The sequence below is a fragment of the Peterkaempfera bronchialis genome, from assembly GCF_003258605.2.
Taxonomy (GTDB): Bacteria; Actinomycetota; Actinomycetes; order Streptomycetales; family Streptomycetaceae; genus Peterkaempfera; species Peterkaempfera bronchialis.
On sequence record NZ_CP031264.1, the window covers coordinates 6,217,044 to 6,332,386 of the forward strand.

Below are 115,343 nucleotides of genomic sequence, written 5' to 3' on the forward strand. Positions count from 1 at the left end.
TCGCGGCGGGTCGGGCGGGTGATGTCGAACTCCTCCGCCGTCTCGCCGTGCACCTGCGGGTCGCGCCCTGCGGCGCCGTACGCGGCCAGGATCGCGTCGCCCTGGCGGATGGTGACGCCGCCCTCCAGCTCGATGTCCTCCACCGCGAAGCGCAGCGGCAGATTGGGCACCGGGGCCTTCCAGCGCAGCGCCTCGTCGATGACGTCGTCCCAGGTGGCGCCGCCGGACCGGACCAGGGCCAGCTGATCGGGGTGGGTGAGCAGCGCGGTGATGGCGTTGTCCAGCAGATTGACGGTGGTCTCGAAGCCGGCGCTGATGGTCAGCAGCAGAGTGTCCAGCAGTTCGGCCTCGCTGAGCCCCGAGCCGTCGTCGCTGCGGGCCGAGATCAGATCGCTGGTCATGTCGTCGCCGGGAGCGGCCCGCTTGCTGGAGACCAGGTCGGCGAGCAGGCCGTAGAGGGTCACCTGGGTGGCGGCGACCTCCTCCGGCGGGGCGGCGGCGTTGAAGACGGAGTCCACCGCCCGGCGCAGCTCGTCGCGGGCCTTGTCCGGTACGCCGAACAGGTCGCAGATGACCTTGATGGGCAGCGGATGGGCGAGCGCCGCCCGCAGGTCCACCGGCTCGCCGGCGGGGGTGGCCGCGATGGCGTCCAGCAGGTCGCCGGTGATCTCCTCGATGCGGGGCCGCATGGCGGCCGTCCGCCGAGGGGTGAACGCCTTGGCGACCAGCTTGCGCAGCCGCATGTGGTCCTCGCCGTACGCGGTGAACATGTTCGTCACCGCGATCCAGAGGAAGAGCGGCCACTCCTGGGATATCTCGCCGTTGATGTAGGCGGGCCAGTGCCGGTTGGGGTCCTTGGAGACCCGGGGGTCGTTGAGGAGCTCCTTGAGCAGGTCGACGCCGGTTATCGACCACGCCTCCACGGCATCCGGGAGCTCCACCCGCGTCGCGGGGCCGAGGGCGCGGAGGCGGGCTGACTCGCCGGCGAAGTCGCTCCCGGCGGGGTCGAGTCGGAAGGGGCAGGTGGGCTGCTGTGCCATGAACGCGCTCCAGAATTCTCGTCGGGCTGTACGGGTGCAGCGAAACGGGGGAAGCGGACGGGCAGGGAGCTGAGCGCTCGGTGGAAGGGGCCGGGCCGCCAGGCGAGGTTGTCGACTGGGACGGCAAGCTCCAGATCGGGAAGCCGGTCGAGCAGCTTCTCGATGGCCACGGTGGCGATCAGCCGGGCCGGGCTCTTCGCCGGGCAGGTGTGGGGCCCGGCGCTCCAAGCGAGGTGCGCACGGTTGCCGGCGCGGTGGCCGGCCTGTAGCGAGGGGTCGGTGTTGGCGGCGGCGAGGGAGATCACGATGGGCTCGCCCTCGCGCAGCCGTACCCCGTCGAGGTCGACGTCGTGCACCGCGTAGTGCACGGCGTAGTTGGCCATCGGGGTGTAGGTGGTCCACAGGACCTCGTCCAGGGCGTCCTCGACCGGCAGGCTGCCGCCGGCCAGGTCGCCCGCGAAGCGGTCGTCGGCGAGCAGCAGCCGCAGCGCGTTGGCGATGAGGTTCTGCTGCGGCTCGGTGCCCGCGCCCATGGTGAGCACCAGTTGGTGGATCACCTCCTCGTCGGTCAGCCGGGCCGGGTGGGCCAGCAGCCAGGAGGTGACGTCGGCGCCGGGCCGCTCACGCTTGAGCGTGATCAGCTCGATCACGGCCTGGGTGAGTTCGACATTGCCCTTCTCCGCCTCGACGCCGTCGAAGATGGCGGTCATGCCGGAGACCATCCGGTTGCCGATGTCGGGAGGGCAGCCGAAGAGCTGCTTGAAGACCAGCAGCGGCAGCACCTTGGCGTAGTCGCGGAGCAGGTCGGCCTGCCCGGTGGGGCCGAAGCCGTCGATCAGGCTGTCGGCGCTCTGCTCCACATAGTGGCGCAGCTCGTGCGGGTCCGCCCGGTCCAGGCTGTCGGTGATGGCGGCCCGCAGGCGGGTGTGGGCCTCGCCGTCCGCGTAGAGGCAGTTGGGCCGGTAGACCATCATCGGCACCACCGGGTTGTCGGCGGAGACCTCGCCGGTGGCCAGGGCACGCCACCGCCGGGCGTCCTTGACGAAGGTCTGGTTGCCGCGCAGCACCTTGAGCGCGGTGCTGTACGAGGTGACCAGCCTGGCGTGGACGCCCGGTGCCAGCTCCACCGGCGCGATCGGCCCGTACTCGCGCAGCTGCGCGTAGACCGTGTCCGGGTCGGCGGCGAACTCCGGCCCGTACAGCGGGACTCGGGCCGTGGACCCGGCGTCGGGGGCGGCGCCGACGTGGGCGGGGCAGCCGGGCGGCGGGACCGGGACGGAGGGCTCGGCGGGGTGGGCGGGGGCGGTCACGGGACAGGGCTCCAGGTCAGCTGAGGGTGAGAAGGTGTTCGACAAGGGTGATCAGGGCGTCGGTGGCGGAGGCCGGGTTGCGGGCGTCGCAGACCACCAGCGGGGTTTCGGGCAGCAGGTCGAGGGCCTTGCGCAGCCGCTCGTCGTCGTAGACCGGGGCGTCCGGGAAGTCGTTGACGGCCACCGCGTACGGCAGCCCCGCCTCCTCCAGCCGGTCGATGACGTCGAAGGACTGGTCGAGGCGGCGGGTGTCGGCCAGCACCAGGGCACCCAGCGCGCCATAGGTGAGGTCGCGCCAGAGCTGCTGGAACCGGGCCTGCCCGGGGGCACCGAAGAGGAAGAGGACCAGGTCGTCGTTGAGGGTGAGACGGCCGAAGTCCATGGCGACCGTGGTGGTCGTCTTGTCCTTGATGCCGTCCAGGTCGTCCACGGTGGCCCCGGCCTGCGTCATGGTCTCCTCGGTGCGCAGCGGCCGGATCTCGGAGAGCGTGCCCACCAGGGTCGTCTTGCCGACGCCGAAGGGCCCCGCGACCACGACCTTGACCGCGCGCTGCACCGAGTCGCGCAGATAACGGGCGTCACCGGAGTGCACGGAGTCCACGGAGTACCTCCTCCACGAGGTCGCGGTCGGGGCGCTCGGCCCGGGGGATGGGGGAGCGGGTGGCCAGCAGGCCCTCGTCCACCAGGTCGGCGATCAGCACCTTGCAGATGCCGACCGGCAGCACCAGGTGCGCCGAGATCTCGGCGACCGACAGGGCGCCGCCCCGGCAGAGCTCCAGCAGCGCCTGCTTCTCCGGGCTGAGCAGCCCGGTCGGGCTGCTGCCGGTGACCCGGACCAGGGTGACCAGGTCAAGGGTGTTGCGGCTGGGCACGGCCCGGCCGTCGGTGACCACATACGGTCTGACCAGTGCGCTGTCCCGACGGCGGGCCGTCACGCGGCGCCGCCCGCGCCCGGCCGGTCGGCGCCGCTCCGGGCTGCGGTGGTGCGGGGGCCGACGGTGCGGTCCGGGCCGGTGCGGGTCGTGGTGCCGCGATCGGTGGCGCTGCGGTCGTTGGCATCGCGGTCGGCACCGCTTCGGTCGGGGCTGGACATCGCCTTGCCGAGGCGCTCGACCAGCTGCTGCATCCGGAAGCTGCACGCCTCCAGGTCCACCCGCTCGGTCGCCGAGAGCGCCAGGTAGGAGCCCTCGCCGGCGGCGATCACCAGGACGAAGGCGTCATCGAACTCGATCAGGGTCTGCCGCCACGGCGGGGAGGGCTCGTCCTCGGCGTAGCCGCAGAAGCCGGAGGTGTTCCGGCTGATGGAGACCACCCCGCACAGGGCGGCGGCCTGACGCTCGGCCTCGTCCCGGGAGATGCCCTCGGACCGTGCCCGCAGCAGGCCGTCCCGGGTCAGCAGGATGGCGTGGAGCGTCTCGGGCATGCCGAGCGCCTCGTCCAGCATCCAGTCGAGTGTGCCGTCGTAGTTCATCGCTGCGGCTGCCTTTCGCTCTCCGACGGGCCTTCGGGGGTTTCTGACGGTGTGTCCGGCCGGGTGCCCGGCTGGCTGTCCGGCTGGTTGTCCGGTGATGGTGTGGTGGCGCGGCCGGCCCGGGTGCCGCGCTGGAAGGCGCCCAGGGTGGCGGCGTCCTCGCGGGCGGGACGCTGCTCGGGGGCTTGCGGTGCTGCGGCGGCGTCCTCGCGGGCGTGCTCCGACGCCGGCTGCCGGCGGCGGCGCTGCGGCAGGTCGTCGGCGGGCAGGGCCGGGGGTGTGGGCGCCGGGGTGGCCTCGGCCACCGGGACGGGGTCGAGGTCGAGGTCAAGATCGGCGCGCGGTCGGCGCGGCTCGGGGCGGGCGGCCGGTACCGGGGCGGGCTTGTCGACCGAGGTGAGCAGCGCGCCGGGGAGGAAGACCACCGCGCGCAGGCCGCCGAAGGGCGATGCCGAGTCGGCGTAGGCGCGGAAGCCGTACCGGGCGGCGAGCCGGCCCACCACCGCGTGGCCGAACGCCGGAGGGTCGCCGAGCCGGGTGACGTCGACCGTCTGCTCGCCCGAGAGCAGCGCGGCGGCCTGCCGCATCTCCGCGTCGAGCATGCCCACGCCGCAGTCGTCGATGACGATGGAGACACCGTTGTGCGCCGACTGGATGGACACCTCGATCGGGGTGTCGGGCTGGGAGTGCCGGGCCGCGTTGTCCAGCAGCTCGGCGACGGCCAGCACGGCCGGCTCCACCGCCCGGCTGACCACGGCGAGGTCGACCTGGCCCCGGATCTGCACCCGCTGGTAGTCGCGGATCCGGGAGGTCGCGCCCCGGACCACCGCCAGTACGGGGGAGGAGGAGCGCTGCCGCCCCGGCCAGGAGCCGGAGAGAACGGCGATGGCCTGGGCGCGTCGGCCGATCTGGGCGTTCATATGGTCGATCTCCAGCAGCCCCTGGAGCACCTCGGGGTCGTCGTGGCGCTCCTGCATGGCGGAGATCGCCAGCTGCTGCTCATTGGCGAGACCCTGCAGGGCCTTCATCGCGGACGCCAGTGAGGCGCGGGCGGCCCGGTCGGCGCGGGACTGGGCGGTCTCCACGAAGCCGCTGAACGAGGCCGCCGCGCTCTCCAGGTTCCGGCCGAACGGGGATCCCTCCAACTGCCCGTTGAGCAGTCCGGGTATGGGGACGCCTCGGCTGTACGCGGCCTCGGCCACGGCCGGCAGCCGGGTCTCGACCAGATGCCGGGCTTCCTCGTCCCGGGCCCGGAGGCTGCGCTCCAGGGTGGCGGTCCTCCTGCGCTCGACCACGGCCGTACGCCACCACCGCAGTGCGGCGACGGCCAGGGCGAGCAGACAGGCGACCAGGCACCAGAACACCGCAACGGATATATGAAACGCCATCAGATCCTCGGTGGCACGGGGCTCATGGGCAGACGCACGCGTTGACGACCAGTCAACTCCCCCTCGTGCGTGGCGACTCTGCGTCGCCGGGCGACAGCGTAGCGATCTCTGCGGCCCTCGTCGCGCGGGAGTGACGGGATATCAGCGTTGCGGCGAAAACTCGCCCCTCGTGGTGGGAGCGCTCCCGTGCTGGTGGCCGCCGAGGGGCGTTGGGTTCGAGAAATGAAGGCATTCCGGCGTCTTGACGCGCTCGCGACACTGCTGGCTTCATGTGAACCACTTCGACCACGTGGACCGAGTGCGAGAAGTGGAAGCCGGACCCGCCCTCGGGGCCGTGCTTCCGGGGTCGCCTCTGGCGCCGATGGCCGCCACCGACTGGGAGCGCTCCCATTTCACTCGTCCATCCGACCGGCGAAAGGCTCCCACCCGTGCCTCCCGTCACCACGCCGCGCACCCGGCGCCGCAGAACCGCGACCCTGCTCTCCGGAGCCCTGCTGCTCGCCGCGGCGGCCACCGGCGTGCCCGCTGCCGCAGCCGCCGGAGCCGCCGTCCCCGCAGCGGCTCCCGCCGCCGTCGCGGCCACCGGCTCCCCGGTCCGGGTCAACCAGGTCGGCTACCTCCCCGACGGGCCCAAGCGCGCCACCATCGTCAGCAAGGCCACCGCGCCGCTGACCTGGCAGCTGCGCAACGCCTCGGGCACCGCCGTCGCCTCCGGCTCCACCACGGTCCACGGCGCGGACGCCGCCTCCGGCGACTCCACCCACCTGGTGGACTTCTCGGCCTACACCGGCACCGGCACCGGCTTCACCCTCACCGTCGACGGGCAGACCAGCTACCCCTTCGACATCTCCGCCAACCTCTACGACCAGCTGCGGTCGGACAGCCTGTCGTTCTTCTACCAACAGCGCAGCGGCATCGCCATCGACGCCTCGCTGGCCGGCGCCGCCTACGCCCGCCCGGCCGGCCACCTCGGCGTCGCCCCCAACAAGGGCGACACCAGCGTCCCCTGCCAGCCCGGCGTCTGCGACTACAGCCGGGATGTGCGCGGCGGCTGGTACGACGCCGGCGACCAGGGCAAGTACGTGGTCAACGGCGGCATCGCCACCTGGCAGCTGGTCAACTCCTTCGAGCGGGCCAAGCGGGCCGGTACCGACGCAGCCCTCGGCGACTCCACGCTGCGCGTCCCCGAGCGCGGCAACGGCACCCCCGATGTGCTGGACGAGGCCCGCTGGGAGCTGGAGTTCCTGATGCGGATGCAGGTCCCGGACGGCAAGCCGCTGGCCGGGATGGCCTTCCACAAGATCCACGACGCCAACTGGACCGGCCTGCCCACCCGCCCCGAGCAGGACGACCAGCAGCGCGAGCTGCACAAGCCGTCCACCGCCGCCACCCTCAACCTGGCCGCCACCGCCGCCCAGTGCGCCCGTGTCTACGCCCCGTACGACGCCGCGTTCGCAGCCCGGTGCCTGGACTCCGCCCGCCGCGCCTGGACCGCCGCCAAGGCCAACCCCAATCTGCTCGCCCCCGACTCCGACGGCACCGGTGGCGGCGCCTACGGCGACTCCACCGTGGGCGACGAGTTCTACTGGGCCGCCGCCGAGCTGTACGCCACCACCGGCGAGGCCCAGTACCGCGACGCGGTGACCGGCTCCAGCTACCACACCGCCACTGTCTTCTCCCCCGGCGGCTTCTCCTGGGGCGACACCGCCGCGCTCGGCCGGATCACCCTGGCCACCGTCCCCGGCGTCGGCCTGCCCGCCGCCGACCTGTCCCGGGTCCGCGCCTCGGTGGCCACCGCCGCCGACGGCTATCTGGCGGCCATGGCCGGCCAGGGCTACGCCGTGCCGATCCCCGCCGACGGCTATGTCTGGGGCTCCAACAGCCAGGTCGCCAACAACGCCCTGGTGATCGCCGTCGCCTATGAGCTCACCGGGCAGCAGCGCTACCGCAGCGGCGCCCTTGAATCGCTCGACTACCTGCTCGGCCGCAACGCCCTCAACCAGTCGTATGTCACCGGCTACGGCAAGCACGCCTCCGAGAACGAGCACCACCGCTTCTGGGCCCACCAGTTCGACGCCTCGCTGCCGCACCCCCCGGCCGGCTCCCTCGCCGGAGGCCCCAACTCCGGCCTCCAGGACCCGGTGGCCGAGGAGAAGCTGGTCGGCTGCAAGCCCGCCGCCTGCTACATCGACGACATGGGCTCCTACTCCACCAACGAGGTGGCGATCAACTGGAACGCCCCGCTCGCCTGGCTGGCGGCCTTCGCCGCCGACCGCACCGGCAGCGGCCCGGGGCCGACCACCCCGAGCATCGTGGTCGACCCGCCCTCGATCACCGTCCCCGAGGGGTCCACCGCCACCGTCTCCGTCAGGCTCTCCGCCGCCCCCGCGCAGAACGTCACCGTCACCGCCGCCCGCACCTCCGGTGACACCGACCTCACCGTGAGCGGTCCCACCACCCTGGTCTTCACCCCGGCGAACTGGTCCACCCCGCAGCGCCTCACGGTGGCTGCGGCCCAGGACAGCGACACCGTCAACGGCACGGCGGTCTTCTCGCTGACCGGGCCGGGGGTCACCGGAGCCACCTTCACCGCCACCGAGGCCGACGACGACACGCCCTCGGCGGCGGCCTGCTCGGTCACGTACCACGTCGACAGCTCCTGGGACGTCGGCTTCACCGCCACGGTGACCGTGAAGAACACCGGCTCCACCGCGATCAACGGCTGGACCCTGGCCTGGGCCTTCCCGGGCAACCAGAAGATCAGCAACGCCTGGAACGCCACCGTCGCCCAGAACGGGGCCGCCGTCACCGCCAAGGACGCCGGCTGGAACGGCACCGTCGCCGCCGGTGCCACCGCGAGCTTCGGCTTCCAGGCCGGCTACTCCGGCAGCAACCCCGCGCCCACGCAGTTCACGCTGAACGGCGCCGCCTGCCGCTGAGACGTGCGGGGCGCCGGCCCGTCCGACCGGCGCCCCGTACCCGTCCGCACGTCCGGGCCCCACCCAGGCTCACGAGAGGAAGCGGAACTCCCATGACCGCCACCCCACCGGCCCGCCGCACCTGGCGGCCCCGTACCCGCACCGCTGCCGTGGCCGCCGCCTCGGCCCTGATCGCCGCCGCGGCGGCCCTGCTCCCCCTGCCCTCGGCCCAGGCTGCCGCATCCGGCTGCAAGGTCGACTACACCGTCAACCAGTGGTCGGGCGGGTACACCGCCGCGATCAAGATCACCAACCTCGGCCCGGCCCTCTCCGGCTGGAAGCTGACCTGGAGCTACGGCGCCGACGAGAAGATCACCTCCGCCTGGAACGCCACCGTCACCCAGTCCGGCAAGGCCGTCACCGCCGTCGACGTCGGCTGGAACGGCTCCCTGGCCACCAACGGCACCGCCGACTTCGGCGTCCAGGGCACCTGGAGCATCGCCGACCCGCCGCCCGCCAATTTCGCGCTCAACGGCGTCGGCTGCAACGGGACCGCGACCCCCACGCCCACCCCGACCATCAGCACCAGCCCCACGCCGACCCCCACCCCCACCCCGACGCAGAACCCCACCTCCGGGCCCACCGGCCAGCCCACCAGCCAGCCCACCACCCCCAACCCCGACCCGGGCTGCGGCAGCGCCGTGGTCTGCTCCGGCTTCGAGGACCAGACCGGCACCGTGCCCAGCGGCGCCTGGCAGGTCGTCACCCCGGACTGCCAGGGCTCCGGTACGGCCTCGATCGACACCTCGGTCACCCACAGCGGCACCCGCTCGCTGCGCATCGACGGCCGCGCCGGGTACTGCAACCACGTCTTCGTCGGCACCACCCGCGACATCTCCAAGGTCAGCCCGGTGGTGTACGCGCGGATGTGGGTCCGGCACACCACCGCGCTGCCCGCCTCCCATGTCACCTCCATCACCATGGCGGACGCCAACGACGGGGGCCGGGACCTGCGCATCGGCGGCCAGAACGGCGCCCTCCAGTGGAACCGCCAGTCCGACGACGCGACCCTGCCCGAGCAGAGCCCCAACGGAGTCGCCCAGTCGGCCCCGCTGCCCACCAACCGCTGGGTCTGCCTCCGCTACGAGGTGGACACCACCAAGCAGTCGATGCGCACCTACCTGGACAACACCGAGGTCCCCGGACTGCGCGTGGACGGTGTCCCCACCCAGGACATCGACAGCCAGTGGCTGCGCCGCACCACCGCGCCCCGGCCGACCACCTTCCGCCTCGGCTGGGAGAGCTACGGCAGCGGTGACGACACCCTCTGGTTCGACGATGTGGCGGTCGGCGCGCAGCCGCTGAGCTGCTGACCCTCCGTCCGATGGAGTGACAGGCGGCGCCCCGATGTCGGTGACATCGGGGCGCCGACCACGCAGGATGGCCCCCGAAGCGGTAGACCACCACATCGACTGAGGGAAGACCAGTGGCCGACAAGACCTCCGTAGCAGTCCTCGGTACCGGCATCATGGGCGGGGCCATGGCCCGCAACCTGGCGCACGCCGGGCTGGACGTCCGGGTGTGGAACCGCACCCGGGCCAAGGCGCAGCCGCTGGCCGCCGACGGCGCCCGGGTCGCGGACACCCCGGCGGAGGCGGTGCACGGTGCCGATGTGGTCCTCACCATGCTGTACGACGGCCCGGCCGCGCTGCACGCCATGGGGGAGGCCGCCCCCGCGCTGCGGCCCGGGGCGGTGTGGGCCCAGTGCTCCACGGCCGGACTTGAGGCCCAGCCGGTGCTGGCCGCCTTCGCCGCCGAGCACGGCCTGCACTATGTGGACGCCCCCGTCCTGGGCACCCGTCAGCCCGCCGAGAGCGGCCAACTGCTGGTCCTCGCCGCCGGACCCGCCGAGGCCCGGCCGGTGCTCGCCCCCGTCTTCGACGCCATCGGCAGCCGTACGGCGTGGGTGGGAGACGACGGGGCGGCGGGCGCCGCCACCCGGCTCAAGCTGGTCTGCAACAGCTGGGTGCTGGCCGTCACCCACGGCACCGCCGAGGCACTGGCGCTCTCCCATGCGCTCGGCGTCGACCCTCGGGCCTTCCTGGACGCCGTCGCCGGCGGCCCGCTCGACATGGGCTATCTGCGGGCCAAGGCCGCCGCCATTCTCTCCGGCGACTTCACGGCCAACTTCACCGTCACCACCGCCGAGAAGGACGCCCGCCTGATCGTCGCCGCCGGGCAGCAGTCCGGCGTGGCGCTGGACGTCGCCGCCGCCGGCGCCGAACGCTTCCGCCGCGCCGCCGCCCAGGGCCACGCCGACGACGACATGGCCGCCTCCTACTTCGCCTCCTTCGCGGGCTGACCGCCGCCCCGTCCCGCCCCGCAGACAGCAGCGGAGAAGCAGACCATGGACCCGAAGCACCGCCCGCCCGCCGTGCCCGCCGTCCCCGCCGTGCCGACCGGTGGTGCCCGATGAAGCGCCGCCACCTCAAGAAGGCGTCGGACCGCCTGGTCGCCGCCGCGTTCTGCGGTCGCACCGCCCGCGTGGCCGAGCTGCTGCGGGCCGGTGCCCAGCCGGACCGGCCCGACCGCGACGGGACCACCCCGCTCTATGCGGCGGCGGTGCACGGTGCGGTCGACGCCGTCCGGCTGCTGCTGGCCGCCGGGGCCGCCCCGGACACCGAGAGCGGGCACGGCAGCGAGGGCACTCCGCTCTGCGCGGCGGCCTGCTGGGGGCACACCGAGGTGGTGCGGGAACTGCTGGCGTACGGTGCCGACCCCGGGCTGCGCGAGGACGGCGGGACGGGCCTCGCCCCGGGCGAGTGGGCAGCCCGGGGCGGCTGGTCGGAGGTGGCGGAGCTGCTGTCGTCCGGGTTCGGAACCAGCTCCGGCCGGAGCGTGAGCCACGGGGACTCGGTAAGGGCGGCCGTCGTGGCCGCCGCCCGTCGGTGATCCGGCCTGTCCGGAGCTGCCGTCGGCCGGGGTCGGACCGGTTGGTGCGGCAGCTCCGGGCGGGGGGTGAGCCCGGGGACTCGGTGAGGGCGGGCAGGGCGGTCCGGCAGCAGACGTACGCGCACTGCACCGGCCCGCCCGAGGTCTGATCCGAGCCGCCGTCAGGACCGGGCGGCGGCCTCCCGCTCGCGCTCGGCGGCCGGCGGGGCGTCGGCGGCGGACGGGCCCTCCACCGCGATCCGTGGCACCACCCGGTCCAGCCAGGACGGCAGCCACCACTTGACGTCGTAGGAGACGGTGGCGAAGGCGGTGCGGCCGTCGGCGGAGATCTGGGCGCCGCCCTGCGGGCCGTACGGGGAGGTGACCTGTACCACATGCGGCAGCCGGGCGACCCGGTCCAGCATCGGTGCGATGCGCTCGCGTACGGCGGCGGACGCCACCCCGCCGGAGCCGTCGGCGGTGAGGACGATGCGCTCCTGGTCGCCGCCCTGCCCGCCGCCCGGGACCTCGGCCAGCAGCGTCTGCGCCAGGGTGGAGTCGGAGGCCGGCGGCTTGAGCGTGTCGCGGTAGTCGCTCCCGGCGGCGGCCCCGGCGGTGGTGAGCGCCGCGAGCACCACCAGCCAGCCGGCTATGACCCACCAGGCATGCCGGTGGCAGAAGAGGACGAGGTGTCGCATGGTCGGATCCCTCCACCGGCTCCCGGGGGAACCGGTCCCGTACCGTCCGGGATCTCCCCGGTGGAGCCCGGCCCGAGGGCACCCTACAAGTGCGCCGGAGCGGCCCTGATGAGACGTCATGTCAATAGCGTGCACATGCAGCTGCACGGTCTAGGCAGCGCTCGCACGGTCCGGTAGCTTGCCCTGCCACCGCCGGTCGGTGCGGCGGTGCAACGGGCGAAGGAGGGTGGGACCGTGCGCGACGTCAGCGCTCCGCCCCTGGTGGAGACTCCGCAGTACGGAGGGTTGGCCGACACGCTCTATGAGGCGGCCGGGCGGGACCCGCAACGCGTCCAGCTGGCTCGGCGGGCACCCGGCGCCACCGACTGGACCGAGGTGACCGCAGGGGCCTTCCGGGACGAGGTGCTGGCCCTCGCCAAGGGGCTGCTGGCGAGCGGCATCCGCTTCGGCGACCGGGTCGGCATCATGGCCCGCACCCGCTATGAGTGGACCCAGTTCAGCTACGCCCTCTGGTCGATCGGCGCCCAGGTGGTGCCGATCTACCCCACCTCCTCCTCCGAGCAGGTCAGCTGGATCCTGGCCGACTCCCGGGCGGTGGCCTGCGTCGTGGAGCACGAGGACGACGCCATGACGGTGGGCGCGGCCTGCGACCGCCTGCCGACGCTGCAACGCATCTGGCAGCTGGACGGCGGCTGCGTACGGCAGCTCACCCGGCTGGGCAGGGGGGTGTCGGACGAGACGGTGCACAGCCATCGCACGGCGGTGGACCCCCATGAGCCCGCCGCCATCGCCTACACCTCCGGCACCACCGGGCGGCCCAAGGGCTGCGTGCTCACCCACGCCAACTTCGCGGTGGAGTGCGACACGCTGATCGCCGGATGGGGCGAACTGCTCGCCCCGCCCGGTGAGCAGCCCCGGGTCCTCTGCTTCCTGCCGCTGGCGCATGTCTACGGCCTGATGGTGCAGGTCTGCTGCCTGCGCGCCGGGATCGTGCTCGCCCACCAGCCCGACCCCTCGGCCGGATCGCTGCTGCCCGCGCTGGCCTCCTTCCGCCCCACCTTCCTGTGGGGGGTGCCGTACATCTTCGAGAAGATCTACCACCGGGCCCGGCAGGTCGCCGCCGAGGACGGGAAGGCCGACCTGTTCGACCGGGCGGTGGAGACCGCGGTCAGCCACGCCGAGGCCACCGAGGCCCGCCGCACCGGCGCCGGCCCCGCCCCCGGGCTCGCCCTGCGGGCCCGGCACCGGCTCTACGACCGGCTGGTCTACAGCCGGCTGCGGGCCGTGCTGGGCGGCGACGTCCGGTACGCGGTCTCCGGCGGATCGACCCTCAGCCGGCGGATGGGCCTGATCTTCGCCGGGGCCGGCATCACCGTCTACGACGGCTACGGCCTCACCGAGACCACCGCCGCGGTCACCGCGCAGCCGGTGGGCCGGGTCAGATTCGGCACCGTCGGCCGCCCGATCCCCGGCTGTGCGGTCCATATCGCCCCGGACGGGGAGGTCTGGGTGCGCGGCGCCACCGTCTTCTCCGGCTACCTCAACGACCCGCAGGGCACCGCCGAGGTGCTGCGGGACGGCTGGTTCGCCACCGGTGACCTGGGGACGCTGGACGGGGACGGCTACCTCACCATCACCGGCCGCAAGAAGGACGTGATCATCACCAGCGGCGGCATGAGCGTCGCCCCGGCGGTGCTGGAGGAGCGGGTGCGGGCCCACCCGCTGATCTCGCAGTGCCTGGTGGTGGGGGACAACCGCCCGTATGTCGGGGCGCTGATCACCCTGGACCCGGATGCCCTGGTGCACTGGCAGCGGGTGCACCAGAAGCAGCCGTCCGCCGACTGGGGCGCGGTGGCCGACCATGACCTCCAGGAGGAGATCCAGCGGGTGGTGGTGACCGCCAACACGGCGGTGTCGCGGGCCGAGTCCATCCGGGCCTTCCGGATCCTGCCCGAGGAGTTCAGCGTGGGCCAGGGTCTGCTCACCCCGTCGCTGAAGCTGCGGCGGCGGGCGATCGTCAAGGCGTACGCGGCGGACATCGACGAGCTGTACGCCAACTGAGGGCCGCGCGGGTGCGGCGCGGGTGCGGCGTGGGAGTGGCAGGGCGGGGCAGGGGGTGGTCAGTCGAGGTGGATCTCGGCCCTGGTGTCGTAGAAGCAGACCAGCCCCGCGATCCGCGCGCTCTCCGGCAGCGGGGTGGGGTAGGTCCAGGCCACATCGGGGAGCAGCCGCCCGCCGATCCGCGCGGAGAGATGGTCGGCGCGGCCCTTGTACGGGCAGTGGCTGACCGTGTCGCTCGGCTCCAGCAGGTCCAGCCGGACGTCGGTCTTCGGCAGGTAGAAGCGCGGCGGCAGCCCGGTCTCGAAGAGCACCCGGGGGGAGCGGCTCTCCGCGACCTGGGTGCCCTCGATCTCCACCCGGACACGACGGGAGGAGGGCAGGATGTCGACCCGCGTATAGGGGCTGCGCGGATGGGTGAAGACCTCCTCGTCCTCCTCGAACCAGGCGTCCATGGCGTCCCAGTCCAGGCGCACCAGCTCGCGCAGCGCCTCGACGGGGGAGTCCTGGTAGCGCCGGGCGGCGTCCGGCGCGGTGCGCCCGCCGGCCCTTACGGTGAACAGCCGCCCGTCGCCCAGACCTGGGTCGGCGGCGGTGCGGCCGGTGGGTTCCAGCAGCTCCGCGCGCACATCGGCGAGCGGGAAGTAGTAGGCGGGGTAGTAGGGGACCTCCCAGACCAGTACCGGGTGGAGGGTGTCCGCGACCGGGTGGCCGCCGAGGAAGGCGCGGACCCGCTTGGAGCCCGCCTCGATGCGCAGTCGCTGCGCCGGTTCGGTTGCCATGTCCGTACAACGGGGGCGGCCGGTCCGCCGATTCCCGTGCGGGCCACCCGGTGGTGCGGTGCGGGCGCCGGTCACTCGGTCTGCGGCACGGCTGTCGTCCAGGCCCAGCCGTCGTCCTCCTCGGGGGCGGTCGGCGGCGGGGTCTCGGGGCCGGGCTCTTCGGGGTCACTCTGCGTGGTCTCGGGTTCCATGCCGGGGGAACGGCGCAGGCGGCGCCGGGGTCACGGCCGAGCGGTCCTCGTACGGCCGTCCGGGTGGAGCCATGGGCTGACTGGCCATCAGAAAGTTTACACAGTTCTTTGTATTGTCAATGGACGCGGACTGTGCAAGGCTCCGGGTGCGGGCGGGGGTCCCCCCGTCTCCCGCCCGCACCAGAGCCCGCATCATGGGCTCCGCACCGGAACTGGAGCGCCGTCAGCGGCTCGCGCCCGCGATGTGCAGCACCGCCGCCGCGAGCCGGTCGGCGCTCCTATCTCCGTTTCCGGACGGCAGCACGATATGGCTGACCGTGAGCCGCACCAGCACCTCCACCGCCTCCCGCACCGCGTCCGCCGGCGCTTCCGGCAGCTGACGGGCGAGCCAGCCGCCGAGCAGCACCCGGGCGCCGCTGAAGACCGGGTCCGGCTGGGTGGTGAGGAAGACCAGCAGATCGTCCGCCCGCCCGCCCCGCGTCGGCCGCACCATGGCGCGGACCAGCGGATTGGCCTCCGCCTCCGCCAGCGTCCAGTCCACCGCTGCCGCCAGCGCCGCCCGCATGTCGTCCGGCCGTCGGTCCAGCGCCTCGGCGATCCCGGCCAGGAAGTGGTCGCTCTCCCGCCGGATCAGCGCCTTGCCGATCCCGGCGCGGTCGCCGAACTCCTTGTACACGGTGGGCCGCGACACCTCCGCGCGGGCCGCCAACTCCCCCAGCCGCACCCCCTGCCAGCCGTGCTCCACGGCCAGCTCCCGGGCGGCCGCCAGAACCCGCTCCCGCATCTCCCGGCGGAACGCCGAACGCGGCGGCTCGGCACCGCCTCCTCTCCCCGTCACCACCCGCACAGTCTGGCACGGGGGTATGACAGCGGAGCGGCCCAGCCAGGAGCGGCCCAGTGAGGAGCGACCCAGTCAGGAGCGGCCCGGTCAGTAGCGGCCCCCCACCGGGGCGGGCAGCGCATCCAGCTCCGCGAGGTCCTGCGCGGTGAGCTCCAGCGCCGCCGCGCCGACGTTCTGCTCCAGGTAGCGAAGGGTCTTGGTGCCCGGGATCGGCACCACCCGGGGACCCTGCGCCAGCACCCAGGCCAGCGCGACCTGCGCGGGGGTGGCCCCATGCCGCCCGGCGACCTCCCGGACCGTCTCCACCAGCGCCTGGTTGGCCCGCAGTGCCTCGTCCTGGAAGCGCGGCAGCCCGGCACGCCAGTCGTCGGCGGGCAGGTCGGCGGCCGAGCCGAACCGCCCGGCCAGGAACCCGCGCCCCAGCGGCGAGAACGGCAGGAAGGCGATGCCCTGGTCCACGCAGTACGGCAGCACCTCGGCCAGCGCGTCCCGGGTCCAGAGCGACAGCTCCGACTGCACCGAGGCCACCGGATGCACCGACTGCGCCCGGCGGATCTCCGCCACCGACACCTCGGAGAGCCCCAGCTGGAGCGCCTTGCCCGCCGCCACCGCCTCCGCCATCGCCCCGAAGGTCTCCTCCACCGGCACCTCCGGGTCGACCCGGTGCAGCTGCCAGAGGTCCACATGGTCGGTGCCCAGGCGCCGCAGGCTGGCGTCGATGGCCTGCCGTACATGCTCCGGCCGCCCGTTGCGCGTCAGACCGGGGGCGCTGCCGCCGGTGGACCCGCCGGTCACCAGGCCCGCCTTGGTGGCCAGCACCGCGCGGTCGCGATGCCCGGACAGCGCCCGCCCGACCAGCTCCTCATTGGTGAACGGGCCGTAGACGTCGGAGGTGTCGATCAGGGTCGCGCCCAGGTCCAGGGCACGCCGCAGCACGGCCACGGAGGCGTCGTCATCGCGGCCCGCCGGGTCGTAGGCGTGCGTCATGCCCATGCAGCCGAGGCCGACGACCCCGACCTCGGGGCCCTTGCTGCCGAGCGTGGTGGTGCGCATCTGCTTCCTCCCGGATTCAGCCTGAATGTCGCCTGGTCGAACGCTGTACAGGGTCCAGCCTGCCGCCTGGAGTGCGCTCCAGGTCAAGGACTACCGACAGGCACCACTGACAGGCACCACCGACAGGCACCGCCGACAAGCAGCACCGACAAGCAGCACCGGGCAGGAGTCGCCGCCCGGAAGTGGGTAGGAGTGCCCTGGTGCCGGGCCCCGACCGGACCGTCCGACGTCGCCGGTACGGTGGTCCGGGGGCGCGGGCCGCAGGTCGCGCCCGTCCGGCGCCATCGGACGGGGGCGCGTGAAGGCGAGCGGGAGGCGCCGTGGGCGCTGGAGGTGCAGGGGTCGTGAGCGTGAGCGGGCAGGCGGTGGCGGAGCGGCCGGACGCGGGTTTCGCCCACCCCGCGCTCTTCTACCGGGGCTTGGACGGCTATCTGGAGGGCGTGGGTGGCTTCGTCCGCGCCGGGCTGGAGGCCGGCGAACCGGTGCTGGTCGCCGTGCCGGGCCCCCGCCTCGGGCCGCTCCGCGAGCTGCTGGGCGATATGTCCGCCGCCGTCTCCTTCGCCGACATGACCGAGCTGGGCCGCAACCCGGGCCGCATCCTGGCGGCGCTGCGCGAGTTCGCCGACCGCCACATGGACCGCCGCAGCAGGCTGGTCGGCGAACCCATCTGGACGGCCCGCACCCCGGCCGAGGTACGCGAGGCCACCCGCCACGAGGCCCTGATCAACCTGGCCTTCGACGGCCGCCCGGTCGCCATCCTCTGCCCGTACGACACCGAGGGCCTGGCCCCGTCCGTCCTGGACGACGCCCACCGCACCCATCCGGTGGTGATCCGGGACGGGCAGCTGCTGGCCTCCGCCGGCTACACCGCCCCCGACCTGGTCTGCGCCGCCTGCGACACCGAGCTGGCCGAGCCCCCCGCCGCCGAGCGGATGGCCTACTCCGCCGGGGGACTGGCCGAGGTCCGCCGGTGGCTGGACGCCTGGCTGGCCGGGACCGGGCTGGACCGGCGCCGCCGGGGCGACCTGGTGCTGGCCGTGGGCGAGGCGACCGGCAACTCGGTGGTGCACGGCGGGGGCAGCGGTGTGCTGCGGGTCTGGCCGGAGGAGGGCGGGGTGGTGGCCGAGGTCCGCGACACCGGGTGGCTGCGCGATCCGCTGGCCGGACGCCGCCGACCCGGGCTGGCCTCGGCCGACGGCGGGCGCGGGCTGTGGATGATCCACCAGCTCTGCGACCTGGTCGAGGTGCGGGCGGGTCGTACAGGGCTGACCCTGAGGTTGCACATGGACATCGCGCCCGCCACCCCGGAGCGGTAGGCGTCCCCGGCACCCCCGCTTCCGCCGCCGGAAGACAGTTGACCCATGGCAAGCATGACATCATTCCTCGTGGGTGCCGCGAAGGACTTTCGCAGGTGTTTCGGGAGGCCCGCCCCGGAACGGCCGGGCAGCGGGACGTCGGCACAGTGAGGGCGGACATGGACGAGGTTTCCAGGACGACCACGCGCGGCGGGGCCACCGGCGGTCATGGACCGGTGGGGGAGGACGAGCTGCGCCGGCTGCTGGCCGGGCTGACCGCCGTCCGGGACGGCGACTTCGGCACCCGGCTGCCCGACGATGCGGACGGCCTGCTGGCCGAGATCGCCACCGTGTTCAACGGCATGGTCGACCAGCTCTCGCTCTTCACCTCCGAGGTCACCCGGGTCGCCCGGGAGGTCGGCACCGAGGGGAGGCTGGGCGGCCAGGCCGAGGTACCGGGCGTCTCCGGCACCTGGAAGGACCTCACCGAGTCGGTCAACGCGATGGCCGGCAACCTGACCGGCCAGGTCCGCTCCATCGCCCAGGTGGCCACCGCCGTCGCGCGCGGCGACCTGTCGCAGAAGATCGAAGTGAGCGCCCGGGGCGAGATCCTGGAGCTGAAGTCCACCATCAACACCATGGTCGACCAGCTCTCCGGTTTCGCCGAGCAGGTGACCCGGGTCGCCCGGGAGGTCGGCACCGAGGGCATGCTCGGCGGCCAGGCCGACGTCAAGGGCGTCTCCGGTACCTGGAAGGGGCTCACCGAGTCCGTCAATGTGATGGCCGCCAATCTGACCGCCCAGGTCCGCGCCATCGCCCAGGTCACCACCGCCGTCGCCCGAGGCGACCTCTCGCAGAAGATCAGGGTCGACGCCCGGGGCGAGATCCTGGAACTCAAGGAGACCATCAACACGATGGTCGACCAGCTCTCCGGCTTCGCCGAGCAGGTGACCCGGGTCGCCCGCGACGTCGGCACCGAGGGCATCCTCGGCGGCCAGGCCCGGGTGCCCAATGTCGCCGGCACCTGGAAGGACCTCACCGACAACGTCAACTCCATGGCGAACAACCTCACCAACCAGGTCCGCAACATCGCCCAGGTGACCACCGCCGTGGCCCGGGGCGACCTCACCCGCAAGATCGACGTGGACGCGCGGGGCGAGATCCTGGAACTCAAGACCACCATCAACACCATGGTCGACCAGCTCTCCTCGTTCGCCGCCGAGGTCACCCGGGTCGCCCGCGAGGTCGGCAGCGAAGGCCGACTCGGCGGCCAGGCCGAGGTGGAGGGCGTCTCCGGCACCTGGAAGCGGCTCACCGAGAACGTCAATGAACTGGCCGGCAACCTCACCCGCCAGGTCCGCGCCATCGCCGAGGTCACCAGCGCCGTCGCCGAAGGGGACCTCACCCGCTCCATCACCGTGGAGGCCCCCGGCGAGGTCGGCGAACTCAAGGACAACATCAACTCCATGGTGGGCTCGCTGCGCGAGACCACCCGCGCCAACCGCGACCAGGACTGGCTCAAGTCCAATCTGGCCCGCATCTCCGGCCTGATGCAGGGCCGCCGCGACCTCGCCGTCGTCGCCGAACTGGTCATGGACGAACTGGCCCCGCTGGTCTCCGCCCAGTACGGCGCCTTCTTCCTCGCCGAGGAGACACCGCGCGGCACCGAACTGAAGCTGGTCGGCTCCTACGGCCACCCCGGCGGCGACCGGCCCACCCGCTTCCCGCTGGGCCGCTCACTGGTCGGCCAGGCCGCCCGCAGCCGCCGCACCATAGCCGTGGACGACATCCCCGCCGACTATGTCACTGTCTCCTCCGGCCTCGGCGCCACCGCCCCCGCCAGCCTGCTGCTGCTCCCCATCGTGGTCGAGGACCAGGTCCTCGGGGTCATCGAACTGGCCTCCGTGCACCGCTTCACCCAGGTCCACCGGGACTTCCTGGAACAGCTGATGGAGACCGTCGGCGTCAATGTCAACACCATCGTCGCCAACGCCCGCACCGACGAACTGCTCGGCGAGTCGCAGCGCCTCGCCGGAGAGCTGCGCGCCCGCTCCGAGGAACTCCAGGCCCGCCAGGAGGAGTTGCAGCGCTCCAACGCCGAACTCAAGGAGAAGGCCGCGCTGCTGGCCAGCCAGAACCGCGACATCGAGACCAAGAACCTGGAGATCGAGCAGGCCAGCCAGGAGCTGGAGACCCGCGCCCAGCAGCTCGCCCTCGCCTCCAAGTACAAGTCGGAGTTCCTGGCCAATATGAGCCATGAGCTGCGCACCCCGCTCAACAGCCTGCTCATCCTGGCCCAGCTGCTGGCCCAGAACCCGACCCGCAACCTCACCCCCAAGCAGGTCGAGTACGCCGGGGTCATCCACTCCGCCGGGTCCGACCTGCTCCAGCTGATCAACGACATCCTTGACCTCTCCAAGGTCGAGGCGGGCAAGATGGACGTCTCCCTGGAACCGCTGCGGCTGCCCGCGCTGCTCGACTATGTCGAGGCGACCTTCCGCCCGCTGACCACCGAGAAGGGGCTGCGGTTCGCCATCAGGACCGACCCCGGGGTACCGGCCGAACTGCTCACCGACGGGGCGCGGCTGCGCCAGGTGCTGCGCAATCTGCTCTCCAACGCGGTCAAGTTCACCGAGACCGGCGCCGTCGAGCTGCGGATCGCCCCGGTCGGCGAGCAGGAGCCGGTCCCGGACACCGTCCGCCGTACCGGTCCGGTCATCGCCTTCCGGGTCTCGGACACCGGCATCGGCATCCCCGAGCCGCATCTGGAGGCCATCTTCGGCGCCTTCCAGCAGGCCGACGGGACCACCAGCCGCAAATACGGCGGGACCGGGCTCGGGCTCTCCATCAGCCGGGAGATCGCCTATCTGCTCGGCGGCGTCATCACCGCCGAGTCCACCCTCGACGAGGGCTCCACCTTCACGCTCTACCTGCCGGTCGTCCACCCCGCCGCCGGGGCGGTGGAGGGCGCACCGCTCGACACGGGCGGCCCGCACCGCATCGGATCGCCCGGGCCCGCCCCGGTCGCCGTGGGCGGAGGGGCAGCCGGGCCGGTGGAGGGTGCACCGCCCGAGGCGGGCCCCTACCGCATCGAATCGCAGGGGACCACCGCGGCCGAGCACGAACACGGCAGCCTCGCCGGCCGTACGGTGCTGGTGGTCGACGACGACGCCCGCAACCTCTTCGCGCTCACCGGCATCCTGGAAGTGTGCGGCCTGCGTGTGCTGCACGCCGAGAACGGCCGGGCCGGGATCGACGTCCTGAGCCGCAACCCCGGCACCGACCTGGTGATCATGGACCTGATGATGCCCGACATGGACGGCTACACCGCCACCGCAGCCATCCGGGGCATGCCCGGCTTCAGCGACCTGCCGATCATCGCCGTCACCGCCAAGGCCATGCCCGGCGACCGGGAGAAGAGCCTCCGGGCCGGAGCCAGCGACCATGTGACCAAGCCGGTCGACACCCGGGAGCTGGTGCGCTGCCTGCACCGCTGGCTCGACCGGTGACCGACGGCCGGAGACCACCCCCACCGGAGAGGATCGAGGAGCACCCGTTCGTGGAGACGCCCGCGCAGCCGCCGCACTCCGGCGTTGACCTGCTGGCCCGGACCGTCGGCCGACTCCGGGCCGAGGAGTCCACCCGGGCGCTGATCGAGCTGGCCAAGGGCATCCTGGTCGAGCGTCTCGGCTGCGGCCCCGCCGAGGCCGCCCGGCACCTGCGGCTGCTCGCCGACAGCTCCCGGCTGCCGCTCCCGGAGCTGGCCGCCGACATCGTCAACCAGGCCGCCGGAGACCTGGTGGCCCAGGCCGCCGCGCCGACCGGCGAGCAGACCACCGCGCCGACCGGTGAGCAAGCCGCCGACCCGGCCACCCGTGCCACCGCCGTACGGCTGCGCGCGGCCGAATGCGCCGCACTCGCCGCCGACGACACCGGCGCCGTCGCCCGCGTGCTGCTGGACCAGGCCGCCGCACCCCTCGGCGCCACCGCCGTCGCCGTCTGGGCCGCCCACGCCGACGGCACCCTGACGCTCGCCGGGCACGCCGGGTTCACCGAGGGCGAAGCGGCCCGCTGGCACCATGTGCCGCCCGGCGTGGGCACCCTCGCCCAGCAGGCACTCACCGGGCGCCGCACCCTCTGGTTCCCCGCCCTGGGCGACCGGGGCGGCGACACCTCCACCGCCACCGTCGGACGCGGCGCCCCGGCCACCTCCGGCGCCCGCGCCGTGCTGCCCGCCGGGCCGGGCGACCGGCTGCTGGGCGTCCTGGAGATCGCCTGGCCGGACGTCCGCCCCCCGCTCACCCCGCAGCTCCGCCGCCAACTGGAGGCGCTGGCCGACCTCTGCGGGCACACCCTGGACGCCGGATTCGACCCCGCCGACCCCGCGGCAGGGCCCGGCACCGGCCTCCCCGACCTGCTCGGCGGCCTGCTGGACCCGGCGATGGTGCTCCGCCCGGTGTACGGCGCCGACCGGCGGATCGCCGACTTCCGCATCGAGTCCACCAATGAGCCCTTTGTGGACCCGGTCGGCCGCTCCCCGGGCCGGCTGCGCGGCCTGGGACTGCTGGAGGCGTACCCGCTGGCCGCCACCGAGGGCGGCCTCTTCGACCGGGCGGCCCGGACGCTGGCCACCGGCGAGCCCTACCGCGCCGACGCGGTCCGGCTGCGGATGCTGCTGGACGATGTACCGCTGGCCGTCGAAGCGCACATCGGCATGAGCCGCCTCGGCGACGCCGTCCTGCTCACCTGGCGCATCCCCGGCGAGGAGACCCGGCTCGCCCACCTGCTCCAGCACGCCCAGCGGCTCGGCCGGATCGGCGGCTTCGAGGAGAACCTGGTCAGCGGCGCCGTCAGCTGGAACGCCCAGCTCTACGCCCTCTACGGGCTGCCGCCCACCGCCGCACCGGTCCCCGTGGCGCGGCTGCGCAGCCGCGCCCACCCCGACGACGCCGTGGCCATCGGCCGCTTTCTGCGGACCGTGCTGCACCACGGCCAGGAGGGCGCGGCCACCTTCCGGCTGCTGCGCGGCGACGGCGTGGTCCGCCATGTGCGGGTGGTCGCCGAACCGGTGCTCGGCGAGGGCGGCCGACCGGTCGGGGTGCGCGGCGCCTACCAGGACGTCTCCGCCCAGCACTGGACCGAGGTGGCACTGGCCGCCACCCGCGACCGGCTCGCCGACACCGAGCAGGAGTCCGCCGACCGCCACCGCCTCGCCCTGCAGCTCCAGCAGGCGATCATGCCGCCCACCGCGCCGCCGGTGGACGCGGCCGGGCTGCGGGTGGCCGTCCGCTACCGCCCCGCCGAGAAGGGCCACCGGATCGGCGGCGACTGGTACGACGCCGTGCTGCTGCCCACCGGACAGGTGCTGCTGGCCGTCGGCGACGTCGCCGGACACGGCATCGCCGCCGCCACCGGGATGGTGGTGCTGCGCAACGCCCTGCGCGGCCTCGCCGCGACCGGCGCCGGCCCGGGGCAGCTGCTCGGCTGGCTCAACGCGGTCGCGCACCACCTCACCGAGCACGTCACCGCCACCGCCGTCTGCGGCCTGTACGACCCGGAGACCCGCACCCTGCGCTGGGCCCGCGCCGGCCATCTGCCGCCGGTACTGGTCCGGGCCGGCGCGGCGGAGGCGCTGCCGCTGCCCAAGGGGGTGCTGCTCGGCGCGGTCGCGGAGGCGGAGTACGAGGAGCGCCGCCTGGTGCTGGACGACGACGACACCCTGCTGCTCTACACCGACGGGCTGATCGAGCGGCGGGACCGCTCGGTGCAGCAGTCGATAGCCCGGCTGCTGGCGACCGCCGCGGGCGCGGAGGACGACCTGGAGGAGTACCTCGACCGGCTGCTCACCCACAGCAACGCCGACACCGACGACGACACCTGCCTGATCGGCGTCCGGCTGCGGCAGCGCCCGACGTAGGCCGCCGGGCGTACGGTGGCCCGGTGAGCAACCTTGATGTCCGGCCCGTGCCGACCCTCTGCGGCGGCCGCCGCGCGGTCCCCGGGAGCCCGGTGCATGATGTCCTGCCCGGCCGTGCCGTGCTGCTCGGCGAGTCCACCGAGGTCCGCCGGCTGCTGCCGACGCTGGGCCGCCGAATGGTCGGCGCCTGGTGCTTTGTCGACCACTACGGCCCCGACGAGATCGCCGCCGAGCCCGGTATGCAGGTGCCGCCGCATCCGCACATCGGGTTGCAGACCGTGAGCTGGTTGCTCGACGGCGAGATCTTGCACCGTGACAGCGTCGGCAGCGTGCAGACCGTCCGCCCGGGCGAGCTGGGCCTGATGACGGCCGGCCGGGCCATCGCCCACTCCGAGCAGTCGCCCGACCCGCACCCGGCGCTGCTGCACGGCGCCCAGCTCTGGGTCGCCCTGCCCGAGCCGCACCGCCGCACCGAGCCGCGCTTCGAGCACCACGCCGCCCTGCCCGTGGTCACCGCCCCCGGGCTGCGGGCCACCGTCCTCATGGGCGAACTCGACGGCGCCGCCTCGCCCGGCACCGCCTTCTCCCCCCTGGTCGGAGCCGAACTGCTGCTGGCCGCCGGAGCGGCGGCGGCGCTGCCGCTGGAACGGGACTTCGAGTACGCGGTGCTCACCCTCTCCGGCACCCCCGAGGTCGACGGCGTCCGGCTGGACCCGGGCGCCCTGCTCTACCTCGGCTGCAACCGCGACGAACTGCGGGTGCGCGGCGACTCGGACTGCCGGCTGCTGCTGCTCGGCGGCGAGCCGTTCGAGGAGGAGATCGTGATGTGGTGGAACTTCGTCGCCCGTACCGGCGACGAGATCGCCCAGGCCCGCGAGGACTGGATGTCCGGCTCCCACTTCGGCGAAGTAACCGGCTACGACGGCGCCCCACTCCCCGCCCCCGCACTTCCCCCCGTCCCCCTCAAACCCCGCGGACGAGCCCGCTGACCTGCTGTTTTCCATGTGGGCGCCGATTGATCATCCGCGCAGTTCAGGTGGCATGTCGGTACTCGTGGAGTGTGCCGCCGAGTCGGTCTCGTCGGCGGACGTCCCGAGAGAGGAGCAACGCCTGCCCGCTTGGCCGGAGGCCGCCGGGACGGGCGGGGCGCGGCCCACGTGATTCACCTGCCCGTGGGACGGCGCGGCTGCCACTCGGTCGGCCGGCGGCCGAGGCGGCGCACCGTCGCCACACTTGCGGCATGAGGACGAACGACCCGGGCCGTGAGATCGGCCGCCTGGCGGACCGCTACTGGGGGTTCCTGCTGGAACGCGACCCGCTGCTGAGGGTCCGCCAGGGACTCCGGGTCGAGACGCTGCCGGGGGCATCGCTCACCGAGGCCGAGGAGCGGGCGCGGTTCGCCTGGGGCGTGCTGGACCGGGTCCGGGTGCTCGACGGCGCGGAGCTGTCCGGTGTCGACGCCGACACCGCGGCGTTCCTCGCGGCGCTCGCCGAACAGGAACTGCGGGCCTGCCGCTGCTACTGGCTGACGCCCGCCGCCACGCCATACCGGCTGTTCCCGCTGTCGCTGTACGCCGACGCGGTGCTGCGCCCATTCACCTTCACCGGACGACCGGACATCCAGCGGTACCTGGGGCTGGTGCACCAGCTGGGCCGGGTGGTCGGCTCGATCGTCGACAAGGCGGTGGAGCAGACCGCCCGCGGCTTCCGGGTGCCCGCCCCGGCCCTGGCCGGTGTGCGCACCACCGTCGCCGGTCTGCGGTCTTCCGTGGCCCACCGGGTGGCAGTGGACGACGACCGGCTCGTCGGACTGGGGCCGGCCGACCGAGGTCGACTCCGGGACGGCGTGCGACGGCTGGTGGAGACCGAGCTGGTGCCGGCCTTCGACCGGTTGCTCGCCGCCGTCGACGACCCGGCCCACCCACGCGGTGCGCCGCAGGCCGTCGGCTGGGCGCGGTACGAGGGCGGTGAGCAGGCGTACCGGGAGTTCGTCCGGACCCACACCGGGGACGGCGTGCCGCCCGAGCGGCTGCACGAGCTCGGCCGCGAGCAGTGCCGCGAACTCGCTGAACGGATGGGGGAGTTGCGGGCGGTCCTGGGCTTCCGCGGCTCCGAGGCCGAGTTCCACGACCGGCTGCGGGCCGAGCCCCGTCTGTACGCCCGGACGCCCGAGGATGTCGAGGCCCGGTATCGCGGCCACCTCGACCGGCTGGCCCCGCTGCTGCCCCGGTGGTTCGCCACTCTGCCGGCCGCCCCGTACGGGCTGGCCCGACTGGACCCGGCACTGGAGGCGGGGATGACCTTCGGGTACTACGAGCCGCCCACCGCAGCCGACTCGGTCGGGCGCTACCGCTACAACGGCTCGGAGCTGGACCGGAGGTCCCTGCTGGGCTCCGCCTCGCTGATCTACCACGAGCTGGCACCCGGGCACCACTTCCATCTCGCCCGGCAGGCGGAGAGCCGCGCCCTGCCGCAACTGCGCCGTGAGATTGCGGAGTTCGGCGCGTTCAACGAGGGCTGGGCCGAGTACGCGGCCGGCCTCGGCTGGGAGATGGGCCTCTACGACGACCCCTGGGACGCGTACGGGCGCCTCGCTCAGGAGCGGTTCACCGCGCAGCGGCTCGTCGTCGACACCGGGCTCAACCTCGGGACGATGAGCCTGGAGCAGGCGCGGGACTTCATGCGCGCCAACTCCACCGAGGCGGACGGCCAGATCGACTCGGACCTGCTGCGGTACTCCACGGACCTGCCCGGGCAGGCGCTCTCCTACCGTGCGGGCTACCTGGAGTTCACCCGACTGCGGGCCGGGGCCGAGGCGGGCCCGGGCGGCGGCGGGTTCGACGTGCGGGCCTTCCATGAGGTGGTGCTGGGAGGCGGCGGGCTGCCGTTCGCGGCCCTCCGGCGGCGGGTGGCGCGCGAACTCGGAAGCCGTCATTAATAATTATGAAAATACGATCGAATCGTTCGATGGGTATGCCTGCAATCCGTGCCACCCAGGAAGGCCAAGAGTACTCGCACGAGTGAACCGGCCGGGACTATTCGGCTTTGCTGTCCACGGTTCGACTACGGTGGTGGCAGAGCGGGCGGTGGGCTCCACCCATGAGGAATTCGTTCGGCAGGTTGACTGTCGGATTCCGGAATTGGAAGTGGGTCCCTACGTCCGCCCGGCTGTGCGCTGCTTCGGTGTCCGCAGTGCCCGGGTCTCCTGTCATGCGTATACGTAGAGAGGATGGAGCATCATGCCGCCCCTAGTACCGCCCTTCCTGGTCGGCCTCGTCGTCGCGCCACTCGCCAAACGTCTCCTCAAGCCGCTGGTGCGCGGTGTCGTCAAGACCTCCGTCGGCATCGTCCTTGAGGTGAAGAAGGCGGCCCACGAGGCCGGAGAGAACATCCATGACCTCGCGGCCGAGGTCGCCGCCGATGTGGTGGCGGCGCAGATCGCCGCCGGTGACGTCGGAGCCCGTTCGGGCGACGGCCGGCAGGCCGCCGCCGGGAAGGGCTACTCCGCCGATCGGACCGAGGGCGAGGCGAGGACCCCGAAGGTCCGTACGACCGCTGGCGTCGGCAAGGCGCACTGACGGCCCCGGTCGCCTGGGCGCACATTCCGGCCGGGCTCGGATGCGCGTCCGGGCGGCGGTCGGCCGCTGGCCTGTCGGCCGCATTTCCATCCTCCCTCAGAATTCCAGTCCGTCGCAGTAATACGTCACGCCCGTGGCGTTTTCAGCGACCTCCGCAAAACAGGTGATCGTACACATGCCGTCTCTGCTGGGTGCCGCAGCCGGGAATCACGTCGTGGATCTGGAAGTGCGCCTGCGGTCGATCATTCCGGGCCGTCAGCGCTGGGACGTCGAACCGGTTCTCGGGCGGCCCCGGGCGGCCGAAGTCCTTGCTGCGGCCCTGCGGCGGATCCCCGGGATCACCCAGGCGCAGGCCAACCCGATCACCGGCGGGCTCCTCGTCCGGCACGAGGTGAGCGTGAGCGCGGCGGACGTCGACCGGATCGTCCGCAGGGCCGTCGCCCTGGTCGTGGAGGCTACGGCCAGAGTCGCCCGTCCCGCGCCGGCCCGGTCCGCCGTCAAACCGGCTCCGCGCGCCGACCATGGCGTCGGCGTACGCCCCGTGCTCGCCGTCGGGGGCGGCGTGGCAGCCGGGATCGCCCTGATCCGCGGGTCGGCGCTCAGCAGGCAACTGATCGCGCTGGGCGGCGTGGCGGCGGCGACCGTGGCCGTCGTCCGGAAGGCATGGCGCAGAACGGCCGACGCGACCAGGGACCTGCCCGGGGCCGGAACCGAACGACACCCCCTGCTGGAGATCGTCGGACCGCACCGCCGGCGGCTCTGCCGTGCCTCCGCCCTCTCCGTCGCCTGCCAGATCGCGGAGATGGCGCTCGGCACCTTCCTCGGCTGGACCGCGCTGGTCCTCATCAAGGGCGAGGCCGCGCCGCTGATCCGCTTCGGCCTGACCACCGCGTCCGCTCAACTCCTCGGGCTGGCAGGGCTGGTGGCCGCCGCCTGCGCCGCCGTGGCGGGCCTGTCGTACACCTCCAACCTCCAGTGGCGCCAACTCGGCCAGGACATCGAGCACGACTGGCGGGGCCGCACGTACGCCCACGTACAGCACCTCGAACTGCGGCACCTGGAGGGCGAGCGGACCACCCGGGTCGCCGGCGCGCTCACCGAGGACGTCCGCCAGCTGGGCGCCTTCTTCGCGACCTCGGCCGGCGACCTGCTGCAACTGGGCACCAGCCTGGCCGTCCTGGTGCCGCTGTTCCTGCTGCTGGCCCCGCAGATCGCCTGGATCGCGTTCCTGCCCATCCCGGTCATCGCCTGGCTGTCGTTCCACTACCAGGACAAGGCCGCGGCCGACTACGCCGTCTCCGGCGAGGACCGGGCCAAGCTGCACAGCCGGCTGGTGAACACCCTGGAGGCCGGCGCCACCGTCAAGAGCTTCTGCACCGAGGACTACGAGGCCGTGCGCATCGACGAGTTGAGCGGTCAGGTCCAGGAGAGCAGCCGGCAGACCGACCGGAGCGCGATCCGCCACGCCGAGACCGTCCGGGTCTGCACGACCAGCTCGATGGCCGGCACCCTGCTGATCGGCGGCCGGTCGGTGCTCAACGGCAGTCTGCCCTTCGAGGTGTTCAGCCCGCTCATCGGACTGCCTCAGATGGTCCTGATGCGGATGAACCGACTCGGCGGCATTGTCGACCAGTACCAGCGCACGCTCGCCGCCCACGACCGGGTCCAGCGGCTGCACGCCCTGCCCGCCGAGACCGAAGGAACCGGCGGTCCGCTCGACGTCGAAAAGGTCCGGGGCGAGATCGTTCTCGACGGCGTGACCTTCGCCTACCCCGGTCGGCCGCCGGCCCTGGAGGACCTCACCCTGACCATCCCCGCCGGGCAGGTCACCGCCCTCGTCGGCGCCACCGGCTCCGGCAAGACGACGGTCGCCAAGCTGCTGATGCGCTTCCAGGACGTGGCGTCCGGCAGCGTGCTGATCGACGGGCGGGACGTACGCGACCTGCCGCGCAGGGATCTGCGCCACGCGATCGGCTTCGTCGCCCAGGATCCCTTCCTCTTCGACGGCACCATCGCCGACAACATTCGCTACGGCAGCTTCGGGGCCTCGGACGAGGCGCTGGTCGAGGCGGCCACGATGGCCGAGGCGCACACCTTCGTCGCGTCGCTGCCGGACGGCTACGACACGGTGATCGGCGAACGCGGCGCCGCCCTGTCCGGCGGCCAGCGGCAGCGCATCGCCCTGGCGCGCGCGATCCTCAAGGACGCGCCGGTCGTGATCCTCGACGAAGCCACCTCCGCCGTCGACAACGAGACCGAGGCCGCCATCCAGCGCACGCTCCGTGTCTTCGCGGCCGACCGGACGATGGTCGTCATCGCCCACCGGCTCTCCACGGTCCGCCACGCCGACCGGATCTACGTCATGGACCGGGGCGGCGTCGTGGCCGAACAGGGCACCCACGACGAACTCCTCGCCCGGCAAGGACTCTACGCATCCCTCTGGCAGCTCCAGGCCGGCGAACTCGCCGCCTGACCGCACCGGCCGCGCCGCCCGACCACCCACCGCGTGACGTCACCGCGAGCGGTGTGCCCCGGCGCGTCCTGCGACCACGCCTGCCCACACTCCTGGAGGTACCCCATGTCCCGTCGCGATGGCGACGCCCTTCCCCTGACGGCGGCGCAGCGCGAGATCTGGCTGGCCGAACAGCGCGCGCACACGGCTCTCGACGCCTACCGCATCGGCGAGTACCTGGAGGTCCACGGACCGGTCGACACGGAGCTCGCCGAGACCGCGCTGCGCCGGGTCGTCGACGAGGTCGACGCCCTGCACGTGACCTTCGTCCACGACGGGCAGGAGCCGCGCCAGGTCGTCCGTGCGGCATGGGACTGGGAGCCGACCCGGCTCGACCTGAGCGCGGAGCCGGACCCTCGGGCGGCGGCCCTGGCGTGGATGGCCGGGGACCGGATGCGCCCGCTGGACCTCGCCCATGACCCGCTCTTCAGCTTCGCGCTGATCAGCCTCTCGCCGGTGCGCCACCTCCTGTACCAGAACTACCACCACCTGGTGATGGACGGGTTCGGCCTCTCCCTGGTCCGACGGCGCCTCACACGGATGTACACGGCGCTGGCCACGGGCGGGCCGGTCCCGCCGTCGCCGTTCCGTTCGTTGGACGACCTGCTCCGCAGCGACGCCGACTACCGCGCCTCGGAGCGGTTCACCTCCGACCGGTCGTACTGGACGGAGCGGCTCGCCGACCGGCCGGAACCGACCCGGCTCACCGGCCGGGTCCGGCGCAGCGGCAGCGGCCTGCGTTCCTCGGTGGACCCGGCGGTGCTCCGCGTGGACGCGCTGCGATCGGCGGACGCGGGGACCGAAGCCCACTGGTCCCGCCCGCTGATCGCGGCGGCGGCCCTCTACGCACACCGGCTCACCGGGGACCGTGACGTGCTGATCGGCCTTCCCGTCACCGGGCGCGAGGGAGCCGAACGCGCCCTGATGTCCTCGCCCGGCACGGTGGCGAACGTGGTGCCCCTGCGTCTGCCGGTGCGACCCGACACGCGGTGGCACGACCTGGTCGCGGAGACGGCACGGGAGGCCGAAGCGGCCCTCGCCCACCAGCGCCACCGCAGCGAGGAGCTGTTCCGGGACCTTGGAGCTCCCGGGGCGGCGTTCCCGCTCGTCGTCAACATCATGGTCTTCGACTCCGCACCGAGCTTCGCCGGTCATCCCGCCACGTTGCACTACCTGCTCCCGGAGCCGACCACCGGGCTGGCCCTCTGGATCACCGGCCGACGGGGTGACGACGAGCTCCGGGTCGAACTCAAGGGCGCGCCCCAGGTCTGGAGCGACGACGAACTCGCCGTCCACCAACGGCGCCTCCTCGCACTGCTGGACAGCGTCGCCGCCTGTGACCCGCAGGAGCCGGTCGGCCGGATCGGCCTGCTCACCGCAGACGAGGAGCGCGAGCTGCTGGAGCTGGGCACCGGTCCGGTGGTCGAGGGCCCCCCGGACAGCCTCCCGGAGCTGTTCCGGGCGCAGGTGCGGGCGACGCCGGACGCGCTCGCGGTGGTGGGGTCGGACGCGTCCCTGACGTACGCGGAGCTGGACGCGCGGGCGAACCGGCTGGCGCACGCCCTGATCGCGTGCGGGGCGGGGGCGGAGCGGCGGGTGGCGGTGGCCCTGCCGCGCTCGGCGGAACTGGTGGTGGCGATCCTCGCGGTGCTCAAGGCCGGGGGAGCCTGCGTCCCGGTCGACCCGGAGTACCCCGCCGCCCGGATCGGGTACCTGCTCGATGACGCGCGGCCGGTCCTGGTGGTGACCGACGCCCGCACCCGGGACCGGCTGCCCGGGACCGGTCCCGCGGAGCTACTGGTGGTCGACGACCCGGCGGCGGCGGCGGTGGTGGCCGCCTGCCCGGCGGGGGATCCGGAGGCGGCCGTCGGCCCGGAGCACCCGGCCTATGTCATCTACACCTCCGGCTCCACCGGGCGGCCCAAGGGTGTGCTGGCGACGCACGGCGGCCTGCTCAACCTGCTCGCCGCCCTCCAGCGGACCCCCTTCCCGCCGCTGCCCGCTGAACGGCACCGGCTCCGCGTGGCGCTCACCACCTCGGTCTCGTTCGACGCGTCCTGGAACCAGCTGCTCGCCCTGTTCGCGGGCCATGAGCTGCACGTCCTGGACCATGCGACGTGGACCGACCCCGACGCCTTCGTCGACTACGCCAGGCGGTGCCACCTCGACTCCGTCGAGGCCACCCCGTCCTACCTCCGGATCCTGGTGGCGCACGGCCTGCTGGACGACCCGCAGCGGCGTCCCGCGATGGTCGCGGCGGGCGGCGAGGCCGTCCCGGAGCAGCTGTGGGAGCGGCTGCGAGCGGCCGAAGGGGTGTCCTGCGTGAACCTCTACGGGCCGTCCGAGTGCACGGTGAACTCGGTCGTCGCGCCGCTGGGGTCGAGTCGGCGCCCGGTCATCGGCCGACCGGTCGGCAATGCCCGGCTCCAGGTGCTGGACGGCGCGCTGCGGCCGGTGCCCGCAGGTGAGGCGGGTGAGCTCTACATCGCCGGCGCGGGCCTGGCGCGGGGCTACCTCAACCGGCCGGGCCTGACCGCCGGGCGTTTCGTGGCCGACCCGTCCGGGCCGGCAGGCACCCGCATGTACCGCACCGGCGACCTGGTGCGGTGGGGCCCGGACGGGAACCTGGAGTTCCTCGGCCGGACCGACGACCAGGTCAAGATCCGGGGATTCCGGATCGAACTCGGCGAGATCGAGGCGGTGCTCGTAGAACACCCGCAGGTCGCGCAGGCCGCCGTCGTGGTGCGGACCGAGGAGGACGCCCGGCTGGTCGCCTACGTCGTGCCGGCCCCCGGCTCTGCGGTGACCGCAGCCGCACTGCGCGAGCACCTGCGCGACCGGCTGCCGGAGTACATGGTGCCGACCGCGTTCGTGGCGTTGGACACCCTGCCGCTGACGCCGAACCGGAAGCTCGACCGACGGGCCCTTCCGGCCCCCGAGCAGACCGTGGCCGCCCCGAGCCGCGCTCCGCGCACCGCGACCGAGCACCTGCTCGCCGGGCTGTTCGCCGAGGTGCTCGGAGTGGCCGATGCCGGGCCGGACGACAGCTTCTTCGATCTCGGCGGGCACTCGCTGCTGGCCACCCGGCTGATCGCCCGGGCGCGGTCGGTACTCGGCGTGGAGCTGAGGCTGAGCGACCTGTTCGACGCGCCGACCGTGGCGGAACTGGCCGCGGCGGTGGACGTCGCGGGCCGGGCGCGGCCGGCCCTGGCGCGGCGCGAGCGGCCCGAGGCCGTCCCGCTGTCCTTCGCGCAGCGCCGGCTGTGGTTCCTGCACCGCATGGAGGGCCCGAGCGCCACCTACAACATCCCGCTGGCACTGCGGCTCTCCGGAGATCTGGACCAGAAGGCCCTGGCTGCCGCCCTGGCGGACGTGGTCGAGCGGCACGAGAGCCTGCGCACCGTCTTCCCGGTGGTCGACGGCGTGCCGTGCCAGCGGGTGCTGGACCCCGACGCGGCACAGCCGCGGCTGAGGGTGGCCGAGGCGGGCGAGGACGACCTGCCGGACCGGCTGGCGGAGGCGGCCCGGCACGGCTTCGAGCTGTCCGAGGAGCCGCCGCTGCACGCGGAACTGTTCCGGCTGGGACCGGAGGAGCACGTACTGCTGCTCGTGGTGCACCACATCGCCGGTGACGGCTGGTCGATGGGGCCGCTCTCGCAGGACCTGGCGACCGCCTACGCGGCTCGGTCCGCCGGGGCGAAGCCGGAGTGGTCGCCGCTGCCGGTCCAGTACGCCGACTACGCCCTGTGGCAGCGGGAGCTGCTCGGCGACGGCTCGGACCCGGACAGCCTGCTGAACGGTCAACTGGCCTACTGGAGCGAGCAGCTGGCGGGCCTGCCCGAGCAGGTGGAACTGCCGTTCGACCGGCCCCGCCCGGCGGCGATGTCCTACCGGGGCGCCCACCTGCCGGTGCGGATCGATGCCGAGCTGCACCAGGGCCTGCGCGCGCTCGCCCGGGACGGCGGGGCCAGCCTCTTCATGGTGCTCCAAGCCGGATTGGCCGCCCTGCTGGGCAAGCTCGGCGCGGGCACCGACGTCCCGATCGGCACGCCGATCGCCGGGCGCACCGACGAGGCAGTGGACGACCTGATCGGCTTCTTCGTCAACACCCTGGTGCTGCGCACCGACCTGTCGGGCGACCCGTCGTTCACCGAGCTGCTGGGCCGGGTGCGAGCCGACGCGCTGGCCGCGTACGCGCATCAGGACGTGCCGTTCGAGCACCTGGTGGAGGCGCTGAACCCGGCCCGGTCGCTCTCGCACCACCCGCTGTTCCAGACCATGCTCGCCCTGCAGAACGCACCGCTCGGCGCGTTCGACCTGCCACGGCTGCGGGTGGAGACCGACCTGGTCCACACCGGGACGGCCAAATGCGACCTCACCTTCATGGTGACCGAACAGCCCGGCGCGGACGGGCTGTCGGTCCTGGTGGAGTACAGCACCGACCTGTTCGACGAGGCCACCGTGGCGGGGATCGCCGACCGGTGGCTGCGGCTGCTCCGCGCCGTGGCCGCCGACCCCGGTCGGCGGATCGGCCAGGTGGATGTGCTGTCCGCCGACGAGCTCCGCGCGTTGCTGCCGACCGGCGTCGGCCGGAGCAGGGAGATGCCGGAGAGCAGCATCACCGCGCTCTTCGAGCAGCAGGTGCGGGGGAACCCGGCCGCGGTCGCCGTGGCAAGCGGCGAAGTCGCACTGACGTACGGGGAGCTGAACGCCCGGGCCAACCGGCTCGCGCACGCCCTGATCGCCCGGGGCGTGGGGCCGGAGCAGCTGGTGGCGCTGGCCCTGCCGCGCTCGGCCGAGCTGGTGGTGGCCGTCCTCGGGGTGCTCAAGGCGGGCGCCGCCTACGTGCCGGTGGACCCGGAGTACCCGGCCGCCCGGATCGCGTACCTGCTCCGGGACTCCCGGCCGTCGCTGCTGGTGACGACGGGCCGGACCGGCGACCTGCCGGGCACGGACGCGGTGGAGCGGCTGCTGCTGGACGACGCCGACCTGGACGGACTGCCGGACACGGACCCGGAGGTCCCCCTCGACCCGGGCCACCCCGCCTACGTCATCTACACCTCCGGCTCCACCGGCGACCCCAAGGGCGTCGTGGTGCCGCACCGGAACGTCGTGCGGCTGTTCGGCACCACCCAGGAGCTGTTCGGCTTCTCCGCCGAGGACGTCTGGACGCTCTTCCACTCCTACGCCTTCGACTTCTCGGTGTGGGAGCTGTGGGGCCCGCTGCTGCACGGCGGTCGCCTGGTGGTCGTGGACCACGAGACCAGCCGCTCGCCCCACCGGTTCCTGGAACTCCTCGCCCGCGAACGGGTGACGGTGCTCAACCAAACGCCGTCCGCCTTCTACCAGCTGATGCGGGCGGACGAGGAGGCAGCGGAGACCGGCCGTCCGCTCGCCCTGCGCACCGTGGTGTTCGGCGGCGAGGCGCTGGAGCACGCCCGCTTGGCGAGCTGGTACGACCGGCACCCGGACGACGCGCCGCTGCTGGTCAACATGTACGGCATCACCGAGACCACGGTGCACGTCACATACGCGGCGCTCGACCGCTCCGGCACCGCCGCCGGCCAGGTCGGTGCGGCCATCCCCGACCTGCACACCTATGTGCTCGACGCCCATCTGCGGCCGGTGCCCCCGGGCGTGCCCGGCGAGCTGTACGTCGCGGGCGCCGGGCTGGCGCGCGGCTACCTGAACCGGCCCGGCCTGACCGCCGGGCGGTTCGTGGCCGACCCGTTCGGGCCTGCCGGTACGCGCATGTACCGCAGCGGCGACGTCGTGCGCCGGGATGCCGGGGGAGGCGGCCTGCGGTTCGTCGGCCGGGCCGACGACCAGGTGAAGGTCCGAGGTTTCCGGATCGAACTCGGTGAGATCGAGGCAGCGCTCGCCGCGCACCCCGGAGTCGCCCAGGTCGCCGTACTGGCGCGGCAGGACCGGGCCGACGACACCCGGCTGGTCGCGTACCTGGTGCCTGCCGCAGGTGCCGTCCCGCACCCGGCCGAGCTGCGCGGGCACCTGCGGGAGCGGCTGCCGGAGTACCTGGTGCCGGCCGCGTTCATCACCCTGCAGAGCCTGCCGCTGACCGCCAACGGCAAGCTTGACCGCCGTGCGCTGCCCGCACCCGACCTCGCCCCGGCGGGCACCGGCCGTGCGCCGCGCACGCCGCAGGAGCAGATCCTGTGCGAGCTGTTCGCCGAGGTCCTCGGGGTGGCCGAGGCCGGCGCCGAGGACAGCTTCTTCGACCTGGGCGGACACTCGCTGCTGGCCACCCGCCTGGCCGCCCGGGTCCGCGCGACCCTCGGGGTGGAGCTTGAGCTGCGCACCCTGTTCGAGACCCCGACCCCGGCCGGTGTGGCCTCCGCCCTGGCGGGCGCCCGCCGGGCGCAGGCGGCCCTGGTACGCCGCCCGCGACCCGAGCAGATCCCGCTGTCGTTCGCGCAGCGACGGCTCTGGTTCCTGCACCAGCTGGAGGACGCCGGCGCGAACTACCACATCGCCCTGGCATGGCGGCTGTCCGGGAACCTGGACCGGCGGGCCCTGGAAGCCGCCCTGGCGGATGTGACGGATCGTCACGAGAGTCTGCGCACCGTTTTCCCGGCGGTCGACGGCGTGCCGTACCAGCAGGTGTTGGACGTCGTGGCGGGCCGCCCTCGGCTGGAGCCGGCCCGGACCACCGAGACCGGGCTGCCGGACGCGCTGACGGCCGCCAAGGACCGCCCGTTCGACCTGGCGGCCGAACCCCCCCTGCGCGCAGACCTGTTCGAGCTGGCGCCGGACGAGCACGTGCTCCAGGTGGTGCTCCACCACATCGCCGGCGACGGCTGGTCGCTGGGCCCGCTCGCACGGGACCTGACCGCCGCCTACACGGCACGCTGCCGCGCCGAGGAGCCGCAGTGGGCGCCGCTGCCGGTGCAGTACGCCGACTACACCCTGTGGCAGCACGAGCTGCTCGGTGACGCCACCGACCGGGACAGCCTGTTCACCAGCCAGGCGGACTACTGGAAGCGTCAGTTGGCCGGTCTTCCGGAGCAGCTCCAGCTGCCCGCCGACCGGCCCCGCCCGGCGGTCGCCTCGCACCGGGGCGGCTTGGTGCACGCCGGGCTGGACGCGGAACTGCACCGGGGTCTGCGCGAGCTCGCCCGCGCACACGGCACCAGTCTGTTCATGGTGCTCCAGGCCGGGCTGGCGGCGCTGCTGAGCAAGCTCGGCGCGGGCGACGACATCCCGGTCGGCAGTCCGGTCGCCGGCCGGGCGGACCAGGCCCTGGACGACCAGGTCGGCTACTTCGTCAACACCCTGCTGTTCCGCACCGACACCTCGGGCGACCCCACCTTCGCCGAGCTGCTGGGCCGGGTCCGGGAGACCTCGCTGGCCGGGTACGCCCACCAGGACCTGCCGTTCGAGTACCTGGTCGAAGCCCTCAACCCGGTGCGGTCGCTGGCGCACCACCCGCTGTTCCAGGTCATGCTGGTGCTGCAGAACGCCCCCCGGGCCGACTTCGCCCCGCCAGGGCTGCGCGTCAGCGAGGTGGAGCTGACCACCACCACGTCCAAGTTCGACCTGGTCTTCTCGCTGTCCGAGCGGCACGCCGAGGGCGGTCTCCCGGGCGGGATCGACGCGTTTGTCCAGTTCGCGAGCGATCTCTACGATCCGGCCACCGTCGATACGCTGGTCGCGCGCTGGGTGCGACTGCTGAGGGCGGCCGTCGCCGACCCGCAGCAACGGCTCGGCCACGTCGATCTGCTGTCCGTCGAGGAGCGCCGCGAGCTGCTGCCCGCCGCCCCGGGCGGGGCGGTCACCGCGACCCTGCCGGAGATGTTCGCGGCCCGGGTGGCGGCGACGCCCGAGGGCATTGCCCTGGTCTTCGAGGGCGTGGAGCTGACATACAGCCAGCTCAACGCGTGGGCCAACCGGTTCGCGCATGCGCTGATCGCGCGGGGTGCGAGGCCGGAGCAGATCGTGGCGGTGGCACTGCCCCGGTCGGTGGAGTTCGTGGTGGCCGTCCTGGGCGTCCTGAAGACGGGAGCCGCCTATCTGCCGGTGGATCCGGCGTATCCGGAGTCGCGGATCGCGTTCATGCTGGAGGACGCACGGCCGATCGTGGTGGTCGACGACCCGGCGATGGTGGCCGACGTGTCCGAGCGGCCGGACACCGATCCTGCCGGTGCGGTGGACCCCCGGCACCCGGCGTATGTGATCTACACGTCCGGCTCGACCGGACGGCCCAAGGGCGTGGTGGTGAGCCACACGGGGCTGCGGGGAATGGTGGCCGAGCAGGTCGAGCGGCTGGGCATCGACGCGGCCAGCCGGGTGCTCCAGTTCTCCTCGCCCAGCTTCGATGTCTCGCTCTGGGACATGTGCGGCGCCCTGCTCACCGGTGCCACCCTGGTCCCGGCACCCGCGACCGAGCCGGTCTCCGCGCTGACCGACCCGAGCCTCGCCCTCACCCATGCGACGGTGCCGCCGTCCGTGCTGGCGGCGCTGTCGCCGGACGCGGTGGCCGTGCCGACGCTGACGGTCGCGGGTGAGGCATGCCCGTCGGAGCTGGTCGTGCGCTGGGCCCCAGGGCGGCGGCTGGTCAACGCGTACGGTCCGACCGAGACGACGGTCATCGCGACGATGAGCGAGCCGCTGTCGCCGGGGTCGGGCGTGCCGCCGATCGGCCGTGCCGTCGCCGGGTTCCGGACCTATGTGCTGGACCATCGGCTGGACCTGGTGCCACCGGGCGTGACCGGGGAGCTGTACGTCGCCGGCCCGGGGCTCGCACGCGGCTATCTGGACCGGCCGGGCCTGACCGCCGGGCGGTTTGCGGCCTGCCCGTTCGGCGCGGAGGGTGAGCGCATGTACCGCACCGGGGACCTGGTGCGCCGACGCCCCGACGGCCGGTTGGAGTACCTCGGCCGGGTCGACGACCAGGTGAAGGTGCGTGGCTTCCGGATCGAACTCGGCGAGATCGAGACGGCACTGGCCCAACACCCGCAGGTCGGCCAGGTCGCGGTGATCGCCCGGAAGGACCAGACGGAGGACACCCGCCTGGTCGCCTACCTGGTGCCCGCCACCGGCGCCGAGCTTCGGCCGGAGGAGCTGCGCACCCACCTCCGGGAGTGGCTGCCGGACTACATGGTCCCCGCCGCGTTCGTCGCCCTCGACGCTCTGCCGTTGACCGCCAACGGCAAGCTCGACCGGCACGCCCTGCCCGAGCCCGACTTCACCGGAGCGCGGGCCGGCCGGGCACCGCACACTCCGCAGGAGCAGGTGTTGGCCGGGCTGTTCGCCGAGGTACTGGGTGTGACGCGGGTCGGCGCCGACGACGACTTCTTCGACCTCGGCGGGCACTCCCTGCTGGCCACCAGGCTGGTGGCCCGGGTCCGGGCGACCCTGGGCGTCGAGCTGGCCCTGCACACCCTGTTCCGGACCCCGACGGTGGCCGGGCTGGCCGCCGCTCTGGGTGGCGCCGACCGAGCCAGGCTCGCCCTGGGCCGGGCAGAGCGACCCGAGCTGCTGCCGCTGTCGTCCGCGCAGCGGAGGCTGTGGTTCCTGCACCAGCTGGAGGGCGCCGGACCGGTCTACCACATGCCGCTGGCGTGGCGGCTCTCCGGAGCACTGGACCGGGTTGCCCTGGAGCAGGCGCTCGCCGACGTCGTCGACCGGCACGAGAGCCTGCGCACGATCTTCCCGGCGACGGACGGCGTGCCGTACCAGCGGGTGCTGGCCCCGGGGGCGGTGCGGCCGAAGCTGCGGGCCACCCCGGCCGACGAGAGGGACCTGCCCGAGCTGCTGGTGACGGCGGCGGAGCGCGGATTCGATCTCGCCACCGAACCACCGCTGCGCGCCGAGTTGTTCGAGGCGGCACCGGATGAACACGTGCTGCTGGTGGTGGTCCACCACATCGCCGGTGACGGCTGGTCGCTGGGCCCGTTGTCGACCGACCTGGCCACCGCATACGCGGCGCGCTGCCGGGGCGGGGAGCCGCAGTGGGCGCCGCTGCCGGTGCAGTACGCCGACTACACCCTGTGGCAGCACGAGCTGCTCGGCGACGCCACCGACCAGGACAGCCTGTTCGCCCGCCAGGCGGCCTACTGGACGCGGACGCTGGCGGACCTGCCGGAGCAGATCCGGCTCCCCGCCGACCGCCGCCGCCCCTCGGCGCCCTCCTACTCCGGCGGCCACCTCGCGGTCGAGATCGACGCCGGGTTGCACGCCGGGCTGATCCGCCTGGGCCGGGAGCACGGGGCCAGTGCCTACATGGTGGTGCAGGCCGCGCTGGTGGCGCTGCTGGACAAGCTCGGCGCGGGCACGGACATCCCGGTCGGCAGCCTGATCGCCGGCCGGACCGACCAGGCCCTGGACGACCTCGTCGGGTTCTTCGTCAACACCATGGTGCTGCGGACCGACACCTCGGGCGACCCGACCTTCGCGGAGCTGCTGGGCCGGGTCCGGGAGACCGCGCTGGGCGCGTACGCACACCAGGACCTGCCGTTCGAGCACCTCGTCGAAGCCCTCAACCCAGCCCGCTCGCTCGCCCGCCAGCCCCTGTTCCAGGTACTGCTCGCGCTCCAGAACGTGCCCCGCACCGAGCTCGCCCTGCCGGGTCTGAGCGCCGAGATCGTCCTCGTGAGGACGCCCACGGCGATGTTCGACCTCTCCGTCCACCTGCTGGAGCGCGGCGGCACCGGCGGGCCGGCCGAGGGCATCATCGGGCGGGTCGAGTACAGCACCGACCTGTTCGACCACGCCACGGTGGAGGCGCTGGTCGCCCGGTGGCTGCGCCTGCTGGCGGCGGTGGTCGCCGAGCCGGACCGGCCGCTGAGCCGGATCGACGTCCTCACCGCCGAGGAGCGGCACGAGCTGCTGGTGGCGCGCAACGACACCGCCCGCCCGGCTCCGGCCGTCGGCCTGCCCGCCCTGTTCGAGGCACAGGTCCGGGCGACCCCGCAGGCCCCGGCGGTGGTGTTCGAGGACACCGTGCTGACGTACCGGGAGCTGAACCGCCGGGCCAACCGCCTGGCGCATGCGCTGATCGCGCGCGGGGTGGGGCCGGAGCAGGTCGTCGCCCTGCGGCTGCCGCGCTCGGCCGAGTTGGTGGTCGCCGTCCTCGCGGTGCTCAAGACGGGCGCGGCGTACCTGCCGATCGACCCGGACTACCCGGCCGCCCGCATCGCCTACATGCTGGAGGACGCGCGGCCCGCCGTCGTCCTCGACGACCTGGCGGCCGTCACACCGGCCGAGGGGCAGCCGGAGCACGATCCGGCCGTCGCCGTGGACGCGCGGCACCCGGCCTATGTCATCTACACCTCCGGCTCCACCGGGCGGCCCAAGGCCGTGGTGATGCCCGCCGCCGGGCTGCTGAACCTGCTGGAGTGGCACCACCGGGCCGTCGGCGGCGGACCCGGCACGCGCACGGCGCAGTTCACCGCGATCAGCTTCGACGTCTCGGTGCAGGAGATGCTCTCCGCACTGCTGTACGGCAAGGCCCTCGTAGTGCCGACCGAGGAGCAGCGCCGCAGTGCCGAGCTGTTTGCGCACTGGCTGGACCGGCACGGGGTCGAGGAGCTGTTCGCGCCCAACCTGGTGGTCGAGGCGCTGGCCGAGGCCGCCGAGGAGACGGGGCTGGAGCTGCCGAGGCTGCGGCTGGTCGCGCAGGCCGGCGAGGCGATGCGGCTGGGCGGTGCCGTGCGCCGCTTCCAGACCCGGCGGCCGGGCCGGGCGCTGCACAACCACTACGGGCCCGCCGAGACCCATGTGATCACCGCCTATCCGCTGCCGGCCGACCCCGCCGACTGCCCGCTCCCGGTACCGATCGGCCGTCCGATCGACAACTGCCAGGTGTATGTGCTTGATCCGGCTCTGCGGCCGGTCGCCCCCGGCGTGACGGGTGAGCTGTACCTCGCCGGGGCAGGGCTGGCCCGTGGCTACCTGAACCGGCCCGGGCTCACCGCCACGCGGTTCGTCGCCAACCCGTACGGTCCGGCGGGCGCGCTGATGTACCGGACCGGCGACCTGGTCAGGTGGCGGGCCGACGGCGAGCTGGAGTTCGCGGGCCGGGTGGACCACCAGGTGAAGGTGCGCGGGTTCCGGATCGAGCCCGGCGAGATCGAGGCCGAACTGGCCGCGCACCCGGGCGTGGCCCAGGTCGCGGTGCTCGCCCGGGAGGACAAGCAGGGCGAGATCCGGATCGTCGCGTACGTGGTGCCCTCGGCCGAGTCCGAGGCGACAGCGGCGGTGCTGGCGGCGTATCTGCGTGACCGGGTGCCGGACTATCTGGTGCCGTCGGCGTTTGTGCTGCTGGATGTGGTGCCGTTGACGCCGAACGGGAAGCTGGACCGGGCGGCGCTGCCCGCGCCTGAGCCGGTCGGCGCGGTGGCGGGTCGGGCGGCGCGCACGCCGCAGGAGCAGATTCTGTGCGAGCTGTTCGCCGAGGTGTTGGGTGTGCCCCGGGTCGGGGTCGACGACGACTTCTTCGACCTGGGTGGGCACTCCCTGCTCGCCACCCGGCTGGTGTCGCGGGTCCGGGCGGCACTCGGCGTCGAGCTGGAGCTGCGCAGCCTGTTCCGGACGCCGACGCCCGCCGGGCTCGCGCCCGGGCTGCACGACGCGGGCACCGCTCGGCGGGCCCTGGTCCCCCGGCCTCGCCGCCAGCCCATGCCGCTGTCCTTCGCGCAGCGCCGCCTCTGGTTCCTCCAGCAGTTCGGGGCACCGAGCGCCACCTATCACATGCCGCTGGCCCTGCGGCTCTCCGGCGACCTCGACCGGGCCGCGTTGAGCGCCGCGCTCGCGGACGTGGTGGCCCGGCACGAGACTTTGCGCACGGTCTTCCCGCAGACCGGCGGAGTTCCGTACCAGCGGGTACTGGACGCCGCCGAGGTGACCGTCCCGCTGACCGTGCGCGCGGCCGGCGAGGCGGAGGTCCCGGTCCTGCTTCGCGAGGCGGCGGTGCGGGGATTCGACCTGACGTCGGAACTGCCGCTGCGGGCGGAGCTGTTCACGGCCGCACCCGGGGAGCACGTGCTGCTGATGGTGATGCACCATATCGCGGGCGACGGCTGGTCCATGGGCCCGCTGGCCCGCGATCTCGCCACCGCCTACGCCGCCCGGTGCGAGGGTCGCCCACCGGGCTGGCCGGTCCTGCCGGTGCAGTACGCCGACTACACCCTGTGGCAGCACGAGATCCTCGGCGATGAGCATGACGCGGACAGCGTGTTCGCCCGCCAGGTCGCCTACTGGACCGAGGCGCTGGCCGGCCTGCCCGACCAGCTGCAACTGCCGGTCGACCGGCCGCGGCCGGCTGCCGTGTCGTACCGTGGCGACCTGCTGGACGTCCGGATCGACGCCGAACTGCATGCCGCCCTGGTGGAGTTGGCGCGGCGTTCCGGTGCGAGTCTGTTCATGGTGCTGCAGGCGGGTCTCGCTGCGTTGTACACGCGGTTGGGTGCGGGGACGGACATTCCGATCGGGAGTCCGATCGCGGGGCGTACGGACGAGGCGCTGGACGATCTGGTCGGGTTCTTTGTGAACACGTTGGTGCTGCGTACGGACACGAGTGGTGATCCGAGTTTCACGGAGTTGCTGGGTCGGGTGCGGGAGACGGCGCTGTCGGCGTACGCGCACCAGGATGTGCCGTTCGAGCATTTGGTGGAGGTGCTGAACCCGTCCCGGTCGCTGTCGTACCACCCGCTGTTCCAGACCGGACTGGTGGTGCAGAACGCGCCGGGCGGCGACTTCGACCTACCCGGCCTGAACGCCGCCGGGATGGCCGTCCCCACCGGGACCTCCCGGCTCGACCTGACCTTCGGCCTCGCGGAGCGGTACGGTCCCGACGGCGCGCCGGCCGGTCTCGGCGGCGCGATCGAGTACAGCACCGACTTGTTCGACCGCGCGACGGTGGAGACCCTTTTCGCCCGGCTGACCAGGCTGCTGGCCGCGGTCGCCGCCGCGCCGGACCGGCCGATCGGCGGGATCGACCTGCTGTCCGACCAGGAGCGCCGCGAACTGCTGCCGGCTGCCGAGAGCGGTGCTGCCGCCACGGGCCTGCCGGAGATGTTCGCGGTGCGGGTGGCGGCGACTCCGGATGCGGTCGCGGTGGTCTGCGGCGGTGTGGAGTTGTCGTACCGGCAGTTGGATGTCCGGGCGAACCGGTTCGCGCATGCGCTGATCGCGCGGGGTGTGGGTCCGGAGCGGGTCGTGGCGGTGGCGTTGCCTCGGTCGGTGGAGTCGGTGGTGGCGGTCCTGGGCGTGCTGAAGGCCGGAGCCGCGTATCTGCCGGTGGATCCGTCGTATCCGCAGTCGCGGATCGCGTTCATGCTGGCGGACGCTCGCCCGGCGGTGGTGGTCGACGATCCGGCGATGGTGACGGAGGTGTCCGAGTGGCCGGACACCGCTCCGGAGGTCGCGCTGGACGTCCGGCACCCGGCCTATGTGATCTACACATCCGGCTCGACCGGCCGGCCCAAGGGCGTCGTGGTGAGCCACGCCGGTGTGCCGGGCCTGGTGGCGGCGCAGGTCGAGCGGCTCGGCGTGGCGCCGGGCAGCCGGGTGCTCCAGTTCGCCTCGCCCAGCTTCGACGCGTCGTTCTGGGACCTGTGCAGCGCCCTGCTCACCGGTGCCGCCCTCGTTCTGGCCCCGTCCGAGGCACCGCTGGAGGCCCTGACGGACCGGCGGCTCGACATCACCCATGTGACGTTGCCGCCCTCGGTCCTGACCGCGCTGGACGGCGCCGAACTCACCGCCGCCACCCTGGTGGTGGCGGGTGAAGCGTGCGCTCCGGAGCTGGTTGCGCGGTGGGCCCCGGGGCGTCGGATGATCAACGCGTACGGTCCGACGGAGACGACGGTGTGCGCGACGATGAGCGACCCGCTGTCCCCGGGGTCGGGCGTGCCGCCGATCGGCCGAGCGGTCGCCGGTTTCCGGGTGTACGTGCTGGACGAGCGGCTGCGGCCGGTGCCGCCGGGAGTGGTGGGAGAGCTGTACGTCGCGGGCGCCGGCCTGGCCCGTGGCTACCTGAACCGGCCCGGGCTCACCGCCACGCGGTTTGTCGCCTGCCCGTTCGGCACGGACGGCGAGCGCATGTACCGCACCGGCGACCTGGTGCGGCGCCGTGCCTGGGGGTCCCCCGGGCCAGTGGGGGCACCTCCCGGCCACCAGGCTGGGGGCGCTGGGGGAGGGGAGCTGGAGTACGTCGGCCGCACCGACGACCAGGTGAAGGTGCGCGGCTTCCGGGTCGAGCCCGGCGAGGTCGAGGCGGCCCTGGCCGAGCACCCCGCCGTCGCCCGGGCCGCCGTCCTCGCCCAGGACGACCGGCTCATCGGCTATGTGGCAGTGCGTCCCGACGCGGACGTACGACCGGCCGTGCTGGCGGCGTATCTGCGTGACCGGGTGCCGGACTATCTGGTGCCGTCGGCGTTTGTGCTGCTGGATGTGGTGCCGTTGACGCCGAACGGGAAGCTGGACCGGGCGGCGCTGCCCGCGCCTGAGCCGGTCGGCACGGTGGCGGGTCGGGCGGCGCGCACGCCGCAGGAGCAGATCCTGTGCGAGCTGTTCGCCGAGGTGTTGGGTGTGCCCCGGGTCGGGGTCGACGACGACTTCTTCGACCTGGGCGGGCACTCCCTGCTCGCCACCCGGCTGGTGTCGCGGGTCCGGGCGACACTCGGCGTCGAGCTGGGACTGCGCGCGCTCTTCCAGGCGCCCACTGCGGCGGGCCTGGCCGAGGCGCTGGCCGAGGCCGGCCGCGCCCGCCCGGCGCTGACCGCGCAGGAGCGGCCGGAGGCTGTGCCGCTCTCCTTCGCCCAGCGTCGGCTCTGGTTCCTGCACCGCATGGACGGCACCGCCGCGACCTACCACATCCCACTGGCACTCCGGCTGACCGGGACACTGGACGGGGCGGCGCTGGACGAGGCGCTCGCCGACGTGGTGGCCCGGCACGAGAGCCTGCGGACGGTGTTCCCGGAGGTCGACGGCGTACCGTGCCAGCGCGTCCTTGACCCGGCGGCGGCCCGGCCCCGCGTCCGGCTGACCGAGGTGTCGAAGGAGGAACTTCCGGACCGGCTGGCCGAGTTCGCCCAGCAGCCGTTCGACCTGGCTGCGGAACCGCCGCTGCGGGCGGAGCTGTTCGCGCTCGCGCCGCAGGAGCACGTGCTGCTGGTGGTGATGCACCATATCGCGGGCGACGGCTGGTCCACCGGCCCGCTGGCCCGTGACCTGGCTGAGGCGTACGCCGCCCGGTGCGAGGGGCGCCCACCGGGCTGGCCGGTCCTGCCGGTGCAGTACGCCGACTACACGCTGTGGCAGCGTGACCTGCTCGGCGACGCCGCAGACCCGGAGAGCCGGTTCGCCGAGCAACTCGGCTACTGGAAGAAGCAGTTGTCGGCTCTGCCGGAGCTGCTCCAGCTGCCCGCCGACCGGCCGCGGCCGGCCGTCGCCGGCTGGCGCGGCGGCCTCGTCGGTCTGGAGCTGAGTGCCGAACTGCATGCCTCGCTGGTGGAGTTGGCGCGGCGTTCCGGTGCGAGTCTGTTCATGGTGCTGCAGGCGGGTCTCGCTGCGTTGTACACGCGGTTGGGTGCGGGGACGGACATTCCGATCGGGAGTCCGATCGCGGGGCGTACGGACGAGGCGCTGGACGATCTGGTCGGGTTCTTTGTGAACACGTTGGTGCTGCGTACGGACACGAGTGGTGATCCGAGTTTCACGGAGTTGCTGGGTCGGGTGCGGGAGACGGCGCTGTCGGCGTACGCGCACCAGGATGTGCCGTTCGAGCATTTGGTGGAGGTGCTGAACCCGTCCCGGTCGCTGTCGTACCACCCGCTGTTCCAGACCATCCTGGCCGTGCAGAACGCGCCGATGGGCCGGTTCGCGCTGCCCGGGCTGGATGTCACCACCTTCGCGGTGGCCACCGGCACCGCCAAGTTCGACCTCGGTGTGGCTCTTGCCGAACAGTTCGAGCCGGACGGAAACCCGGCCGGGATCGTCGGCGCGGTGGAGTACGCCACCGATCTGTTCGACCCGGATACGGTCGCCGCCCTCACCCGGCGCTGGACGGTCCTGCTGGAGGCGGTCACGGCCGACCCGGACCAGCCGATCGGAGAGATCGACCTCCTTGACGCAGGCGAGCGGTACCGGCTCCTGGAGAGCGGTAACGCGACCGCCCGTGAGGTGGGCGCCGTCCCGGTCTCGCAGGCGTTCGCGGTGCGGGTGGCGGCGACTCCGGATGCGGTCGCGGTGGTCTGCGGCGGTGTGGAGTTGTCGTACCGGCAGTTGGATGTCCGGGCGAACCGGTTCGCGCATGCGCTGATCGCGCGGGGTGTGGGTCCGGAGCGGGTCGTGGCGGTGGCGTTGCCTCGGTCGGTGGAGTCGGTGGTGGCGGTCCTGGGTGTGCTGAAGGCCGGGGCCGCGTATCTGCCGGTGGATCCGTCGTATCCGCAGTCGCGGATCGCGTTCATGTTGGCGGACGCTCGCCCGGCGGTGGTGGTCGACGATCCGGCGATGGTGACGGAGGTGTCCGAGTGGCCGGACACCGCTCCGGAGGTCGCGCTGGACGTCCGGCACCCGGCCTATGTGATCTACACATCCGGCTCGACCGGCCGGCCCAAGGGCGTCGTCGTCGGCCACGCCGGCGTGGCGAGCCTGGTCGCCGCCCAGATCGAGCGGTTCGCGATCGAACCCGACAGCCGGGTGCTCCAGTTCGCCTCGCCCAGCTTCGACGCCTCGGTGTCGGAGATCTTCACCGCTCTCCTGTGCGGCGCGGCCCTGGTGCTGCCCCCTGCGGCGGATCCGGTCTCTGCGCTGGCCGACCCGGGCCTCGCCGTCACCCATGTGACCGTGCCCCCGTCCGTCCTGGCCGCCCTGCCGGAGGATGCGATGACCGTGTCGACGCTGGTGGTGGCGGGTGAGGCATGCCCGCCGGAGCTGGTGGACCGGTGGGCCCCGGGGCGTCGGATGATCAACGCGTACGGTCCGACGGAGACGACGGTGTGCGCGACGATGAGCGACCCGCTGTCCCCGGGGTCGGGCGTGCCGCCGATCGGCCGACCGATCGCCAACGCCCGGGTGTACGTGCTGGACGAGCGGCTGCGGCCGGTGCCGCCGGGAGTGGTGGGAGAGCTGTACGTCGCGGGCGCCGGCCTGGCCCGTGGCTACCTGAACCGGCCCGGGCTCACCGCCACGCGGTTCGTCGCCTGCCCGTTCGGCGCGGACGGCGAGCGCATGTACCGCACCGGCGACCTGGTGCGGTTCCGCGACTGGGGGTCCCCCGGGCCGGTGGGGGCACCTCCCGGCCGCCAGGCTGGGGGCGCTGGGGGAGGGGAGCTGGAGTACCTCGGCCGGGCCGACGACCAGGTGAAGGTGCGCGGCTTCCGGGTCGAGCCCGGTGAGATCGAGGCGGCCCTGGCCGAGCACCCCGCCGTCGCCCGGGCCGCCGTCCTCGCCCAGGACGACCGGCTCATCGGCTATGTCGTCCCGCGTCCGGAGGCGTCCCGGGACACCGGTCTCGAAGCCGACCACGTGGGCGAGTGGCAGGACATCTACGACGCCCTGCCCATCACCCCCGAGGAAGCCGCCTTCGGCCGGAACTTCGTGGGCTGGAACAGCAGCTACGACGCAAGCCCGATCCCGGTCGAGCAGATGAGGGAGTGGCGGGACGCGACCGTCTCCCGCATCCTGGCGCTGCGCCCCCGCCGGGTGCTTGAGGTCGGCGTCGGCACCGGTCTGCTGCTCTCGCAGATCGCGCCGCACTGCGAGACCTACTGGGCGACGGACTTCTCCGCGACCGCGATCGAGGCGCTGGCCGCCCAGGTGGTCCGACAGGAGGACCTGGCCGAGCGCGTCGTGCTGCAGACCCGCCCGGCGCACGACACCGAAGGACTGCCCGCCGGGACTTTCGACACCATCGTGATCAACTCGGTGGTGCAGTACTTCCCGTCCGCCGACTACCTGGCGGACGTGATCGGGAAGCTGATGCGGCTGCTCGCCCCCGGCGGCGCGCTCTTCATCGGCGACGTCCGCAACCTGCGGCTGCTGCGCCCGCTGGCCACGGCCGTCCAACTGCACCGGACCGATGCCGGCGCCGACCTCGCGACGGTGCGCCGCGCCGTGGAGCAGGCCCTCCGGGTCGAGAAGGAGCTCCTGGTCCACCCGGACTTCTTCACCGCCCTGCGGGAGCACGGTGCGGACATCGGTGCGGACATCGGTGCGGTGGCCGTGGAGGTCAAGCGCGGCCGCCACCACAATGAACTGAGCCGTTACCGCTACGACGTGACGCTGCACAAGTCACCGGTCGCCCCGGCAGCCGTGAGCCGACCGGTCGAGCTGGAGTGGGGGCGGCAGGTCGCCGGCCTGGCCGAGCTGCGCGAGCTGCTCGCCCAGCCGCTCGCTGGCGTGCTGCGGGTCACCGGGGTGCCCAACCGCCGGGTGGCGCGGGAGTCCGCCCTGGCCCGCGCGGTGCAGGACGGGGACGCCCCGCTCGCCGAGCTGCTGGAACGGCTGCACGCCCCGGAGGAGGGCGGCCTGCCCGACCCGGACGACTTCCATGAGCTCGGGCGGGAACTCGACCGCTGGGTGGGAGTCACCTGGTCGGCCACCCAGCCCGACGCCGTGGACGTCGTCTTCGCCGATCCGCGGGCGCACCACGGCTCCCCGGTCGAGCCGTACCGGCCGGCCAGGGCCACCGGCGGGGCGCTGTCCTCGCTGACCAACCGCCCGACCGGCAGCCGGGGCACCGGGGCCCTCATCGGGGAACTCCGCGACTGGCTGCGCGGGCGGCTGCCCGACTACCTGATCCCCTCGGCGTTCGTGGTGCTGGAGTCGCTTCCGCTGACGGCCGGCGGCAAGCTCGACCGCCGCGCGCTGCCCGCTCCCGACCTCGGCTCCGCCGGAGCCGGGCGGGCGCCGCGCACCCCGCAGGAGCAGCTGCTCGCCGAGCTGTTCGCCGAGGTGCTCGGGCTGGCCCAGGTCGGGGTCGAGGACAGCTTCTTCGACCTGGGCGGCCACTCGCTGCTGGCGACCCGCCTGGCCTCCCGGGTGCGGGCGACCCTCGGCGCGGAACTGGAGGTCCGCACGCTGTTCGAGACCCCGACCGTGGCCGGGCTGGCGGCCCGTCTCGACGGCTCCGGAACGGCGCGGCCCGCGCTGACCGCCCACCCGCGCCCCGAGCACGTACAGCTGTCCTTCGCCCAGCGCCGCCTGTGGTTCCTGCACCGGATGGACGGGCCGAGCGCCACCTACAACATGCCGCTCGCGCTGAGCCTGACCGGCCGACTCGACCGGTCGGCCCTGCACGCCGCGCTGGCGGATGTGATCGCCCGGCACGAGAGCCTGCGGACCGTCTTCCGGGAGACGGACGGCGTGCCGTACCAGGTCGTGCTGAGCGCCTCGCAGGCGCACCCGGAGCTGCCGGTGGTCGAGCTCGACGAGAGCCGGCTGGCCGAACGGCTGGCGGACGCGGCCCGGCGCGGCTTCGACCTGGCCGAGGAACCGCCGGTCCGGGCAGCGCTGTACGCGCTCGCCCCCGACCGGCATGTGCTGCTGGTCGTGGTGCACCACATCGCCGCCGACGGCTGGTCGATGGGCCCGCTCTCCGGCGACCTCGCGGCGGCCTACGCGGCACGCTGCCGGGGCGAGGAGCCGCAGTGGTCCCCGCTGCCGGTGCAGTACGCCGACTACACCCGCTGGCAACGCGAACTGCTCGGCGACGCCGCCGATCCGGACAGCCTGTTCGCCAGGCAACTGGCCTACTGGAAGGACGAGCTGGCCGGCATTCCGCAGCAGCTGCAACTGCCCGCCGACCGGCCCCGACCGGCGGTGGCCTCCCAGCGGGGCGGCCGGGTCACCGTCCGGCTGGACGCCGGACTGCACCGGGCCCTGCGGGACCTGGCCGCCCAGCGGGGCGCCAGCCTGTTCATGGTGCTCCAGGCCGGTCTCGCCGCGCTGCTCACCCGGCTCGGCGCCGGTACGGACATCCCCATCGGCAGCCCGATCGCCGGCCGCACCGACCAGGCCCTGGACGAGCTCGTCGGCTTCTTCGTCAACACCCTGGTGCTGCGCACCGACACCGGCGGCGACCCCGGCTTCGCCGAACTGCTGGGCCGGGTGCGGCAGAAGGCGCTCACCGCGTACGACCACCAGGACGTGCCGTTCGAGTACCTGGTCGAGGTGGTCAACCCGGTGCGGTCGCTGGCCCACCACCCGCTGTTCCAGATCATGCTGGCCCTGCAGAACGCGCCGCTGGGCGAGTTCGCGCTGCCGGGGCTGGAGACCGGCCACCTGGAGGCGCCGACCGGGACCTCCCGGGTCGACCTGACCTTCAGCCTGGCCGAGCAGTTCCGCCCGGACGGCGGCCTCGACGGCCTGGTCGGTGCGGTGGAGTACGCCACCGACCTGTTCGACGCGCCCACCGTGGAGCTGTTGTTCGACCGCTGGGCGCGGCTGCTGCGCACAGCGGTCGCCGACCCCGACCGGCCGATCAGCCGGATCGACATCATGTCCGGCGAGGAACGCCACCGGCTGCTGTCCGAGTCCACGGGCGCCGCCGCCGAGCTGCCCGAGGCCGCGTTGCCGGAACTCTTCGCCCGCCAGGTCCGGGCCACCCCGGACGCCGTGGCGGTCGTGGCCGGCGGCACCGAGCTGACCTACCGGGAACTCGACCTGCGAACCAACCGCCTCGCGCGGGCGCTGACCCGCCGGGGCGTCCGGCCGGAGACGCCGATCGCGGTCATGCTGGAGCGCTCGGCGGAGCTGGTCGTGGCGATCCTCGCGATCGTCAAGGCGGGCGGCGCCTATGTGCCGCTCGACTCGCGCTTCCCGTCGTCCCGCATCGAGCTGATCCTGCGGGAGACCGGGGCCGCGCTCGTGCTCACCGAGGACGTGCTGACCGCGCTGCTCCAGGCCGAGCCCGACCCGTCCGCACTCGAAGTCCCCTGCGACCCCCGGCAGCTGGCGTACATCATGTACACCTCCGGATCCACCGGGCGGCCGAAGGGCGTGGCCGTCACCCACCGCGACGTGGTGGGCCTCGCGCTCACCCCCGAATGGCGCGGCGGCGGACACCAGCGGGTGCTGATGCACTCCCCGACCGCCTTCGACCTCTCGACGTACGAGCTGTGGGTGCCGCTGCTCAGCGGCGGCCGGGTGGTGGTCGCACCGCCGGAGCGGCTCGACCTCGACCTGCTGGAACGGGCGGTCACCGGGCACCAGGTGACCGGCCTGTGGCTGACGGCCGGCCTGTTCCGTCTGGTCGCCGAGGAGCGGCCGGGCCTGCTCGCCGGGGTCCGCGAGGTCTGGACCGGCGGTGACGTGGTCTCCCCGGCCGCCGTCGCCCGCGTGCGCACGGCCTGCCCCGGCATCGAGGTGGTCAACGGCTACGGGCCGACCGAGGCCACGACCCTGGCCACCTGCTACCCCGTGCGCGCCCTCTCCGAGGACGTCGCGACCGTGCCGATCGGCGGGCCGATGGCCAACATGCGCGCCTATGTGCTCGACGACCACCTGCGGCCGGTGCCGACGGGCATGGTCGGTGAGCTGTATCTCGCGGGAGTGGGAGTGGCCCGCGGCTACCTCGGCCGCCCGGGTCTGACAGCCGAGCGGTTCACCGCCGACCCGTACGGGCCGCCCGGGAGCAGGATGTACCGCACCGGCGACCTGGCGTGGTGGCAGGCCGGCGGCACGCTGGAGTTCGCCGGACGGGCCGACCATCAGGTCAAGCTGCGCGGTCTGAGGATCGAGCCCGGTGAGATCGAGGCCGTGCTCGCGGGCTGCCCGGGCGTCGCCCAGGCAGCCGTGGTAGCCCGTGAGGACCAGCCGGGCGACAAGCGGCTCGTGGCCTACCTGGTGGCCGCCCCCGAGGGGGTGCCCGAGGCGGGGTGGCTGTCCGACCGGCTGCGCCGCGAGCTGCCCGAGTACATGGTGCCGTCGGCGTTCGTCACCGTGGACGCGCTGCCGCTGACCGCCAACGGCAAGCTGGACCGGGCCGCCCTGCCCGCCCCCGAGTACGGTGCGCCGGGCACCGGGCGCGGGCCCCGGACGCCGCAGGAGGAGCTGCTGTGCGACTTGTTCGCCGAGGTCCTCGGCCGGGAGCAGGTCCGCATCGACGACAGCTTCTTCGGCCTGGGCGGGCACTCGCTGCTGGCCGCCCGCCTGGCGTCCCGGGTCCGCGAGACCCTCGGCGTCGAGCTGGGCCTGCGCACGCTGTTCGAAGCGCCGACCGTGGCCGGGCTCGCCGAACGCCTGGTCATGGACGACCCCGATGACGCGCTGGACGTGGTGCTGCCGCTGCGCACCGCCGGGAACGGGACACCGCTGTTCTGCATCCACCCCGGCGGCGGCATCAGCTGGTCGTACAGCGGGCTGCTGAACCACATCGGTCCCCAGCACCCGGTCTACGCGATCCAGGCGCGCGGCCTCGGCCGGCCCGAACCGCTGCCGATGTCCTTCGAGGAGATGGCGGCCGACTACGCCGAGCAGATCCGCAAGCTCCAGCCGGAGGGCCCGTACCTGCTGCTCGGCTGGTCCGCCGGCGGGCTGATCGCCCACGCGCTCGCCTGCGAGCTCCAGTCGCGCGGCGAGCGCACCGCACTGCTGGCGATTCTCGACGCCTACCCGGTGAAGGACGTGCGGTTCGAGGAGGTGCCCGTGCCCACCGAGCGGGACGTGCTGGTCGGTGTGCTGGACGTCGACCCGGACGAGCTGGGCGACCGGGCGCTGACCTACGGCGAGGTCGCCGAGATCCTGAACCGGCGGGGCAGCGCGCTGGCCGGGCTGACGGAGCGGCAGATCGAGGTCATCGTCCAGATCATGATCAACAACGCGAAGCTGGCAGTCGACTTCGTTCCCGGAGAGTTCAACGGAGACCTGCTGCTCTTCAACTCCACGATCGACCGGACCGAGGACAACGCCGGGCCCGGGATCTGGCGCCCCTACATCGCCGGCCGGATCGAATCGCACGAGATCGCCACCCGGCACAACCGGATGACCCAAGCCGGCTCGCTGGCCCAGATCGGACCGATCCTGGCCGCCAGGCTCGCCGAGGCCACCGGTGGCACCGGTGGCACCCCAATCCGCAACCAGGAGGACTGATTCCCATGACCAACCCCTTCGACGACCAGGACGGCACCTTCCTCGTGCTCGTCAACCAGGAGAACCAGCACTCGCTGTGGCCGCAGTTCGCGGACGTCCCCGCCGGCTGGACCGTCGCCCACGGCCCCGATACCCAGGCCGCCTGCCTGGAGTACGTCGAGCAGGCCTGGACCGATATGCGGCCCAAGAGCCTCGCCGACGCCATGGACGCCCAGCGGTAGCGCGGCCGACGTTGACCTCCACCGACACCCTGGGCGGGACCCGCGGCACTGCGGGCCCCGCCCGGCCCGGCGACCTCGCCGCAGCACTGCGGACGCCCGAGGCCCGCCGGGACCCGTACCCGATCTACGCCCGCATGCGGCGGGAGGACCCGGTGCACCGCAGCGCCCAGGGCATCTGGCACCTCACCCGCTACGCCGACGTCGAGGCGGCCCTGGGCGACCTGCGGCTGTCCAACGACCGCGACCGGATGACCCGCGCCTACGGCGCGCTCGGCGGCGACCTGAAGGCGTTCAGCCGGCTCACCGACCGGCTCGGCCGGGTGATGACCAACACCGACCCGCCGGACCACGCCCGGCTGCGCAAGCTGGCCAACCGCGCCTTCACGGCCCGGCGGGTCGAAGCCCTGCGCGACGGCATCCAGCGGATCGTCGACCGACTCGTCGACGAGGCGGTCGCGGCCGGGCCGGCCATGGACCTGATCGAGGCGGTCGCCTCCCCGCTGCCGCTCTCCGTCGTCTGCGAGCTGTTCGGCATCCCGCCCGAGGACCGCCCGCAGGTCAAGACATGGTTCCGCCGCTTCGGCCGGATGAGCGAGGACATCGACAAGTCCGAGGAGGCGATCGGGCAGTACGAGGAGTACCTCGCCCGGCTCGTCCGCCGACGCCGGGCCGACCCGGGCGACGACCTGATCAGCGCCCTGGTCGCGACGCAGGCGCAGGACGACCGCCTCACCGACTCCGAGCTGCTGTCCACCTGCTTCGTCCTGATCACCGCGGGCGACGAGACCACCACCCACCTGGTCGGCAACGGCATGCTCGCGCTGCTGCGCCACCCCGGGCAACTGGCCCGCCTGCGCGAGGACCCGACGCTGATCCGCACCGCCGTCGACGAACTCACCCGCTACGACACGCCGACCCAGGCGATCGTCCGGGTCGTCGCCGAGGATGTCGGGATCGGCGGGCGGACGCTCCGCGCGGGCGAGCTGGTGTACCTGTTCCTCGCCGCGACCAACCGTGATCCCGAGCGCTTCGAGGACCCCGACCTGCTCGACCTGTCCCGCCCCGGCAACCGGCACCTGAGCTTCGGCAACGGCCCGCACTTCTGCCTGGGCGGCCCGTTGGCCAGGCTCCAGGTGGAGGTGGCCATCGGCACGCTGGTCCGCCGGCTCCCGCAGCTGCGGCTGGCCGACGAAGCAGCCGGTGGGGCGGCCCTCGAATGGCGGCCCAACCCGCTGCAACGGCGGCTGAGCGCCCTCCCGCTCACCTACTGACCCTCGAACGATGACGAAGGAGAACCGACCATGACCCGAGAGTTCGAGGTCCGCAAGGAACAGGATCTGCCCGGGACACCCGAGCAGATCTGGGCCGCGGTCGCCACCGGCGCCGGCAACCTCGGCTGGCTGTACCCCATGGAGGTCGAGCCGCGCGTCGGCGGAAAGGCCACCCGGTCCGACAGCACCGTCGTCGTGTGGGAGCCGCCGAGCCACTTCGCCGTCCGGGCGACCCTGGGCAACGAGTTCTCCAACACGCTCAGCTACCGGATCGAGCCGGTGGACAGCGGAACGAGCCACCTGAGCATGGGAATCCACTGGGTGCACGAGGGCGTCTGGGACGAGACCTGGGACACCAAGGCGGACGCGGCCGAGAAGCACGTCCACTTCTACCAGCACGGTCTCGCCGAGTACCTGCGGCACTTCGGCGGCCGCCCCGCCGTCTACATCAAGGCCCAGCGCCCCGAACCCACCGCCGACCCGGCCGACTTCGGTGCCCTGCGTCGACGCCTCGGCCTCGCCGACGACGCGGCCGTCGGCGACCGGCTCGAACTCCACGTCCCCGGTCCGGACGGCAGCCCGGAGGCGGTCGTCGTGGACTGGCTCAGCCCCGACTTCGTCGGCCTGCGCGGCCCGGACGGGCTGTACCGGTTTTTCAACGGCAGTTCCTGGAACTGGCCGATCTGGCTGGGCCACCACCTGTACGCCGAGGACGCGGACGAGGAACAGGCCACCAAGGTGTGGAACGACTGGCTCAACGGCGCCTGACGCGTCGCACAACAGACAACCGAAGGACCTTCTGGTGGAAACACTGCTCTTCACCGCCGAACTCGTCGAGGAAGACGGCACCTACAAGCTCGTGGTGCAGGACGTGGTGCGGGACACCGTCCAGATCACCCCGGTCCCCAAATCCGCGGTGGACAAGCTCCCGACCTTCCTGTCGGTGCTGAGCTCCAAGCTCGGCACCACACCGACGCGCGGTCGCCGGTAGGGGCCTGACCCCAAGGCCCGGTGGTTCACATATTCGCGCTGGTGGCAAGGTGGTCCGCCAAGGCCGATCCCCGATGGGCAGACAGGCATGTGAAGCTCCGGGTGGACACTGACCCAGCCTCCAGCCAGGTTGGAAAGCTCGAAGCTGCCTGCCATGCGGTGGGCCTGGATGCGTCAGGTGCCACTGTCCTGCGTGGGCATACCAACGCGGTCTTCCTGCTGGCTTCCAGCCCTGTGGTGGTCAAGATCGCGCGGCGCGGCTCCAACACCGCGGAGGTGCGCCGGACCGTCCAGTTGGTTGAGTGGCTGGTCGGTCTGGACTTCCCGACCGTCCCCTTGCTTCCACGGGAGCAGCCGGTCCTCGTCGTCGATTGCCCGTGGGCCCCACTGACGCGCCCGGTCGCTGTCGGCGAGATCGCGGTGTGCCGACCGGGGTGACGGTGGCTTATGTCGGCGGGGCGAAGACGGTCTGGATGGCTGTGCGGGTCTGGGCGCGGAGCCAGGTGTGGGCGCGGTCGTTGTCGTAGCGCTGGTGCCAGCTCAGATAGAGCGGGATGGGGGGCATCTCCAGGGGGAGAGGGAGGGTCAGGAGGGCCAGTTGCTGCCGGGCGGCGCGGGTGACCGCCTCGGGGACGGAGACCACCAGGTCGGTGTCGAGTGCCAGGTTGAGGGCGGCGGCCGTGGTGGGGGCGGCGGCGATGACCGTGCGTTCCAGTCCGAGGGCGCCGAGGGCGTCGTCTACGGGGTCGCTCAGCCGTCCCCGGCGGGAGACGGTGGCGTGCTCGGCCGCCGCATAGCGTTCGGCGGTCAGCGGCCCCTCGGCGAGCGGGTGGCCGGGGCGGACCGCGACGACCAGGCGGTCCTGGCCGATCAGTCGGTGGCGGATGTCGGGCACGGTCGGCTTGGCGGAGCTGGACTCCAGGTCCACATCGCCCCGGCGCAGCTCGGGTGTGTCGGAGCCTGACTCGGCGACCAGGCGAAGCCGTACGCCCGGGGCCTGCCGGTGGACCGAGGCGACCAGGGCGGGGCCGCAGGCGGCGGCGAGCGCGTCGTGCAGGCGCACGGTGAAGACCCGCTCCAGCGTGGCCAGGTCCACCTCGCGTTCCGGGGACAGCACGTCGTGGGCCTGCTGGACGAGGTCGTGGACCTGCTCCTGGACGGCCAGGGCATAGGCGGTGGCGACCATCGTGCGGCCGGTGCGCACCAGGATCTGGTCTCCGGTGGCCTTGCGGATGCGGCCCAGGGACCGGCTCATCGCGGGGGCGGTGACATGGAGGCGGGCTGCCGCTCCGGCCACGCTGCCCTCTTCCAGCAGCGCGTCCAGGGCGGTGAGCAGGTTCAGATCCAGTTGCATATCGGTAATCCTAGGCGTGACATACATGCACTTGTTGTTAATCCACGGACTGCCTACCGTCGAGGAGCAGGCGATGAAGTGAACCGGATCCCCTCCAGGGAGCATCTATGTCTCTGCTCGACAACGCCCTTCTGGCCACCGTGGCGGACGCGGTCCGGTCCGCCGGGGCCACGCTCCGGGACCGCTACACCCCGCATGCCCGAGGGGTCGGCCTCGATGAGATCGTCCACGAGATCCACGCCAACGACGCCGCCGTGCTGGAGGTGCTGAAGGCGCCGCTGCTCGCGGCCCGGCCGGGGTCCCAGTGGGCCGAGGACGAGTTGGCCGGCGGCGCGCTGCCGGGCGGCGAGTGGTGGGTGGTCGATCCGGCCGAGGGGAACATCAACCACGTCCACGGCATGGCGGACTGGGCGGTCACCGCCACGCTGGTACGCGACAACCGGCCTGTTCTGACCGTTGTCCACCTGCCGCTGACCGGTGACACCTACACGGCGCTCGCCGGTCTCGGCGCCGAGCTCAATGGCACGGCGTTGCGGGTGTCGGCTAAGACCGACCTGGGCGCGGCCCTGATCGGCACCGGCCAGGCCAAGCCGGGCGAGGACGAGCGAGCCCTGCGCAAGATCGGCGACTCGGTCACCGCGATGCTGGTCAACGGGCTCGTCGTCCGCGTCTCCGTCCCCGCCACCCTGCAACTCATCCAGGTCGCCGCCGGGCGGATGGATGCCTTCTGGCAGTTCTCCGACGTCCGCTCCGGGCTGGTGGCCGGTGCCCTGCTGGTCGCCGAGGCCGGTGGCACCGTCACCGACACCGACGGCAGGCCCTGGACTCTGGCCGGCCGCGACTTCATCGCCGCCGCCCCGGGCATTCACGCCGCTGCCGTCAAGGTCCTGGCACCCCTCGCCTGACCAACCCGCACATCCCAAGGAGCAGACCACCATGGCCACCATGACCACCATCGGCATCCTCGGCGCCGGCCGTGTCGGCGCCAACCTGGCCCGCAAGCTCGCCTCCGCCGGACATGACGTCACCCTCGGCCACCGCAGTACCGGGGCCGAGGCCGAGGCCGGTGTCGACCCGTCGATCCGGTTCGCGGACCAGCGCAGCACCGCCCGGACCGCCGACATCGTGATCAACGCGACGCCGGGTGACACCGCCCTGGAGCGCCTGACGGAGTTCCGGTCCGAACTCGCGGGCAAGATCCTCGTCGATGTCTCCAACGCCACCCATGACGCTGCGGACGGACTCCCCGGAGAGCTGGTCTATCCCGGCGGCAGCCTGGCCGAGCGCCTTCAGCACGCCCTGCCGGAGACCCGGGTGGTCAAGACCCTGAACACCATGCTCTTCACGGTCATGACCGCCCCCGAGTCCCTGGCCACCCCGCCGACGGTGTATCTGTCCGGCGATGACGACGGCGCCAAGAAGGCCGTCGCGGGCCTGCTCGCCGACCTGGGCTGGCAGCCGCAGTGGATCGAGGACCTCGGCGACATCACCACCGCCCGCGCCAGCGAGGCGCTGATCCTGCTGGTCCCGCATGTGCTGCGGCGCCGTGGATTCCAGCCGTTCGCCGTCTCCTTGGCCCGCTGACGGGTGCCGCTGACGGCCGGCCGCCGCACCCCTCTGCACCCGCCAATAATGCGTTATTATCGGCCGCATGGGCGACAGAGCGGCTGATGTTCGAGCGGGCGTGCCCCCGGCCGGTACGGATGCGCAGCGCGAGCGCATTCTGCGGGCGGCGGCCCGGGCACTGGCGGAGCGCGGCTTCGACGCCGCCCGGCTGCGTGATGTGGCGAACTCGGCCCAGGTGTCGATCGGGCTGCTCCAGCACTACTTCGAGACGCGGGACCTGCTCTTCCGTCATGCGTTCGAGTGGTCCATCGCGGATCTGATCGACCGGTGGCGCAGCGCCTCGGTCGAGGAGCCCGAGCCATGGCGCCGCTTCCAGCTCCTGGTGGACGAACTCACCCGCGATCCGGACCTGTCCCGCAGATGCGCCACCTGGACCGAGTTCTGCGCGAGCGCCTACCGGCACGAAGAACTGCGGGACGGAGTCCGGCGGGTCCACGAGGAGTGGCGTGCCCTGGTCTCGGAGATCGTCGGCGAGGGCGTGCGGTCCGGCCGGTTCGCCCCGGTGATGCCGGTGGAGACGGCGGTCCGGGTGATCACCGTACTGGTCGACGGCTGCGACATGGCGGTGGCGGCCGGCGGTGGGATGGAGCCGCCCCGGTACGCCGAACTGCTGCTGGGCACCGCCCGAGCCGTCCTCGGCGTACGGGAGGGCGCAGCGTCCCCCGGCCCGGCGGACCGCCCCTGACACCGTGTGGCCCGCACCTGGGAGGGAAGCCCTATGGGATCGAAGTTTCCGCACCTGTCCAGCCCGCTGCGGATCGGCGGGGTGACGCTGAAGAACCGCATCCTGTCGTCGGGACATGACACCGTGCTGGTCCAGGACGGCAGGGTGACCGACGAGTTGGTCGCCTACCACGAGGCACGCGCCGCCGGCGGCGTCGGGCTGATCGTCGTCCAGGTCGGCGGCGTGCATGAGACGGCGCGCTACACCACGCATGTGCTGATGGCCACCGACGACGAGTGCATCGCGGGATACCGCCGACTGGCGCAGGCCGCGCACCGGCACGGGGCCAGGGTCTTCGGGCAGCTCTTCCATCCGGGGCGGGAGATCCTGGAGTCACGGGACGGGTCCGCACCGGTCGCCTGGGCGCCGTCCGCCACGCCGAGCGAGCGGTTCCATGTCATGCCGCGCGCGATGTCGCCGGAGGAGATCCGGGAGGTGGTGGACGGCTACGGGGCGGCGGCCCGGCGCCTGCGCGAGGCCGGGCTCGACGGGGTGGAGGTGGTGGCCAGCCACGGCTATCTGCCGGCGCAGTTCCTCAACCCCCTGGTGAACGTGCGGAACGACCGGTACGGCGGCAGCGACGAGAACCGGCTGCGCTTTCTGCACGAGGCCCTCTGCTCGGTACGGGCGCAGGCCGGGGACGGCTTTGTCGTCGGCCTGCGGATCTCCGGCGACGAACTCAGCCACGACGGCCTGACCACCGCGCGGGTGCTGGAGACCACCGCCAGACTCGACGCGGACGGGCTGCTCGACTATGTGAGCGTCTGCGCCGGGAGCTCGGCGACCCTGTCCGGCTCGCTGCATATCGCGCCCCCGATGTCCCAGCCGGCCGGGTACACGGCTCCGCTGGCCGCCGAGGTGCGGGCCACGGTGAACGTCCCGGTGATGGTGGCCGGTCGGATCAACCAGCCGCAGGAGGCCGAGCAGATCGTCGCGCAGGGCTGGGCCGACGCCTGCGCGATGACCCGGGCGCTCATCTGCGACCCCGAGATGCCGGACAAGGCCCTCCAGGACCGCACCGAGGAGATCAGGGCCTGCATCGGATGCAACCAGGCGTGCATCGGGCACTTCCAGCGCGGTTACCCCATCTCGTGCATCCAGCACCCGGAGACCGGCCGGGAGCGGCGCTTCGCGGTGCTGCCCCCGATCGTCCGCCGCAAGCGGGTGCTGATCGTCGGGGGCGGACCGGCGGGGCTGAAGGCGGCTGCCGTCGCCGCCGAGCGCGGCCACGAGGTGACCCTGCACGAGGCGGCGCGCAGGGTCGGCGGCCAGGTGCTGCTTGCCGAACGGCTGCCGGGCCGGGCGGAGTTCGGCGGTGCGATCACCAATCTGGAGGGCGAGGCCAGGCGGGCGGGGGCACGGATCGTCACCGGTTCCCGGGTGGACGCCGCGCTGCTGCGGGCCGCCGAACCCGACGCGGTCATCGTCGCGACCGGGGCGGTTCCGCGTCGCCCGGCGCTGGAACTCGCCGATGACCCCGTTGTGCTGGACGCCTGGGATGTCGTACGCGGTGCGGAGACGCCGCGCGGCCGGATCGTGGTGGCGGACTGGCGCGGCGACTGGATCGGGCTCGGCGTGGCCGTGCTGCTGGCCCGGCAGGGGCGGCGGGTGGTGCTCTGCGTCACCGGCTTCGGCGCGGGGGAGCACCTTCAGCAGTATGTGCGGGCCGCCATGCTCGGCGATGCCGTCCGGGCGAAGGTGCAGATCGTGCCCAATGTCCGGCTGTACGGCGCGGACAGCGACACCGTGTACCTCCAGCACACCCTGACCGAGGAACCGGTCCTGGTGGAGGACGTCAGCGGCGTCGTACTGGCCCAGGGCCACGACCCCGTCACCGAGCTGACGGACCTGGCCGACGCCCTGCCCGGCCGGATCACGGCCATCGGCGACTGCGTCTCACCGCGCACGGTCGAGGAGGCCGTCCTGGAGGGGCTGACCGCCGCCGCCGCGCTGTAGCGTCCATCCGGTGTCCGCGCGCCGGGCGGCCGGGGTGGTCAGGCGTGGGCGGGGAGCCGCAGCAGGGCGTGGATCGCATGGGCGGCGGCGCGGCCCGCGCGGTTGGCGCCGACGGTGCTGGCGGACGGCCCGTACCCGACCAGGTGCACCCGGGGGTCGGCCGCCGCGCGGGTGCCGTCCAGGGCGATGCCGCCGCCCGGTCCGCGCAGGCCCAGCGGGGCCAGGTGGCCGATCGCAGGACGGAAGCCGGTCGCCCAGACGATGGCATCGGCGGCGACCGTACGCCCGTCGTCCCAGGCCACCCCGGTCGCGGTGATCCGGTCGAACATCGGCAGCCGCTCCAGCGCCCCCAGCTCGCGGGCCCGCCGCACCGCCGGGCTCTCCGTCAGACCGGTCACGCTCACCACGCTCTGCGCGGGCAGGCCCTGCCGCACCCGCTGCTCCACCAGCGCCACGGCGGCCCGGCCCGCCTCCGGGGAGAAGGGCGTGTCGCGGAAGACCGGCGGACGCCGGGTCACCCAGGTGGTCTGCGCCACGGCGGCGGTCTCCGCCAGCACCTGGACCGCCGAGGCACCGCCGCCGACCACCACCACCCGCTGCCCCCGGAACTCCTCGGGGCCGCCGTACTCCGCGTAGTGCAGCTGCCGACCGTGGAACAGCCCGGCGCCGGGGTAGTGGGGGACGAACGGGCGGGTCCAGGTGCCGGTGGCATTGACCAGCGCCCGCGCCGACCAGCGGCCCGCGTCCGTCTCCACCAGCAGCCGCCCATCCGGGTCCGGCCGCACCGCCCGCACCCGCACCGGGCGCACCACCGGCAGTCCATGGGTCCGCTCATATGCCGCGAAGTACTCCGGCACCGCCTCCCGGGCCGGGCGCCCAGGGTCGGCCGGCGGCAGCGGCAGCCCGGGCAGGTCGTGGAAGCCGTGGACCGCCGCCATGGTGAGGGTGGGGGAGCGGTGGCGCCAGGCCCCGCCCGGGGCGTCGTCCGCGTCCAGCACCACAAGCCCGTCGTACGGAGCGAACCCGCGCCGCCGCAGGTGGTAGGCGGCGGACAGCCCCGCCTGCCCGGCGCCGACCACCACCACCTCGGTCTCGATGGCGGGTGTGGGCAGCGGTGCGGGCCTGGTCTCTTCTGCGGAAGCGGTCACGGCGGAGGCAACGCCGGTACGCCCCCGGGTCTTCCTTGCCCGTCCCTTGCCCGCCCCTGTCGGGTCCGGCCCCGTCGGCTGACCGGGCTGACCGGACCTACTCCGCCGCTGCCGCCGCGCCTGCCGCCGACCCCGAACCGGCCGCTGCCGCCGCGCCCCGGACCTGGCCGAAGATCAGGCTGGTCCGGGCCTGCTGCACCGCCGGATGTGCCGTCAGGTGCTCCAGGACGAAGTCCCGCAGCGCCACCGTGTCCGGCGCCGCCACATGGAGCAGGTAGTCGTCCGGCCCGGAGACATGGAAGACCGCGAGCACACCGGGCAGGTCCGGCGCCCCGCGCACAAAGGCGTCGACATGCCGGGGCGCATGCGAGTGCAGCCGCACCGCGATCATGGCCTGGACGCCCAGGCCGAGGGCGCGCGGGTCCACATCGGTGTGGAAGCCGCGGATGACCCCGCGCTCGCAGAGCGACCGGATCCTGGTCAGGCAGGTCGACGGGGCGATCCCGACCGCCTCCGCCACGGCCTTGTTCGGGGTACGCGCATTGTCGCGGAGCACCCGCAGGATGGCCCGGTCGACGGGCGCCAGCTCGCGGTGAAGTTCGTTCGGCACGGCACGATGGTGACCCCGTCCGCCGAAGAAGAGCAAGAGCCGGAGGCCCGATACAGAACATCGTGCGGCCCGGCGGCGCGCGCGGCAGAAGTCGTCCACCCTGGTGGCGCCACCGCACCCGCACCGCACCCGCACCGCCCCCGTACTCGCCACGCCCCGCACCGGGAGGACCCGCCCATGCCGGACCGCCGCCGCCCCGACACCGCCGCCGTCCACGCAGGACGCAGCGGACTGCACGGCCAGGGCGTCCATGTGCCCCTCATCGACCTCTCCACCACCAACCCGCTGCCCGGCGTCCAGGACGGCGGCGACGCCTACGAGACCCTGGCCACCGGAGGCCGCCCCGGGCCCGCCCACAGCCATGTCTACCAGCGGCTGTGGAACCCCACCACGGCCGGATTCGAGGACGCCCTCGCCGAACTGGAGGAACTGCCCGAGGCCGTCGCCTTCGCCTCCGGCATGGCTGCCCTCGCCGCCTGCCTCACCGCCACCCGCGCCGCCGGCCGGGGCCATGTGGTCGCCGTCCGCCCCCTGTACGGCGGCACCGACCACCTGCTGGCCACCGAGCTGCTCGGCACCGAGGTCAGCTGGGCCGAGCCGCACACCGTCGCCGCCGCCCTCCGCCCCGACACCGGCCTGGTGATCCTGGAGACGCCCGCCAACCCCACCCTGGAACTGGTCGACATCGCCGCCGTCGCCGCGCAGTGCCGCCGCCCCGGCGCCGACCCGGTGCCACTGCTGGTCGACAACACCTTCGCCACCCCCGTCCTCCAGCGCCCCGGCCGGCACGGCGCCGACCTGGTGCTGCACAGCGCCACCAAGTACCTGGGCGGCCACGGCGATGTGCTGGCCGGTGCCGTCGCCTGCCACCCCGACTGGGCCGTCCGGCTGCGCTCCGTACGCGCCGTCACCGGCGGCATCCTGCACCCGCTCTCCGCCTATCTGCTCCACCGGGGCCTCCAGACGCTGCCGCTGCGGGTGCGCCGGCAGAGCGCGACCGCCCAGGCCGTCGCCGAACGGCTCGCCGACCACCCCGAGGTGGCCCGGGTGCACTTCCCCGGCCTGCCCGGCGCCGACCCGGCCGGGCTGCTGGGCCGCCAACTGGCGCTGCCCGGGTCGGTCCTGGCGTTCAGCGTGCGGGGCGGCGCGGAGGCGGCCGAGCGGGTCGCCGCCGGGTGCCGGCTGATCACCCACGCGGTCTCGCTCGGCGGGGTCTCCACCCTCATCCAGGTGCCCGCCGCGCTCACCCACCGCCCGGTGGAGGCCGGTGCCCGCCCCGACCCCGGCCTGCTGCGCCTCTCCATCGGCCTGGAGGACCCGGAGGACCTGGTCGAGGACCTGACCTCGGCGCTCGCCGCAGCCGCCCCCGCTCCTCCCGTTCCTGTTCCCGTTTCCGCGCTGTCCCTGGTCAGCTCGTCCGGCTGATCACCACGGCGGTGCCATAGGCGCAGATCTCGGCGCCCACATCGGCGGCCTCGGTGACATCGAACCGCATGGCCAGCACCGCGTTGGCCCCCCGGGCGCGAGCCTGCTCCTCCAGCCGGGCCATGGCCTCGTTGCGGCTCTGCACCAGCGTCTTGGTCAGGCCCCGCAGCTCGCCGCCGACCAGTGACTTCAGGCCGGCGCCGAGCTGGCTGCCGATGTGCCGGGACCGCACGGTGAGCCCGAACACCTCGCCCAGCACCCGGTCCACCTGGCAGCCCGGCACCTCATTGGTGGTGACCACCAGCACATCGGCCGACGGACCCTGCCCGCCGCCGTACTCGTCGATACTGCCGATATTGCCCATGCCGCCATCCTCGCCCCGTCCCGCCCGGTCCGCGCGCCCGGTTGGTGCCGCCCGGCTACGCTGGCCGACAGGCGCACAGCGCGAGGAGGACCGCCGGAGGAGGAGGGCCATGGGGACGGACGCCGCCGCCGACCGGGCGGTCCGCGAGCTCTACCGGGCGCTGCTGGAGGGCTGGGACACCCGGGACGCGCAGGCGATGGCCGCGCCCTTCGCCGAGGACGGCGAGGCGATCGGCTTCGACGGCACCCGCCACTGCGGCCGGGCCGGGATCGCCGCCGAACTGGCCGAGGTCTTCGCGGGCGGCCCCACCCCGGCCTATGTGGCCAAGGTGCGCGGCGTACGGCTGCTCGGTCCGGACGCCGCCGTGCTCCAGGCCGTCGCCGGCATGGTGCCCCCGGGCGAGTCCGACCTGCGGCCCACGCTCAACGCCCGTCAGACGGTGGTCGCTGCCCGGCTCGGCGGCGCCTGGCGGATCGTGCTCTTCCAGAGCACCCCCGCCCGGTTCCACGGCAGGCCCGAGCTCCGGGAGAACCTCTCCGAGGAGCTGCGGGAACTGCTGCGGCCCTCCTACCAGGACGAATGACGACCTCCGGCCCCGGGGACCGAGGCGGTCTGCCGGGGCCGGCGGGTCCGGTCGGCGGTCAGACGCGCTCGGCGGCGCGGTCGGCCAGCCAGGTGTCGTAGAGGCTCCGGGCCTCGATGGCGTCGGGCTCGCCCAGCGGCCGGGTCTGGTGGGTGATCTCCAGGTGTACGCCATTGGGGTCGAAGCAGTACACCGAGTACCAGAGCCCGTCGTGGTCGACCGGGCCGCGCACCTCCACGCCATGGTCGCGCAACTGCTGGGCGACGGCGGCCAGTTCCTCCTGCGAGGAGACGGAGAGGGCGAGGTGCTTGGCCCACCATTCGAGGCCGTCGTCCTTGGCCTGGTACTCGCCCGCGACATCGAAGAAGGCGATGCACTCTCCACCCGCGAGTTCATAGAAGACGTGCAGGAAGGGGTTCATGGACTCGCCGCTGCTGGTGATGGCGGCGTCCTGGCGGACCGCGCCGGCCAGGCGGGCGCCCAGGGCCTTCGTCCAGAAGGCGTGGGTCGCTGCCAGGTCGGTGGTCTGGTAGGCGATGTGGTTCATCGCAGCGGGTGTCACCATGGCGGATTCCTCTTCTCGTGGAGTGGTGCCGGAGGGCGTTGCGGTTCTCCTGCTCGCGGACGGTGCCGCCGGGGTCAGGCCGGCTGCGGCGGGCGCGGGGCCAGGGCGCCCAGCGCCTGGTCGTAGGGGCCGGGGGCGGCGGGGGCGATGCAGCGGTTCTCGATCACCCCGAGGCCGGGGATCTCGCTGCGCACCACATCGGCGGGGGCGAGGAACTTCTGCGGGGTGCGGAAGAAGCCGACGCCGGCGGGGGTGCCGGTGAAGACGAGGTCGCCGGGGCGCAGCGGGGTGACCGTCGAGAGGAAGGCGATCAGCTCGGGGACGTTGTGCACCATGTCCTTGGTGGTGCCGTCCTGGAGCAGCTCGCCGTTGACCCAGCAGCGCAGGTCGAGGGCGTCGCGGTCGGGCAGCTCGTCGGGGGTGGTGACCCAGGGCCCGATGGGGGCGAAGCCCCGGAAGGACTTGGCGAGCGACAGCTGGCCGCCCTGCTGGACGCCTCGGGCGCTCAGGTCCTGGCCGACGGTGAGACCGGCGATGTGGTCCCAGGCCCGGTCGGCGGGGACGCGGTCGGCGTGGCGGCCGATGACGAGGACGAGTTCGACCTCGTAGTCGACGCCCCCGAGGGGGATCTCCACGTCGTCGTACGGGCCGGTGATGCAGCTGGGGAACTTGGTGAAGGTCAGCGGCAGCGGGCGGGTCCCGGCCCGGCCGTTCTCCGCCAGGTGGTCGTGGAAGTTGAGGCCCACGCCGAAGACCTGCCCAGGGACGGGGACCGGGGCCTGGAGGCGCTTCGGGTCGAGCCGGTGCCATGGCAGGTCCGGTTCCCGGGCGGCCCAGGCGAGGAAGCCGGGCCAGTCGCCATAGACCAGGCCGGGGGTGGCGAAGCGCTGCGCGGAGGGCTCTGCCAGGCCCGCGTAGCGGTCGTCCCGGATCAGGACCGCCTCGCCGTCGATGCATCCCAGTCGCATGGGGGTCTCCTCACGTTCGCGGAGCCTGGGGGGAAGACGTGGTGGTCATTAGAGCCCGACAAGCCATGCTTGCGCAAGCAATTCTTTGTCATGCGTGCTCATGCATGTTACGGTCCTCGCGGAGGTGTCCCCCATGACACTGAGCGCCGCCATACACGACGCGGCAGTCGCCGTTCCTCCCTGGCGGGAGGGGACGGGGGCGGCCCGCGTCGCCGTACACGCACCGGACGAAGACAGCCTCACCCTGGCCTGGCAGGCCGGCCGGGCCCTGCTCGACCGCCATGCCCGCACCCGCATCGCCGCCCTGCTGCTCGCCACCACCACCGCCCCCGTCACCGACGGGGGCAATGCCTCGGTCCTGGCCGACGCGCTGCGCCTGGACACCGAGGGCCTGCTCGTCCAGGAGTACGGCGGCGGCCTGTCCGCCTCCGGCGCGGCCCTGGCGACCGCCGCCGCACTGGTCTCCTCCGGGGTCGCACCCGTGCTGGTGCTGCTCGCCGACACCCGGCGCCGCCACGGCGGCCGGGCCTTCGGTTCCGGCGCGGCGGCCCTGCTGGTGACCGCCGACGGCCCGGTCCGCCTGCACCTCATGGGGGCGGACGCGGACTCCACCCGCGAGGTGTACGCCCTCGGCGGCGGCACCGTCGACGCCGAACCCGGCTTCACCCGCTGGCTGGCCTCCCGCGCGGCGGCCGGAGCCGCCGAGCCCGGCATCCATACGGTCACCGTCCGGCCCGGCAGCCCCGGCCTTCCCGGCATCGGGCACCTGGGGTGTGCGGCGGCCTGGGCCGAGGCCGTCGCCCGGCTAAACCGGGACGGTAACGGGGGCGCGGACCCGGATCCCGCCTCGGAGACCCGGGTCCAGCTGGACATCGGCGGAGGCGCCCGGTACCGGCTCCGCCTCGATTTCGCCCCCGGCTACCGCCCCGACCCCGGCCCGCTCGGCCTCGCTGCCGCCGCCGACACCGACGCATGCGCCGCCGCCGCTCCACCGGGGCTCGCACCCATCGACGGGTTCGACCCCTTCACCTCGGTCGCCCAGGCATGGCGCGACCGCCGCGAGGAACTGCGGCTGACCGGCATGTGGTGCGCCGCCTGCGAGGCCCCCGAGTACCCGGCCGCGCCCGCCTGCCCCCGCCATGGCCCCGCCGCCGACCTGCGCCCGCACGAGATGGCCCGCACCGGTCGGGTGCTCAGCCGCACCAGCGACCATGTCTTCCCCGTCGGAGGCCCGCTGACCACGGCGGTGGTCCGGCTCGACAGCGGCGGCCGGTTCTACGGCCAGGTCGCCGCCGGGCACGACGCCGCCATCGGGGACGAGGTCGAGCTGGTGCTGCGCCGGATCGCCACCGCCCCCGGCGCCGCGCCCCGCTACTTCTGGAAGATCCTCCCGGTCACCGACGGAACAGGACGGTAACGATGCCACTGGCCCATGAGGTCGCCGTCGTCGGCACCGGGGTGACCCGGTTCGGAGTGCTGTACGACCGGTCGTATCTGAGCCTGCTGCACCAGGCCGCCACCGACGCCATCACCGACGCGGGCGTCGAGCCCGGGCGGATCGAGGCAGCCTGGCTCGGCACCGCCGAGCCGCTGCTGGGCGCCCTCGTCGGCGACTCCGGAGCCGCCGTCACCGAGGCGCTGGGGTTTGGGCCGAGACCGGTCACCCGGGTCAGCAACTTCTGCGCCACCGGGATGGAGGCCGTGCGCGGGGCGGCCCTGGCGGTCGCCGCCGGCGAGTACGAGGTCTGCCTGGCCGTCGGTGCGGAGAAGATGCGCGATGTGCCGCCGCGCGACTCGCTGGTGGCCAAGACCGTCGAGCAGTCCCATCCGGTGCTGGCGAAGGGCCGCACCGCCCCCGGCCAGTTCGCGCTGGTCGCCGCCCGCTATCTGGCCGAGTACGGATACGGACGGGAGGTGCTGGCCGAGGTCGCGGTGAAGAACCACGCGAACGCCGCGCGCAACCCCAAGGCCCACTTCCGGACGCCGATCCGGGCCGAGCAGGTACTGGCGGCACCCATGGTCGCCGACCCCCTGGGCCTGCTGGACTGCACCCCCACCACGGACGGCGCGGCTGCGGTCGTCATCGCCTCCCGCCGCTGGGCGGAGCGGCACGCCCGCCGCTATGCGCTCATCGAGGGCCTGGCCCTGGCCTCGTACGCGGGCTACTACCCGGCGCTGTTCCGCTCCGACAACGACTTCCTCGGCTTCCAGGCCACCCGGGACGCGGCAGCCCAGGTCTACCGGCAGGCCGGCATCACCGACCCGCGCTCCCAGCTCGACCTGGTCGAGTGCCATGACTGCTTCACCATCACCGAGATCGTCAACACCGAGGACCTCGGCCTCTTCCCCCCTGGCCGGGGCGCCGCCGAGCTGATGGCCGGAGCGACCCGGCCGGACGGCGACCTCCCCGTCAATGTCTCCGGCGGCCTCCAGTCCTGCGGGCACCCGGTCGGCGCGACCGGGGTGCGGATGGTCGCCGAGATCACCGACCAGGTGACCGGCCGGGCGGGGGACCGCCAGATCCCCGGCGCCCGTCGCGGTCTGGCCCACAACCTCGGCGGACCCGGCGCGGTCGCCGCGATCACCGTCCTGGGGGCGCCATGAGCAGCGATCAGCGGCACGCGGCGTACCACCGGCTCTCCCTGCGCGGGCACCGGCTGAGCGGCACCGCCCGCGCCCTGGAACTGCTCTGGACCGGCGACTTCATCGAGGCGGAGGAGGCGTTGCGGCTGGGCCTGGTCAGCCGGCTGTACGAGGACGACCTGCTCCTCGCGGAGACCCTGGCGTTCGCCCGCCGTCTGGCCGTCGGCCCCCGGTGGCGCTGGCCGCGATCAAACGCGCCGTCTACCAGGGCCTGCGCGCCAACGACCTGCGCACCAGCCTGGATCTGATCGCCTCCCACTTCGCGGTCGTCCAGTCCACCCAGGACTCCGCCGAGGCCCTGGCAGCGGCCAGGGAGGGCCGGGCGCCCTCCTTCGTCGGGTACTGACCCCCCACCCGCGCAGGTGTCCGGCCCTGCGGAGAAACCCAAGGAGGGATCGTGCGACGCACGGTTTTCGACCGTACCCATCAGGCGTTCCGGGAGATGGTGCGCACACTCTTCGCGCGTGAGGTCGTGCCCTACGCGGAGCGGTGGGAGGAGGACGGAGTCGTCCCCCGCACCCTCTATGACACGCTCGGCGCCGCCGGACTGCTGGGCATCCGGATCCCCGCCGAGTTCGGCGGCGGCGGTGAGCGCAGCTTCCGCTACAACGCGGTGATCACCGAGGAGATCGCCGCCGGAAGCGTCTTCCTCGGCACCGTCAATCTGCATATGAACGTGGTGATTCCCTACTTTCTGCACCACGCGACCGCCGAGCAGCAGGCCCGCTGGCTTCCGGGCCTGGCCTCCGGCGCGACCATGGGCGCCATCGCCATGACCGAGCCGGGCAGCGGCTCCGACCTGGCGGGGCTCTCCACCACCGCCGTACGCGACGGCGACCACTATCTGCTCAACGGCGCCAAGACGTTCATCACCGGCGGCACCCACGCCGGGCTGGTGATCGTGGTGGCCCGCACGGCCCGGACCGAGAACCGGCGCGACGGCCTGACCCTGCTGGTGGTCGAGGACGGGATGACCGGGTTCACCCGGGGCCGCCCACTGCGCAAGCTGGGCCTGCATGCCCAGGACACCACCGAGCTGTCCTTCGCCGATGTGCGGGTCCCGGTCTCCCATGTGCTCGGCGAGGAGGGCAGGGCCTTTGGCTACCTGGGGTCGAATCTGCCGCAGGAGCGCCTGTCGATCGCCGTGGGCTCACAGGCCATGAGCGAGGCCATGATCGCCGAGACCGTGCAGTATGTGACCGCCCGCACGGTGTTCGGCACCAGCCTGGCGTCCTTTCAGAACACCAAGTTCACCCTGGCCGCCCTCGCGGCTCAGGTGGAGGCCGGACGGCAACTGGTCGACCGGGCGATCGAGGAGTTCGACGCCGGCACGCTCGACCCGGCGGACGCGGCCAAGGCCAAGCTGTACACCACCGAGCTCCAGGGCCAGGTCGCCGACCAGTGCCTCCAACTGCACGGCGGCTACGGCTATATGCGCGAATACCCCATCGCCCGCCGCTATGCGGACGCCCGGGTCTCCCGCATCTACGGCGGGTCCAGCGAAATCATGAAGTCCATCATCGCCAAGTCCCTCGGACTGTGACGGGCACGGAGACGACGATGCCGCAGACGACGATGACGCACCTCCCCGACGGGTACGACGGCCCGCTGACCGCCGTCCTCGCCGGTTCGGCCCGCCGCTACGGCAGGCGCACGGCGCTGCGCCACGAGGGCGAGGAGGTCTCCTTCGCCGACCTCTACGGCCGGGCCTGCGCGGTCGCCCGGACGCTGCGGGAGCACGGGATCCGGCGCGGCGAGGTCGTCGCGGTGCACCTGGGCAACGGCCCGGCGTACCCGATCGCCTACTACGGCATCCTGCTGGCCGGGGCCACGGCGACCCCGCTGAGCCCGATGCTCACGGACGCCGAGGCGAGGCGTCAGCTGGTGGACTCCCGAGCCGTCGCGGTGATCGCGGAGTCCGGCGCCGACGGGCGGGCCACCCGGGCGGCGGCCGACCTGCTGACCGGGACCGGGGTCCGCCTGGTCCTGGTACGCGGGGGCGCCCCCAAGTGCGCACCCGAGGCCGCGGCCGACTCCGCCGGCTGGGTACCGCTGCCCGAGGACACCGCCGAAGCGCCGCCCGACGGCGGGCCGACCGGCGACGACGTCGCGCACCTGGTGTACACCGGCGGCACCACCGGCACCCCCAAGGGGGTCCGCGTGCTGCACCGCAACCTCACCGCCCAGACCCTCCAGTACGCCTGCTGGCGCACCGGCGCGCGGCCCGTCGCCGACGGCCACGGCGGGATCGTCCTGGAACCGGTCGGCGAGCCCGGGGACTTTCTGCTGCACCCCGGCGATCTGCGGGTCCTCACCGCCGCTCCGCTCTTCCACGCGATGGGCCTGGTCGGGCTGAGCCAGCACCTGGCCTCGGGGGCGACGCTGACCACCATGCGGCGTTTCGACCGGGAGGCGTTCCTGGACCACGTCGAGAGGTACCGCATCCAGCACATCCTGGGCGCCCCCGCCATGTACGCCATGCTGATGGAGAGTCCGACCCTGGCCACCCGCGACCTCACCTCGGTGCGGGCCCTGGGGTGCGGTTCGGCACCGCTGCCGGGCGCCGTGGTGGCACGCCTGGAGGCGGCGTTCCCCCGCGCGAGGGTGTGCCAGTCCTACGGCATGACCGAGGCGACCCTGGTCGTCACCGCCACCCCCTACACCGCCGCCACCCCCGGCAAGCCGGAGAGCTGCGGCGTCCCGCTGCCGGGCACGCAGGTGGAAATCCGCTCTCCCCAGGACGGCCGCACGGTCCTCCCACCCGGGGAGCGCGGCGAGGTCTGGGTGCACGGCCCGCAGATCGCGGACGGCTATCTGGGCCGCCCGCGCGAGAGCGCCGAGGCGTTCGTCGGCGGCTGGCTGCGCACCGGCGACCTCGGCCACCGGGACGGCGACGGCGACCTCTACATCACCGGCCGGCTGAAGGACATGCTCATCTACAAGGGGTACAACGTCTACCCCCGCGAGCTGGAGGAGCTGCTGCTGAGCCATCCCCAGGTCGCCTCCGCCGCCGTCGTCGGCCGCCCGGACCCGACCTCCGGCGAACTGCCGGTCGCCTTTGTCGTCCTGCGTCGGCCCGAGGACCCGGACGGGGTGCGCTCCTGGGTCAACGGCCAGGTGTCCCCGGTCAAGCGGCTGCACGAGGTGCATGCGGTGGACCGACTGCCGCTGTCCCGGGTCGGCAAGGTCCTCAAGACGGAGCTGCTGGCCCGGCTGCCCGCGCCGCCGGACACCTCGGCGCGGATCGTGGTCCGCGACGAGGACGCGGTGCGGACCCTGGTCCTGTCGCGCCCCGGCCGGCTGAACGCCCTGGACGACACCGGCCGCGCCCGGCTGCTGACGGCCCTGCGCGAGGCCATGGACGAGCCTGCGGTGCGGGTGGTGGTGCTGACCGGCGAGGGCGCCGACTTCAGCGCCGGCGGGGACCTGGCCGCGATGACCACCGACCCGGAGGTCGCCCGGCCCCGGCTGGAGGCCGTGGCCGAGCTGATCCGCACGATCACCCAGGGCCGCAAACCGGTGATCGCCGCCGTGGAGGGCCGCGCCTACGGCCTGGGCCTGGGCCTGGCGGCCGCCTGCGACCAGGTCGTGGCCGCCGGGGACAGCGCCTTCTGCTGCCCGTTCGCCCGGGTCGGCCTGACGGCGGACGGCGGGTTGCACACCACCCTCGCCGCCCGGGTCGGCCTCGGCCGGGCCAAGGCCATGCTGCTCTTCGGCGAGGTGGTGGACGGCGAGAGCGCCCTGGGCTGGGGCCTGGTCGACCGGCTGTGCGCGCCGGGGACGGCCCTGGAGGAGGCGCTGCGCCGGGCGCGTGCGCTGCTCACCTCGGCGCCCCTGTCGCTGGCCGCCACCAAGCAGATCCTCGCGGGCGGCGTACCCGACCTGGACACCTGCCTGAGCCGGGAGGCCGAGGCCCAGGCCCGCCTGGTCGCCTCCGAGGACTTCGGCGAAGGGGTGCGTGCCTTCCTCGGCAAGCGCAGCCCCGAGTTCCACGGCCGCTGACCCGGCCGCCCCGGCCCGTACCGGGTCCTGTCCCCATGCAGCCACACCCACTGGAGAGTCCCCATGCCCGATGACACCCGAGCAGCCGACATCGGCGCCGCCGCCTCCTCGGTGAGCCCATGGACGGCCTACCGGGCCGGCCTGGCCGACGGCCGCCTGCTCTACCAGCGCTGCACCGCGTGCACCCGGGCGCAGTTCTACCCGAGGGTGCTCTGCGCGCACTGCGGGGGCACCGCGCTGAGCTGGCAGCAGAGCGCCGGCGCGGGGGTGGTGCATGCCACCTCCTCGGTCCCCGAGCGGGATGCGGCCCCCCGCAATGTCGCCCTGGTCGACCTGGACGAGGGGTTCCGCATGATGAGCCGGGTGACCGGTGCGCCCTCCGAGTCCGTCCGGATCGGCGCGGCGGTGCGGGCCCGCATCGTGGACGAGGACGGCGAACCGGTGGTCGTCTTCGAGCTGCGGAGCGCGGCGTGAGCGCGGGGCTGCGGGGCCGCACGGCGGTGGTGGGTGTCGCCGAGTCCGACCTGGGGGAGGTCGGCCCCGGGCTGACCCCGCTGGACCTGGCGGCCCAGGCCGCCCATGCCGCGCTCGCCGAGGCGGGGCTGACCATGCGTGAGGTGGACGGCCTCTTCACCGCGTCGTCCGACTATCCGGCGGCGGCGCTGGACACCGCCGAGTACCTGGGCGTCCGCCCCCGGTATCTGGACGGGTCGGTGGTGGGCGGCAGTTCCTTTGTGTCGCATCTGCTGCACGCGGCGGGCGCGATCGAGGCGGGCCTCTGCGAGGTGGCGCTGATCACCTATGGCAGCACCCAGCGTTCGGCGGCGGGCAGGCTGGTGGCCCGTACCCGGCTGAACCCGTACGAGGCCCCGTACCGCCCGCGCTTTCCGGTGACCATGTATGCGCTGGCCGCCTCGCGGCATATGCATGAGTTCGGCACGACGCGCGAGCAGCTCGCGGATGTCGCGGTGGCCGCCCGGCAGTGGGCGCGGCTCAACCCGAAGGCGTTTCTGCGCGGGCCGCTGACCCGTGCGGACGTCCTCTCGTCCCGGCCGGTCAGCTCGCCGCTGACGGTGCGCGACTGCTGCCTGGTGACCGACGGCGGCGGGGCGGTCGTGCTGACGAGTGCCGAGCGGGCGCGTGACCTGCCGCAGCGGCCTGCCTATCTGCTGGGCGTGGGCGAGGCGACGACCCATCAGACGATCAGCCAGATGCCGGACCTGACGACGACGGCCGCCGCGCTCTCGGGCCCGCGGGCCTTCGCGGCGGCGGGGCTGACCCCGGCGGAGGTGGATGTGGTCCAGTTGTACGACGCCTTCACGATCAACACCGTGCTGCTCCTCGAAGACCTGGGTTTCTGTGCCAAGGGCGAGGGCGGGGCGTTTGTCGCGGACGGGCGGATCGCGCCCGGTGGGGCGCTGCCGGTCAACACCAGCGGCGGCGGACTGTCGTACTGCCACCCCGGCATGTTCGGGATCTTCCTGATCATCGAGGCCGTGCGGCAGATCCGGGGAGAGTGCGGCGACCGCCAGCAGCCCGGTGTGGAGGTCGCGCTGGCCCATGGCAACGGCGGGGTGCTCTCCAGCCAGGTGACGGCACTCTTCGGTTCCGAGGCGACGCTCTCCGCATAGGCCCGTCTCAGGACAACACAGCAAGCCAGCTCACCAGTGGAGAGGACAGAGGTGGACGGTATGGGTCTGCTCAAAGGACGGGCTGCGGTCGTCACCGGCGCCGCACAGGGCATCGGCCGGGAGACCGCCCGGGTGTTCGCCCAGCAGGGTGCGCATGTCGTGGTCAGCGATGTGGATACGGCCCGGGCCGCCGAGACCGTGGCGGAGATCACCGCCGAGGGCGGCTCGGCGGTGGCCGTACGGTGCGATGTGACCTCCGAGGAGGAGGTGCGGGCGGTGGTGGCCCGCTGCGTCGCGGAGTTCGGCAGCCTCGATGTGATGGTCAACAACGCGGGCATCACCCGTGACGCCACGCTGCGCACGATGACCCTGGAGGACTACCAGCTCGTCATGGACGTCCATCTGCGGGGCGCCTGGCTGGGCACCAGGGAGGCGGCAGCGGTGATGCGCGGCCAGGGCGGCGGGTCGATCGTCAACCTCTCCTCGCTCTCCGCGAAGGTCGGCAACACCGGTCAGACCAACTACGCGGCTGCCAAGGCGGGCATCGTCGGCCTCAGCAAGTCGGCGGCGAAGGAGCTGGGGCACCGGGGCGTGCGGGTCAACGCCGTGCAGCCGGGTCTGATCCGTACGCCGATGACGGCTGCGATGCGCCAGGACATCTTCGAGGCGCGGGAGAAGGACATCCCGTTGCAGCGCGCGGGGGATCCGCGTGAGGTGGCCAATGTCATCCTCTTCCTCGCCTCCGACCTGTCCAGCTACATCACCGGCGGCGTCCTTGAGGTCACCGGCGGGCGGCTGATGTGACCGGCGCGTCCACCACCCCTCGCCAGAAGGGCCCCGTGAGCCGTCCCACCATGCTGCCGCCGGGCTCGTTCGAGGGGCGGGTCGCGGTGATCACCGGCGGCAGTTCGGGCATCGGGGAGACGATCGCCCGCCATCTGGCGGCCCTGGGGGCGACCGTGGTGCTGCTGGGCCGCCGCCCCGACGCGCTGCGGGAGGTCGTGGCGTCGATCCGGGAGGCGGGCGGCAGCGCCGCCGGATTCGCCGCCGACGTCCGGGACCGGGAGCGGGTGGAGGCGGTCCTGGCCGAGGTGGTCGACCGGTACGGCCGTATCGACCACCTGGTCAACAACGCGGCGGGCAACTTCCGGGTCGCCCCGGAGGAGATGTCGCCGAACGCCTGGAACGCGGTCGTACGGATCGTCCTGGACGGCTCCTGGCACTGCACGCAGACCGTGGGGCGGCATCTCATCGCCCGGGGCGGCGGTGGCTCGGTGGTCTCCATCGGCACCACACCGGCGCTCTTCGGCGACCCGGACACCGCGCACTCGGCCAGCGCCAAGGCGGGGGTGCTGGCGATGACCAAGTCGCTGGCCATCGCCTGGGGGCGGCACGGTATCCGGCTCAATGTGGTCACCCCCGGGCTGACCGACGACACCGGGGCGGTGTCGCAGCTGTTCGCCGCCGAGGGCGCCTATGCGGCCAATCTGGAGAAGATCCCGGTGGGGCGGCACGCGAACCGCGACGAGATAGCCGAGGCGGTGACCTATCTGCTCAGCGACCACGCCGGATATGTCACCGGGCAGAACCTGGTCATCGACGGCGGGCGCAGCCTCGGCATCGGGTGACCCGGGGGCAGCGCCGCCGCGCGGACCGCCCCGGCGGTCGGCCCGGCGGCGCTGCCTGACGCCCGCCAGCTGAGGTCAGCTGAGGTCAGCTGGGCACATTGGTGTGGTCGGAGACCCCGGTGATGGCATGGGCGTGGGCGGCCTGGCGTACGCGGTCGGGGCGGCCGGAGGCGATGGCGTCGATGATCTCGGTGTGCACCACCAGCCGGCGGCGCAGGTAGTCGCGCAGGCCGTCGGTGGGAACGACCGCGTCGACGTGGCGTTCGAGGGTCAGCAGCAGGCTCTCGTAGACCTGGCGCAGAAAGGTGTTGCGGCAGATCGACGCCAGGCGGTGGTGCAGCGACCAGTCGGCGAGGTAGAAGGCCTTGCCGTCCCCGAGGTGGCGGGCCATCTCGGCGAGGATGCCCTCGCAGTCCACGATGTCCTGCTGGGTGCGGTACTGGGCGGCCTCGATCAGGACCAGGGGTTCCAGCGCGTCCCGGACGTGGATGGCGTCGGCGACGGTGACGGCACCGGAGCCGAGGGAGAGCAGCGATTCGCCGAACTGGAGGATGCCGCCCTGGGAGCCGCCCTCCGCCGCGGCGCCGGAGGGGGAGGGCCTGCGCTCCTCGACGGCAGTGGCGGCGGTAGCGGCGGCGTCGCCGGTACCGGTGGTGGTCGGCGCGGACGGCAGGAGGAGGTCCTCGGTGAGCGTGCTCAGCTCCTCGCGCACCCGCTCCTCGAAGGTGGAGCGGTGCCGGCCGACCAGATCGCGGCCGGCCTCGGTGACCTGGAGCAGCGCGGCCCTGGCGTCCGCCTGCGAGGTGACGCGCCGCAGCAGCCCGGCCCGCTCCAGGCGGGTGACCAGTCGGCTGGCGCCGGACTGGCTGAGGCCCACCGCCTCCTGGACCTGGCGCTGGGGGAGCTCCCCATGGGGGGCCCGGGTGAGCAGTTCCAGAGCCTCGAAGTCGGAGCTGGAGCCGATGCCGAACGAGCGCAGGGCGGGCTCAAGGCCCTCGTTGGCGATGCGTAGCCGCCGACCGAGCTCGCGCCAGGCGTACATCGCGTCGATACCGGTCATCGCTGCCTCTCGTCGGCTCCATGGTCCCCTAGGGTGCGCAGAACCATGATATTCCATGCTTGCGGTGGCATCTGCACTGTGATTTCATGCATGCTCATGCAACTGGCTGGTTTCGGGCCGTACGCGGGCCCTGCCTGGTACCCGAAGGGGGTGACGTGAACACAATCGACTCCCGCCCGGTGTCCGTGTGTCTCACTTTCGACCACATGGGCGGCGGCCAAGAGGTCGGCCAGGGTCGGCGCAGCCACCCCGACCCCGACCGCCAGGACCTGGCGGTCGCCTTCCCCCGGATCCTCGAACTGCTGGACCTCCGAGGGGTACCGGCCACCTTCTACATCGAGGGCTGGAGCGCGCTGCACCACCCCGACGCGCTCGACGCACTGCTGACGCGCGGCCATGACCTCGGACTGCACGGCTGGGTGCATGAGCGCTGGGCCCGGCTGCCCCGCGAGGAGCGGCGCCGCATCCTGCACGACGGCACCGCCGCGCTGCGCCTCGCGGGCTGCGCCCGGCCCGGGTTCCGCGCCCCCGGCGGCCTGCTGGCCCCCGGCGACCTGGAGCTGTTCGCCGAGGTGGGGATCACCGAGGACAGCTCGATCCTGCCCGCAGGAGTGGGCGCGGCCCACGCTCCGACCGTGCACCCGGGCGGGGTGGTCAATGTGCCGTTCGGCTGGCCCGCCGTCGACTACTGGCAGTACGTGCTCAACGAGGAGTCGCCCGCCACCCCCGACACGCTGGTGGAGCGCTGGCTGGGCCTGCTGGACCAGGCCCGCGAGCGGCCCGACCGGCTGCTGGTGCTTGTCGCCCACCCCGGAGCCAGCGGGCTGGAGGACGACCGGTTCGAGGCGCTGCGCCGGGTCGTGGAGACCCTGTCCGCCGCCCCCGACGTGGAGTTCGTCACCGTGGCCACCGCCGCCGCCCGGGCGCGGGCCGCAGTCGGTGCCGCCGAGCCGGAGCCATGGCAGCCGCCGGCCGGCCCCCCGTGGGTGGCCTCGCGTGACCTGCCCGCCCCGCCGCCGCCCGTCGGCGCCGACGCCGAGGCATGGGTGCCCTATCTGCACGCACGCGGTCTGACCCCGGCGGGACCGGAGCGCGCAGCGCTCTGCGGCGGCGTCTCGGCCGATGTGGTGCGGGTCGGCGATCTGGTCGTCAAGCGCCCCAAGCGCAAGCTCGATGTGCCGTTCGACTGGCAGGCGGGCACCGGCAGAATCCTGGCGGAGGCCGCCGCCCTGCGGATGGCCGGCCCGCTGGCACCGGCGCCGCTCCATGTGGACGAGCGCCACCACGTCCTCGTACAGCCGTATGTGCACGGCCGCCCGTGGAAACAGGAACTGCTCCAGGGCCGAGTCGACCCCGAGGTCGTGCGCCGGGTCGCGGAGGTGCTGCCGGCCGTGCGCGCCATGCCCGTGCGCGGTCTGGACGGGCATGAGCGCTTCCACCGGCTGCGGCTGATGCCGTACTTCCTGGCCACGGCGCAGGCCGAGCCCCGGCTGCGCCCGGCGATGACCGAGATCGTGGACCGGCTCTCCGCCGTCCGCACCCATCTGGTGCACGGCGACCTGTCGCCGAAGAACATCCTCGTCGGGCGGACCGGCGCCGAGGCGGCCGAGGCAGCCGAGACGGCCGAAGCGGCTGAGCCGGACCGGGTGGGAGCGGCCGGTGCGGTCACCGTCACGGTCCTGGACTGGGAGGTCGTCCACGTCGGCGACCCCACCTTCGACCAGGCGTTCCTGCTGAGCCATCTGCTGGCCAAGGCCAGTCACCTCCCTGAGCTGAGCGAGCAGCTGAGGGCGGCAGCCGCCACGGTGCGCCGCAGCTGCCCGGAGACCGACGACGCCTGGCTGGCCCGGCTGCTGGGCGCACTGCTGCTGGCGCGGGTGTACGGGCGGTCCCAGCTGGAGTACCTCGATGCGCGCTCCCGCGAGCGGGTCGCGCGGCAAGGCCGTGCATTGCTGACCGAGAGTGAGGAGCTGCCGTGGTGAACGCCGTGGTGAACAAGGAATGGCCGGATCCCAAGGGTGCCGACCACTATGCGGTGATGGGCGTGCGCGCCTGGGAGGCACTGGACTCCCGGGCACACCCGACCGTGGGGTGCGTGCTCTCCCTGGAGGGCGGCTTCGAGGGCCGCGCCCTGGTCCCGACCGGCGCGTCGATCGGCCGGTTCGAGGTGTCCGACCTGCGCGACGGCGGCACCCGGTACGCCGGACTCGGCGTGCGCGACGCGGTGGAGCGGATCGAGAAGACCGTCGCCGCCGACCTGGTGGGGCTGCCGGTCGGCGAGGTGGACGCCCGCCTGGACGGCCCCTCCAATGTCACCCTGGCCGTCTCGCTGGCCGCCGCCCGGGCCGCCGCCGCCGCATCCGGCCTGCCGCTGTGGCACTACCTGAGCCGGGGCGGCGAGTACTCGCTGCCCTGCCCCATGGTCAATGTCTTCTCCGGCGGGCGGCACGCCGAGGGCGGCGTACGCATCCAGGACTTCCTGGCCGTCCCACTGGCGGCCAAGACCTTCGCCGAGGCGATGGAGGTGGTGTGGCGGGTACGCCGGCAGGCGGCCCGGCTGACCGAGGAGCGCCATGGCACGCTGATGTCCCGCCTGGTCGCGGACGAAGGCGGGCTGGCCGTGCTCGCCGGCGACGACGCGGAGCCGCTGGAACTGCTCGCCCGGGCCATCGAGGACGTCGGCGAACCGGTCGGGGTGGCCATCGACGTGGCCGCGACCCAGATCGAGCACCCCGAGGAGTTCCTGGGCACCCTCGAAGGCTGGTGCGCGCGCTACCCCATCGTCTCGATCGAGGACCCGCTGGGCGACGACGACTGGGACGGCTGGGCGGACGCCACCCGCCGGTTCGGCCATCTGCAACTGGTCGGCGACGACCTCTTCGCCACCTCCGCACAGCGCCTGGAGAAGGCCGTCGGCCTCGGCGTCGCCAACACCGTACTGGTCAAGCCCAACCAGGTCGGCACGCTCGGCCGGGCCGCGCAGACCATGGCGGCCGCGCGCCGGCACGGCTACGCCACCGTCGTCTCGGCCCGCTCCGGGGACACCGAGGACGATGTGATCGCCGACCTGGCCGTCGGCTGGAACGCCGGACAGATCAAGATCGGCTCCATCATGCGCTCCGAGCGCCTGGCCAAGTACAACCGGCTGCTCCAGATCGAGGCGCTGGACGGCGTCCCCTACCGGGGGTGGCAGCGGTGACCCCCGCTCCCGCCCGCCGCCGGGTGCTGGTCACCGATGTGGTCTGGCCGGACCTCTCGGTGGAGCGGTCGGTGCTCGAACCGGCCGGCTTCGATGTCGCACTCGCCCCCGCCGCCGATGAGCAGACGCTGGTCGCGGGCGCGGCCGACGCCGACGCCATCCTGGTCTGCTTCGCCGCCGTGACCGAGCAGGTGATCCGCACCTCGCCACGGCTGCGGGTGGTGGCCCGCCTGGGCACCGGCCTGGACAACATCGACACGGCCGTCTGCGCGGACCTCGGCATCGCGGTCACCCGGGTCCCCGACTACTGCGTGGACGAGGTCGCCACCCACTCCCTCGCGCTGGCGCTGGCACTCTGGCGCAGACTCCCGCAGTACGACGCCCAGCTGCGCGCGGGGGAGTGGGGCACCCGCCCCCGGACACTGCCGCTGCGGCGGCTGGCCGGCGCACGGGTGGCGGTGCTCGGCCGAGGCCGCATCGGCCGCGAGGTCGGCCGCCGCTGGGTCGCCCTGGGCCTGGACGTCACCGACGACGTCCGGAACGCCGACATCGTCTCCCTCCACCTGCCGCTGACCGAGCAGACCCGAGGCAGCATCGACGCCGCGACCCTGGCGACGCTGCGCCCCGGCGCCGTCCTCGTCAACACCGGGCGCGGGCCCGTCCTCGACCTTGACGCGGTCCTCGCCGCCCTTGACTCCGGGCAGCTCTCCGGCGCGGCCATGGACGTCTTCGACGCCGAACCCCTCGCCGCCGACAGCGTGCTGCGCGGACGGGACGACGTCATCCTCACCCCGCACATCGCGTTCTACTCCGAGGAGGCGCTGGTGGAGCTTCGACGCCGGGCGGCCCAGAGCGTCGTGGACCACTTCGCGGCCGCCGGGAGACCGCAGTGACCGGCCCCGAGCAGGCCCCGGTACGCGTCCCGGACGCGCTGACCCCGCTCTTCGCGCACCATCCGCAGCTGCTGCCGCTGCTGCGGGACGCCCGGGTGGGCCTCCAGTCGCTCTCCGGGCTCACCCCCGAGCGGGTCGAACTGGTCACCCTCGCCGCGCTGCTCGCCATCGGTGCGCCGCCGGAGTCGTTCCACGTCCATGTCACCCGGGCCCGCGAGCTGGGCCTGCCGGAGAGCGAGGTGTGGGGCGTCTTGGAGGCACTCGCCGTGATCGTCGGCATCCCCCGGCTGGTCAACGCCGTACCCCCGGTCGCCGCCGCCCTCGCCGCCGTCCGCACCGAAGGGAAGTCGGATGACCGACCGTGACGAGCTGCTGCGCCGTCAGATCGCCTACAACCTGCGCAGCCCCTTCTACCGCCGCCGATTCGCCGAACTCGGCATCGACCCCGAACGGGTCCGCACCCTCGCCGACCTCGACGAGCTGCCGATCTTCCTCACACCACCGGTCCACCGGGAACTCCAGGACCGCTCCCTCGCCGAGGACGGCCACCCCTTCGGGGACTTCCTCTGCGCTGACGTAGGTGACGTCGTCTCGGTCAGCTCGACCTCCGGAACCACCGGCACCCCGATCCTGTACGCCTCCACCAAGGCCGACGCGGCCCTCACCAACGAGACCTGGGAACGCGCCTTCCGCTTCATCGGCATGCGCCCCGGCGACGGCGCGGTGGTCGGCTTCGGCCTGTCGATGTACCTGGCCGGCGTGCCGCTCGTCCGTGCCCTGGAGGCGGCCGGTATGCGCACGGCCGCGGTCGGCGCCGAATCCGGCACGGTCAAGCTGCTGCGCCTGATCGCCATCATGCGGCCGCGCGTCCTGGCCTGTACGCCCAGCTATGCGGAGCACCTGATCGAGCGGGCGCCCGAGGTCCTCGGCCGCTCGGCGGCGGACCTCGGCATCGAGATCCTGCTCTGCGCGGGCGAGCCCGGCGCCGGCCTGCCCTCGGTGCGGAGCAAGCTCTCCGAGGGCTGGGGCGGGGCCGCCGTCCACGACATCCTCGGCGGCGTGCACGGCGTCATCAACGTCTCCTGCGACGCCGACGACTACCAGGGCATGCATGTGCTCGCGGCCGACCACTGCGTCACCACGCAACTGGTCGACCCCGCCACCAAGGCCCGCGTGCGGCTCGCCGACGGCGCCGTCGGCGAGCGCGTGAAGACGGCGCTGCGCTGGGAGGCGGCGCCGCCGTTCCGCTACTCGGTCGGGGACATGTACCAGGTCTTCACCGAGACCTGCGCCTGCGGACGGCCCGGCGAACGCATCCGGGTGATCGGGCGGGTGGACGACCTGCTGATCGTCAAGGGCGTCAAGGTCTACCCGAGCGCCGTCAAGGACATCGCCGCCTCATTCGTCCCGGACCTCAGCGGCGAACTGCGCATCGTCCTGGACCAGCCGCCGCCCCGGGTCGTCCCGCCGCTCCGCGTCACCGTCGAGGCCGGTCCGGACACCCCGCAGGCCCGGCACGGCGAACTGGCCTCCCGCTTCGCCGCCGCCATGCACCAGCGGCTCAGCATCCGCCCGCAGGTCACCGTGGTCGCCGCCGGCAGCCTCTCCCGCACCTCCCACAAGACCCAGCTGCTGGAGGTGGCAGCCCCGGCCTGACCGGGTCGCCCACGGTGGGGCCCGCCACCCGGCCCGGTGGCGGGCCCCCCGACCCTCAGGCCGTCTGTCCCCGCTGGCCATCGCCACATCGAAGCCGACCACCGAGTTCGGCCTCCCGGGCATCCGGACGGACGTGACCCGGACGCTCCATGTCGCGCCGGTCGAGCGTGATGATGCCGATCACCGCTCCTTCGAGGTCGATCACCAAAAGGCCAGGGCGCCGCCCGGGCACCTCGGGCACCGCACGTTCGAACTTCGCGCATGAAGAACCGGGAGATCCTCCGCGACCGCCGGTTGAAGGGCGACGGCGTCCACCACGCCACGCTCGGCATCGCCCGACTCCACAACCTCGCGCGCACCGGCCGATGACCCATACGGGACATCCTTTGGGCGTGCCGTCTCATGAGGTTGGTTCCACGCCCGCGACCACCGCAGGCCGCGGGATCGACGATGAAGCCGGCCACGCAACGTCGTCAATCGCGAGCCACGGCGCGACGGCCACGGCCGTGGGCGTAAGCCCGGTGAACGCCTTGACCTCACGGTGGAGGTGGGACTGGTCGACGTAGCCGCTCTCGCCGGCAACGCCGGCGGCGGCGCGACCCGCCGCGAGAAGGTGGGCCGCATGGTCGAACCGCACCAGATTGGTGCCCCGGTCGACATCACGTGACCAGCCCAGGCGTCAGGGGATCACGGGCGGGATGTCAACGCCCGTTGCCGTGAAGCCCAGCAGCAGCCTCCCGGCCGTCTCAGGCTCTTCGAGCATGGGTAGGTGCCCAACGCCGGGCAGCAGCTCAACCCGCGCGTTCGGCACCGCGTCGTACTGGTGCGCCGACGAGGGCTCCCAGCGGGGGTCGGCGGCGCCGAAGATCACCAGTACGGGGACCTTGAGGGCGGCCAGACGCTCGGGCACGCTCCGCTCGGTGATGTACGCGGTGTTCTGGCGCAGCACCGCCCTGAACGAGGAGTACGTGATGCTCCGTATGTCGGCGACCACGTCGTCCGGTACGTCCACCGGGCGAGCGCACGTCACGCTGATCGCCCTGCGGATCGTCGCATCCGAACGCCTCGCCCAGAGGAGCCGGCCGAGGGGCGGGGCCAACAGGACACGAAGGAGGACCGGCTGCGGAAGGAATGCGCTGAGACTCGGGCCGCTGCTGATCAGCGCGAGCGACCTCACCAGGTCGGGGCGCTGTTCGGCAAGAGCGGTGGCGACATAGCCGCCGCTGGAGTGCCCGACCGTGGCGACGGAACGAAGGCCGAGGTCGTCGAGCAGCGCCGCTACCCGGGCCGCCTGCACGGGTACGTCATATGACGCCGCGGGCGGGGACTGGCCACAGCCCGGGAGGTCGACCCGGATGACGTGATGGCGACCGGCGAGTGCCGGGACCATCGGCCCCCAGCAGCTGCCCGAGGCCCCCGATCCGTGGATGAGCAACAGGGGCGGCGCCTGCCTAGGGCCGTCGTGGACCACATGCATCCCATGCGAGAGCTCAACGCTGTGTTCACTCATACAGGGCATGGTGCAGGGGCTGCCGACTGTCGGTCTTGTACATATGTCGTCGTGGAGTCGACGATGCCGAGTTCCTGAACCACTACGACCGCGCCTGCCCGCACGCCGCCCCGGGCGGTGAATCGCCGATCAGCCGGACCCCCGGCAGCGACTACCGCATCACCTTCGATCAGCCGGTGGACCCATGGCGACCGGCTCCAGTCGACTGTCTGGGAGACACCCGTGGCGGTGGCGAGCTGGATGGGCCGTGCGGCCGCTCGGCGAGATCGGGGTCCGCTTCAGCTGAGGCCGAGGTTGGGGGCCAGGGGGTGGAGGGGGGTTTGTAGAGGTAGGCGATGCCGCCGGAGCCGGTGCGGGTCTGGCCGGCGGCGTCGTGGCGGCGGGTGCGGAGCCAGATGGTCTCGAACTGGTGGCGGCGGTAGATGCGGCGGACGGCCGAGTCGGTGGGGGAGGCGGGGTCGTTGGCGATGACGTCGCCGGAGGCGGTGAAGCCGATGACGGCCATCAGGTGGCCGGCGGTGCCGTAGCCGGCGCCGTCCAGTTCGTCGGCGAGGAACGACTGGGAGGTGATGACCGGGATGCCCGCCCGGATCAGCCGCTCCGCGTCGCCGAGCGAGCGCAGCCGGGTGACCAGGGCGTCCAGGCCGTAGGAGGCGGCATAGGCGGCGTTGAAGGGCCAGTTGCCGCAGCCCGCGTACTGGCTGTCATAGGTGGAGCGGGCGGCGTGGCAGACGGTGGGGTCGGCGTAGGAGGGGTCGACCCAGGCCAGGGCGGCGGGGGAGGGGCGGTGGCCCCAGTACTCGATGGCCATCTGCGAGGAGGCGGGGCTGCACCATGCCTCACCGCCGCTGTCGTACTGCGGGTACTGCCCCTTGTGGATCTCCTGCGAGTAGCGGGGGACGGGCAGTTCGACCCCCCGGCCCTCGCCGGGGGTGCTGGCGGGGACGGTGAAGCGGTCGGGCAGGGCGGAGGCCATCACGCCGATCCGCCGCACCCGAGGGGTGGCGGTCGAGCCCGGCCGACGGCGCAGGGTGACCCGGACGCGGTGGGCGACCAGGCGCACCCCGGCGGCGGGGTCGCTGATGGAGACGGTGTCGGTGGAGACGGCGCTGTGCGCGTCCCCCTGCCCGTCGACGGAGGTACGGCGGAGGTCGCCGTCGCCGCTCGCCCAACGCCCCATCACATACCAGGGGGTGGTGCCGCCGGTGCTGTAGCGGCCTTGCAGCTCGACCTCGATCCAGGTGCCGGGCGGGGTCTCGGCGTTCCAGGAGGCGACCAGTTCGGTGGCGCCGAAGCCGGGGCGGTACCCCGGGGAGGTCCAGGTGGCGTACTCCCAGTCGGCCGTGGTGCCGGTGTGCGGATCGGTGTACGCGGCGGTGCCGAGCGGCCGGTCCACGGCGATCCCGGCCGGTCCGCCGAGGCGGCCGGGCTCCACCCGTACGCCGGCGGCGGTGCCGGTCTGCCAGTCGGATGCGCGGGTCCAGGCGTGGTAGTCCACGGGTGCAGTCTCCGCCCTCCGCCCGGGTCGGGGTGCTGCGGCACGCGCGGGCCGGGCGGCGGAGGCGGCGGAGGCGGCGGAGGTGGCGACGGCTGCGACGAGCGCGCCGGCGAGGGCGGCGCGGCGGGTGGGCGGGGCCTGCTCCATGGGCGCTCCAGGAGTCGACGGGTGCAGGACAGGGCATCACTCTCCCCGCCCCGCGCCCCGCGTACCAGCGCGCACGCCGGTGTGTCCGCCACCCGCGCGCACACTCCAGGCCGACGGACCGTCAGCGCGGTGCGGTGCCTCGGGCTGGGTGGGCGTACCGACCCGAGCGCAGCTCCGGCCGACGGACCGTCAGTGTGCGGGCACCTCGGGGTGGCGGGGTGACACCCGTACGGCCCAGGGGGATTCTCCATCGGGCGTACGGGCGTGGTGAGCTGAGCCGGTGACGGACGCGCCGACCCGGCCGTCCCCCGATCCACCGCCAGGAGCGCCGATGACCTCCGCCACCGCGCGGCGCCGCAGGCTGCGCACCCTGCGGGCGGTCGTGGCCGCCGCGTCCCTGCTGCCCGCCGTCCCCGTACCCGCGCACGCGGAGCGGCCTGCCACCCGGCAGGACGCCTACCGCGCCGCCGCCGAACGGTACGGCGTCCCCGAGAGTGTGCTGCTGGGCGTCTCCTACCTGGAGTCCCGCTGGGATGTCCACGCGGGGCGCCCCAGCACCGACGCCGGGTACGGGCCCATGCACCTCACCGACGCGCCCACCGCCCTCGCCGGGCTGCCACCGCAGAGCGGCGACGGCGAGGGCGATCCGCGCGGCGACGACGCCCGACCCCGTACGGCCCCCGCCCCCGCCGAAGCCGTCGCTCCCGCCGAACCCGCCGCCCTGCCCGCCCGGCTGCGCACCCTGGAGCGGGCCGCCCGGCTCACCGGTCTGGAGCCCCGGGCGCTGCGCACCGACCCGGCCGCCAATATCGCCGGCGGCGCCGCCCTCCTCGCCGACCTGCACCGCGACCCGCACCAGGCCGCCGGGGCGAGCACCGACCCGGCTGACTGGTACGGCGCCGTCGCCCGCTACTCCGGCGCCGACGACCCGGCGGCCGGACGCCGCTTCGCCGACGAGGTCTTCGGCCTGCTGCGTACCGGAGCCCGCCGCACCACCGACGACGGCCAGCCGGTCGCCCTGCCCGCCATCCGCGCCGCCGCCCCCGGCCCCGACGACGCCCCCGACCCGCGCACCGACTGCCCCGCCGACCTGGACTGCCTCTGGCTGCCCGCCCCCTACCAGCGGCTGCCACCCGACCAGCCCGACCGCCCCGACCAGCCCGACCCCGAGCACCACGGCAACCACGACCTCGCCGACCGGCCCGCCACCCAGCCGATCGACACCATCGTCATCCACGACACCGAAGGCAGCTGGGACACCTCCCTCAAGCTGGTCCAGGACCCGGCCTACCTGGGCTGGCACTACACCATCCGCTCCGCCGACGGCCAGGTCGCCCAGCACCTGCCGGTCAAGGACATCGGCTGGCACGCCGGGAACTGGGACATCAACGCCCGTTCCATCGGCATCGAGCACGAGGGCTTCCTGGCCACCGGGGGCACCTGGTACACCGAGGCGATGTACCGCAGCTCGGCCCGGCTGGTGCGCCACCTCGCGGACGAGTACGGCATCCCGCTGGACCGCCAGCACATCCTCGGCCATGACAACGTGCCCGGCCCCACCGCCGCCGCCGTGGCCGGGATGCACCTCGACCCCGGCCCGTACTGGGACTGGGCGCACTACTTCGCGCTGATGGGGCGGCCGTTCCGGGCCACCGCCGACGAGTACGGCGGCCTGGTCACCATCCTCACCGACCACTACGCCCACCGGCCCGCCTACACCGGCTGCACCGGGCCCGGTGAGCCCTGCCCGCCGCAGGGTTCCGCCGACGTCTCCCTGCACATCCGGCCCAGCGAGGACTCCCCGCTGGTCACCGACATCGGCCGCGGCCCCGACCCGGCCACCGACGATGTGCAGGACATGGGCGCCCGCGCCTCCACCGGCCAGCGCTACGCCGTCGCCGACCGGCAGGGCGACTGGACGGCCATCTGGTACCTCGGCGGGAAGGCATGGTTCCGCGACCCGGCCGACCACCCCACGGCGGTCCGGGCCGAGGGCGTGGTGGCCACCCCACGGGCCGGCCGCACCGACATCCCCGTGTACGGCCGTGCCTACCCGGAGGCGGACGCCTACCCGCCGGGCGTCCCGGTGCAGGCGGTGGCGCCGCTGGCGTACCGCATGTCGGCCGGTCAGCGGTACGCGGTCGGCGGCACGGAACCGGCCCGGTACGCCTGGTGCGCCGACTACGACCCGGCCGGGCACCGGGTGGTGACGGGACGGACCGTCTACTACCGGATCCAGTTCGGCCACCGGATCGCCTTCGTCAAGGCCGACGACGTCGACCTGGTGCCCTCCCGTGTGCCACCCGGCCGGGGAGCGGCACGGGGAGCGTCTCCGGCTCCGAGGGCCGCTTCGCGCATGATGGGATGACACCTGGCGCGGGTCCGGCAGAGAGGGAGAGCACATGCGCATTCTGGTCTCGGCGGACATGGAGGGCGCCACCGGCGTCACCTGTCCCCAGGACGTCCGCCCCGGCAGCGAGCAGTGGCAGCGCTTCCGCCGGATGCTGACCTCGGACACCAACGCCGCCATCACCGGCTTCTTCGCCGCAGGCGCCGACGAGGTACTGGTCAACGAGGCCCACTCGACCATGCGCAACCTCCTGCTGGAGGAACTGGACCCGCGCGCAGCTCTGCTGACAGGCCGTCATAAGTCACTGGGCATGATGGAGGGCGTGCTGGACGCCGACGCGGTGGCCTTTGTCGGCTACCACGCCGGCGGCGGCCAACCCGGCGTCCTCGCCCACACCTATCTCTCCACCGGTCTGCTCCAACTCCGCATCAACGGCGAACCCGCCTCCGAAGGGCGGCTCAACGCGCTGCTGGCCGCCGAAGCCGGCGTCCCCGTCGTCCTGGTCACCGGCGACGACCTGACCTGCGAGGAGGCGGCGGTCTGGGCGCCGCACGCACGCTCCGTGGCGGTGAAGACCTGCGTCACCCGCTATGCGGCGGTCTGCCTGCCCCCGGTGCGCACCGCCGAACTGATCCGGGTGGCGGCAGCCGAGTCGCTGGAGGCCGCCGGACGGCCGCAGAGCGTACCGCGCGGACCCTGGCGGTTCGAGCTGGAATTCGACGCCACCCAGCTGGCGGACGCCTGCACCGCCGTACCCACCGTCACCGCGACCGGGCCGCGCACCGTGGCCTTCACCAGCGAGCGGATGTACGACGGGATGCGCTGCTTCCGGGCGCTCACCCAGGTGGCGGCGGCCGCTCGGGAGCCCGACTTTGACTGACGGTGACTCAGTGGAGGACCTGCCCGCCCGGCTGCTGGCCGCCGCGCGCGCCCGGGAGGGCGCCATGCGGCGGCGGCTCGCCGAACTCGTCGCCAAGGAGTCGCCCTCCGGCGACGCCGCCCTGCTGGACCGGCTGGCGGCGGACCTGGCAGGCGGCCTGGAGGCGGCCGGGGCCAAGGTGGAACAGGTACCGGGCGCCCACGGCGACCACCTGGTGGCCCGGCTCGACGGCCCGCCGGACGCGCCGCCCGACGGCGGCCATCTGCTGCTGCTCGCCCACCACGACACCGTCTGGCCGGCCGGCAGCCTCGCCGAACTCCCCTACCGCGAACACCCCGACGGCACCGCCACCGGCGCGGGCGTCTTCGACATGAAGGGCAGCCTGGTGGTGCTGGAGACGGCCCTCGCGCTGCTCGCCGACCTCGCCGTGCCCCGCGCCCGGCCGCTGGTGGCCCTGGTCCTCTCCGACGAGGAGGTGGGCAGCCCCGACGGCGGGCGGCTGGTCGCCGAGCACCTGGACGGCGCCTGCGCCGCCCTCGGCCTGGAACCGCCGCACCCCGACGGGGGCCTGAAGACCGCCCGGCGCGGCTCCACCCGGGTCCGGCTGGAGGTCACCGGCCGCGAGGCGCACGCCGGACTGGACGCCGCCCACGGCATCTCCGCGATCGACGAACTCACCGACCAACTGCTGCGGCTGCGCCACCGCATCGGCGCCCGGCCCGGCAACGCCGTCAATGTCGGCCGGATCAGCGGCGGCACCCGTGCCAATGTGATCGCCGGCCGGGCCGAGGCCGAACTCGGTCTGCGGTTCACCGAGGCCGATGCCGAACGGGAGGCGCTGCGGCTGCTGGCCACGCTGCCGCCGTACCGGGAGGGCGCCCGCATCCGCACCCGGGTGCTCTCCCGCCGACCGGCCTGGCAGCCGGGCCGGGACCGGGCGCTGCTGGACCATGTACGGCGGATCGGCGCCCGGCTGGGCCTGCGGCTCGGCGGCGCCCCGGCGGGCGGGGCCGGGGACACCAACTGGCCCGGCGCGGCCGGGGTCCCCACCCTCGACGGCTTCGGCCCGCCCGGCGGCGGCGCCCATGCGCGCAGCGAACACATCCACCTCGGCGGCCTGGCCCCCGCGCCGCCCTCCTCGCCGCCGTCCTGGCCCTCCCACCCCCACCCCGTTGACCCGGCCCGCCGCCCGCCCCGGCCTGCCTGCCGCCCCTGCTCCCGGGTGTGCCTACCGCCTCGGCCCTGCCGATATCTTCGGCCCGCCGCCCCCTGCCTGCCGCCCCTGGCCCGCTGACGCCAGGCCTGTCGCCTCCGGCCCGTTGACCCCGGCCTGCCTGACCCCGGCCTGCTTGCCGCCCCTGCTCCCGGGTGTGCCTACCGCCTCGGCCCTGCCGATACCTTCGGCCCGCCGCCCCCTGCCTGCCGCCCCTGGCCCGCTGACGCCCAGCCTGCCGACCCGGGTGCGTCGCCGGGGCACGGGGCCGGGGGAGGGATGTGCGGGGGTGGCGCGGTTGTGCGCTCTCCACTGGGGGCACACATCGCTGACGGGTCGTTCCCTCGCGGCTGCCCCGATCGACCCCCGGCGTACCCGGTGGCACTCGGGCCCCGCAGTCCGTGTACGAACAGGCCGGACCGCCGCCCCCGGGAGGTGCCCCCGCAGCACCCACGGACAACCCACGGAGGATCCATGACCAGGCTCGTCCGCCGCGCCCCCCGCGCCCGCCGGGCTGCCGCGACGCTCGCCGCGCTGCTCGCCGCCACCGCGTGCGGCGGGTCCGGGGGGAGGGGGGACTCGGCGGGCCCGGACGCCTCGTACAGCGTCGCCCTCACCGAACCCGACCACCTCACCCCGGGCAACACCTCCAGCAGCTACGCCATCGACGTGCTGAGCGGCCTGTTCGACACCCTGGTGGTGCTCGACCCGAAGGACGGCCACCCGGTGATGCAGGCCGCCGACTCGGTCACCTCCCCCGACCAGCGCAACTGGACCGTCAGGCTGCGGCCCGGCCAGACCTTCCACAACGGCGAGAAGGTCACCGCACAGAGCTTTGTGGACGCCTGGAACGCCGCCGCGTACGGGCCCAACGGCTGGGCGAACAACCACTACTTCGCCACCGTCGAGGGCTACCCCGCGCTCAACCCGGCGGACGGCAGGACGGCCCCCACGGCCAAGACCCTCTCCGGCCTGAAGACCGTCGACGACCTCACCTTCACCGTGAAGCTGACCGCGCCCTTCAGCCCCTTCCCGATGACCCTCTCCTACACCGGCTTCGCCCCGCTGCCCAAGGCCGCCTTCACCGATCCCCGCAGCTTCGACGTGCACCCGATCGGCAACGGCCCGTTCCGGATGGACGGCGACTGGCAGCACAACCAGCGGATCACCCTCAGGCGGTACGCCGGCTACAAGGGCCCCCGGCCGGCCCGGGCGGGCGGCGTCGAGTTCAGGATCTACGCCAACAAGGACACCGCCTGGACCGACTTCCAGGCCGGACAGGTCGACCTGCTGCCCACCATCCCGCCCGCCCACCTCCCGCAGGCCAGGCGGCTGTTCGGCGACCGGCTCCGGGGCACCCCCGGCGGCACCATGGACTACCTGGGCTTCCCCGTCTTCGACCGCCGGTTCGCCGACCCTCGGGTGCGCAGGGCGTTCTCCATGGCGATCGACCGCAAGGCCATCGTGGACGCGGTCTTCAACGGCGCCTACCAGCCCATGGCGTCGCTGCTGGCACCGGGCGTGCCCGGCTACCGCAAGGACGCCTGCGGCGAGGTATGCGCCTACCACCCCGTCAGGGCCAGGCAACTGCTCGCCCAGGCCGGTGGCTTCCACGGGCCGCTGGAGCTGTGGTTCTCCAACGCCGACCCCTCCTACGAGCAGTGGATGACCGCCGTCGCCAACCAGTTCCGGCAGAACCTCGGTATCGACCGGATCACCTTCCGCAAGGTGCCCGCCTCCGACTACCTCTCCACCCTCTCCGGCAGGAAGGAGACCGGCCCGTACCGCCACAACTGGGTGATGGACTACCCCAGCGCCCAGGACTACCTGGAGTACATGTGGGGCGACGGCAACCGCATGGGATGGCGCAACCGGACCTTCCTGGACCTGCTCAGGCAGGCCAACGCCGCGCCCGGCCCGGCCGCCGCCCTCCCGCTCTACCAGCGGGCCGAGGACATCGCGCTGGCCGAACTGCCGATGGCGCCGCTCTGGAACTGGACCGACTACTCCGCCTCCTCCGGACGCCTGCGAGGAGTCACCGCCGACCCCTACACCCCGTTCCACCTCGACCGGATCAGCGTCAAGTAGATGTGGCGGTACACCGCACGGCGGCTGCTCCAGGCGATCCCCGTCTTCCTGGGGACCACCTTCCTGATCTACGCCCTGGTCTTCGCGCTGCCCGGCGACCCGGTGCGGGCGCTCGCCGGTGACAAGCCGGTCTCCCCGTCGGTGCTCACCGCGCTGCACGCCCGCTACCACCTCGACGACCCGCTGCCGGTCCAGTACGGCACGTACCTCGCCGGGCTGCTGCGCGGCGACCTCGGCGAGACCTTCACCGGCCAGAGCGTCGCCGACCTGCTCGGCGACCGCTGGACGGTGACCGCCCAACTGGCGCTCACCGCCTGGGCCTTCGAGCTGGTCTTCGGCATCACCCTCGGCGTGGTCGCCGGGCTGCGGCGCGGCAGGGCGGTGGACACCGCCGTCCTGGCCGGTACCACCCTGGTCATCGCGGTGCCGGTGTTTGTCGTCGGCTACACCGCGCAACTGCTGGTGGGACTGCGCTGGGGGCTGCTGCCCACGGCCGGTACCGAGGACGGCTGGCCCACCAGTTATCTGCTCCCCGGCATGGTGCTGGGCTCCTTCGGCCTCGCGTACGTCGCCCGGCTCACCCGCACCACCCTGATCGAGAACCTGCGCGCCGACCACGTCCGCACCGCCACCGCCAAGGGGCTGAGCCGCACCCGGACCGTGGTGGTGCACACTCTGCGCAACTCGCTGATCCCGGTCATCACCTACCTGGGCGTCGACTTCGGCTCGCTGATGGCCGGGGCGGTGGTCACCGAGGGCATCTTCAACCTGCCCGGCGTCGGCCAGCAGGTCTTCCAGTCCATCCAGTTGAAGGAGGGTCCGGTGGTGGTCGGCGCCACCACCGCGCTGGTGCTGGTCTACCTGCTGGTGAACCTCGCCGTGGACCTGCTCTACGGCGTCCTGGACCCGAGGATCCGCCATGACTGAGCCCACCACCCTGGACCCGCCGGCCGCCCCGCCGCCGGAGCCGCGACCGACCGGCGCCGACGGGCCGGTACGGCGGCGGGGCGGCGACGCCTGGTACGAGCTGCGCCGCAGGCCGCTCTTCTGGTGCTCGGCCGTGATCCTGCTGCTCGCCGGGGTGATGGCCGCAGACCCGTCGCTCTTCGCCCGGCTGGGGCCCCATGACCAGTGCGACCTGCTGCGCTCCAAGCACGGCCCGGCCGGCGGGCACCCCTTCGGCTGGGACGTCCAGGGCTGCGACTACTGGTCACAGGTGGTGCACGGCGCCCGGCCCAGCCTGCTGGTGGGCACGGCCGTGACCGTCTTCGCGCTGGGGGTCTCGGTGCTGCTGGGCACCCTGGCCGGGTACTTCGGCGGCGCCGTGGACGCGGTGGTCTCCCGGCTCACCGACATCTTCTTCGGCCTGCCGTTCGTGCTGGGCGCCACGGTGATCCTGGTGGCCTTCCCCGGGCACGGGATCTGGGCGATCACCCTGGTCCTGGTGGCGCTCGGCTGGACCACCATGACCAGGATCATGCGCTCCCAGGTGATCGCCGTCCGGGAGTCCGACCATGTGCTGGCGGCGCGGGCGCTGGGCGCCGGGCATCTGCGGGTGATGACCCGCCACGTCCTGCCCAACGCCTTCGCCCCGGTCTTCGTGGTGGCGATGCTCAATGTGGGCAATGTGATCGCGGGTGAGGCGACCCTGGACTACCTGGGCGTGGGCCTCCAGTACCCCACCGTCTCCTGGGGCCTGCAACTCAACATGGCCCAGGACTTCTACGCCGACCACCCGCATCTGCTGGTCTTCCCGGCGCTCTTCCTCTCGGTGACCGTGCTGAGCTTCCTGCTGCTCGGCGACGCCGTACGGGACGCCCTCGATCCCCGGCTGCGATGAGTACTTGGGGAGTTCGCGTGCCCCGACCTACGATGGCCCGGGTCCGACTACCGAGGAGCCGTGTGTGACCCAGCAGCAGCCTCAGCCCCAGCGACCCGCCGACCTGCGTCTCGCCCGCGCCATGCGCGACGCCCTCGACCCGTACCAGGTCACCGTCGTCCTGGCGCCGCAGGCACACCCCTCCTTCCACCCGTACGGCATCACCCACCCCTGGGCGGTGTACTTCGCCGGCCGGGCCGCCCCGCTGGGGGCGGTGCCCGCCTCCGTCGTGGACGCGGTCTTCTACCACTTCAAGCCGGCACTGATCGCCCGCTTCGTCCCGGCCGTCTGGGACCAGGCCGGGCCGGAGAAGGTCCTGGCCGCCCGCCTCGCCGGCGTGGACGCGGCGCTGCGCGCGCTGCTCCCCGTACCCATCGACTCGCCCGCCATCGCGGAGGCCGCCGAACTGGCGGTCGAGGCCGCAGCCGCCTGCACGGCGGCGGGCCGCCCGCTGGGCGCCGCCAACGCCGCCCTGCCGCTGCCGGACGAACCGCACCTCAGGCTCTGGCAGGCCCTCACCACGCTGCGTGAGTGGCGCGGCGACGGGCACAGTGCGGCGCTGCTGCACTCCGGGCTGGACGCGGTCGAGGCGCTGGTCGCCATCACCGCCGAGGGGCGCGAGGTACGGAGCATCCTCCAGCAGCAGCGCGGCTGGTCCGACGCCGACTGGGAGGCCGCCGAGGGCCGCCTGCTCGCCCGTGGGCTGCTGGACCGGGACGGCGCACTCACCGCTGCCGGACTCGCCGTGCGGCGCGACATCGAGGACCTCACCGACCGGCTCGCCCTCGTCCCCTGGCAGGCCCTCGGCACCGACCGCAGCCTCCGCCTCCACCACCTGGTCCGCCCACTCTCCGCCCACCTCGCCGACGCCATGCACCTCCCCGGCCCCCGCCCCCAGGAGAACCCCCTGGCCTGACCCCCGGGCGGGCCCCCGGGGTGGGGATGGCCTTCGGCGGGTGTGGCGGTGATTTGGGCATCTTGCCGGGGTCTGCGGTCGTCTGGGGAGCTGTTGGCGTGAGCCGTGTCGCCCGGCGGGCCCGGGGGGTGGTGGGGATGGCCCTCGGTGGGTGTGGCGGTGATTCGGGCCTGTTCGGCCCGCGCCGGTTGCCCGAGGGGCCACCAACGGTTCCGGGTGCCCCCGAGCGGTCCCCCGGTGGGCCCCGGGGCGGTGGTTCCGGCTCGATTCGCCCTGCCCGGGCCATGGGCGCCTTCCCTGGCCACCGCCCGGCCGAGGAACCGCCGGCGGGTGCCGAGGTGGGGGGACGGCATCTGGCGGTGGGACGGCGGTTCCGGCAAGCTGGGGCGGCCGCCGCACCGCCCGCCGGAGTGCCCGTCACAGGAGGAGCCGATGCCGACGCTGCCCTGGAGAGCCGCCGCCGCAGCGCCCGCCCCCGACGGGTCCGAGGCCGTCGTCTTCGCCTCCCGGCTGGAGCTCGGCTCGGCGCACCACGTCCCGGTGTTCTTATGGGCGGCGCTGTCGATCCGGCGTCAGGTGCTGGCCGCCGACGGGGCGTTGGGCGTCTCCCTGGTCGCCGAACCCTTCGCCCGGACCTTCTGGACCCTCTCGGCGTGGCGCGACCACGCCACCCTGGACGCCTTCGTCGGCCAACGGCCGCATGTGGACACCATGCGTCGCTTCCGGGGCCGACTGGACAGCCCGGTCTTCATCTCCTGGACCACCCCGGCCGCCGACCTGCCCGTCGACTGGGCCGAGGCCCGGCGCCGCATCGCCGAGGCGGAGGACCCCACCGGCGGATGAGCGGCGGCGCGCGGCTCAGGAGTCCTGGGTCAGCACCATCCACTTCTGCGGATCGGGCAGCGGCCGGAACCCCACCCGCTCATAGACGTCGTGCGCATCCCCGGTGGCCAGCAGGATCCGCCGCAGGCCACGGCCGGCCAGGTGGTCGCGGACGGCGGCGGCCAGCGCCTGCCCCAGCCCACGGCCCCGGTGCGCCCGGTCCACGTACACATCGCAGAGCCAGGCGAAGGTCGTCAGGTCGGTGACGACCCGGGCATAGCCGCACTGCGCTCCGGTGGAGTCGTACGCGCCGAAGTTGACCGACGCCGCGACCGACCGCTCTACGGTCTCCCGGCTCCGGCCCAGCGCCCAGTAGGCGTCGGTGGAGAGCCACTGGTGAACCAGGTCCACATCGATCCGCTGCGGGTCGGTGTCGATCGTGTAGCCATGCGGTATGCCTGCGGTCATGGCCGGTGAGCCTACCGGCTGGGGCCGAACGCCCGGCGGCTGGCATGCTGGACCGCGTGACCGACCCCTTCGACGCCCCGTCCGACGCCCCGTCCCCGGCTGCCTCCCGCGACGCCGCCCCGGAGTATGTACTGCCCCTGGTCGTCCGCATCGAGCGGGCCGAACCGCCCGCCCGCACCGACGCCCTGGAGACCGCCGCCCGCGCCGTACTGACCCTGCTGGCCGACCCCCGGGCCACCGAGGGCGAGTGGGCCGAGGTGGTGGAGGCGTGGCAGGACGCCCGCATCCGCAAGGTGGTGCGGCGGGCCCGTGGCGCGGAGTGGCGGCGGGCCGAGGCGCTGCCGGGGATCACCGTGGCGGGTACGGCGGCCGAGGTGCGGGTCCACCCGCCGGTGCCGCTGGACGGCTGGCCCAAGGACCTGGCCAGGCTCCAGGTCTCCGGCACCGAACTGGACGACCCCGAGCCGCCGGCCGCCCCGGCGCCGGGCGCACCGGTGCTCTGGGTCAACCCGGCGCTGGAGATGAGCGCGGGCAAGGCCATGGCACAGGCCGGGCACGCCGCCCAGCTGGCCTGGTGGGAGCTGGACGCGGCGGAGCGGGCGGCCTGGGCGGGGAGCGGCTTCGCGCTCGCGGTCCGCACCGCCCGGCCGGAGGTCTGGGAGGAGCTGGCGGGCAGCGGCCTGCCGGTGGTGCGGGACGCCGGATTCACCGAGATCGCCCCCGGGTCGTGCACGGTGGTGGCCGACCTTCCGGTACTGCGGGCCGCCCGGCGCTAGCGGCGGGGCGTGGTGGTAGCGGTGGGCGGAGGCGCCGACGGGGACGACTGCATCCACGTCGGGGGAGCGGGGACCCGCTCGGCCTCAGCGCCCACGCTGCGGTCCTCGCCGAGGCGACCGGTGCCGGGTGACGGCACACGACCCGGTCGCGGCGCTGCGCCCGCCGGTTCAGTCGCGCTGCGCCTTGGCGATCTTCGGCGTGGTCGGCGCGGCGGCGGGCTTCTCGCCGAAGGTGAGCAGCGTGGCGGTCTGCCCGGGGCCCAGGTTGCGCAGGGCCGTCACGGTGGTCTCCACGGTCTTGCCGGAGCTGTCCTCGAAGTCGACCTGTACGGCGTACGAGGCTGACCGGTCGGTGTGGTTGGTGATCTTCACGGTCGCGGCGGGATGCCCGTGCGCGGTGTCCTCCGGGACGCCGGACAGCTCGACGTCCTTGACGGCGTTGCCCCGGCCCTGCACGGACTTCAGGGTGGCCGACGCCTCGGCCCTGGCGGCGGCGAGCTGCGGCGAGACCGACTCCACCCCCGACGGGGCGACAGCGGGCGGGGCTGCGGGCGGCGCGTCGGTACCGCTGCACGCGGTGGCGCCGGTCGCGAGCCCGGCGGCGAGCAGCAGCGCGGCGATGGCGGTGGCCGACCGGCGGGGGCGCGGCGGTGCGGGGCGGGTGGCGGTGTGCTGGTCGGTGCTGTTCACCGGTCTCCTTGAGAGGGATCTTGGGCTTCAGCCATGGCGGCGCGGGCCAACCGGTCCCGGGCCGCATCGCGGGCCGGTCGTCGGGTCAGCCCCTGGCAGACCGCGACCCCCGCGAAGCGTGGACCGGTCTCGGCCGGCGCGCGGGTCGATGAGCCCGTGCTGAACGCTTCGCCTTCCCTCGGACGCGGACTGCGTGCCGCCCCCGGTGCGGAGGCGTGGACTGCGACTCGGTATGGCGGCCTGAGCATACAAGCCCGGTGGTCAGGAGCCGAGAGGGCAGACGAACCGCCGCTGGTCGGCCCGGCGAAATCGGATTGCACCGATCCCGTTGCGGCGGATAGGAATTGCGGTCGTGAAGCCCCGTCCGACAGTGGCGGGGCACCCTGGACCGAGAGGAGGGAGAAGCCGATGTCCGGCAGGACCACCGCGCTTGCGCCCTTCCGGGCGGCCGGCCTCGGCTGAGCCCGGAGCGGCGGGCGCACCCTCACCGGAGCGTGCCTTGACCGCAGCAGTACCGCGCCACCTGACCATGCGTCCGATCTCCGGGCGCGATGAACTCCCGGCGGGCCGTCGAGGACCGCATGGCCGCTGCCGCCCTGGTCGGCGCCCGACCGCTGGTGGAGTGGCTGCGGCTGGAGTGGCGGCCCGGCACCCCGCTGCGGACGCCGAGTGACCGCCTGGCCTTCCGCCCGGTCGCGGGCCTGGAGGAGCTGGTGGGGCTGATGACCCGGGTGCTGGACGGGACGCTGGACGCCTACAGCCGCAACGACCTGTCCCGGATGCCCGCCGCAGAGGCGGCGGCCGAGTCGGCGGCCGAGTCGGCGGCCTTCCGGCGGGCGGGGTACACCGCCTTTGCGCACTCCCTGGAGATGGTCTGGCCGTAGGCGGTGTCCGGGCGGTGTCCGAGGTGGCGCGCGGGGGCGCTTCCCGGGGGCGCGCTCGGCGGCGGATGCGCGGGGGACGCGGCGGTCGCGGCTGGGTATCCCTTCTCTGCCGAGGGGGCCGAGCCGCGACCCCCGGCGGGGGAGGGACCGCGGCCGGGGGAGGGGGCGTTCGTGGGGGCTGCCGAGGAGGCCGACACCGAGGCGGTGAGCAGCGAGGAGCTGCTGTTCGGCGGTCCGCTGCGGTATGCGGACGGCTGGGCGCGGCACCAGTTCGCCTGGATGGACATGTCGTTCCTGGCCATGGCGCGTCGCCTGCCGCGCACCGCGCTGCGGGCGTTCACGCTCGCCTGGGCGGCCGACCGGCGGGCGCTGCTCTCCGTCCTGGCGGCGGAGACCGGGCAGGGCGCGGCACGGGCCTTCGGGCTGCTGGCCACCAACCTGGTGCTGGTCGAGCTGTTCGCGGCCGGCCCCACCCCGGACCGGGTGCGCTCCGCCCTGCCCTCGCTGGCCTGGGTGGCGGCCGCCGGTGCCCTCGGGGCGGTGCTGGCGGCCTGGTCCACGGCGGCCACCGGCGCCCTGGAGCCCAAGGTCGAACGGCTGGCCACGGTGCGCTATCTGCGGCGGGCCGCCCGGGTCGAACTGGAGGCGGTGGAGGACTCGGAGTTCCACCGGCTGCTGGACTCCGCGCAGTACGGCGCCGAGGCCGCCCGCCGCATGGTGGGCTACAGCGTCGGCGTGCTCAACGCCCTGCTGGCGCTGGTCGCCGCCGGCGGGGTGCTGGCGGTGCTGCATCCGCTGCTGCTCCCGCTGCTGCTGCTGATCGCGCTGCCCCGGGGCTGGGCCTCGGTGCGCACCGCCCGCCGCCGGTACCAGTCGTTCCTGGCCTGGCTGGAGCACGCCCGCGCCCGCCGGGTGCTGGCCGAGCTGATCACCAGCCGGGAGGCGGCGCAGGAGGTGCGGGTGCACGGCGCGGGCGGCTTCGTCCTCGACCACTTCGAGCGGATGGCCGCCAGGGCGGAGGCCGAGCAGACCCGGCTGGCCCGCGCCGAGGCGGTGACCGATGTGACGGCCTCCGCCCTGGCCGGGGTCGCTGCCGGAGCCACCTATCTGGCGCTGGGGCTGCTGCTGGTCTCCGGCGGGATGCCGCTGGCGGTGGCCGGTACCGCCGTGCTGGCGATCCGTACCGGCACCGCCGACCTGGGCTCGCTGGTGATGCAGGTCAATCTGCTCTATGAGCAGGCCCTCTTCTTCCAGGACCTGGAGCGGGTCAGCGAGGAGGCCGAGCGCCGGGCGATCCCGGTCGGCGGCGCGGCGGTGGCCGAGCGGCCGCAGCTGGTCCGCTTCGAGCAGGTCTGCTTCGCCTACCCGGACCGCAAGGCCCCCGCGCTGCACCAGGTCAGCCTGACCCTGCGACAGGGCGAGATCATCGCCCTGGTGGGGGAGAACGGCTCCGGCAAGACCACCCTGGCGAAGCTGCTGGCCGGTCTCTACCGGCCCACCTCGGGAAGGATCCTCTGGGACGGTGTGGACGCCGCCGAGCTGGACCGCGAGCAGCTCTTCGACCGGGTCGCGCTGGTCTCGCAGGACTTCCACCGCTGGCCGTTCACCGCGCGGGTGAATGTCGCCATCGGGCGGCCCGGCGCCCCGGACGGCGACGACCGACTGGAGCGGGCCGTCCGCCATGCCGACGCCCATGCGGTGGTGGACGAGCTGCCCAGCGGCTGGTCCACCCTGCTCGCCCGCCAGTTCGCCGGCGGGGTGCAGCTCTCCGGTGGCCAGTGGCAGCGGCTGGGGCTGGCCCGCGCCCACTACCGCGCGGCCCCGCTGCTCATCTGCGACGAGCCCACCGCCGCCCTGGACCCCAGAGCCGAGATCGAGACCTTCGAGCGCATCCGCCGCCTGGCCGACGACGGCCAGTCCATCGTCCTGATCACCCACCGGCTGGCCTCGGTCCGCCACGCCGACCGGATCTACGTACTCTCCCGGGGCCACCTGGTCGAGGAGGGCACCCACCCCGAACTGCTCGCCGCCGGCGGCCACTTCGCCGAGCTGTACGGAATGCAGGCCGACCAGTACCGCTAGGCGGCAGGGCACGCCCGGCGCCGGTCAGCCCCGACTAGGGAGACCATCAGCCGCTGCGCCGCGCGGGTGAAGCGGCGCTCTTCCGCGAAGCCTGGTCGCACAGTGCCTTCGCCCTCTTCCGTTGGACTGGCGGGCCGCAGGCGGGGGAAGCTGATCACCGTGTCCACCAGCCGGGGGAGACCGGCTGACAGAAGGGTGCGAAGACCATGCAGAACCGCCGTATAGGCGACGTCGAGGTCAGCGCGATCGGACTCGGCGCCATGCCGATGTCGATCGAGGGCCGACCGGACGAGGCCCGCTCGATCGCCACCATCCACGCGGCGCTCGACGCGGGTGTGACCCTGATCGACACCGCCGACGCCTACCATCTGCACGCCGACGAGGTCGGCCACAACGAGGCGCTGATCGCCAGGGCGCTCGCCTCCCACCCCCGGGGCGGCGAGGTGCTGGTGGCCACCAAGGGCGGCCATCTGCGGCCCGGTGACGGCTCCTGGACGGTGGACGGCTCGCCCGAGCACCTCCGGGCGGCCTGCGACGCCTCGCTGGCCCGGCTCGGCGTGGAGGCGATCGGCCTGTACCAGTTCCACCGCCCCGACCCCCGGGTGCCGTACGCGGACTCGGTGGGCGCGCTGCGCGACCTGCTGGACGCGGGCAAGATCCGGATGGCGGGCATCTCCAACGCCGACCCGGAGCAGATCACGCTGGCCAACGAGATCCTGGGCGGCCGGCTGGTCTCGGTGCAGAACCAGTTCTCGCCCGCCTTCCGCTCCAGCGAGCCCGAACTGGAGCTCTGCGACAAGCTGGGCATCGCCTTCCTGCCGTGGAGCCCGCTCGGCGGCATCACCCGGGCCGGTGGGCTGGGCTCGGCCCACACGGCCTTCGCCCGGGTCGCCGAGGCCCACGGGGTGAGCCCGCAGCAGGTCTGCCTGGCCTGGATGCTCGCCAAGGCCCCGGTGGTGGTACCGATCCCCGGCTCCAGCCGCCCGGAGACCATCCGCGACTCGGCGTCCGCCGTGGACCTGGTGCTCGACCCGGCCGAGCTGGCGGAGCTGGACGGCAGCTGAGGGCCTGCCGGGCCGGGCGGGCCCGGCGGCCGGTCAGGCCGGGTAGGCGTGCGTCTGGGCGGCCTTGACGGCCGCCCAGACCTCGGTGCCGGGGGCGAGGCCCAGTTCGGCCGCAGCCGCCGGGGTGAGGTCGGCGGCCAGCGGCAGCTCGCCGGACAGGTCGGCCCGCAGCTGGTCGCCGTGCCGGTCCAGCCCGGCCACCCGCACCCGCCACACATTGCGGGCGCTGGACTCCGGGCGCTCCCGGTGCAGGGTGACCGCCGACGGCGGGAAGGCCACAAAGGCCGGTCCGGTCAACTCGTCGGCGGCCACCACCACCGGCCCGTCCGCCAGCCGGACCCGGTGGCCGTCCGCCGTCCCCTGGTAGAGGTTGAGCCCCACCAGCCGGGCGATGTAGTCGGTGCGCGGACGCCGGGCGATCTCGGCGGGCGGCCCCTGCTGGACCTCCCGGCCGTCCTCCACCACCACGAGCCGGTCGGCCAGCACCATGGCGTCCAGCGGATCGTGGGTGACCAGCACCGCCACCGCCTCGAACTCGGCCAGATGGCGACGGAGCTGGGCGCGCACCTCCAGCCGGGTACGGGCGTCCAGGGCGGCCAGCGGCTCGTCCAGCAGCAGCAGCCGGGGCCGTACGGCCAGCGCCCGGGCCAGCGCCACCCGCTGCGCCTGGCCGCCGGAGAGCCGCCCGGGCCGGGCCGAGGCGTGCTCGGCCAGGCCCATCCGCTCCAGCCAGGGCTCGGCCGCCGCCCTGGCCGCCCGCCGCGACAGGCCCTGGCAGCGCAGCCCGAAGGCCACATTGTCCAGGGCGGAGAGGTGCGGGAAGAGCAGGTAGTCCTGGAAGACCACGCCCACCGGCCGGTCCTCGGCGGGTGTGTGCACCCCCGCCGCCGGGTCCTCCAGCACCGTGCCGTCCAGGGCCAGCCGACCGCCGCCGAGCGGGGCCAGTCCGGCCAGCGCGCGCAGCGCGGTGGTCTTGCCCGCGCCATTGGGCCCCAGCAGGGCGACGACCTCGCCGGGCGCGGCGGTGAGCTCCAGATCCAGCCGGAAACCGGCCCGGTCGACCACCAGCCGGGCGTCCAGGGCGGGCCCGGCGGCTGCGGCACCGGTCACGGCGCTGCCGCTCACGGGGTGCTCAGCCAGCGGTCGCGCAGGCCGACCAGGACCGCGACGGAGACGGCCAGCAGCACCAGGCTGAGCACGATGGCGGCCTCCGGGTCGCTCTCCAGGGCCAGGTAGACGGCCAGCGGCATGGTCTGCGTACGGCCGGGGAAGTTCCCGGCGAAGGTGATGGTGGCGCCGAACTCGCCGAGCGCCCGCGCCCAGGCCAGCACCGCGCCGGCGGCGATCCCCGGCGCCACCAGCGGCAGCGTGACCCGGCGGAAGGCGGTCAGCCGGGAGGCCCCCAGCGTCGCCGCCGCCTCCTCGTAGCGCGGATCGGCCGCCCGCAGCGCCCCCTCCACGCTGATCACCAGGAACGGCATCGCCACAAAGCTCTCCGCCACCACCACCCCCGCCGTGGTGAACGGCAACGTGACGGAGAAGGCCGAGTCCAGCCACCGCCCCACCAGCCCGGTGCGGCCCAGCACCAGCAGCAGCGCCACCCCGCCGACCACCGGCGGCAGCACCAGCGGCAGCGTCACCAGTGCCCGCACCAGACGCCGCCCGGGGAAGTCGGTGCGCGCCAGCAGCCAGGCGAGCGGCACCCCCAGCAGCAGCGAGACGGCGGTGGCGGCGGTCGCCGAGAGCAGCGAGAGCCGCAGCGCCTGCCACACCTCGGCGCTGCCCAGCTGCCCGGACAGGCTGCTCCACGGCGCCCGTACCAGCAGGCCGACCAGCGGCAGCACCAGGAAGGCCAGGCCGACCAGTGCGGGCAGCAGCAGCGCCACCGGGATCCGGGCCCGGGAGCGGCGGCGGCCGGCCCGGACGAGACGGCCGCCCGGTACGGGGGCGGGGCCGGTCACGGCGCCTGGAAGCCCGCCTCGGTGAGCACCCGGCGGCCCTCGGCCGACTCGACCAGCTCCACAAACGCCTTGGCGGCGGCGGAGTTGGGGGCCTTGGCCAGCGGCGCGATCGGATAGTCGTTGATCGCCTTGGCGGACTCCGGGAAGTCGATCCCCTGCACCTTGCCCTGTGCGCTCTTCACGTCCGTACGGTAGACCAGCGCGGCGTCGACCTCGCCCAGCTCGACCTTGGTCAGCGCGCCCTTGACGTCCTGCTCCAGGGTCACCGGGACGACCTTCACCCCGCCCGCCGCCAGGGCCTGCTCGGCGGCGGCGCCGCACGGCACCTCCTTGGCGCAGAGCGCGACCTTCACCCCGGAGTGGGCGAGGTCGGCGAGGGAGCCGATGTGCGCGGGGTTGCCCTTGGGGACGGCGATCTCCAGCTGGTTGCGGACGAAGACCTGCGGGCTGCCGGCGGCGTCTCCGGCGTCGGTGACGGTCTTCATGGTCTTGGAGCTCGCGGCGGCGAAGACGTCCGCCGGGGCGCCGGAGACGATGGACTGGGCCAGCGAGGAACTGCCGCCGAAGTTGAACCGGACGGTGGTGCCGGGGTGGGCGCTCTCGAACGTCTTGCCCAGCTCGGTGAACGCCTCCTGGAGGGACGCGGCGGCGAACACCGTGACCGTGCCGCTGATCTGCGGGGAGGCTGCGGCGGAGGGCGAGGCCGCGCCGCCGGACGCCGCACCGCTGCTGCCGCCGGTACCGCTGCCGCCGTCGCTGCCGCAGGCGGCCAGACCGGCCCCCAGCACCAGTGCGGCCAGGGCGGCCACCCCCGCCCGGCGCGGGCTGCTCGTCATGGTCATCCGTCTACCCCTCCTCGTCGGCTGCCATGAGCATACTGCCGCGCCTGCGGGGAGGAACGTCCCTTTGCCATCGCAGAAGCCAGCATGGAGGGGCACTGCGGCTCGCGGATGCGAGGGCCTGGCGGCCGGTCGGCCGACCTCCCCCGCGACGGCGGCCATGGGCGCTCCTCCCGGTACGGGTCTTCCCCCCGAATAGTGCCGGGAGTGACAATTCCCGACAACGACCCTGGGCAGAACACCAGGGCGCGGTTGTCAGTTGATGACAAGCCGAAGACGGGCCATGACACGCCGACGAGGGGACCGGGCATGGGGCACCAGGCGCGGGAACGGGTCCGGCAGGAGATCCTGGCCGAGGTCGGCCCCGCCGTGGACACCCTGGTCGAGGCGGTGCGCCGGGACGTCCCCGCCTACCGCGCCCTGGATGGCAGCCGGCTGCCCGAGGTCCGCGCCATCGCCACCTGGGTACTCACCCGCAGCCTGGAACTGTGGGTCGGCGGCGGCGACTTCACCCCGGCCGAACTCGCCCGGTTCCGCGCCATCGGCGCCGCCCGCGCCGCCGACGGCCGACCGCTGCCCGCCGTGCTCCGCGCCTACCGGGTCGCCGCCACCGCCCTGCTGGACCACCTCTCCGCGCACACCGCCGACCTGCTGGAGGTCCAGGACGTCCTCGCCCTCACCCGGCTCTGGCTCTCCGGACTCGACGCCCTCTCCGAATCCCTCTACGCCGGCTACAGCGCCGCCGCCGAACGGCTCTCCGGCGACCGCAACCGGGCCCTGCGCGACCTGCTCGACGACCTGCTCGCCGGTCGGCACTCCTCGGCCGGAGCCGTCGCCGACCGCACCGCCCGCCTCGGCGTACGACTGCCCGACCCCTACTGCCTGCTGGTGGCCGAACCCGACCCCGGGCGGCCCGCCGCACCGGAGGCCACCGCCGCCGCGACCGCCGCCGCGCTCGCCGCCGCGCTCGCCGACGGGCTGGCGGAACCGGAGAGCGGCACCCTGCTGATGACCACCCGCGGCCCCCGCGCCGTGCTGCTCCTCCCCGCCCGTACGGCCGACGCACTGCCCGCCGCCCTCGCCGCCCACCACTGGCGCGGCTGCGCCATCACCGGCGAACCGGCCGAGCAGATCCCCACCGCCCACCGGCTGGCCGCCGACGCCCTGGACACCGCACCCGCGCACGCCTACGGCACCGACGCCCTGCTGCGCGACGCCGACGCCTATGTACTGGCGCTGCTCGGCGCCCGCCCCACCGCCGCCCCCGACCGGGTCGCCCAAGCCGTACTGGGCCCGCTGCTCCGCCCCGACCGGCGCCACCTCGCCGAGGCCCTGGACGCCTACCTCGACACCGGCTCCGCCACCGCCGCCGCCGACGTACTCCACCTGCACCCGCAGACCCTGCGCTACCGGCTGCGCCGCATCCGCGAACTCACCGGCCGCGACCCGCGCCGCCCCTGGCAGCGCCTCACCCTGGACATCGCCCGCAACCTCACCGCCCGCCGCCCGGTCTGACGGCGGACGTGCCACGAGGAGGGGGTGGCGGCTGTCCGCAACCTCACCGCCCCGCCCGGCTTGACGCGACATCAGAGCGACCGCCTGCCTACGGTCTCACCGCCCAGCAGCACCAGACTTGACCGACCGCAGGTGTTCAGCGGAGCCCGTCCCAGAGGCGCCGTTCGGCAGCGGCCGGGTCGTGCACCACCTCGGTCGGGTCGGCCGCGAACCGCAGCACGGCCCGGTCGGCGCCGTACGCGGGCCAGGTCGGGCCCGGGTCGCCGTGGTGCGCGAAGGCGACCCAGGCAGCGTGCATCTCGTCGGCGAGGCGCTGCGGCGCGTCCCCGCCGCCCAGCAGCCCCGAAGCCAGGTTGTCGAAGACGAAGCCGATCTCCAGGGCATGGCAGGCGCCCAGCCGCCCGTCGAAGGCGGGGGAGCGCCAGTCGAAGGTGTAGACATACGTCGCCGCGCCGTGCGCCGCCCGCGCCTCGGCCACCCGGACGGCCGGGATGCGGAAGGTGAAGTCGGTGAGCACCGCCGCCAGCAGGTCCCCGGGCGAGGCGTCGGGCAGCGCAGCCCGATACGCGGCGAGCGCGCGGTGCGGCTCGGGCCCGTGCCCGGCGAGCAGCGTGGGCAGGGCCTCCTCGGGGATGGCGTCGGCCAACCCGCTGGGGACCAGGTAGAGCCGGAACTCCTCGGCGTTGGTGCCGGTCAGCAGCCCGTACTCGCGGCCCGCGCCCGCCGCGAAGGCGTCCACCGGCCGGGCGGGCAGCACCTCGCCGTCCACCACCGGCATCAGCGGCAGGCCGCCGCCCGCCGCCTCGCCCCACTCCTCCCGGCCGTGGCCGGTGGCGAACTCCGCCTGGACCGCCGACACCGCCGCCACCAGCCGCTGCGGGGCGGTCTCCCGCAGCACCTCGGCGGTGGCGGGGACCCCGGCGTGGGCGGCGACCCGGGCGGTGATGCGGCGGGCGATGTCCGGGGGCAGCGCATGGTGGCCGGCGCCGCTCTGGGCGATCACCCGGCGGAAGAGCCCGGCGGCCGACGGGACGGTCATCAGCGTGGTCGCGCTCATCGCGCCTGCGGACTCGCCGAAGAGCGTGACGTTGTCCGGGTCGCCGCCGAAGGCCGCGATGTTCTCCCGGACCCATCGCAGGGCGGCGATCTGGTCGAGCAGGCCGAGGTTGGCGGTGCCGTCCGGCAGCAGCAGGAAGCCCTCGGCGCCGAGCCGGTAGTTGGCCGTCACGCAGACGACGCCGTCGCGGGCGAAAGCGGTCCCGTCGTACACGGGCACCGCCGTCGAGCCGTTGCGGAAGGCGCCGCCGTGGATCCAGACCATCACCGGCAGGGCGGAGTCCCGGCCGGGGGCGGGCGTCCAGACGTTGAGGTTGAGGCACTCCTCGCCGGGCACCACCGGGTCGGGGAGCAGCGTGGCGAGGGCCGGCGGGTAGCCGGGCTTGGGGGCCGTGGGGCCGTAGTCGAAGGCGTTCCGCTCGCCGTCCCAGGGCTCGGGCGACTGCGGCGGGCGGAGGCGCCGGGGGCCGAAGGGCGGGGCGGCGTACGGGATGCCCAGGAAGGCCGCGACGCCGCCGGGCCCGGCCGCCTCCCGGCCGCGTACCTTGCCGTGCGTGGTCGGTACGACGATCTCCACTGCGCCTCCCGGGTGCCGCCGCTCCGTGTACGGAGCGGCGGCACCATGGTCACCGGGGCGCCGCCCGTCGGCAAGACGGGCGCCGCCCCGGCGCGGCTCACGGCCGGTTCAGCTCACGGCCGGTTCAGCTCACGGTCTCTTCACTTCACGGTGCAGGAGGCGCCGTTGAGGGTGAAGGCGGTGGGCTTGGCGTTGCTGCCGGTCCAGCTGCCGTTGAAGCCGAAGGAGGTGGTGCCGCCCCCGGCTGCCAGCGTCTTGTTCCACCCGGCGTCGGTGACGGTCACCGCTGCGCCGCTCTGGGTCGCGGTGCCGTTCCACGCCTGGGTGACCTTCTGGCCGTTGGCGAAGGACCACTTGACCGTCCAGCCGTCGATCGCGGTGGTGCCGGTGTTCTTCAGGGTCACATCGGCCTGGAAGCCGTCGTTCCACTGGTTGCTGATCCCGTAGGTCACCTCGCAGCTTCCACCGGTCGGCGGAGTGGTGGGAGGTGTGGTCGGAGGCGTGGTGGGCGGCGTCGTCGGGGGCTTGGTCGGCGGCGTCGTGGGGGGAGTGGTGGGCGGTGTGGTCGGCGGAGTGGTCGGAGGTGTGGTGGTCGGCGGCGTCGTCGTGGTGTCGCCGTAGATGACGCCGCGTCCGTTGGTGGAGACGTACACCCGCCCGTACACCCGGGGGTCACCCGTGATCGCGGCGCCGGTCCAGCCCCACTGGTGCTGGTCGTCGTTGATGCGGACCCAACTGGCGCCCGCGTCGTCCGAGCGGTAGATGCCGCGCACCCCGCCGATCTTGGCGCTGGAGTACAGGGCCGGGTAGCTGCGGCCCGGGGCGGCCTTGCCGAAGCCGATGGTGTCGGCCTCGTCCACGCCGGCGACCTTGCTGAAGTGGGCGCCGGAGTCGGTGGAGTGCCACAGGCCGTAGGTGGAGCCCGTGGTGCCGCCGGCCAGCCAGACGTCGCCCTCCGTGCCGGGCACCGCCTTGAGGCGGACGCTGCCGGTGGCGGGCAGCCCGGTCGCCGCGCTGGCGGTGAAGGTCGCTCCGCCGTCGGTGCTGGTGGAGAAGGTGCCGGCCGAGAAGGCGTAGAACTTCTTGGGGTTCACCCGGTCGGAGGCGACCCGGGCGCCCTGGGCCACGCCCTTGGAGGCGGTCCAGGAGGAGCCGCCGAAGGCCGATGCGGAGACCGCGCCGCCGCCCGGGCTCCACACCACCCGGCTGCCGTCCGAGGCGACCGCGACATTGCCGCCGCCGGTGGTGCCGGACGGCTCATTGCTGCCCTGGTACCAGTTGGCGCCGTTGTCGTTGGAGAAGGCGATCCGCTTGGAGGTGGAGCCGCTGTCCACATCGCCGACCCGGACCACCTGGAGCGGGTTGGACTCCGCGAAGTCGATGCTGGTCGTGGTGGTGAAGCCCGGCGAGGTGTACATCATCGGCGGGACCTTGGTCAGGTCGGTGTGCCGGAACCCGCCGATGTCGCCGAGCGCGCTCAGCAGCGGGGCGCCGCTGGGCGGGCTGATCAGGTCGTTGACCGCGGTCTCCTCCAGGCCCTCCACCATCGGCTTGATGGTGATCTTGCTGCCGGAGTCCCACTTGGTCAGGTCGGCGGAGCCATAGATGGTGGCGCCGGTGCCGTACATCATCCGGTTGGAGTCGAACGGGTCGATCTCCAGCCCCTCGGTCATCCAGCCCAACTTGGGCGTCTCCTCGGGCGGCGACGGGTTGCCGCCGAAGGTCAGCCAGGGCGAGGAGGAGACGTCCATCGTGTACTGGTCGACGCGGTTGGGGTAGCTGCCGAAGTCCCAGATCTTCTTCCAGCTGGCGCCGCCGTTGGTGGAGCGGAAGATCTGGGTGTCCGGCCACCAGGAGCTGTAGCCGGTCACCATCAGGGTGTTGGGGTGCTGCCGGTCGATGGTCAGGCCGCTGTACCCGAAGTAGTCGTCCCCGTTGGAGTCGTCGGACGGCATGGGGCTGATGCGGGTCCAGGTGCCGGTGGCGGTGGCGTACTTCCACACATCGCCCTCGGACCCGTCGTACGGGCCGCCGGTGTCGCTGGTGGCGATGTAGAGGTAGCCGTTGACCGTGTCGAGGACGCCCTTGTGCGGCAGGAACCCGGTGGGCTGGCCGGCCACCCGGGACCAGGTCGCGCCGCCGTCGGTGGAGCGGTAGACGTTGTTCTGCTTGTCGGCGACGCCGACGTAGATGGTCTGGGTGGCGCTGCCGCTGCTGCCGGTCCGCTTGTCGAAGGTGACCCAGAGCACGCCCTGGTTGTCGTTCTGGTAGCCGGTGGTGTCGTTGGGGTCGGCCTTGTAGTTCCCCGGGTTGGGGAAGGAAGCGACCTGCGCCCAGGTGGCGCCGTAGTCGGTGGAGCGCCACAGCCCCTTGCCGCTGGGGGCCCCGAAGTACAGCACGCTGTCCTTGTTGGGGTCGATCGCCAGCCGCTCGCCCTGGCCTCGGCCGGGCATATTGCCGCCGATCTTGAACGGCAGGGTGGTGCGCTTCCAGGTGGCGCCCTTGTCGGTGGAGCGCAGGATGGCCCCGTTGTTGGGGTCCCAGCTGTTGGTGTAGTTGCCGGCGGCGACATAGACCCGGCTGGTGTCCACCGGGTCGGTGGCGAGGCTGGCGACCCCGGTGAGGTTCCAGTCGTCCCAGCCGACCGAGTCCAGCAGCGGGATCCACTTCTTGGTGGTCGGGTCCTGGCGGTAGGCGCCGCCGATGTCGGTCCGGGCGTAGACCAGGCCCTTCTCACTCTGGTTGAAGACGATGCCGGGGACGAAGCCGCCCCCGTCGATCCGTGCGTTCTTCCAGCTGTACGAGTCGGCGACGGACGCCGCAGGCGCGGCGGAGGCGTTCGCCCCGGCGCCGGAGAGCCAGGTCAGGCTCATTCCGGTGGCCGCCGCCATGGCGACGACAGCCGCCCTGACGCGTTTCGACATGGATACGGACTCCAAACGTATCGGGCCCGCGCTGCGGGGGAGCCGGGCAACTCCTCCGGGGGGTGGAGGAGGTGCGCGGCCGATACGTCCGCGGCGTCCACTGGCTCGCCGCACCCAGCGGGATGCGCGGGCGTGGTGGGGAAACCGGGCTGTCCGGTACCCGGTCGCACAGCTGTGCCGGTTGCGGCGCTCGATGCGGGGGCGCCACTGCTCAGGTGACGCTACTGGGCGGGCCACGGCAGCAGAAGAGACCTGCGCTCTCGTGGCGTGGCCTACCCCGGCCATTCTGACCGTGCCCCCCTCCCCGCCGGGGGCGCGGGGAGGGGGGCCACGGTGCGGGTCAGACTGCGGCGGGAGTGCCGGCCGAGGCCGGGACGGCCGCCTCCTCGGGCGCCGGGTGGTGCCCGTCGACGGCGGTCGCCTCGTCGAAGGGCAGCCGGCCGGAGAGGACGGCCCGGGCCTGCTCGCGGTCGAGTTCCTTGGTCCAGTGGCCGATCAGCACGGTCGCCACCGCGTTGCCGGCGAAGTTGGTGAGCGCGCGGGCCTCCGACATGAAGCGGTCGATGCCGACGATCAGCCCGACGCCGTCCACCAGTTCCGGCCGGTGCGACTGGAGGCCGCCGGCCAGGGTGGCCATCCCGGCGCCGGTGACGCCCGCCGCGCCCTTGGAGGCGATCACCATGAAGAGCAGCAGGGAGATCTGCTGGCCGAGGGAGAGCGGGCGGTCCATCGCCTCCGCGATGAAGAGCGACGCCATGGTGAGGTAGATCGCGGTGCCGTCCAGGTTGAAGGAGTAGCCGGTCGGCACGGTGATGCCGACCACCGGGCGGCTCACCCCCAGGTGCTCCATCTTGGCGATCAGGCGCGGCAGTGCGCTCTCCGAGGACGAGGTGGAGAGGATCAGCAGGAACTCGCGGCCCAGGTAGCGCAGCAGCGCGAAGATGCCGATCCCGGTGACCAGGCGCAGCAGCGTACCCAGCACCAGCACCACAAAGAGCAGGCAGGTGGCGTAGAAGCCGAGCATGATCATGGCCAGGCTCTTGAGCGCGTCCAGGCCGGTCGCCCCGACCACCGCCGCCATGGCGCCGAACGCGCCGACCGGCGCCGCCCACATGATCATCTGCATGATGCGGAAGACCAGCCGCTCCAGGTGCTTCACCCCGCGCAGCACCGGCTCGCCCGCCGGGCCGAGGGCCTGGAGCGCGAACCCCACCAGCAGCGCCACCACCAGGGTCTGGAGCACCTCGCCCGCCGTGAGGGCGGAGACCAGCGAGGTCGGGATGATGCCCAGCAGGAAGTCGGTGGTGGACTCCGCGCCGCCGCTCGCCTGGGCGTGCCCGGCCTTGCTCAGTGCCTCCGTGAGATGCAGCCCTGAGCCGGGCTCGATCAGGTTCCCGACCAGCAGGCCGATGGCCAGCGCGACCGTCGACATGACCATGAAGTAGCCGATGGCCAGGCCGCCGACGGCGCCGACCTTTGCGGCCTTCCGCACCGAGCCGACGCCGAGCACGATGGTGCAGAAGATCACCGGACTGATCATCATCTTGATCAGATTGACAAAGCCCGTACCCAGCGGCTTGAGCTCCACGGCGGTCCCGGGAGCGGTCAGGCCCAGCAGCACACCGGCCACCACGGCGGCGATCACCGCCAGATAGAGGTAGTGGGTTCTGTCCCGGCGGCGGCCCGGCACCGGGCCCGCCTCGGGGGCGGCGGACATCATGAGCGGCTCCTTCGGCCCAGGAGACCCGGATCAACGGCTGATCCGGGGCGGATCGCTCCGATCATGGAGGCGGCGGCGAGGCGGTCCACGGTTGCGTTCATAACGTTCACAAGGGAGCCGCCCCTGAGGGATGGACCCGCCGCCGACGCGGGGCAGACTGTGGGGCATGACCGCACACCCCGCCCGTCTGCGGCAGCGCTGCCGCACCCTGCTGCGCGGCCGTCACCGCAGCCTGGCGGGGCAGCTCTTCGCGGTGCAGATCGTCATCGTCGCCGCCGTGGTCGCGGCCGGCGCCGTCCTCGCCTGGCTCAGCGCCACCCGCCGCGCCGAGGAGGCCGCCCGCCACCAGGCCACCGCAGCGGCCGTCGCCGTCGCCGACGCGCCCTCGGTACTGGACGCAGCCCGCGGCCCCGACCCCTCCGCCGCCCTCCAGCCCTACGCCGACCGGGTGAGACTGCACACCGGCGTCGACTTCATCACCATCATGGACACCCACGGCATCCGCTGGACCCACCCCGACCCGGCCCAGATCGGCAGACCGTTCCTCGGCCACATCGAGGGCGCCCTGGCCGGCGGCACCGTCAATGAGACCTACACCGGCACCCTCGGCCCCTCGGTACGCGTGGTCACCCCGATCCGCGACCCGCAGGGCCGGGTGGTCGGCCTGGTCAGCGCGGGCATCACGGTGGAGTCCATCAGCGCCCGGCTGCGCCCGCTGCTGCTCGCCATGGTCGGCGCCGCCGGCGCCGCCCTCACCCTCGGCGGCCTCGCCAGCTACCTCGCCAACGCCCGGCTGCGCCGCCACACCCACGGCATGGGCGCCGCCGAACTCGGCCGGCTGTACGAGTACCACCAGGCCACGCTGCACGCCGTCCGGGAGGGCCTGCTGCTGCTCGACCGCGACCACCGGGTGGCCCTCTGCAACGACGCCGC

At 73.6% G+C, this 115,343-nt stretch carries 79 protein-coding genes and 3 pseudogenes (2 of these 82 cut by a window edge); 53 read left to right on the top strand and 29 right to left on the bottom strand.

All coding sequences use genetic code 11. The features are described 5' to 3' along the window. The 6 genes in view from C7M71_RS26660 to C7M71_RS30830 are tightly spaced (at most 16 nt apart) and all read right to left on the bottom strand, a layout consistent with a single transcriptional unit that may run on beyond the window. A protein-coding gene (locus C7M71_RS26660; RefSeq protein WP_229758928.1) for a cytochrome P450 family protein crosses the window boundary here: on the bottom strand, window positions 1-941 show its 5' portion. Its footprint begins 208 nt before the window's first position; only the first 941 of its 1,149 coding nucleotides appear in the window; the start codon lies at window positions 939-941; its stop codon lies off the left edge, out of view. Further along, window positions 905-2,350, bottom strand: coding sequence for a cytochrome P450 (locus tag C7M71_RS32260; protein ID WP_229758929.1), 1,446 nt, complete (start codon window positions 2,348-2,350; stop codon window positions 905-907). The genes C7M71_RS26660 and C7M71_RS32260 overlap by 37 nt, the downstream gene beginning before the upstream one ends. A gap of 16 nt (window positions 2,351-2,366) precedes the next feature. Continuing rightward, on the bottom strand, window positions 2,367-2,951 hold the full coding sequence (locus C7M71_RS26665) for a GTP-binding protein (protein WP_111489384.1): 585 nt from the start codon (window positions 2,949-2,951) through the stop codon (window positions 2,367-2,369). After that, window positions 2,929-3,285, bottom strand: coding sequence for a DUF742 domain-containing protein (locus C7M71_RS26670; RefSeq protein ID WP_111489383.1), 357 nt, complete (start codon window positions 3,283-3,285; stop codon window positions 2,929-2,931). Before C7M71_RS26670 ends, C7M71_RS26665 begins: the two co-directional genes overlap by 23 nt. Continuing rightward, complete coding sequence (locus tag C7M71_RS26675; protein ID WP_111489382.1) at window positions 3,282-3,821, bottom strand: roadblock/LC7 domain-containing protein; 540 nt, start codon at window positions 3,819-3,821, stop codon at window positions 3,282-3,284. Before C7M71_RS26675 ends, C7M71_RS26670 begins: the two co-directional genes overlap by 4 nt. Further along, window positions 3,818-5,209, bottom strand: coding sequence for an ATP-binding protein (locus tag C7M71_RS30830; protein ID WP_162824397.1), 1,392 nt, complete (start codon window positions 5,207-5,209; stop codon window positions 3,818-3,820). The genes C7M71_RS26675 and C7M71_RS30830 overlap by 4 nt, the downstream gene beginning before the upstream one ends. A 428-nt stretch (window positions 5,210-5,637) precedes the next feature. On the opposite strand from C7M71_RS30830, the gene C7M71_RS26680 reads away from it, so the two are divergent. From C7M71_RS26680 to C7M71_RS26695, 4 genes are all read left to right on the top strand, one after another. Further along, window positions 5,638-8,148, top strand: a complete 2,511-nt coding sequence (locus tag C7M71_RS26680) for a glycoside hydrolase family 9 protein (protein ID WP_111489381.1) — start codon at window positions 5,638-5,640, stop codon at window positions 8,146-8,148. A 92-nt stretch (window positions 8,149-8,240) separates the two neighbouring features. Further along, window positions 8,241-9,500, top strand: a complete 1,260-nt coding sequence (locus C7M71_RS26685; RefSeq protein WP_111489380.1) for a cellulose-binding domain-containing protein — start codon at window positions 8,241-8,243, stop codon at window positions 9,498-9,500. A 113-nt stretch (window positions 9,501-9,613) separates the two neighbouring features. Next, window positions 9,614-10,489 carry an NAD(P)-dependent oxidoreductase gene (locus C7M71_RS26690; protein WP_111489379.1) on the top strand — a complete coding sequence of 292 codons (876 nt, stop codon included), beginning with the start codon at window positions 9,614-9,616 and terminating at the stop codon, window positions 10,487-10,489. A 110-nt stretch (window positions 10,490-10,599) separates the two neighbouring features. After that, window positions 10,600-11,079 (top strand): ankyrin repeat domain-containing protein, encoded by a 480-nt coding sequence (locus C7M71_RS26695; protein ID WP_111489378.1) that lies wholly within the window; start codon window positions 10,600-10,602, stop codon window positions 11,077-11,079. Window positions 11,080-11,240: 161 nt separating this feature from the next. Here C7M71_RS26695 and C7M71_RS26700 read toward each other — a convergent pair whose 3' ends face one another. Continuing rightward, window positions 11,241-11,756: a hypothetical protein gene (locus tag C7M71_RS26700; protein ID WP_111489377.1), complete on the bottom strand. Its 516-nt coding sequence runs from the start codon at window positions 11,754-11,756 to the stop codon at window positions 11,241-11,243. A 234-nt stretch (window positions 11,757-11,990) separates the two neighbouring features. Between C7M71_RS26700 and C7M71_RS26705 the strand changes: the two genes are divergently transcribed. Continuing rightward, window positions 11,991-13,817, top strand: coding sequence for an AMP-dependent synthetase/ligase (locus C7M71_RS26705; protein ID WP_111489376.1), 1,827 nt, complete (start codon window positions 11,991-11,993; stop codon window positions 13,815-13,817). Window positions 13,818-13,876: 59 nt separating this feature from the next. On the opposite strand, the gene C7M71_RS26710 is transcribed toward C7M71_RS26705, so the two are convergent. The 3 genes from C7M71_RS26710 to C7M71_RS26720 all read right to left on the bottom strand — a co-directional run bounded on the left by C7M71_RS26710 (window position 13,877) and on the right by C7M71_RS26720 (window position 16,681). Further along, the gene (locus C7M71_RS26710; protein ID WP_111489375.1) at window positions 13,877-14,596 is read right to left on the bottom strand and encodes a DUF427 domain-containing protein; all 720 of its coding nucleotides are present in this window, start codon (window positions 14,594-14,596) and stop codon (window positions 13,877-13,879) included. Window positions 14,597-15,010: 414 nt separating this feature from the next. Next, window positions 15,011-15,625, bottom strand: coding sequence for a TetR/AcrR family transcriptional regulator (locus C7M71_RS26715; protein ID WP_162824399.1), 615 nt, complete (start codon window positions 15,623-15,625; stop codon window positions 15,011-15,013). Window positions 15,626-15,715: 90 nt separating this feature from the next. Continuing rightward, entirely contained in the window at window positions 15,716-16,681 is a 966-nt protein-coding gene (locus C7M71_RS26720; RefSeq protein ID WP_111489373.1) for an aldo/keto reductase, read from the bottom strand. A 344-nt stretch (window positions 16,682-17,025) separates the two neighbouring features. Between C7M71_RS26720 and C7M71_RS26725 the strand changes: the two genes are divergently transcribed. The 13 genes from C7M71_RS26725 (at window position 17,026) to C7M71_RS26785 (ending at window position 56,954) form a co-directional block, all read left to right on the top strand. After that, window positions 17,026-17,997: a sensor histidine kinase gene (locus C7M71_RS26725; RefSeq protein WP_229758930.1), complete on the top strand. Its 972-nt coding sequence runs from the start codon at window positions 17,026-17,028 to the stop codon at window positions 17,995-17,997. Between the two features lie 158 nt (window positions 17,998-18,155). Then, window positions 18,156-21,485, top strand: coding sequence for a HAMP domain-containing protein (locus C7M71_RS26730; protein ID WP_111489372.1), 3,330 nt, complete (start codon window positions 18,156-18,158; stop codon window positions 21,483-21,485). A gap of 50 nt (window positions 21,486-21,535) precedes the next feature. Continuing rightward, window positions 21,536-23,893, top strand: coding sequence for a SpoIIE family protein phosphatase (locus C7M71_RS26735; RefSeq protein WP_229758931.1), 2,358 nt, complete (start codon window positions 21,536-21,538; stop codon window positions 23,891-23,893). Window positions 23,894-23,916: 23 nt separating this feature from the next. Beyond that, the gene (locus tag C7M71_RS26740; protein WP_111489371.1) at window positions 23,917-24,882 is read left to right on the top strand and encodes a pirin family protein; all 966 of its coding nucleotides are present in this window, start codon (window positions 23,917-23,919) and stop codon (window positions 24,880-24,882) included. A 251-nt stretch (window positions 24,883-25,133) separates the two neighbouring features. Further along, window positions 25,134-26,831, top strand: coding sequence for a DUF885 domain-containing protein (locus tag C7M71_RS26745; RefSeq protein ID WP_111489370.1), 1,698 nt, complete (start codon window positions 25,134-25,136; stop codon window positions 26,829-26,831). A gap of 301 nt (window positions 26,832-27,132) precedes the next feature. Then, window positions 27,133-27,471, top strand: a complete 339-nt coding sequence (locus C7M71_RS26750; protein WP_111489369.1) for a DUF5132 domain-containing protein — start codon at window positions 27,133-27,135, stop codon at window positions 27,469-27,471. 175 nt (window positions 27,472-27,646) lie between these two features. Further along, window positions 27,647-29,944 carry an ABC transporter ATP-binding protein/permease gene (locus C7M71_RS26755; protein WP_111489368.1) on the top strand — a complete coding sequence of 766 codons (2,298 nt, stop codon included), beginning with the start codon at window positions 27,647-27,649 and terminating at the stop codon, window positions 29,942-29,944. A 105-nt stretch (window positions 29,945-30,049) separates the two neighbouring features. Then, window positions 30,050-54,034 (top strand): non-ribosomal peptide synthase/polyketide synthase, encoded by a 23,985-nt coding sequence (locus C7M71_RS26760; protein ID WP_114914597.1) that lies wholly within the window; start codon window positions 30,050-30,052, stop codon window positions 54,032-54,034. A gap of 5 nt (window positions 54,035-54,039) precedes the next feature. Next, a complete protein-coding gene (locus C7M71_RS26765) occupies window positions 54,040-54,255 on the top strand; it encodes an MbtH family protein (protein WP_111489871.1) in 216 nt (71 codons plus the stop codon). Between the two features lie 11 nt (window positions 54,256-54,266). Beyond that, a complete protein-coding gene (locus tag C7M71_RS26770; RefSeq protein ID WP_111489870.1) occupies window positions 54,267-55,526 on the top strand; it encodes a cytochrome P450 in 1,260 nt (419 codons plus the stop codon). 30 nt (window positions 55,527-55,556) lie between these two features. Then, entirely contained in the window at window positions 55,557-56,294 is a 738-nt protein-coding gene (locus C7M71_RS26775; RefSeq protein ID WP_111489869.1) for an SRPBCC family protein, read from the top strand. Between the two features lie 34 nt (window positions 56,295-56,328). Then, window positions 56,329-56,517, top strand: a complete 189-nt coding sequence (locus C7M71_RS26780; protein WP_229758933.1) for a hypothetical protein — start codon at window positions 56,329-56,331, stop codon at window positions 56,515-56,517. A 101-nt stretch (window positions 56,518-56,618) separates the two neighbouring features. After that, complete coding sequence (locus C7M71_RS26785; RefSeq protein WP_162824401.1) at window positions 56,619-56,954, top strand: hypothetical protein; 336 nt, start codon at window positions 56,619-56,621, stop codon at window positions 56,952-56,954. A 7-nt stretch (window positions 56,955-56,961) separates the two neighbouring features. Here the strand turns inward: C7M71_RS26785 and C7M71_RS26790 are convergent, their stop codons facing one another. After that, complete coding sequence (locus tag C7M71_RS26790) at window positions 56,962-57,870, bottom strand: LysR family transcriptional regulator (protein ID WP_111489867.1); 909 nt, start codon at window positions 57,868-57,870, stop codon at window positions 56,962-56,964. A 107-nt stretch (window positions 57,871-57,977) separates the two neighbouring features. Here C7M71_RS26790 and C7M71_RS26795 point away from each other — a divergent pair, with 107 nt between their 5' ends. From C7M71_RS26795 to C7M71_RS26810, 4 genes are all read left to right on the top strand, one after another. Beyond that, the gene (locus C7M71_RS26795) at window positions 57,978-58,775 is read left to right on the top strand and encodes an inositol monophosphatase family protein (protein WP_111489866.1); all 798 of its coding nucleotides are present in this window, start codon (window positions 57,978-57,980) and stop codon (window positions 58,773-58,775) included. Between the two features lie 31 nt (window positions 58,776-58,806). Then, window positions 58,807-59,454 (top strand): NADPH-dependent F420 reductase, encoded by a 648-nt coding sequence (locus tag C7M71_RS26800; RefSeq protein ID WP_265737679.1) that lies wholly within the window; start codon window positions 58,807-58,809, stop codon window positions 59,452-59,454. 67 nt (window positions 59,455-59,521) lie between these two features. Next, window positions 59,522-60,181, top strand: a complete 660-nt coding sequence (locus C7M71_RS26805; protein ID WP_111489865.1) for a TetR/AcrR family transcriptional regulator — start codon at window positions 59,522-59,524, stop codon at window positions 60,179-60,181. A 33-nt stretch (window positions 60,182-60,214) separates the two neighbouring features. Continuing rightward, window positions 60,215-62,176 carry an oxidoreductase gene (locus tag C7M71_RS26810; protein WP_111489864.1) on the top strand — a complete coding sequence of 654 codons (1,962 nt, stop codon included), beginning with the start codon at window positions 60,215-60,217 and terminating at the stop codon, window positions 62,174-62,176. A gap of 38 nt (window positions 62,177-62,214) precedes the next feature. Here the strand turns inward: C7M71_RS26810 and C7M71_RS26815 are convergent, their stop codons facing one another. Both C7M71_RS26815 and C7M71_RS26820 read right to left on the bottom strand, forming a co-directional pair. Next, the gene (locus C7M71_RS26815; RefSeq protein WP_229758934.1) at window positions 62,215-63,324 is read right to left on the bottom strand and encodes an FAD-dependent oxidoreductase; all 1,110 of its coding nucleotides are present in this window, start codon (window positions 63,322-63,324) and stop codon (window positions 62,215-62,217) included. A 97-nt stretch (window positions 63,325-63,421) separates the two neighbouring features. Then, window positions 63,422-63,934, bottom strand: a complete 513-nt coding sequence (locus C7M71_RS26820) for an Lrp/AsnC family transcriptional regulator (protein ID WP_229758935.1) — start codon at window positions 63,932-63,934, stop codon at window positions 63,422-63,424. Between the two features lie 177 nt (window positions 63,935-64,111). Between C7M71_RS26820 and C7M71_RS26825 the strand changes: the two genes are divergently transcribed. After that, on the top strand, window positions 64,112-65,359 hold the full coding sequence (locus tag C7M71_RS26825; protein WP_111489862.1) for a trans-sulfuration enzyme family protein: 1,248 nt from the start codon (window positions 64,112-64,114) through the stop codon (window positions 65,357-65,359). On the opposite strand, the gene C7M71_RS26830 is transcribed toward C7M71_RS26825, so the two are convergent. Then, window positions 65,343-65,723 carry a YbjQ family protein gene (locus C7M71_RS26830; protein WP_111489861.1) on the bottom strand — a complete coding sequence of 127 codons (381 nt, stop codon included), beginning with the start codon at window positions 65,721-65,723 and terminating at the stop codon, window positions 65,343-65,345. The genes C7M71_RS26825 and C7M71_RS26830 overlap by 17 nt on opposite strands. Before the next feature lie 109 nt (window positions 65,724-65,832). Here C7M71_RS26830 and C7M71_RS26835 point away from each other — a divergent pair, with 109 nt between their 5' ends. Continuing rightward, the gene (locus C7M71_RS26835; protein WP_111489860.1) at window positions 65,833-66,306 is read left to right on the top strand and encodes an SgcJ/EcaC family oxidoreductase; all 474 of its coding nucleotides are present in this window, start codon (window positions 65,833-65,835) and stop codon (window positions 66,304-66,306) included. 58 nt (window positions 66,307-66,364) lie between these two features. Here C7M71_RS26835 and C7M71_RS26840 read toward each other — a convergent pair whose 3' ends face one another. Both C7M71_RS26840 and C7M71_RS26845 read right to left on the bottom strand, forming a co-directional pair. Continuing rightward, on the bottom strand, window positions 66,365-66,871 hold the full coding sequence (locus C7M71_RS26840) for a VOC family protein (protein ID WP_111489859.1): 507 nt from the start codon (window positions 66,869-66,871) through the stop codon (window positions 66,365-66,367). 74 nt (window positions 66,872-66,945) lie between these two features. After that, window positions 66,946-67,839, bottom strand: coding sequence for a fumarylacetoacetate hydrolase family protein (locus tag C7M71_RS26845; protein ID WP_111489858.1), 894 nt, complete (start codon window positions 67,837-67,839; stop codon window positions 66,946-66,948). A gap of 133 nt (window positions 67,840-67,972) precedes the next feature. Between C7M71_RS26845 and C7M71_RS30835 the strand changes: the two genes are divergently transcribed. The 9 genes from C7M71_RS30835 (at window position 67,973) to C7M71_RS26880 (ending at window position 77,743) form a co-directional block, all read left to right on the top strand. Next, on the top strand, window positions 67,973-69,256 hold the full coding sequence (locus tag C7M71_RS30835; protein ID WP_162824403.1) for a hypothetical protein: 1,284 nt from the start codon (window positions 67,973-67,975) through the stop codon (window positions 69,254-69,256). A 2-nt stretch (window positions 69,257-69,258) separates the two neighbouring features. Continuing rightward, window positions 69,259-70,443 (top strand): acetyl-CoA acetyltransferase, encoded by a 1,185-nt coding sequence (locus C7M71_RS26850; RefSeq protein ID WP_162824404.1) that lies wholly within the window; start codon window positions 69,259-69,261, stop codon window positions 70,441-70,443. Next, on the top strand, window positions 70,440-70,730 hold the full coding sequence (locus C7M71_RS30840; protein ID WP_162824405.1) for a hypothetical protein: 291 nt from the start codon (window positions 70,440-70,442) through the stop codon (window positions 70,728-70,730). The genes C7M71_RS26850 and C7M71_RS30840 overlap by 4 nt, the downstream gene beginning before the upstream one ends. 149 nt (window positions 70,731-70,879) lie before the next feature. After that, window positions 70,880-72,025 carry an acyl-CoA dehydrogenase family protein gene (locus C7M71_RS26855; protein WP_111489856.1) on the top strand — a complete coding sequence of 382 codons (1,146 nt, stop codon included), beginning with the start codon at window positions 70,880-70,882 and terminating at the stop codon, window positions 72,023-72,025. Between the two features lie 17 nt (window positions 72,026-72,042). Then, the gene (locus C7M71_RS26860; RefSeq protein ID WP_111489855.1) at window positions 72,043-74,484 is read left to right on the top strand and encodes an AMP-binding protein; all 2,442 of its coding nucleotides are present in this window, start codon (window positions 72,043-72,045) and stop codon (window positions 74,482-74,484) included. 63 nt (window positions 74,485-74,547) lie between these two features. Further along, window positions 74,548-74,958 (top strand): Zn-ribbon domain-containing OB-fold protein, encoded by a 411-nt coding sequence (locus C7M71_RS26865; RefSeq protein WP_111489854.1) that lies wholly within the window; start codon window positions 74,548-74,550, stop codon window positions 74,956-74,958. Continuing rightward, entirely contained in the window at window positions 74,955-76,115 is a 1,161-nt protein-coding gene (locus C7M71_RS26870; protein ID WP_111489853.1) for an acetyl-CoA acetyltransferase, read from the top strand. Before C7M71_RS26865 ends, C7M71_RS26870 begins: the two co-directional genes overlap by 4 nt. A 60-nt stretch (window positions 76,116-76,175) precedes the next feature. Continuing rightward, a complete protein-coding gene (gene fabG / locus C7M71_RS26875) occupies window positions 76,176-76,919 on the top strand; it encodes a 3-oxoacyl-ACP reductase FabG (RefSeq protein WP_111489852.1) in 744 nt (247 codons plus the stop codon). A 35-nt stretch (window positions 76,920-76,954) separates the two neighbouring features. Then, window positions 76,955-77,743 carry an SDR family oxidoreductase gene (locus C7M71_RS26880; RefSeq protein ID WP_229758936.1) on the top strand — a complete coding sequence of 263 codons (789 nt, stop codon included), beginning with the start codon at window positions 76,955-76,957 and terminating at the stop codon, window positions 77,741-77,743. Window positions 77,744-77,828: 85 nt separating this feature from the next. On the opposite strand, the gene C7M71_RS26885 is transcribed toward C7M71_RS26880, so the two are convergent. Further along, window positions 77,829-78,803 (bottom strand): FCD domain-containing protein, encoded by a 975-nt coding sequence (locus tag C7M71_RS26885; protein ID WP_111489851.1) that lies wholly within the window; start codon window positions 78,801-78,803, stop codon window positions 77,829-77,831. An 86-nt stretch (window positions 78,804-78,889) separates the two neighbouring features. Between C7M71_RS26885 and C7M71_RS26890 the strand changes: the two genes are divergently transcribed. The 5 genes from C7M71_RS26890 to C7M71_RS26910 are packed head-to-tail and all read left to right on the top strand — an operon-like array spanning window position 78,890 to window position 84,551. Continuing rightward, complete coding sequence (locus C7M71_RS26890; protein WP_111489850.1) at window positions 78,890-80,785, top strand: polysaccharide deacetylase family protein; 1,896 nt, start codon at window positions 78,890-78,892, stop codon at window positions 80,783-80,785. Further along, window positions 80,779-82,002 carry a phosphopyruvate hydratase gene (gene eno / locus C7M71_RS26895; RefSeq protein ID WP_229758937.1) on the top strand — a complete coding sequence of 408 codons (1,224 nt, stop codon included), beginning with the start codon at window positions 80,779-80,781 and terminating at the stop codon, window positions 82,000-82,002. The genes C7M71_RS26890 and eno overlap by 7 nt, the downstream gene beginning before the upstream one ends. Then, window positions 81,999-82,895, top strand: a complete 897-nt coding sequence (locus C7M71_RS26900; protein WP_162824409.1) for a C-terminal binding protein — start codon at window positions 81,999-82,001, stop codon at window positions 82,893-82,895. Before eno ends, C7M71_RS26900 begins: the two co-directional genes overlap by 4 nt. After that, entirely contained in the window at window positions 82,892-83,260 is a 369-nt protein-coding gene (locus tag C7M71_RS26905; protein WP_111489849.1) for a carboxymuconolactone decarboxylase family protein, read from the top strand. The genes C7M71_RS26900 and C7M71_RS26905 overlap by 4 nt, the downstream gene beginning before the upstream one ends. Further along, the gene (locus C7M71_RS26910) at window positions 83,247-84,551 is read left to right on the top strand and encodes a phenylacetate--CoA ligase family protein (RefSeq protein WP_111489848.1); all 1,305 of its coding nucleotides are present in this window, start codon (window positions 83,247-83,249) and stop codon (window positions 84,549-84,551) included. Before C7M71_RS26905 ends, C7M71_RS26910 begins: the two co-directional genes overlap by 14 nt. A 100-nt stretch (window positions 84,552-84,651) precedes the next feature. Here the strand turns inward: C7M71_RS26910 and C7M71_RS26915 are convergent. Further along, window positions 84,652-84,807, bottom strand: a pseudogene (locus C7M71_RS26915) (GNAT family N-acetyltransferase); the annotation flags it as partial. Between C7M71_RS26915 and C7M71_RS26920 the strand changes: the two are divergent. Continuing rightward, a pseudogene (locus tag C7M71_RS26920) lies at window positions 84,786-84,920 on the top strand (IS5/IS1182 family transposase); the annotation flags it as partial. The pseudogenes C7M71_RS26915 and C7M71_RS26920 sit on opposite strands and share 22 nt — an antisense overlap. Before the next feature lie 31 nt (window positions 84,921-84,951). Here the strand turns inward: C7M71_RS26920 and C7M71_RS26925 are convergent. From C7M71_RS26925 to C7M71_RS26935, 3 genes and pseudogenes are all read right to left on the bottom strand, one after another. Further along, window positions 84,952-85,203 (bottom strand): annotated as a pseudogene (locus C7M71_RS26925) (helix-turn-helix domain-containing protein); the annotation flags it as partial. A gap of 27 nt (window positions 85,204-85,230) precedes the next feature. After that, window positions 85,231-86,028, bottom strand: a complete 798-nt coding sequence (locus tag C7M71_RS26930; protein WP_111489847.1) for an alpha/beta fold hydrolase — start codon at window positions 86,026-86,028, stop codon at window positions 85,231-85,233. Between the two features lie 202 nt (window positions 86,029-86,230). Beyond that, window positions 86,231-87,706, bottom strand: coding sequence for a C39 family peptidase (locus C7M71_RS26935; protein ID WP_114914598.1), 1,476 nt, complete (start codon window positions 87,704-87,706; stop codon window positions 86,231-86,233). Between the two features lie 331 nt (window positions 87,707-88,037). On the opposite strand from C7M71_RS26935, the gene C7M71_RS26940 reads away from it, so the two are divergent. The 8 genes from C7M71_RS26940 to C7M71_RS26975 all read left to right on the top strand — a co-directional run bounded on the left by C7M71_RS26940 (window position 88,038) and on the right by C7M71_RS26975 (window position 97,875). After that, window positions 88,038-90,074 carry an N-acetylmuramoyl-L-alanine amidase gene (locus C7M71_RS26940; RefSeq protein WP_114914599.1) on the top strand — a complete coding sequence of 679 codons (2,037 nt, stop codon included), beginning with the start codon at window positions 88,038-88,040 and terminating at the stop codon, window positions 90,072-90,074. Between the two features lie 34 nt (window positions 90,075-90,108). After that, window positions 90,109-90,936 carry a M55 family metallopeptidase gene (locus C7M71_RS26945; RefSeq protein ID WP_111495078.1) on the top strand — a complete coding sequence of 276 codons (828 nt, stop codon included), beginning with the start codon at window positions 90,109-90,111 and terminating at the stop codon, window positions 90,934-90,936. Further along, entirely contained in the window at window positions 90,929-92,230 is a 1,302-nt protein-coding gene (locus tag C7M71_RS26950) for a M20/M25/M40 family metallo-hydrolase (protein WP_229758939.1), read from the top strand. Before C7M71_RS26945 ends, C7M71_RS26950 begins: the two co-directional genes overlap by 8 nt. A 393-nt stretch (window positions 92,231-92,623) precedes the next feature. After that, window positions 92,624-94,237, top strand: coding sequence for a peptide ABC transporter substrate-binding protein (locus tag C7M71_RS26955; protein ID WP_162824410.1), 1,614 nt, complete (start codon window positions 92,624-92,626; stop codon window positions 94,235-94,237). Then, window positions 94,238-95,164, top strand: a complete 927-nt coding sequence (locus C7M71_RS26960) for an ABC transporter permease (protein WP_111492425.1) — start codon at window positions 94,238-94,240, stop codon at window positions 95,162-95,164. Next, window positions 95,157-96,077 carry an ABC transporter permease gene (locus tag C7M71_RS26965; RefSeq protein ID WP_111492426.1) on the top strand — a complete coding sequence of 307 codons (921 nt, stop codon included), beginning with the start codon at window positions 95,157-95,159 and terminating at the stop codon, window positions 96,075-96,077. The genes C7M71_RS26960 and C7M71_RS26965 overlap by 8 nt, the downstream gene beginning before the upstream one ends. Window positions 96,078-96,141: 64 nt before the next feature. Further along, a complete protein-coding gene (locus C7M71_RS26970; RefSeq protein WP_229758940.1) occupies window positions 96,142-97,032 on the top strand; it encodes an SCO6745 family protein in 891 nt (296 codons plus the stop codon). 432 nt (window positions 97,033-97,464) lie between these two features. Next, the gene (locus C7M71_RS26975; RefSeq protein WP_111492427.1) at window positions 97,465-97,875 is read left to right on the top strand and encodes a DUF3291 domain-containing protein; all 411 of its coding nucleotides are present in this window, start codon (window positions 97,465-97,467) and stop codon (window positions 97,873-97,875) included. 15 nt (window positions 97,876-97,890) lie between these two features. On the opposite strand, the gene C7M71_RS26980 is transcribed toward C7M71_RS26975, so the two are convergent. After that, complete coding sequence (locus C7M71_RS26980) at window positions 97,891-98,322, bottom strand: GNAT family N-acetyltransferase (protein ID WP_111492428.1); 432 nt, start codon at window positions 98,320-98,322, stop codon at window positions 97,891-97,893. Between the two features lie 44 nt (window positions 98,323-98,366). Here C7M71_RS26980 and C7M71_RS26985 point away from each other — a divergent pair, with 44 nt between their 5' ends. Then, a complete protein-coding gene (locus C7M71_RS26985; protein ID WP_114914600.1) occupies window positions 98,367-99,098 on the top strand; it encodes an aminoacyl-tRNA hydrolase in 732 nt (243 codons plus the stop codon). Between the two features lie 168 nt (window positions 99,099-99,266). On the opposite strand, the gene C7M71_RS30845 is transcribed toward C7M71_RS26985, so the two are convergent. Beyond that, window positions 99,267-99,788, bottom strand: a complete 522-nt coding sequence (locus tag C7M71_RS30845; RefSeq protein WP_162824412.1) for a hypothetical protein — start codon at window positions 99,786-99,788, stop codon at window positions 99,267-99,269. 581 nt (window positions 99,789-100,369) lie between these two features. Here C7M71_RS30845 and C7M71_RS31125 point away from each other — a divergent pair. The 3 genes from C7M71_RS31125 (at window position 100,370) to C7M71_RS27010 (ending at window position 103,818) form a co-directional block, all read left to right on the top strand. Then, the gene (locus C7M71_RS31125) at window positions 100,370-100,672 is read left to right on the top strand and encodes a hypothetical protein (protein WP_175607750.1); all 303 of its coding nucleotides are present in this window, start codon (window positions 100,370-100,372) and stop codon (window positions 100,670-100,672) included. Between the two features lie 171 nt (window positions 100,673-100,843). Further along, the gene (locus C7M71_RS27005; RefSeq protein WP_229758942.1) at window positions 100,844-102,754 is read left to right on the top strand and encodes an ABC transporter ATP-binding protein; all 1,911 of its coding nucleotides are present in this window, start codon (window positions 100,844-100,846) and stop codon (window positions 102,752-102,754) included. Between the two features lie 206 nt (window positions 102,755-102,960). Beyond that, complete coding sequence (locus C7M71_RS27010) at window positions 102,961-103,818, top strand: aldo/keto reductase (protein WP_111494789.1); 858 nt, start codon at window positions 102,961-102,963, stop codon at window positions 103,816-103,818. 33 nt (window positions 103,819-103,851) lie between these two features. Here the strand turns inward: C7M71_RS27010 and C7M71_RS27015 are convergent, their stop codons facing one another. The 3 genes from C7M71_RS27015 to modA are packed head-to-tail and all read right to left on the bottom strand — an operon-like array spanning window position 103,852 to window position 106,621. After that, complete coding sequence (locus C7M71_RS27015; protein ID WP_114914727.1) at window positions 103,852-104,958, bottom strand: ABC transporter ATP-binding protein; 1,107 nt, start codon at window positions 104,956-104,958, stop codon at window positions 103,852-103,854. Then, entirely contained in the window at window positions 104,940-105,779 is an 840-nt protein-coding gene (locus C7M71_RS27020; RefSeq protein ID WP_111492480.1) for an ABC transporter permease, read from the bottom strand. The genes C7M71_RS27015 and C7M71_RS27020 overlap by 19 nt, the downstream gene beginning before the upstream one ends. Next, window positions 105,776-106,621, bottom strand: coding sequence for a molybdate ABC transporter substrate-binding protein (gene modA, locus C7M71_RS27025; RefSeq protein WP_229758944.1), 846 nt, complete (start codon window positions 106,619-106,621; stop codon window positions 105,776-105,778). Before modA ends, C7M71_RS27020 begins: the two co-directional genes overlap by 4 nt. Before the next feature lie 306 nt (window positions 106,622-106,927). Between modA and C7M71_RS27030 the strand changes: the two genes are divergently transcribed. Further along, entirely contained in the window at window positions 106,928-108,133 is a 1,206-nt protein-coding gene (locus tag C7M71_RS27030) for a PucR family transcriptional regulator (protein WP_111492479.1), read from the top strand. A gap of 136 nt (window positions 108,134-108,269) precedes the next feature. Here C7M71_RS27030 and C7M71_RS27035 read toward each other — a convergent pair whose 3' ends face one another. From C7M71_RS27035 to C7M71_RS27045, 3 genes are all read right to left on the bottom strand, one after another. After that, entirely contained in the window at window positions 108,270-109,766 is a 1,497-nt protein-coding gene (locus C7M71_RS27035; RefSeq protein ID WP_111492478.1) for a carboxylesterase/lipase family protein, read from the bottom strand. A gap of 140 nt (window positions 109,767-109,906) precedes the next feature. Beyond that, window positions 109,907-112,690 carry a cellulose binding domain-containing protein gene (locus C7M71_RS27040; RefSeq protein WP_407675946.1) on the bottom strand — a complete coding sequence of 928 codons (2,784 nt, stop codon included), beginning with the start codon at window positions 112,688-112,690 and terminating at the stop codon, window positions 109,907-109,909. A 340-nt stretch (window positions 112,691-113,030) separates the two neighbouring features. Next, on the bottom strand, window positions 113,031-114,410 hold the full coding sequence (locus tag C7M71_RS27045) for a cation:dicarboxylate symporter family transporter (protein WP_175607751.1): 1,380 nt from the start codon (window positions 114,408-114,410) through the stop codon (window positions 113,031-113,033). A gap of 166 nt (window positions 114,411-114,576) precedes the next feature. Here C7M71_RS27045 and C7M71_RS27050 point away from each other — a divergent pair, with 166 nt between their 5' ends. Continuing rightward, window positions 114,577-115,343 carry the 5' end (the start) of a sensor histidine kinase gene (locus C7M71_RS27050; RefSeq protein WP_111492477.1) on the top strand. It continues 1,000 nt past the right edge of the window, so only the first 767 of its 1,767 coding nucleotides appear in the window; the start codon lies at window positions 114,577-114,579; its stop codon lies beyond the right edge, outside the window.

Bases quoted from the DNA above. Each gene is read 5' to 3' on its own strand.
- C7M71_RS30840 (WP_162824405.1), top strand. From the start codon at position 70,440: ATGAGCAGCGATCAGCGGCACGCGGCGTACCACCGGCTCTCCCTGCGC.
- C7M71_RS26710 (WP_111489375.1), bottom strand. From the start codon at position 14,596: ATGGCAACCGAACCGGCGCAGCGACTGCGCATCGAGGCGGGCTCCAAG.
- C7M71_RS27045 (WP_175607751.1), bottom strand. From the start codon at position 114,410: ATGATGTCCGCCGCCCCCGAGGCGGGCCCGGTGCCGGGCCGCCGCCGG.
- C7M71_RS26975 (WP_111492427.1), top strand. From the start codon at position 97,465: ATGCCGACGCTGCCCTGGAGAGCCGCCGCCGCAGCGCCCGCCCCCGAC.
- C7M71_RS26800 (WP_265737679.1), top strand. From the start codon at position 58,807: ATGGCCACCATGACCACCATCGGCATCCTCGGCGCCGGCCGTGTCGGC.
- C7M71_RS26840 (WP_111489859.1), bottom strand. From the start codon at position 66,871: ATGGTGACACCCGCTGCGATGAACCACATCGCCTACCAGACCACCGAC.
- C7M71_RS26935 (WP_114914598.1), bottom strand. From the start codon at position 87,706: ATGGAGCAGGCCCCGCCCACCCGCCGCGCCGCCCTCGCCGGCGCGCTC.
- C7M71_RS26720 (WP_111489373.1), bottom strand. From the start codon at position 16,681: ATGCGCACCACCACGCTCGGCAGCAAGGGCCCCGAGGTCGGGGTCGTC.
- modA (WP_229758944.1), bottom strand. From the start codon at position 106,621: ATGACCATGACGAGCAGCCCGCGCCGGGCGGGGGTGGCCGCCCTGGCC.
- C7M71_RS26795 (WP_111489866.1), top strand. From the start codon at position 57,978: ATGTCTCTGCTCGACAACGCCCTTCTGGCCACCGTGGCGGACGCGGTC.
- C7M71_RS27040 (WP_407675946.1), bottom strand. From the start codon at position 112,690: ATGTCGAAACGCGTCAGGGCGGCTGTCGTCGCCATGGCGGCGGCCACC.
- C7M71_RS26850 (WP_162824404.1), top strand. From the start codon at position 69,259: ATGCCACTGGCCCATGAGGTCGCCGTCGTCGGCACCGGGGTGACCCGG.
- C7M71_RS26745 (WP_111489370.1), top strand. From the start codon at position 25,134: ATGAGGACGAACGACCCGGGCCGTGAGATCGGCCGCCTGGCGGACCGC.
- C7M71_RS30835 (WP_162824403.1), top strand. From the start codon at position 67,973: ATGACACTGAGCGCCGCCATACACGACGCGGCAGTCGCCGTTCCTCCC.
- C7M71_RS26760 (WP_114914597.1), top strand. From the start codon at position 30,050: ATGTCCCGTCGCGATGGCGACGCCCTTCCCCTGACGGCGGCGCAGCGC.
- C7M71_RS26980 (WP_111492428.1), bottom strand. From the start codon at position 98,322: ATGACCGCAGGCATACCGCATGGCTACACGATCGACACCGACCCGCAG.
- C7M71_RS26775 (WP_111489869.1), top strand. From the start codon at position 55,557: ATGACCCGAGAGTTCGAGGTCCGCAAGGAACAGGATCTGCCCGGGACA.
- C7M71_RS26730 (WP_111489372.1), top strand. From the start codon at position 18,156: ATGGACGAGGTTTCCAGGACGACCACGCGCGGCGGGGCCACCGGCGGT.
- C7M71_RS26790 (WP_111489867.1), bottom strand. From the start codon at position 57,870: ATGCAACTGGATCTGAACCTGCTCACCGCCCTGGACGCGCTGCTGGAA.
- C7M71_RS26910 (WP_111489848.1), top strand. From the start codon at position 83,247: ATGACCGACCGTGACGAGCTGCTGCGCCGTCAGATCGCCTACAACCTG.
- C7M71_RS26830 (WP_111489861.1), bottom strand. From the start codon at position 65,723: ATGGGCAATATCGGCAGTATCGACGAGTACGGCGGCGGGCAGGGTCCG.
- C7M71_RS26930 (WP_111489847.1), bottom strand. From the start codon at position 86,028: ATGCATGTGGTCCACGACGGCCCTAGGCAGGCGCCGCCCCTGTTGCTC.
- C7M71_RS26685 (WP_111489380.1), top strand. From the start codon at position 8,241: ATGACCGCCACCCCACCGGCCCGCCGCACCTGGCGGCCCCGTACCCGC.
- C7M71_RS27030 (WP_111492479.1), top strand. From the start codon at position 106,928: ATGGGGCACCAGGCGCGGGAACGGGTCCGGCAGGAGATCCTGGCCGAG.
- C7M71_RS26805 (WP_111489865.1), top strand. From the start codon at position 59,522: ATGGGCGACAGAGCGGCTGATGTTCGAGCGGGCGTGCCCCCGGCCGGT.
- C7M71_RS26985 (WP_114914600.1), top strand. From the start codon at position 98,367: ATGCTGGACCGCGTGACCGACCCCTTCGACGCCCCGTCCGACGCCCCG.
- C7M71_RS26945 (WP_111495078.1), top strand. From the start codon at position 90,109: ATGCGCATTCTGGTCTCGGCGGACATGGAGGGCGCCACCGGCGTCACC.
- C7M71_RS26755 (WP_111489368.1), top strand. From the start codon at position 27,647: ATGCCGTCTCTGCTGGGTGCCGCAGCCGGGAATCACGTCGTGGATCTG.
- C7M71_RS26825 (WP_111489862.1), top strand. From the start codon at position 64,112: ATGCCGGACCGCCGCCGCCCCGACACCGCCGCCGTCCACGCAGGACGC.
- C7M71_RS26810 (WP_111489864.1), top strand. From the start codon at position 60,215: ATGGGATCGAAGTTTCCGCACCTGTCCAGCCCGCTGCGGATCGGCGGG.
- C7M71_RS26675 (WP_111489382.1), bottom strand. From the start codon at position 3,821: ATGAACTACGACGGCACACTCGACTGGATGCTGGACGAGGCGCTCGGC.
- C7M71_RS26765 (WP_111489871.1), top strand. From the start codon at position 54,040: ATGACCAACCCCTTCGACGACCAGGACGGCACCTTCCTCGTGCTCGTC.
- C7M71_RS26960 (WP_111492425.1), top strand. From the start codon at position 94,238: ATGTGGCGGTACACCGCACGGCGGCTGCTCCAGGCGATCCCCGTCTTC.
- C7M71_RS26940 (WP_114914599.1), top strand. From the start codon at position 88,038: ATGACCTCCGCCACCGCGCGGCGCCGCAGGCTGCGCACCCTGCGGGCG.
- fabG (WP_111489852.1), top strand. From the start codon at position 76,176: ATGGGTCTGCTCAAAGGACGGGCTGCGGTCGTCACCGGCGCCGCACAG.
- C7M71_RS26750 (WP_111489369.1), top strand. From the start codon at position 27,133: ATGCCGCCCCTAGTACCGCCCTTCCTGGTCGGCCTCGTCGTCGCGCCA.
- C7M71_RS26845 (WP_111489858.1), bottom strand. From the start codon at position 67,839: ATGCGACTGGGATGCATCGACGGCGAGGCGGTCCTGATCCGGGACGAC.
- C7M71_RS26860 (WP_111489855.1), top strand. From the start codon at position 72,043: ATGCCGCAGACGACGATGACGCACCTCCCCGACGGGTACGACGGCCCG.
- C7M71_RS31125 (WP_175607750.1), top strand. From the start codon at position 100,370: ATGGCCGCTGCCGCCCTGGTCGGCGCCCGACCGCTGGTGGAGTGGCTG.
- C7M71_RS26865 (WP_111489854.1), top strand. From the start codon at position 74,548: ATGCCCGATGACACCCGAGCAGCCGACATCGGCGCCGCCGCCTCCTCG.
- C7M71_RS27010 (WP_111494789.1), top strand. From the start codon at position 102,961: ATGCAGAACCGCCGTATAGGCGACGTCGAGGTCAGCGCGATCGGACTC.
- C7M71_RS30830 (WP_162824397.1), bottom strand. From the start codon at position 5,209: ATGGCGTTTCATATATCCGTTGCGGTGTTCTGGTGCCTGGTCGCCTGT.
- C7M71_RS26965 (WP_111492426.1), top strand. From the start codon at position 95,157: ATGACTGAGCCCACCACCCTGGACCCGCCGGCCGCCCCGCCGCCGGAG.
- C7M71_RS26890 (WP_111489850.1), top strand. From the start codon at position 78,890: ATGCATGCTCATGCAACTGGCTGGTTTCGGGCCGTACGCGGGCCCTGC.
- C7M71_RS26835 (WP_111489860.1), top strand. From the start codon at position 65,833: ATGGGGACGGACGCCGCCGCCGACCGGGCGGTCCGCGAGCTCTACCGG.
- C7M71_RS26700 (WP_111489377.1), bottom strand. From the start codon at position 11,756: ATGCGACACCTCGTCCTCTTCTGCCACCGGCATGCCTGGTGGGTCATA.
- C7M71_RS26885 (WP_111489851.1), bottom strand. From the start codon at position 78,803: ATGACCGGTATCGACGCGATGTACGCCTGGCGCGAGCTCGGTCGGCGG.
- C7M71_RS26955 (WP_162824410.1), top strand. From the start codon at position 92,624: ATGACCAGGCTCGTCCGCCGCGCCCCCCGCGCCCGCCGGGCTGCCGCG.
- C7M71_RS26695 (WP_111489378.1), top strand. From the start codon at position 10,600: ATGAAGCGCCGCCACCTCAAGAAGGCGTCGGACCGCCTGGTCGCCGCC.